This is a genomic window from Streptomyces sp. CB02056, assembly GCF_001905545.1.
In the GTDB taxonomy this organism is placed as follows: domain Bacteria; phylum Actinomycetota; class Actinomycetes; order Streptomycetales; family Streptomycetaceae; genus Kitasatospora.
This window is the reverse complement of the sequence record NZ_LIPD01000008.1, coordinates 1-110,465: the sequence shown is the minus strand read 5'-3', so window position 1 is coordinate 110,465 and position 110,465 is coordinate 1. Positions and strand designations below refer to the sequence as shown.

Here is a 110,465-nt window from a genome sequence, read left to right as displayed (position 1 = left end):
CAACACCGTCGCCCTGCTCACCGACATGTCCACCCCGCTCGGCCTCACCGCGGGCAACGCGCTGGAGGTCCGCGAGTCCGTCGAGGTGCTCGCCGGCGGCGGCCCGGCCGACGTCGTCGAGCTCACCCTCGCGCTCGCCCGCGAGATGCTCGCCGCGGCCGGCGTCCACGGCAAGGACCCGGCGGACGCGCTGCGCGACGGCACCGCGATGGACCACTGGCGCCGCATGATCGCCGCCCAGGGCGGCGACGTCGACGCCCCGCTCCCGGTCGCCCGCGAGCAGCACGTCATCCCGGCCCCCGCCTCCGGCGTGCTCACCACGCTGGACGCCTACGCGATCGGCGTCAGCGCCTGGCGCCTGGGCGCCGGCCGCGCCCGCAAGGAGGACCCGGTGCAGGCCGGCGCCGGCATCGAGATGCACGCCAAGCCCGGCGACACCGTGGTGGCCGGCCAGCCCCTGCTGACCCTGCACACCGACACCCCCGAGCGCTTCGACTACGCCGTCGAGGCCCTGGCCGGCGGCATCGAGGTCGCCCCGGCGGGCACCGCCTTCACCCCGAACCCGATCGTCCTCGACCGCATCGCCTGAGCACGGTCGTGAACGAGCCGCCCGCCGGTGCACCGGCGGGCGGCTCGACGTTTCTCACCGGTCAGGGGCGGCCGAAGATGTCGTGGGTGCCGATCCGGCGCCAGACGATGTGGGGCTCGCCGTGCTGGGGCGTGGTTCCGTAGCTGAAGGTCGCCCGGCCGTCCGGGGCCCAGGTCATCTCCCAGATGTCCGGGTGGCCCTGCATCCTCTTCGCCCGCAGGCCGCGGCGGAAGCCCTGGCCGGCCCGGAGGTCGGCGACGAACTGGGCCACCGCGACCAGGAACGCGGTCTTCTGGGCGGCGGTCAGGCCCTTCCAGTCGCGCAGGAAGTGGGCCAGTGACTCATACGTCGGCACGGCGCTTGATCTCCCCCAGGTCGAGGCCGGCCTCGTCGGCGAGCGACTGCAGGAAGGAGTCCCCGTCCTGGAACATCTCGCCCCGCTCGCCCGCGGCGAGCGCCTCGTCGACCTCCTGCTCCTTCTCCTGCCAGCCGCCGCTCCAGAACCACGCCTGGTCGTCCGGGATGACGGAGGCGGGGGTCAGGACGATGCGGCCGTCCTCCACCGCGACCACCAACTGGTCGCCCTCCTGGAGGTCCAGCTGCTCTCTTATCTCCTGCGGGATGGTGACCACGCCCTTCTTCCGCACGGGCGTGGACACCAGGTGGGGGCGACGGCGGCGCTTGAGGTCTGCCATGGGGAAAGTCTACCTGGCGGAAAGTCTGCCCGGCTGACTTGAACGCCGGGCGGTGGTGTGGGCCTGGCGGGTGGCGTAGAGGGTGACGGCGGCGGCGAGGGCCATGGCGGTGAGGCCGACGGTGGCGGCGCCGGGCCAGCCGGTGGCGTGGTAGGCGTCGGCGCCGAGGGTGCCGCCGAGGCTGTTGCCGAGGTAGTAGGCGATCAGGTAGAGGGCGGAGGCCTGGGCGCGGCCCTCGGTGGCGGTGCGGCCGACGGAGGAGGAGGCGGTGGCGTGGCCGGCGAAGAAGCCGGCGGTGATCAGGACCAGGCCGAGCAGGGCGCAGGTGAGGGATTCGGCGAGGGAGAGCAGCAGGCCGGCCGCGGTCACGCCGATGGAGACGTAGAGGGCGCCGCGCCGGCCGAGGCGGCCGGCGAGCCGGCCGGCCGCGGCGGAGGTGCCGGTGCCGACCAGGTAGACCACGAAGATCGAGGCGGCGATCGACTCCGGCAGGTGGAAGGGTGCGGCGATCAGCCGGTAGCCGACGGTGTTGTAGACCGCGCCGAACACCGCCATGAACAGCATGCCGAGCAGGTACAGCCGTAGCAGCAGCGGGTTGCGCAGGTGCCGTCCGACGGTGCGGGTGAGCGCGCGGGCGTCCACCGGGGCCGGGGTGAAGTGCCGGGCGGCGGGGATCAGCAGCCGGAAGGCGAGGGTGGCGAGCAGGGCGAGGACGGCGGAGGCGGCGAGGCCCCAGCGCCAGCCGAGTCCGGCGGCGGTCCAGCCGGAGAGCAGTCGGCCGCCCATGCCGCCGATGCTGTTGCCGGCCACGTACAGGCCCATCGCGGAGGGCAGGGCGCTGGGGTGGACCTCCTCGGCGAGGTAGGCCATGGCGGTGGCGGGGAGCCCGGCGAGGACGGCGCCCTGGAGGACGCGCAGGACGACGAGGGTGGTGAGGTCCGGCGCGAAGGGCAGGGCGAGGGCGAACGCGGAGGCGGCGAGGGTGGAGGCCGTCATCACCGCGGTGCGGCCGTACCGGTCGGAGAGCGCGCTGGCCGGGAGCAGCCCGAGGGCGAGGCCGAGGGTGGCGGCGGAGGCCGTCCAGCTGGCCTGGCCGGGGGTGAGGTCGAGGTCGGCCGAGAGGATCGGCAGCAGGCCCTGGGTGGAGTAGAGCAGGACGAAGGTCGCGACCCCGGCGGCGAACAGGGCGAGGTTGGCGCGGCGGAAGGCGCGCTGGCCGGGGCGGTGGCGGTCGTCGGCGGTGAGGGTGGTGGGGGCGGTGGCGGGGGCATCCGGGGTGGTCACGGATGCCCCGGTATCGGCGGGCTGCATGTCGTCGACCGTAGGCCTGTCGGCGTTGATGCGTCCAATGCATGAAGTGTGGATGATTGATGCACTGGCGTATGAGTCGAGGTGGTGCGGGGATGTCCGGTCCGGAATCGGTGGACGGTGGGGAACAGCGGTACCGGGTGGCCGAGTTGGGGCCGGAGGAGCCGGCCGTGCTGCTGGCGCCCCGGCTGGCCCGGTTCGCGGCGGTGGCCCGGCTGGAGCACGTGACCCAGGCGGCCGCGCTGCTCGGGGTGCCGCAGCCGACGCTGTCGCGCGCGGTGGCCGGGCTGGAGGAGGAGCTGGGGGTGGACCTGCTGGCCCGCCAGGGCCGTACGGTCCGGCTGACCAGGGCGGGCCGGCTGCTGCTGGCCTCGGTGGAGCGGGCGCTGGCCGAGCTGGAGCGCGGTGCGGAGGCGGCCCGGGCGGAGGCGGATCCGGCGGTGGGCCTGGTGGCCTTCGGGTTCCTGCACACGATGGGGCCGGACGCGGTGCCGGCGCTGCTGCGCGGCTTCCGCGTGGAGCACCCGCGGGTGCGGTTCCAGCTGGTGCAGGACTACGGCGCGGCGATGCTGGAGCGGCTGCGGGCCGGGGAGTTGGACCTCTGCCTGGTCGCGCCGCTGCCGGAGGACCCGGCGTTCGCCGCCCGGCCGCTGGACGAGCAGCGGCTGCACCTGGTCGTCCCGGCGGACCACCGGCTGGCCGGGCGGCGGCGGATCCGGCTGGCGGAGGTGGCCGAGGAGCCGTTCGTCGGGCTGGAGCAGGGGTACGGGCTGCGCGCGATCACGGACGGCTTCTGCGCGGAGGCCGGGTTCGTCCCCCGGCTGGCGTTCGAGGGGGAGGAGGCGGAGACGCTGCGCGGGCTGGTGGCGGCCGGGCTGGGGGTGGCGCTGCTGCCGCCGGCCCTGGTGCCGCGGCCGGGGGTGGTGGAGCTGGAGGTGACGGCGCCGCGGACCCGGCGGGCGATCGGGTTGGCCTGGGCGGCGGGGCGGCCGTTGGCCCCGCCGGCGCGGGCGTTCCGGGACTTCGTGCTGTCCCGGCGTGGGCGGCTGCTGCAGCACGACTGAGAACGCCGTCGTGCGGCAGGGCTGAGAACGCCGTCGCGCGGCGCGACCGGGCCCGTCGCGGCGGCCGGTTGACGCTTTGGTGGATCGTATGGACCGGTCGGTGGAATTCCGGGTGGAGTTTGGACCATCCGGCGGTGTTCGCGGTGGTCGGTCTACGCGCGTAGGGGCTATATTTCCGCAATGGAACAGCAGATCCCCGTCACCACCGCGGGCACCGGCCCGCGCATCCCCACTCCCGACCAGATCCGCCGCGCGCCGAAGGTCCTCCTGCACGACCACCTGGACGGCGGGCTGCGCCCGGAGACCGTGGTCGAGCTGGCCGCCGCCTGCGGCTACCAGGGCCTGCCCACCACCGACCCCAAGGAGCTCGGCGAGTGGTTCCGCGAGGCCGCCGACTCCGGCTCGCTGGTCCGCTACCTGGAGACCTTCGCGCACACCTGCGCCGTGATGCAGACCCGTGAGGCGCTGATCAAGGTCGCCGCGGACTGCGCCGAGGACCTGGCCGCCGACGGCGTCGTGTACGCCGAGGTCCGCTACGCCCCCGAGCAGCACCTGGAGGCCGGACTGAGCCTGGACGAGGTCGTCGAGGCCGTCCAGGAGGGCTTCCGCCTCGGCGAGGCCAACGCCCGCGCGGCCGGCCACCGGATCCGCGTCGGCACCCTGATCACCGCGATGCGGCACGCCGCCCGCTCGCAGGAGATCGCCGAACTGGCCAACCGCCACCGGGACTCGGGCGTCGTCGGCTTCGACATCGCCGGTGCCGAGGCCGGCTACCCGCCCACCCGCCACCAGGCCGCCTTCGACTACCTCAAGGGCGAGAACAACCACTTCACCATCCACGCGGGCGAGGCCTTCGGCCTGCCGTCGATCTGGGAGGCCCTGCAGTGCTGCGGCGCCGACCGGCTCGGCCACGGCGTGCGGATCGTCGACGACATCACGGTGGGCGAGGACGGCACGGTCGAGCTCGGCCGGCTGGCCGCGTACGTGCGCGACAAGCGCATCCCGCTGGAGATGTGCCCGACCTCCAACATCCAGACCGGCGCCGCCGCCTCGTACGCCGAGCACCCGATCGGGCTGCTCAGCCGGCTGAAGTTCCGGGTCACCGTGAACACCGACAACCGGCTGATGAGCGGCACCAGCATGAGCCGGGAGTTCGGCCACGTGGTGGACGCCTTCGGCTACACCCTGGGCGACCTGGAGTGGTTCACGGTGAACGCGATGAAGTCCGCGTTCCTGCCCTTCGACGAGCGGCTGGCGATGATCAGCGACGTGATCAAGCCGGGCTACGCCGAGCTGAAGGCGGAGTGGCTGTTCAGCGCGGGCACCGGCGGCAACTGAGCCTCCGGGGCGCGGCGCCCCGGCGCGCGCCGGTCGGATGAACTCCAGGCTCCTGCAAGGGGGTTGGTGTTCATCCGACTACTCACTCGGGTGGGTGAACGCCCTTTGGCTCCCGCGTGACCTGCTCACTACGGTGTGCCAGTCATGCCGAAACGTCGCGGCGGCGGTCGCCCGTCCGCCGGTCCCGTGCGCGAAGTCGGCGACCGACGAGGACCCAAAGGGGACCAACCATGAAGCAGGCTCTCAAGGCCGCCGGTACCGCGGCGCTCGGCATCGCCATCGTGGCGGTCGGCGCCGGTGCCGCCTCCGCGGCCGACGGCCAGGCGGCCGGCGGCCTCGGGCTGCCCACCGGCGCGTTGACGAACCCGGCGGTGACCGGTGCGGTCACCGACACCGCCGCCAAGCTGCCCGCCGCCGGCAAGGTGACCGAGACGCTGGGCACCCTCGCCCCGAGCGTCGGCAAGGCCGTCCCCGCCGGGGACACCCCGCTGGCCGGCGTCACCGAGCAGCGCGCCGCCCAGCAGCGCGCCGCGCTCCCGACCATCCCCGGTCTGGACAAGACCCCGATCGGCGGGCTGACCAGCACCCTCCCGGCCATCCCCGGCCTGACCGGCTGAGCCACGGCCCATGGCACGGCGACGGGCCGCCCACCCCGGAGACCCCGGGGCGGGCGGCCCGTCGCCGTGCGGTGAGGCCCGGTCGCCCCCGGGCCGCCGGGCCGAGGGCGGGCCCCCGCGCCGCCGGGCTCACGGCTCCTGGGGGAGCAGCACCCAGAGGGCCAGGTAGAGCAGGAACTGGGGGCCGGGCAGCAGGCAGGAGAGCAGGAAGATCACGCGGACGGTCCACGGGGTCAGGCCGAAGCGTTCGGCGATCCCGGCGCAGACACCGGCGAGGACGCGGTTGCGGCGAGGACGGGCGAGGCGCGCACTCATGATTCTCTCCCTGTGGTGGCGGCCCGGTCCGGCAGGTCCGGCGGGCTGGTTCCATCCTCCGCCGCCGTCGGCCCCCGGGCCTCAGCCCGGCAGGTGATTCCCGGCCCCGAAGGGTCACCGGGGAGTCGTAGCCGGATGTCGGGGTTCCCTCGGGGTGGTCCCGTGGAACCGAGCGCGGTCCTCGGTCCGGACCGCCGGACGGGGCTCGGTAGGATGCTGCCGATCGCGGTCGGCCGGGGGGCGGACGAAAGCCCGACACTGTTGCGAAACGATCTCCCGTGCAAGCGATTTCACGTCCTGATGGGTTCTCTCCCGCATTCTCCCGTGAGGTTGGATTGCACATTCGGCAGCGCAGATTCCTGACCGCGACCACCGCCGTCACCCTGGCCTCCGGCCTGGCCGCCGTCGGGGTCGCGGCCGTCTTCGCCGCGCCGGAGGCCGTCGCGCTGTCCCCGGGCGCCCGGACCCGACCCTCGCCGGTCACGATCGCCTTCGGCGGCCTTCCCGGCACCGTCACGGCGGGGGGCGCGCCGGTGGAGTTCACCGCGACGCTCCGGAACACCGCCGACCACCGGCTGGACGTGCCGTCCTCGGCCTTCGTCGTCGCGGACGCCGGCGCCGGCGCGGGGCAGGGCCACTTCCGGCTGGAGTACCGGGCGCCCGGCGGCACCCGGTGGCAGGACGCCAGGGCGAACCCCGCGGGCACGGGCGCCGTCTGGGCGCTCGACCAGCCTGCCGTGCTGTCGCTGCCGGCCGGCGCCGAGGCCGTCTACCGGCTGCGGCTCACCATCACCGCCGACGCCCCGGCCGGGCGGGTGGCACCGGGCTTCGACTCCGTGGTCTCGGACCCGGCCCTGCCGCCGGAGCAGCGCGCCACCGACGCGAGCAGCGGCCGCCCGGAGCTGGTCATCGTTCCGGCGGGGGCGCCGACCACCGCGCCGGCGACCGCACCGGCCACGGCGCCGCCCGCCCCGGCGGCCACCGCGGAGGTCGGGCTCCACGGGGTGCCCGTCGTGTTCACGGTGGGCGGCGAGGCGAAGCCGTTCACACTGGTCCTCACCAACCGGAGCGGCCGGGAGCTGCGGGTCGTGCCCGCGGTCGTGTTCCAGGGGGCGGCCGAACTTCCTTCGGACACGGTCGAGTTGGAGTTCCGTGGCGCCGACGGGCAGTGGCGGGGCGCCACCCCGGGCCGCGGCCCGGGGCACCCGAACCGGCTCGACTTCGCGCTGCGGACCGGGGACGGGGACGCCGATGTCATCACGCTGGCGAAGGGCGAGAGCCGCACCGTCGACCTCCGGCTGGCCTTCACCAAGGACGCGCCGATCCTGTTCGAGTCCCTGACGGCCGTGTCGCGCACCCTGCCGGAGCGGGGCGAGAGCGCGGCCGAGGCGGCCGGTCCGGCGGCCGACTTCATCACCGTGGCCGCGACGGGCGCCACCGCCGCACCCGCTCCGACCTTCGTGGACGCCGCCCCGGACCCGGACGTGCCGGAGCGGGCCGCCGCCCCGGTCCTCCCGGTCGTGCGGGCCACCGGCACGTCGCCGAGCCCGGCGGGGGCCGGCTCGCCGATGGTCACCGCCGCCGCCCCGGCCGGGGACGGCGGGCTGGCCTCCACCGGCGGCGGCAGGGCCACGGAGCCGATGGCGATCACCGGGGCGACCGCGATCGCCCTCGGCCTCGGCACCCTGGTGGTGGCGTGGCGCCGCAACCGCGTGCGGGGCGGCACCGGGGACTGAGCCGGACACGCCGGAAGGCCCGTCCGTCGCCGCTTCGCAGCGGGTGACGGGCGGGCCTTCCGGCGTTCGTACGGCGGTACGGCTCGGCGCGATCAGCCGGCCGGGTGCTGCGGCGGCTGCGGCTGCGCGTACGGGTTGTCCGCGACCGGCTGCGGCGGGACGCCCGGCTGGTACGGCGAGGCGCCCGGCGCCGGGGCGGGCGGAACGGGGGCCCCGGCCGGCGGCGGGACGGGCGCGCCCGGCTGCGCGGCGTACGGGGCCTGCGGGGCGTTGGGGTTGAACGGCGGCTGCGGCGCCTGCGGGGCGTTGGGGTTGAACGGCGCGTTGGGGTTGAACGGCGCCTGCTGGGCGGCGTTCGGGTTGAACGGCGCGTTCGGGTTGAACGCCCCCTGCGGCGCGTTCGGGTCGAACGGGGCGGCCGCCTGCGCGGGCTGCTTCTTGGCGTTGCTGCGCTCCACCAGCGCCTTCACCGAGGCGACGATCATGCCGACCGGCAGGATGAACGCCTTGAAGAAGATGGTGTACGTGCCGCCCTCGAAGACGAACGCCAGGTAGTAGGCGTACCCCAGGAACGCGAGGCCGAGGACGAGGTTGAGGATGCGCAGGCCGACCTTCAGTCCGCCGGCCGCGACCCCGAGGGCCACCATGATGGCGCCGCTGAGGGCCAGCAGTACGACGTACCAGGAGAAGAGCGGTTCGGCGCTGAAGTCGAGATTGTTCACGGGGGCTTTCCTGGGAGGGGAAGGAGAAAAACGGCGGGAACCGTTCGGGGACGACAGCGCACAGTACTGGAGGCGGCCGACATCCGTCGCCGCCTTTGTGTCACGGTGTCATTGCGCCGGTCCGGAGCGGGAGTAGACGAGGTGGGGAAATGACGGGGTTTGAGGTGCTGCGGGTCTTTTGCGGGCCCGACGGGAGCCACGGGAACGCGCTCGGGGTGGTGCGCGACGGCGCCGCCGTGCCGGGTCGCGCGGACCGGCAGCGGGTCGCGCGCGAACTGGGCTTCAGCGAGACGGTGTTCGTCGACGACCCGGAGCGCGGGGAGATCGACATCTACACCCCGTCGGTGCGCCTGCCGTTCGCCGGCCACCCGTGCGTGGGCGCCGCCTGGCTGCTCGGGGTGGACCGGCTGGTCACGGCCGCCGGCGAGGTGGCCGTGCGGCGCGAGGGCGGGCTGATCCGGATCGAGGCCCGGCCCGAGTGGGCCCCGGGGCGCACGCTGCGGCCGTACGGTTCGGCGGCCGAGGTGGAGGCGCTGGAGGTGCCGCCGCCGGGGGAGTGGGTCTACGCCTGGGCCTGGCAGGACGAGGCGGCCGGCACCGTCCGGGCCCGGGCCTTCCCCGGGCGGGGCGACGGGATCGACGAGGACGAGGCGACCGGTGCGGCCGCCCTGCTGCTGGCCGCGCACCTCGGCCGGGCGCTGACCATCACCCAGGGCCGGGGCTCGCGGCTGCTGGCCGGGCCGCGCCCGGGCGGGCTGGTCGAGGTCGGCGGCCGGGTGGTCCGGGACCCGGGGCCGGTTCAGCCGGCCGGGGGCGTCGGCTCCGCGTAGGCGCGCCGCCGGGCGGCGGGCGTGACGGCGGCGACCGAGGTGGCGGCCGCGGCCGAGGTGGCGGCGGCGACCGAGGCGACGGCCGGCGGCACCGAGAGCACCGTCATCCGGGGCACCCGCGGCCGCCGGTCCCGCAGCAGGTGCCGCAGGCCCGGGACGAGCGCGAGGTGGACGACGGCCACGCCGACCACGGCGAGCAGGATGTGGTCCACGTTGAGGACGTGCCCGGGTGCCCAGGAGGAGAGGAACTCCAGCGCGGTCGCCAGCAGCGCGGAGGCGCCGGTGGTGCGCAGGAAGGACGGCAGCCAGGGGGCCCGGAGCCGGCCGCCGGCCAGCGGCAGCAGGACCCCGAGCGGGGCCAGCAGCAGGAGTTCGCCGACCACCTGCCAGCCGCTGGAGGAGCGGAGCGAGGCGAACGGCGTCAGGTTGGCGTCGTACACCCAGGCCACCGGCAGCGGTCTCAGCACCAGCCAGAGCACCAGTGCCAGGTGGCCGGTGAGGCCCGCCAGTCCGGCCAACCGGAGGGGACGGTGGACGGCCGCCGCCGGGTTGCTCTCGGTCCCCGCGCCGGAACGCTCGTCGCGTGTCCTGGTGCCATCTCGCTGCACGGGGGGAAGGACGTGGGCCGACGTCACGTCGGTTCCACACCCGGCGTGAACATTCCCAAACGCGCCCCCGAACCCCCTTCCCGCCCCCCTCCCGCCCCTTGCCGGCGGCCTGCCCGCAGGGCGGCCCGCTCGCCGGGCGGGCCACTTGCAGGGCGGCCCACCCCCAGGGCGGGCTACCGGCAGGGCGAGGCCGTCGGCACCGCGCTGAACACGTTGTCCGGCGGCGGGCTGCCCGGCGCCACCGGGGTGGGCGACGGGCTCGGGCTCACGCCCGCCTTGGTGCCGCGGGTCGGGGACACGGTCGGGGCCGGGCCCGGCGGGGTGGCCAGGGCCGCCGGTATGTGCGGGGAGGTCGGGCAGGCCGTCCGGCTGGCGGGCGCGCCGGCGTCGACCGGCACGGCGGTCGGCCGGATGCCGCAGCCGGAGGCCAGCGCGACCAGCAGCAGCACGCCGGCGCCACGGCGCAGGACGGTGCGGGGGACAACGGTGTCGGTGGGGCTGGTCACGTGGCGTCCTTGTCCTCGGCGGCGTCGCCGGCGGGGCCGCCCTCGGCCTCGCCCGCGGACGGCGGAGGCGGCGGGGCCAGCGGCAGCGTCAGGGTGAACACCGCGCCGACCTCCCCGTTCGCCGCCGTGATCGTTCCCCCGTGTATCTGCGCGTTGGCCATCGCGATCGACAGGCCGAGGCCGCTGCCCTCCGAGCGGGCCCGCCCCCGGTCCGCCTTGTAGAAGCGGTCGAAGACGTGCGGCAGCACGTCCTCCGGGATGCCCGGGCCGCTGTCGGAGACCTCGACCACGACCGACTCCCCGTCCTGCCGGACCTTGACCCGCACCGGCGAGCCGCCGTGCTTCAGCGCGTTGCCGATCAGGTTGGCGAAGACCACGTCGAGCCGGCGCGGGTCGACCACGGCCAGGATGCCGCGCGGGGCGTCCAGTTCGACCGCGTCGTACCAGGCCCGCCCGTCGATGCAGGACATGATCAGGTCGGCGATGTCCACCTCGTCGGCGACCAGCCTGGCGGTACCCGCGTCGAAGCGGGTCACCTCCATCAGGTTCTCCACCAGGTCGGACAGCCGCCGGGTCTCGCTGACCACGAGCCGGACGGCCGGCTCGATCATCGGGTCCAGCGACTCGGCCTCGTCCTCCAGGATGTCCGTCACGGCGGTCATCGCGGTCAGCGGGGTGCGCAGCTCGTGCGACATGTCGGCGACGAACCGCCGGCTCTGCGCCTCGCGCGCGCTCAGCTCCTCGACCTGCTCGTGCAGCTGCTCCGCCGTCCGGTTGAAGGTCCTCGCCAGGTCGGCGAGCTCGTCCGAGCCGTCGACCTCCAGCCGGGTGTCCAGGTGCCCCTCGCCGAGCCGCCGGGCGGCGTCGCCGAGCCGCTTGACCGGCCGCAGCACGGTGGCCGAGGCGGCCTGGGCGAGCAGCGCCGAGCCGATCAGCGCGAACAGCGTGGCGATCGCCAGCGACCAGCCCAGGGTGTTGAGGTCGGCCCGCTCGTTCTCCAGCGACTTGAACATGTACGCCGTCGGGCCGTTCGGCACCACCTTGGTGCCGCCGATCACGAACGGCCGGCCCTCCAGGTTCTGCCGCTGCCAGTACAGGTGGTACGGGTACGGGTTGTTCTCGGTGATCTCGCGCGGCTTGGCGACGGTGGACTGCAGCGCGGTCGGCACGTCGGCCAGCGTGAAGTGCGCGGGGTCGGAGGAGGCCGGGCACTCCGGGTGCGCCGCGTCGACCACCACCACGTCGTACGTCAGGCCGGAGCTGGCCACGGTGGACGCCAGCGAGGCCAGCTCCTGGCAGGTCGCGTTCAGCGGCAGGTCGGAGACGTTGCGGGTGAGCGAGACCCGGAAGTCGTTCAGCACGGTGTTCTGGGCGCGCTTGAGCACCGCGTCGCGGTTCAGCCAGTACGCGATGCCGGAGGCCGAGACGGCGGCGAGCAGCGCGACGGCCGCGAACACCGCGATCAGCCGCACCCGCAGGGAGCGCAGCCGACGCCACCGGCCCGTCGAGAACCGCCGGGCAGTCGTCTGATGGTCAGTCACAAGAGCCTGTCGTGGTACGGGAGTTCAGAGGTCGGGGGAGGGGCCGGCGGCCGGTTCGCGGGGTCAGGCCGGCGGGTCCAGCCGGTAGCCCACCCCGCGGACGGTGCGGATCAGCGTCGGCGCGGACGGCACGTCCTCGACCTTGGCCCGCAGCCGCTGCACGCACGCGTCCACCAGGCGGGAGTCGCCGAGGTAGTCGTGCTCCCAGACCAGCCGCAGCAGCTGCTGGCGGGAGAGCGCCTGGCCGGGGCGGCGGCTGAGCTCCAGCAGCAGCCGCAGCTCGGTCGGGGTGAGCTGGAGGTCGAGTCCGTCCTTGGTGACGGTCATCGCCGCGCGGTCGATCACCACGGTGCCGTAGGCCGAGGAGTCCGAGCTCTCCCGTTCGCCGCGCCGCAGCACCGCCCGGATCCGGGCGTCCAGCACCCGCGGCTGCACCGGTTTCACGACGTAGTCGTCCGCGCCGGACTCCAGACCCACCACCACGTCGATGTCGTCCGAGCGGGCGGTCAGCAGGATGATCGGCAGCTGGTCGGTGCGGCGGATCCGGCGGCACACCTCGAAGCCGTCGATGCCGGGCAGCATCACGTCGAGCACGATCAGGTCGGGCCGCTGCTCCTTGAAGAGACGCAGACCGTCCTCACCGGAGGCAGCGGTGGCCACGCGGTGGCCCTGGCGGGTGAGGGCGAGTTCGAGGCCGGTCCGGATGGCGTCGTCGTCCTCGATCAGAAGGAGGAAAGGCACGGCCCCATTTTGGCCCACCGGCAGCGCCGAATCACCCCCCGGACCACCCACCGTCCCTTCTGGAACCGGAACGCGTGCCACCGGCGTCAGGTTCACAGGGGGGCGGTCCGGGACATTCGGACGGCTCCTGTGACACCCCTGTGACAGTCGGCGGACAGCGCCATCACAACCGGCGGGCAGGATTTTCCATGTCGCCGCAGGACAGCGGGCCGCAAGGCCGGCTGAAGGGCGGCTACCGGAACCGCTCGTACCGACCCAGGGGGCGCACGATGAACGCCACGCTTCAGACCCGGACCAACCCGGCTGTCCGCACCGCGCGTTCGTCAGCCACGTCCCACCGGACCCGGTACGAGGTCAGGACCGACGAGAACTCCGGTGCCGTGACCGTGCGGGGGTGCGCGCACAGCACCGGTGGAAACCCTGTCGCCCGTCGGGTGAGCGGCGGCGGCAGGACGGGGGAGCTGTACGGGATCGGCCGTCTGGGGAGTTCGGCCGACTCCGCCACCACCCTCACGCTGCGGGGGATCCTCCCCGTCCGCGTCGAGGGCAAGGACGCCCCGGGGGGGAACCGGGGGACCGGGGGGAACGGTCTGCGGACGGTCGGTTCGGGGGAGCCGACCGGTCGCGAGGCCGCCGGTGCGACGCTGCTGCGGCTGAACCCCGCGGCGGCCCGCACCACCGAGGCCGGGCAGGGAGGCGCGCAGGGGGAGCACCCGGCCGTCGCGGAGGACCACATCACGGAGTTCACCGCGTACGTGCGCGAGCGCCGCGCCTCCCTGTACGCCACGGCCTACCACCTGACCGGTGACCGCTACGAGGCCGAGGACCTGCTGCAGAGCGCGCTCTTCAGCACCTACCGGGCCTGGGGCCGGATCACCGACAAGGCCGCGGTCGGGGGCTACCTCCGCCGCACCATGACCAACCTGCACATCTCCGCCTGGCGGCGCCGCAAGGTCAACGAGTACCCGACCGAGGAGCTGCCGGAGACGGCCGGCGACACCGACGCGATGGGCGGCACCGAGCTGCGCACCGTGCTCTGGCAGGCGCTGGCGAAGCTGCCGGAGAACCAGCGCACCATGCTGGTGCTGCGGTACTACGAGGGCAAGACCGACCCGGAGATCGCCGGCGTGCTGGGGATCAGCGTCGGCACGGTCAAGAGCAGCATCTGGCGCGCCCTGCGCCGGCTGCGCGAGGACGAGCACCTGAACAAGTCCGGCGACACCGTCCGGGCGTTCGGCGAGCTGGTCGCGTAACGAGGACTCCCGTCGGGGGACGGGAAGCGGACGGTCACGGTCCGGGGGCAGCGGCTCGGGGGAGCACGCCCGTGGGGGAGCCGAAGACCGTTCGGGGAAGGCGAAGGGCCCGGTGCGGGGGAGACGCACCGGGCCCTTCGTCATGCCCTGGGGGTTCGGCCGTACCGGGCTCGGCCGTACGGGGTTCAGGCGGCGGAGAGCTCGCCGGCCCGGGTCGCGGCGCGGATCCGCCGCTCGGCCTCCGGCCCGGCGCACGCGTACGAGCCGAGCGCGACCTGCCGTCCGACGATGGACCGCTCGGCCCGCATCAGCCGCAGGCCCCGGCGCAGCAGCACCGGCAGCGACTTGCGGCCCTCCCGGACGTCCCGGCGCAGCCGGCGCCAGGCCGTGGTGAGCGCGCCGTTGCGCAGGCACAGGGCGTCGCCGAGCAGGCCCTGCTCGGCGCACTCGGCGGTGATCTCGGCGGCGAAGATGCCCTCCGCGATGAACGCGTCCGCCCCGTCCAGCTCCAGGCCGCGGGTGCCGATCCGGCCGTTGTCCGGGATCGAGTACACCGGGACGTCCGTGCGGCCGTGCTCGTGCAGGGCGCGGATCGCGGCGACGGCCTGGTCGCGGTGCCAGGCCAGCGGGGAGTCCCAGTCGACGGCGCCGTCCGGCAGCCGCGGCAGGGTCGGGTCGTCCCCGTCCTTGTAGAAGTCGTCGAGCTGGAGCACCGGCAGGCCGCTGCGCTCGGCGAGCGAGGACTTCCCCGACCCGGAGGGCCCGGAGAGCAGGATCACCCGGGCATGCCCGGTCGGTGCGGGGTTCATGGGGGAGTCACTCACGGGACACCAGTCTGACGCATCCCGGCCGGTTGCCGAAACCGGCCGGGGCGGACCTTCTACCGCGCCCCTGGCTTCGACTGTGACGCCGGGTCGGCGAGGGCGACGTGGACCATCGGCAGGTAGCGGCTGTCCACCTGGAGGTAGACCGGTTCGTCGGCGCCGGGCGGCCGGTAGGCGGTGGCGGCCCAGTCCGGGCTGTGCCAGGTGTCGGGCTCGGGCTCGTGGAAGGTCCCGCCGGCGGGCAGTTCGCACCGGCCGGTGTCGCGGGTGACCAGGGCCACGGTGCCGGTGCCGGGCCTGATGCGCAGGCTGCCGTTGACGTAGTCGGGCTGCCGCTCGGACCGGGCCGAGCAGGGCACCCTGACCGGGCGGCCCGCGGCCAGCCGCCGCCTGGTGCGGGCCACGTGCCACGTGCGGTAGAAGCCGTCCGCGAACAGTGCCGTCAGCTCGCCGATGAACTCGCCCATGCGTCCCCCCGGTCGTTCCCCCGGCCGTCTCCGTCACCGGTGATTCTGGCCGGGCCGGTGGGGCGGGCGGGAGCGTCGAAAGTCGGCGGCGCGGGTGACGAAAGTCGACGGGCCGACGGCGGGAGCACCCCGGGAACGCCGACGGACCCGCGCCAGGGGGGGAGAGGCGCGGGTCCGTCCTGTGACCGTCCGGGCCCTGGGGGGGTGAGGGCACTGGGGACGGCCAGTCTGTGGAGTTGTTACCCGGAGTACCGGAGGTCAGATCCCCTTCGGGTGCCAGACCGTCTTCGTCTCCAGGAACGAGAGTAGCCGCTTTGTACCCGGCGCATTGGTCCAGTCCTGGGCGAACGGGTCCAGCGCCGGACGGACCACCCTCTTCAGGGTATCCGCGGCGGCCGCCTCCAGCGCGTACGCCGCGCCGGGACCGTCGGCGGCGATGGCCCCGGTGAGGTCCAGCGCGTTGACGTCCTGGTGCGAGGCCAGGGTGGGGGCGATGTCCGCGGTCCGGCCCGAGACGATGTTGACCACGCCGCCCGGGACGTCCGAGGTGGCCAGCACCTCGCCCAGCGACAGCGCGGGCAGCGGGGCGTCCGCGGCGGCCGCGACCACGACCGTGTTCCCGGTGGCGATCGCCGGGGCGATCACCGAGACCAGGCCGAGCAGCGAGTGCCCGTACCCGGCCTGCGGGGCGACGACCCCGACCACACCGGTCGGCTCCGGGGAGGAGAGGTTGAAGTACGGACCGGCGACCGGGTTGGCGCCGCCCGCGATCTGGGCGACCTTGTCGGTCCAGCCCGCGTACCAGACCCAGCGGTCGATCGCGGCGTCCACCAGCGCGGCGGCCTTCTTCGGGCCGATGCCCTCGGAGACGGCCACCTCGGCGGCGAACTGCTCGCGCCGGCCCTGGAGCATCTCGGCCACCCGGTACAGCACCTGGCCGCGGTTGTACGCGGTGGTGCCGGCCCAGCCCTTGACCGCCTTGCGGGCGGCCAGGACGGCGTCACGGGTGTCCTTGCGGGTGCCCAGCGGGGCGTTGGCGAGCCACTCGCCCTTGGAGTCGGTCACCTCGTACACCCGCCCGCTCTCGGAGCGCGGGAACTTCCCGCCGACGTACAGCTTGTAGGTCTTGAAGACGTCAAGACGCGTTGCGACATCAGACATCGAGGGCCTCGACATTCAGGTAGGGCTCCAGACCGTGGCGGCCACCCTCGCGGCCGTAGCCCGACTCCTTGTAGCCGCCGAACGGCGAGGTCGGGTCGAACTTGTTGAAGGTGTTGGCCCAGACCACGCCGGCCCTGAGGCGGTCCGCCATCCAGAGGATGCGCGAGCCCTTCTCCGTCCAGATGCCGGCGGAGAGGCCGTACGGGGTGTTGTTGGCCTTCTCGACCGCCTCGGCGGGGGTGCGGAAGGTCAGCACCGACAGGACCGGGCCGAAGATCTCCTCCTGGGCGATCCGGTGGGCCTGGCTGACGCCGGTGAACAGGGTCGGCTTGAACCAGAAGCCGGTGCCCGGGAGTTCGCACTCCGGCGACCAGCGCTCGGCGCCCTCGGCCTCGCCGGCGTCGGTCAGCGCGGTGATCCGGGCCAGCTGCGCGGCGGAGTTGATGGCGCCGATGTCGGTGTTCTTGTCCAGCGGGTCGCCGACCCGCAGGGTGCCCATCCGGCGCTTCAGGGCGTCCAGCAGCTCGTCCTGGACGGACTCCTGGACCAGCAGGCGCGAACCGGCGCAGCAGACGTGGCCCTGGTTGAAGAAGATGCCGTTGACGATGCCCTCGACGGCCTGGTCGATCGGCGCGTCGTCGAAGACGATGTTCGCGGCCTTGCCGCCCAGCTCCAGCGAGAGCTTCTTGCGGGTGCCGGCCAGCTGCTTGGCGATGGCGCGGCCGACCGGGGTGGAGCCGGTGAACGCGACCTTGTTGACGTCCGGGTGGGAGGTCAGCGCGGCGCCGGTGCGGCCGTCGCCGGTGACGATGTTGACGACGCCCTTCGGCAGACCGGCCTGGCGGCAGATCTCGGCGAAGCGCAGCGCGGTCAGCGGGGTGGTCTCGGCCGGCTTCAGGACGACCGTGTTGCCGGTCGCCAGCGCGGGCGCGATCTTCCACGCCAGCATCAGCAGCGGGAAGTTCCACGGGATGACCTGGCCGGCCACGCCCAGCGGCTTCGGGTTGGGACCGAAGCCGGCGTAGTCCAGCTTGTCGGCCCAGCCCGCGTAGTAGAAGAAGTGGGCGGCGACCAGCGGCAGGTCGACGTCGCGGGTCTCGCGGATCGGCTTGCCGTTGTCGATCGACTCCAGCACGGCCAGCTCGCGGCTGCGCTCCTGGATGATCCGGGCGATCCGGAACAGGTACTTGGCGCGCTCGCTGCCGGGCAGCGCCGACCAGTCGGCGAAGGCCTTGCGGGCGGCGGCGACCGCGCGGTCCACGTCCTCCTCGGTGCCCTGGGCGAACTCGGCGAGCACCTGCTCGGTGGCCGGGTTGACCGTCTTCAGGGCCTCGTTGCCGGAGGAGTCGACGAACTCGCCGCCGATGAAGTGGCCGTAGGAGGTGGCGATGTCGCCCGCGGCGGCCGGCGACTCGGGGGCCGGGGCGTAGGCGAAGAGGCCGCCGGCGGGCTTGGCCACGGGCTCCTCGGTGTTCTTCTTCTTGGCCATGGTGATCAGTCCACCGTCACGTAGTCGGGGCCGGAGTAGCGGCCGGTGGCCAGCTTCTGGCGCTGCATCAGCAGGTCGTTGAGCAGGCTGGAGGCGCCGAAGCGGAACCAGTGCTGGGTCAGCCAGTCGTCGCCGAGGGTCTCGTTGACCATCACCAGGTACTTCATGGCGTCCTTGGTGGTGCGGATGCCGCCGGCGGGCTTGACGCCGACCTGGACGCCGGTGGCCGCGCGGAAGTCGCGGACCGCCTCCAGCATCAGCAGGGTGACCGGCGGGGTCGCGTTGACGGCGACCTTCCCGGTGGAGGTCTTGATGAAGTCGGCGCCGGCCAGCATCGCCAGCCAGGAGACCCGGCGGACGTTGTCGTAGGTCTGGAGCTCGCCGGTCTCGAAGATCACCTTGAGGTGGGCGGAGCTGCCGTCGGGGCGCTTGCACGCCTCCTTGACGGCCACGATCTCGTTGAAGACGTCGAGGTAGCGGCCGGAGAGGAAGGCACCGCGGTCGATCACCATGTCGATCTCGTCGGCGCCCGCGGCCACCGCGTCGGCGGTGTCGGCGAGCTTGACCGGGAGGGCGGCGCGGCCGGCCGGGAAGGCGGTGGCCACGGAGGCGACCTGGATGTCGGTGCCCTCCAGGGCGGCCTTCGCGGTGGCGACCATGTCCGGGTAGACGCAGATGGCGGCGACGCGGGGGGTGGTCGGGTCGGTCGGGTCGGGGGTCCTGCCCTTGGCGCACAGTGCGCGCACCTTGCCGACCGTGTCCGCGCCCTCCAGCGTGGTCAGGTCGATCATCGAGATCGCCAGGTCGATGGCGTACGCCTTCGCCGTGGTCTTGATCGAGCGGGTACCGAGAGCGGCGGCACGCGCCTCCAGGCCGACCTGGTCGACGCCGGGCAGGCCGTGCAGGAACCGGCGGAGCGAGGCCTCGGACGCAGCAACGTCCTGAAGGCCGCTGCCCGCAACGCCGAGGGCATTGGCTGCAACAGTGGACATAGTCACCAGAGCAGCATATCTACGCGCGTAGTGGGCCGCCAGGGCACCTGCCATTCGTGGCCGGACCGAGACCTCAGGGTGAGGGGCATGGGGCAGAATCGTCGACATGACCGATTCCGACGGCAAGCCCGGCCAGGGCCCCGCCGCCCCCGACGGGGAGCCCGAGTACGCGGACCGCGTGTACCGCTCTGTCCCCGGTGTGATCTCCGGAGTGCTGCTGCTGGTGGTCGCCGCCTGGCTGATCGGCGACGCGGTGGTGAGCGGGACGGGCAAGACGCCGTACGTCTCGCTCGCCGCGGTGCCGGTGTTCGCCTTCCCGGTGATCGCGTACACGCTGCGCCCGGCCGTGACGGCCGGCCGCGACCGGCTGGTGGTGCGCAACCCGTGGCGGACCGTCGTCGCGCCGTGGGCCTCGGTGGACGCGCTGCGCGCGGGGTACTCGGTCGAGCTGCTCGCGGGCGGGAAGAAGTTCCAGGTCTGGGCGGTGCCGGTATCGCTGCGGCAGCGCAAGCGGGCCACCCGGGCGCAGAACCCCAGCGCCGCCGAGCACGCCTCCCGGACCGGCCTGGGGCTGGGGATGGCCAAGCGGACCAACCCGGTCGTCCAGGGCTCGCCCGACCCCACCCGCGCCTGGTCCGACCAGGTCACCGCCGTCCTCCAGGAGCTGGCCGAGCGCAACGCCGCCCGCCCCGCCGCCGCGGGCCCGGTCGAGGTCCGCTGGTGCTGGTGGGTCATCGCCCCCACCCTGCTCGGCCTGGTCGCGCTGATCACCGTCATCGCGGTCTGACACCGCGGAAACGTCACGGAGGGGCCCGCCGGTCACGACCGGCGGGCCCCTCCACGTGTGCGCGGGGATCAGGCGGTGATGCCCGCCGCGTCGGCGAGGTCCCGCTTGACGGTGGCGAGCAGGGCGGCGGCGCGCTCGCGGACCGGGGCCAGGTCGGCGGCCGAGGCGACCGGGAGGACGACCTCCAGGTAGCACTTGAGCTTGGGCTCGGTGCCGGAGGGGCGGACCACGATGCGGGCGGAGCGGACGCCCTCGCCGGCCAGGTAGTAGCGCAGGCCGTCGGTGGGCGGCAGCTCGGCGGAGCCGGCCGACAGGTCGTCGGCGCGGGTCACCCGGAGGCCGGCCAGCACGGTCGGCGGCTGCTCGCGCAGGCGGCGCATGGCGTCGGCGATCAGCGAGAGGTCCTGGACCCGGACGGAGAGCTGGTCGGTGGCGTGCAGGCCGTGCTCCAGCGCCAGGTCGTCCAGCAGGTCGGACAGGGTGCGGCCGGACTTCTTGAGCGTGGCGGCCAGCTCGGCGACCAGCAGGGCGGCGGTGATGCCGTCCTTGTCCCGGACGCCCTGCGGGTCGACGCAGTAGCCGAGCGCCTCCTCGTAGCCGTAGCGCAGGCCCTGGGCGCGGGAGATCCACTTGAAGCCGGTCAGCGTCTCGGCGTAGCCCAGGCCCGCGGCCTCGGCGATCCGGCCGAGCAGGGTGGCGGAGACGATGGTGGTGGCGAAGGTGCCCTCGGCCTTCTTCGCGACCAGGGCCGAGCCGAGCAGCGCGCCGACCTCGTCGCCGCGCAGCATCCGCCAGCCGGAGGTGCCGTTGCCGGCGCCGGCCGCGTTGCCGTTGACGGGGACGGCCACCGCGCAGCGGTCGGCGTCCGGGTCGTTGGCGATCACGATGTCCGGGCCGACGGTGGCGGCGGTGCGGAAGGCGAGGTCCATCGCCCCCGGCTCCTCCGGGTTGGGGAAGGCCACGGTCGGGAAGTCCGGGTCGGGCTCGGCCTGCTCGGCGACCACGGTGGGCGCGGGGAAGCCGGCCCGGCGGAACGCGGCGACCAGGGTGTCGCGGCCGACGCCGTGCATCGGGGTGTAGACCACCTCCAGGTCGCGCGGGCCGTGCTCGTCGACGATGGAGACGGCCCGGTCCAGGTAGGCCTCGATGACCTCCTCGCCGAGCACCTCCCAGCCCGACGCGGCGCGCGGGACGTCGTCCAGCGAGCCGATCGCGTCGATCCTGGCGGCGATCCCGGCGTCGGCCGGCGGGACGATCTGCGAGCCGTCGCCCAGGTAGACCTTGTAGCCGTTGTCCTGCGGCGGGTTGTGGCTGGCGGTGACGGTGACGCCGGCGGCCGCGCCCAGGTGGCGGACGGCGAAGGCGAGCACCGGGGTCGGCAGCGGGCGCGGCAGCAGCGCGGCGCGCAGGCCGGCGCCGACCACCACGGCCGCGGTGTCGCGGGCGAAGTCGTACGACTTGTGGCGGGCGTCGTAGCCGATGACGACCAGGTCGCCCAGGCCCTGCTGCTTGACGTACGCGACCAGGCCGGCGGCGGCCCGGATCACCACGGCGCGGTTCATCCGCATCGGACCGGCACCGAGCTCGCCGCGCAGGCCGGCGGTGCCGAACTGGAGCCGGTCGGAGAAGCGCTCGGCGAGCTCCGCCCAGGCGAGCTTGCCGTCGGTCTCGACCTCCGGGGCCTCGGCCCGGGCCAGCAGGGCGGCGAGCTCCTCGCGGGTCTGCGGGTCGGGGTCCTCGGCCAGCCAGGTCCGGGCCCGGGCGAGGAGGTCGGTGGTGGGTGCCTGCGTCATGCCAGCTCCATGGGGACGTGCGTCGGTGTGTCGGCCGGAGGTTCCGCTGTGGGTCGGGAGGGTTCCGCTGGGACCGGAGGGTTCCGCAAGGAAGGGGGTCGCGCATGCGGACGGGGCCCACGGGAGGGCGTGATCAGCGGATCACGCCGCCCGTGGGCCCCGTCAGTCATGATTCTGCGCCCGCCGGGCGTCAGATCCGCTCAAGGACCTTCGCCAGCAGCTCGCCCATGCGCTCGGCGGAGGCCTTGCCGGCCTCCAGCACCTCGGCGTGGTTGAGCGGCTCGCCGGTCATGCCGGCGGCCAGGTTGGTGACCAGGGAGATGCCGAGCACCTCGCTGCCGGCCTCGCGGGCGGCGATGGCCTCCAGGGTGGTGGACATGCCGACCAGCTCGCCGCCGATGACCCGGGCCATGTTGACCTCGGCCGGGGTCTCGTAGTGCGGGCCGCGGAACTGGACGTAGACGGCCTCGTCCAGGGACGGGTCGATCTCGCGGCAGAGCTCGCGCAGGCGCTTGGAGTACAGGTCGGTGAGGTCGACGAAGTTCGCGCCGACGATCGGGGAGTCCGCCGTCAGGTTGATGTGGTCGCTGATCAGGACCGGCTGACCCGGGGTCCAGCCCTGGCGCAGGCCGCCACAGCCGTTGGTCAGCACGATGATGCCGCAGCCGGCCGCGGCGGCGGTGCGCACGCCGTGGACGACGGTGGCCACGCCGTGGCCCTCGTAGTAGTGGTTGCGGCCGAGGAAGATCAGGGCGCGCTTGTCGCCGATCTTCACCGAACGGATCGTGCCGGCGTGGCCGGCGACGGCGGGGGCGGGGAAGCCCGGGAGCTCGGTGACCGGGAACTCGGCCACGGTCTCGCCCAGGGCGTCGGCGGCCGGCACCCAGCCGGAGCCCATCACCAGGGCGACGTCGTGCCGCTCGGCACCGGTCAGCTCGCGCAGGCGCTCGGCGGCGGCCTGGGCGGCGGCGTAGGGGTCGGCGGAGACGACCGACTGAGGAGAAGCGTTCACGGGTCAGAGGATAGACGGGTTTCGGCTACGCGCGTAGAAATTCAGCCGCGGCATGCCGGATCGTTACCCGGTTGACCCGAAAACACAGCTCGGTGACGCTTTTCGGGTGAGCGGGCCGTCGGATCGCACACAACCCGGGTGCCGCGCCGGGCCTTTCCCTCCGGGCGGTCGCTTCGTGCGCGTGCCGTCGTGGCCCGTTTCCCGGCGGGCCGGTCCGGGGTCGGCGGCGTTACGGTGACGGTCGGGGCCCGAGGGGCCGAGGGGGCCGATCCTTCGTCGCCGGTCCGGTCCGCGGCTCCGGCGGGGTACCAGGACGGGGTCGACCGCCATGGGGAACACGGACAGCCGGTACCCGCCGCCCGCGGCGCCGCCCGGGCCCGCGCCGGTGGACCTGGCGGCCCGGGTGGACGCGTTCACCGCGGACTTCTTCCCGAGCGGCCGGTACACCGTGCCGGGCGCGGCCCAGCGCCGGGCGGTGGCCGACGGCGTGCTCGGCGCGCTGGACGGCCGGACCGGGGAGGCCGAACGGGCGCTGGCCCGGGCCGGGTACCGGATCACCGGGTTCACCGAGGCCGTGACCGGCCGCCCGGTCACCGAGATCGCCGAGACCGCTGCCGACGACGACGGCAGCGGGGACGGCCGCGGCTGGGGCCGGGTCTACCTGGACCGCTCGGTCCGCCCCGCCTGGTCCGTACAGGTGCCCCACCCGGCCTCGGACGTCCGCACCGAGGCGCTCGGGGTGGAGCTGTTCCGGGCCGTGCCGGGCGGCGTGCTGGTGCTCGCCGGGGCGCACCGCCGGGCCGGGGCGGACGGCTCCTCGGACGTCGCGCACCGCAGCGACACCGTCTTCGCCGCCGTGGTCGAGGCGCTCACCCTGCGCGGCCTGCCCGGCATCCAGCTGCACGGCTTCGGCGCGGCCAGCCTGCCCGGTCGGGACGCGGTGGTCTCCAGCGGCGCCGGGCGGCCGGGCCCGGCCGCCGAGCTGACCGCCGCGGGGCTCGGCGGGGCCGGCCTGGTGGTCCGCCGGGCCTGGCGGGAGCCGGGTGCGCGGCTGGCCGGCGCCACCAACGTGGCCGGCCTGTTCGCGGCCGGGCTCGGGGTGCCGTGGCTGCACGTCGAACTGGCGTACGGGGTGCGCGCCGACCCGGCCCGGCGCGCGGCGGTGGCGCGGGTGCTCGCGGAGACCGTGCGCGGCTGGGACGCGGATCAGCAGGGGCGGCGGCGCAGGTCCATCACGTAGTCGTGCGGGGCGCCGGCGCTCTCCGCGGCGTCGGCGACCAGGCCGAGGTAGCGGGCCGCGGGCAGGCCGCCCTCGTAGTCGTTGAGCACGTACGTCCAGACCGGGATGTCCCCGTCCAGGGTCTGCGCGCGCAGCTTGATCTTGCGGTAGATGCCGAGCTGGACGCCCTCCCAGCGGTCCAGGCCCTCCTCGTCCATCGGCGCGACGTCGTACAGCGAGACGAAGACCTGGTCCTTCTCGTCCTCGACCACGGTGGCCAGCGAGCCCTCCCAACCCAGCTGCTCGCCACCGAAGGTGAGCCGCCATCCGGCTAGCCACCCCGTGCCGCGCAGCGGGGAGTGCGGGGCTCGGCGGGTCATCTGCCGGGCATCGAGGTTGGTGGCATACGCGGCGTAAAGGGGCATGGGGGCCAGGGTAGCCCGGGCGGCGGGCGGGCCGGGGCGACTGGACGAACGTACGGGAGCCCCGACCCCGGCGTGGCGGCGCCGCGGGCGTGCGGGACAATGGGGAACGTGACTCGGATCGTGATCATCGGTGGCGGACCCGGCGGCTACGAGGCGGCCCTGGTCGCCGCACAGCTCGGCGCGGAGGTGACCGTCGTCGACACCGACGGTCTGGGCGGATCGGCGGTGCTCACGGACTGCGTTCCGTCGAAGACCCTGATCGCGACCGCGGAGGTGATGACCACCTTCGACAGCTCGTACGAGGAGCTGGGCATCCTGGTCGCGGACGACACCCCGCCCGTCGAGCAGGCGGCCCGGGTGATCGGCGTGGACCTGGGCAAGGTCAACCGCCGTGTGAAGCGCCTGGCGATCGCGCAGTCCCACGACATCACCCAGTCCGTCACCCGGGCCGGCGTCACCGTGCTGCGCGGCCGCGGCCGGCTCGGCACCGGCGGGCAGGCCGTGGACGGCTCCCGCGAGGTGCTGGTGGACGCGCCCGACGGCACCGTGCAGTCGCTGCACGCCGACGCGGTGCTGATCGCCACCGGCGCCCACCCGCGCGAGCTGCCGGACGCCCAGCCGGACGGCGAGCGGATCCTCACCTGGACCCAGGTGTACGACCTGGAGGAGCTGCCCCGCGAGCTGATCGTGGTCGGCTCCGGTGTGACCGGCGCCGAGTTCGCCGGCGCGTACCAGGCGCTCGGCTCCAAGGTGACCCTGGTGTCCAGCCGCGACCGGGTGCTGCCGGGCGAGGACCCGGACGCCGCCGAGGTGCTGGAGGACGTCTTCCGCCGCCGCGGCATGAACGTCATGGGCCGCTCGCGCGCCGAGAGCGTCAAGCGGATCGGCGACCGGGTCGAGGTCATGCTGGCCGACGGCAAGGTGATCGAGGGCACCCACTGCCTGATGGCGGTCGGCTCCGTCCCCAACACCTCCGAGATGGGCCTGGAGGAGGCCGGGGTCAAGCTCAACGACTGGGGCCAGATCCAGGTCGACCGGGTCTCCCGCACCACCGCCCCCGGCGTGTACGCGGCGGGCGACTGCACCGGCGTCTTCATGCTCGCCTCGGTGGCGGCCATGCAGGGCCGGATCGCGATGTACCACGCGCTCGGCGACGCGGTGCAGCCGCTGAACCTCAAGACCGTGGCCTCCAACGTCTTCACCGACCCGGAGATCGCCACCGTCGGCTACACGGCGGCCGACGTGGAGTGCGGCAAGATGGACGCCGTCGTGGTCAAGCTCCCGCTGCGCGGCAACCCGCGGGCGAAGATGCAGGGCATCCGGGACGGCTTCGTGAAGCTGTTCTGCCGCCCGGGCACCGGCATCGTGGTCGGCGGCGTGGTCGTCGCCCCGCGGGCCAGCGAGCTGATCCACCCGATCTCGCTCGCGGTGGACGCCAATCTGACGGTCGAACAGGTGGCCAGCGCCTTCACCGTCTACCCGTCCGTCTCCGGCTCGACCGCCGAGGCCGCCCGGCAGCTGCACATCCGCAAGCGGGTCGACGGCGAATCCTGAGCGTCCGGCGCACAGTTGAGGGCGGTTGCCGATCGGCGACCGCCCTTCGCGCGGGCATGGCCGTCACCCGGACGGCGGGCGCAGTTCCGGGCCATTGACGGCGCGTATTCTACGGTCACGCGCCGCTCGTGCGTGAGCAATTCCCGCTACTAGCTGCAAACGCCTGAAAGCAGACGGTCACGCAGGTTACCGTCGGTTCTGTGTTTGCAGCAGAACGTCGCCAGTTGATCCTCGAAATGGTGCGCGCCAACGGAGCCGTCTCGCTCCGGGAGTTGGCCCGCGTCGTCCAGACCTCCGAAGTGACCGTGCGCCGTGACGTGCGGGCGCTGGAGGCAGAAGGGCTCCTCGACCGCCGGCACGGCGGCGCGGTGCTCCCCGGCGGCTTCAGCCGCGAACCCGGATACCCGCAGAAGACCCACCTGTCCGCGGCGGAGAAGAGCGCCATCGCGGACTTCGCCGCCGGCCTGGTGGAGGAGGGGGACGCGGTGGTGGTCGGCGCCGGCACCACCACCCAGGAGCTGGCCCGCCGGCTGGCCCGGGTGCCCGGGCTGACGGTGGTCACCAACTCGCTGCTGGTCGCCCAGGCCCTGGCGCACGCCAACCGGGTCGAGGTGGTGATGACCGGCGGCACCCTGCGCGGCTCCAACTACGCGCTGGTGGGCAGCGGCGCGGAGCAGTCCCTGCAGGGGTTGAGGGTCAACAAGGCCTTCATCTCCGGCAGCGGTCTGACGGCCGAGCGCGGGCTGTCGACGGCGAACATGCTGTCCGCGAGCGTGGACCGGGCCATGGTGCTGGCGGCCGCCGAGGTGATCGTCCTCGCCGACCACACCAAGCTCGGCGCGGCCGGCATGTTCCAGACCGTCGCCACCGAGACCATCACCCGCCTGGTCACCGACGAGCAGGCCACCGCGGACGACAGCACCGTCCGCGAGCTGGACGCGCTCGCCGACTGCGGGGTGCAGGTCGACCTGGCCCCGCTGGGCGCCGGACCGGGCGGTGACGCCCCGGTGCACGGCACCGGCAGCGGCCCGATGCACCAGCCCCAGCCCGGCCCGATGGCCCGCCGCGGCGGCCCGCCCCCCGGCGGCGCCCCGCTGCCCGGCCAGCGCCGCCCCGGCGCGCACGGCGGGCCCGTCGCCCCGGGCGGCATGCCGGCCAGGCTGGCCGAACTGGGCCTGCCGCGCGGGCGCTGAGCCCGTACGGTCCGCGGAAACGGGACCGGTCCGCACACCCCCGAGGGGCGTACGGACCGGTCCGGGGTCAGGGACGGTGTCAGTCCTTGATCTCGCAGAGCGCGGCGCCGCTGCTGACGCTCGCGCCGACCTCGGCCTTGAGGCCGGTGACGGTGCCCGCCTTGTGGGCGTTCAGCGGCTGCTCCATCTTCATCGCCTCCAGGACCACGATCAGCTCGCCCTCGGCGACGACCTGGCCCTCCTCCACGGCGACCTTGACGATGGTGCCCTGCATCGGCGAGGCCAGGGTGTCGCCGCTGACGGCCGAGCCGGCCTTCTTGGCGCCCACCCGGCGCTTGGCCTTGGCGGAGCCCGCGGCACCGGCCGCCGGGGCCGCCGTGACGCCCAGCGAGGACGGCAGCGAGACCTCGATCCGCTTGCCGCCGACCTCGACCACCACGGTCTCCCGGGTCTCGGCCTCCTCGCCGTCACCAGCCGCGCCGGCGAACGGCGGGATGGTGTTGTCGAACTCGGTCTCGATCCACCGGGTGAAGACCGTGAACGGCCCGTCGCCGCCGTGCACCTCGGGCGCGAACGCCGGGTCGGTGACGACCGCCCGGTGGAACGGGATGGCGGTGGCCATGCCCTCCACCTTGAACTCGGCCAGCGCGCGGCGGGCCCGCTCCAGGGCCTGCTTGCGGTCGCGGCCGCTGACGACCAGCTTGGCCAGCAGCGAGTCCCAGGCCGGGCCGATGACCGAGCCGGTCTCCACGCCCGAGTCCAGGCGCACGCCCGGGCCGGACGGCGGGGCGAACAGCGTCACGGTGCCGGGCGCGGGCAGGAAGTTCCGGCCCGGGTCCTCGCCGTTGATGCGGAACTCGAAGGAGTGGCCGCGCACCTCGGGGTCGCCGTAGCCGAGCTCCTCGCCGTCGGCGATCCGGAACATCTCGCGGACCAGGTCGAGGCCGGTGACCTCCTCGGTGACCGGGTGCTCCACCTGGAGACGGGTGTTGACCTCCAGGAAGGAGATCGTGCCGTCCAGCGCGACCAGGAACTCGCAGGTCCCGGCGCCCTCGTAGCCGGCCTCCTTCAGGATGGCCTTGGACGCCCGGTACAGCTCGGCGTTCTGCTCGGCGGTCAGGAACGGCGCGGGCGCCTCCTCGACCAGCTTCTGGTGGCGGCGCTGGAGCGAGCAGTCACGGGTGGAGACGACCACCACGTTGCCGTGCTTGTCGGCCAGGCACTGGGTCTCCACGTGCCGCGGGTTGTCCAGGTAGCGCTCGACGAAGCACTCGCCGCGGCCGAAGGCGGCGACGGCCTCGCGCACCGCGGACTCGTACAGCTCGGGGATCTCCTCCAGCGTGCGGGCGACCTTGAGGCCGCGTCCGCCGCCGCCGAAGGCCGCCTTGATGGCGACCGGCAGGCCGTGCTCCCGGGCAAAGACGACGACCTCGTCGGCGCCCGAGACCGGGTCCGGCGTGCCGGCCACCAGCGGGGCACCGGCCCGCTGGGCGACGTGCCGGGCGGTCACCTTGTCGCCGAGGTCGCGGATGGCCTGCGGCGGCGGGCCGATCCAGATCAGACCCGCGTCGAGGACGGCCTGGGCGAAGTCGGCGTTCTCCGACAGGAACCCGTAGCCGGGGTGGACGGCGTCCGCACCGGAGTCGGCGGCCGCCTTGAGGACCTTGGCGATGTCCAGGTAGCTGGTAGCGGGGGTGTCACCGCCCAGCGCGTAAGCCTCGTCGGCCGCGCGGACGTGCAGCGCATCCCGGTCCGGCTCGGCGTAGACGGCGACGCTGGCGATACCGGCGTCCGAGCAGGCACGGGCGACGCGGACAGCGATTTCCCCGCGGTTGGCGATGAGCACCTTGCGCACTGTGGCTCCCTTCTTGAACCTCGTTGAGTTTATGGATTCCTGGGCAGTACCGGCGAGTAGCCCCGGGTTGTGAACTATCCCACACGCTCGGTGATGGGTTTTCCGGGCCCGCGGGCGGCCCCGTGGACGACGTCGCAGGTCGGCGCCGGTCCGCCCGGATCGGCGGGGGCCACAGCGGGTGACCGGCCCGCGGCGCGGCGGGAGGGTGGCATGGGCCACAGTCTCGCGCGGGCCGCTCAAGCGGTGCCGGAGCGGGCGGCGGGCCGCCGCAGCGCCTCGGCCGTCACGTCGGCCGCCACCTCGACCATGTCCGGCCCGTACGCCTCCGGGTTGACCACCCGCAGGACGAGCGCGAAGGTGCCGTCCTGCCCGTGCCTCCGGGCGAGTTCGCGGTGGTGCGCGACCAGGTAGCGCACCCCGGCCTGGTTGGCGGTGCCGGTCTGGCCGGAGACCAGGAACACCGGGCGGCCGCCGTCCGGGGTGGCGATCCGGGCGAGCAGGACGTGCGTCTCGTCCGGGCCGGCGGTGAAGTCCCGCTCGCCCACCACGAGGACGTTGCTGCCCGGGCCCGGCCCCGAGGTGATCAGCACGCCCGGCAGGCCCCAGGCGAGATGGGCGGCCATCCGCTCGTTGCTGACCGGACCGCCCAGGCACAGCTCGGTCTTGGCGCCCAGGCCGCGGTGCGCGGCGTCGTGGGCCACCAGCTCGGGCCGCGCCCCGCACTCCTCGACCAGCCCGGCCAGCCACATCAGCGCGTACGCGTCGCGCCGGGTCACGGTGTGGGCGTGCGAGCCCGTCCCGATGCTGCGCGGCACCACGATCAGGCACTCGCTGCCGCCCGGCAGTCCGAAGAACGCCCGCACCCGTTCGACCCTGCGGCGCCGCCGCAGCGCCTGGGCGAGCCAGCCGAGGCCGGCGCTGATCGCGCTGGCCACCAGGCCGAGCACCACGTTGAGCACGCTGTCGGTCATCTGCCGCGTCCCCTCCCCCCGTTCGAACGCCGGTCAGCTTAGGGGCACCGCCGCGGTGTTCGGGAGGTCAGTTCGCCCACAGATCCGTGATGCGCACGTCGAGGTCGGCGAGCAGCCGGCGCAGCAGCGGCAGGGAGAGGCCGATGACGTTGCCCGGGTCGCCGTCGATGCCGTCGATGAAGGGCGCGGAGCGGCCGTCCAGGGTGAACGCCCCGGCCACGTACAGCGGTTCGCCGGAGGCCACGTACGCGGCGATCTCGGCGTCGTCCGGGGTGCCGAAGCGGACGGTGGTGGAGGCGGTGGCCGAGGACTGCCGGCCGGTCGCGGTGTCGATCACGCAGTGGCCGGTGCGCAGCACGCCGGAACGCCCGCGCATCGACTGCCAGCGGGCCAGCGCCTCGGTGGCGTCGGCGGGCTTGCCGAGGGCCCGGCCGTCCAGTTCCAGGACGGAGTCGCAGCCGATCACCAGCTCGCCGTCGGCGAGTTCGGCGGCGACGGCCTTCGCCTTGGCCTCGGCCAGGACGAGGGCGAGCTCGGCGGGGGTGGCGGCGGTGATCGCGTCCTCGTCGACGCCGCTGACCACCACGCGCGGGTCGAGGCCCGCCTGGCGCAGCAGCCCGAGGCGGGCGGGGGAGGCGGAGGCGAGGACGAGGGGGCGCTGGTCGGTCATGTCCACCAGCGTAGGGGGTGCCGGTGTCCGCCGTTCGGGTGAACGGCTCAGGTGAAGGAGCGGGAGATCATGATCAGCACGGCGCCGACCAGCACGAGGGCGGCGAGCACCTTGCCGGCCCGCTGCATCCGCTCCTGCATCCGACGGGCCTCGGGCGAGGGCTCGTCACGGGGGTCTGACCAGAGCACCCGTCCAGAGTGCGCCGCGCGGGGGTGCGGGCGCCTGAGTATCCGTACTCAGGTTTCGGGCAAAGCGGGCGCCGGGCGCCCGGTACGGCACGGAGGGGGAGGGCGGCGGGGCCGTCCTCCCCCTCCACGCCGCGCAGTTCAGTGCGCCCAGCCCGAGGTCCGCCAGGCGTTCGGGCCCGGACGGGCGGCGAGACGGAGCCGGCGGGCGCGGTCGCCCCAGGGGGAGTCCGGGCCGGCGCCGGCCCTGCGGGCCGCCTCGGCGGCGGCCTGTGCGGCGGCGGCCCGGGCCTGGACCACCGCCAGGACGGTGGCCAGCTCCTCGGGGGTCGGCTGCCCGTGCAGCACGTGGATCGACATGGCTGGTTCTCTCCCGACAGGGACGGGGCCTACAGGGGGATGTTGCCGTGCTTCTTCGGCGGCAGCACCTCACGCTTGCCGCGCAGCGCCCGCAGGCCGCGGACGATGTGCCGGCGGGTCTCGCTCGGCGCGATCACCGCGTCCACGTAGCCGCGTTCGGCGGCCAGGTAGGGGTTCAGCAGGGTTTCCTCGTACGAGGCGATCAGCTCGGCCCGCTTCTCCTCGGCGGTGCCGGCCGCCTCGGCCTCGGCGATCTCCCGGCGGTGCAGGATGTTGACCGCGCCCTGCGCGCCCATCACGGCGATCTGCGCGGTCGGCCAGGCCAGGTTGAGGTCGGCGCCCAGGTGCTTGGAGCCCATGACGTCGTAGGCGCCGCCGAAGGCCTTGCGGGTGATCACGGTGATCAGCGGGACGGTGGCCTCGGCGTAGGCGTAGATCAGCTTGGCGCCGCGCCGGATGATGCCGTCCCACTCCTGCTCGGTGCCGGGCAGGAAGCCGGGCACGTCCACGAAGGTCAGCACCGGGACGTTGAAGGAGTCGCAGGTGCGGATGAAGCGGGCGGCCTTCTCGCTGGCGTTGATGTCCAGGCAGCCGGCCAGGTCCATCGGCTGGCTGCCGACGATGCCGACGGACTGGCCCTCGACCCGGCCGAAGCCGGTGATGATGTTGCCCGCGAACAGCGGCTGGGTCTCCAGGAACTCGCCGTCGTCGACGATGTGCTCGATCACCTTGCGCATGTCGTACGGCTGGTTCGCCGAGTCCGGCACGATGGTGTCGAGTTCGAGGTCCTGCGCTGTGACGGTGAGGTCGGCCTGCTCGGGGTAGGACGGCGGGTCGCTCAGGTTGTTGGAGGGCAGGTACGAGAGCAGGCTCTTGACGTACTCGATCGCCTCCTTCTCGTCCGCGGCCAGGTAGTGGGCGTTGCCCGACTTGGTGTTGTGGGTGCGCGCGCCGCCCAGCTCCTCCATCGCGACGTCCTCGCCGGTGACGGTCTTGATCACGTCGGGGCCGGTGATGAACATGTGCGAGGTCCGGTCGGCCATCACCACGAAGTCGGTGATCGCGGGGGAGTACACCGCGCCGCCCGCGCAGGGGCCCATGATCAGCGAGATCTGCGGGATGACGCCGGAGGCGTGCACGTTGCGGCGGAAGATCTCGCCGTACAGGCCGAGCGAGACCACGCCCTCCTGGATCCGGGCGCCGCCGGAGTCGTTGATGCCGATGACCGGGCAGCCGGTCTTCAGCGCGAAGTCCATCACCTTGACGATCTTCTCGCCGAAGACCTCGCCGAGCGAGCCGCCGAAGACGGTGAAGTCCTGGGCGAACACGGCGACCTGGCGGCCGTCCACGGTGCCGTAGCCGGTCACCACGCCGTCGCCGTACGGCCGGTTCCTCTCCTGGCCGAAGTTGGTCGAGCGGTGCCGGGCGAACTCGTCGAACTCCACGAAGGAGTCCTCGTCCAGCAGTTCCACGACCCGTTCGCGGGCGGTCAGCTTGCCCTTGGCGTGCTGCTTCTCCACGGCCTTGGACGAGCCGGAGTGCACCGCCTCGTCCAGCCTGCGCCGCAGGTCGGCGAGCTTGCCGGCGGTGGTGTGGGGGTCGTACGGCGCCTCGGTCATCCGGTGGCTCTCCCTGATCCATGGCCGCGACCTGTTTCGAGTGCGCGCGGGGCCGGGTGGTGGGCCCGCGCATGAGGGCAGGGCGGCGCTACGAACTACCGCTGGGTAGCGTAGCCAGCGCGGAGGGCTGTCCGGCACGTCCCGGCGTCATGACCATCGACACAGTTCTGTTGACGGGTGTTCTGCGGGACGATGGGGCGGCCTACGTCCCGGACCCGCTCTAGGGTTTTCCCATGACCGCACCCGAGACCCCCCGCCGCAGCGGACTGCGCGGCTTCGGCCACGCCGGACCGTCGCCCTGGACCGACCTGGACCGTCCGCCGCTGGACGAGGAGGCGCTGCGCCGCGACCTGCTCGTCCCGGGCGGCCTGTGGACCTCCCTGGACGTCGTCGCCGAGACCGGCTCCACCAACAGCGACCTCGCCGCCCGGGCCGCGGCGGGCGCCGGGCAGGGCGCGGTGCTGGTGGCCGAGGCGCAGAGCGCCGCCCGCGGCCGGCTGGACCGGCGGTGGACCGCCCCGCCCCGCTCCGGGCTGTTCCTGTCCCTGCTGCTGCGCCCCGAGGAGGTGCCGGTCGAGCGGTACGGCTGGCTGCCGATCCTGGTCGGGGTGGCCGCGGCCAGCACGCTGGGCCGGGTCGCCGGGGTCGAGGTCGGGCTGAAGTGGCCCAACGACCTCCAGACGGAGATCGACGGCGCGGAGCGCAAGCTCGGCGGCGTCCTCACCGAGCTGGCCGGCGGCGCGGTGGTGGTCGGCATGGGCCTCAACGTCTCGCTGCGCGCGGAGGAGCTGCCCGTCCCCACCGCGGCCTCGCTCGCGCTGGCCGGCGCCACGACCACCGACCGGGGCACCCTGCTGCGCGCCCTGCTGCGCGAACTCGCCGAGCTGTACCGGGAGTGGACGGCCGCCGCGGGCGACCCGCACGCCAGCGACCTGCTGCGCGCCTACGTGGACCGCTGCACCACGCTCGGCCGCCAGGTGAAGGTGCACCTGCCGGGCGACCGCGAGCTGGTCGGCGAGGCCGTCGCGGTGGACGGCGACGGGCGGCTGGTGGTCCGCACACCCGACGGCGTACGCCGGGCGGTCGGCGCGGGCGACGTCGTCCACGTACGCCCCGAGCCCCGCTGAACGGCACTCTTCACCTCTCCTTGACCCGGGCTGATGCCCCGGATCCGACGATTCCGTGCGAACATTCCACCTGGCAGCGGTGTGAGGCGCGCCACTGCCCGCCCGGGTGGCGGAGTGCGCGCCCGGACAGGTAGGACACGAGGCGAGTGCGGCGATCGCACGGGGACGGACCGGTGGCAGAGGACGGCAGCAGCGGCGCGACGGCGGGCAGCAACGACCCCACGGTCGCGCTCGAACTGGAGCGCCTGATCCTGGACGCGCCGCGCCGCTACACCCCGTACCAGGCCGCGCGCGCCGCCGACGTCCCGATGGAGCTGGCCACCCGCTTCTGGCGCGCCATGGGCTTCCCGGACATCGGGCAGTCCCGGGCGCTCACCGACGGCGACGTGATCGCGCTGCGGCGGCTGGCCGGCCTGGTCGAGTCCGGGCTGCTCAGCGAGTCGATGGCGATCCAGGTGGCCCGCTCCACCGGCCAGACCACGGCCCGGCTGGCCGGCTGGCAGATGGACACCTTCCTGGAGAACCTCACCCAGGCCGTCGAGCCCGGGCTGACCCGCGCCGACGTCGCGTACCCGCTGGTCGAGCTGCTGCTGCCGGAGCTGGAGCAGTTCCTGGTGTACGTCTGGCGGCGCCAGCTGGCGGCCGTCACCGGCCGGGTGGTGCAGGCCGCCGAGGACCACGAGATCACCAGCGGGCGGCTCGCCGTCGGCTTCGCCGACCTGGTCGGCTTCACCCGGCTGTCCCGGCGGCTGGAGGAGGAGGAGCTCGGCGAGCTGGTCGAGACCTTCGAGAACACCTGCTCGGACCTGATCGCCGGCCAGGGCGGCCGGGTGATCAAGACGCTCGGCGACGAGATCCTCTACGTCTCCGAGGACCCGGCGACCGCCGCCGAGATCGCGCTGAGCCTGATCGAGGCGCTGGCCGGGGACGACACCATCCCGCCGCTGCGGGTCGGCATGGCCTTCGGCACGGTCACCTCGCGGATGGGCGACGTCTTCGGCACCACCGTCAACCTGGCGAGCCGGCTCACCTCGATCGCGCCCAAGGACGCGGTGCTGATCGACGGCGAGTTCGCCGCCGCGCTGGAGCAGAACGGCAGCGTCGCCCCGGCCGACGCGGAGGGGCCCGGCCTGGCCGAGGCACTGTCGGCCGCGGCCGGGATGCCCGCCTCCGGGCTGCCGATCCCGGGACCGGACGCCGGGGCGCGGTTCCACCTGCAGCCGATGTGGCGGCGGCCGGTGCGGGGGCTCGGCCTGGTCGAGCCGTGGCTGCTCACCCGGCGGCTGAAGGCCGAGTAGCGCCCGCACGCGGGGCCGTACGCGGCGGTGGCCGTAGGCGGGTGGTGGCCGTACGCGGGTGGCGCGCGTACGGCGGGCCCGTGCGGGGAAGACGCATCCGGTGGACGTACGGGGACGCGCGCTTCGGCCGTGCGCGGGCAGACGCATGCGGTGACGGCGTTCGTGGGCACGCTTCCCCACGGCGGACGGGCGGTTGCGGGTGCTGAACGGTTGAAACCCGTACGTTCTGCTGCGGGTCCGCCCGGGCAAACGGGGCATAAGCGAACGAAACCGCCCTAGTCTTGGTGCAAGCGGCCGGTCGGGTGCGGCCGGCCGACGGGGGTCCGGCAGGACCGAGCACAGGGAGCGAGGCGAGCCGGTGAGCAGCGAGGCGATCATGACGGACCGCGACTGCGACTGCGGCGGCTCGCGGCACTCCGACCCGCTGCCCGACCTGAGACTGCAGTCCGTGGTCGAGCTGGCCCAGGACATGGCCGCCGCGCTCACCCCGCTGGAGGCCGTCCGGGCCGCCGCCGCCCGGGCCACCGAGGCGCTCGGCGCCACCATGGCCGCCGTCTCCGTCTGGGACCGCGAGTCCGGCCGGCTGCGGGTGCTGGTCAACCACGGCGACCTCGCCCCGGGCGAGGAGGAGCTGCCCGAGGACGAGTCGTACCCGGTCGCCGACTTCCCCGAGATCGTCACGTACCTGGAGGAGCGCTGGACCACCGGGCGGCTGCCGCGCGCCTGGCTGCAGAGCGCCGAGAACAGCGTGCAGCACGCCGGGCACGCCCACCCGACGGCCGGCGCGTACTGCCAGGAGCGCGCCGCGGCGCTGCGCCGGCGCGGGCGGGCCTGCTGCGTGGTCGCGCCGGTCGTGCTGCACGGCCAGGCCTGGGGCGAGCTGTACCTCGCCCGGTCGGCCGGGATGCCCGAGTTCACCGAGGCCGACGCCGACTACGCGACCCTGCTCGCCGCCCAGGTCTCCGCCGGGCTGGCGCAGACCGAGCGCCTCGCCGACCTGCGCAGGCTCGCCTTCTCCGACCCGCTCACCGGCCTGGCCAACCGGCGCGCCGTCGACGCCCGGCTGGAGAGCGCGCTGGAGGCGCACAACCGGGACAACACCGTGGTCTCCCTGGTGGTCTGCGACGTCAACGGGCTGAAGCGGGTCAACGACCAGCTCGGCCACGAGATGGGCGACCGGCTGCTGGAGCGGTTCGCCCACCAGCTCTCGCTGGCCGCCGCCAAGCTCCCCGGCAGCCTCGCCGCCCGGCTCGGCGGCGACGAGTTCTGCCTGCTCGTGGAGGGGCAGAAGGCCGACGAGGTGGTCTCCGTCGCCGAGGAGCTGTGCGCCCGGGCGCTCGCGCTCTCCGAGGGCGAGGGCGTGGCCTGCGGGGTCGCCTCCACCGGGGACTCGATCGGGCCCGTCACCACCCCCGACCGGCTGTTCCGGCTCGCCGACGCCGCCCAGTACCGGGCCAAGGCCGCCCGGGCCGCCCACCCCGTCGTCGCCGGGCGCAGCCACGGCCCCGGCTTCTCGCCCGACCCCACCGTGCTGCTCGCCGACGCCGCCGACCCGCACCACCGGGCGGACGGGCGGCGCGGGCCGAACGGCCGGGCCGGGGCGGGCGACCGGCGGCGGTTCCGCGGCGCCGCCCACAGCGCCGACCCGGGGCAGCTGCTCACCGCCGTGCTCGCCTCCCTCGACCAGGCCGCCACGGCCCGGGCCGTCCACCCCGCGGACACCCTCGGCAAGCTGGTCGTCGTCGCCGAGGCCTCCGCCCGGCTGCTGGACGCCGTCGGCTGGTGGGTCTCGTACGTCCCGCCCGGCTCCCACCTCATGCGCACCGCCCAGCACGCCGTCTACCGGATGACCAGCGGCCCCAGCAGCGTCCGCGCGGAGACCCAGCGGGCCCAGATCGAGGCCCCCGACGCGGTCTTCGACCTCCGGCACTACCCGATGACCCGCCGCGCCGTCCGCGGCGGCTCCTTCGCGCTGCGGGCGGGCGCGGCCGGCAACGACCCGGCGGAGGAGGCCATGCTCGTCGTCTCCGGGTACCGGGGCATGGTGGCCGCGGGCGGCCAGAACCCGGCCGGCGGCTGGCTGGTGGAGCTCTTCGCCGACGACGCGACGCTGCCGCTGGGGCAGGCCGCCTCCGCCATGCGCGCCCTGGTCTCGGTCGCCCTGGCGGGGCCGGCCTCGCCGCCGGTGGTCTGAGGGACCGGCCGCGGTGGTGGCCGTCCGCTGGTTCAGGCGCCGGAACCGCGGTCGGCGGACGGCGGGTTGAGGGCCCGCAGGGCGGCGTCGACCAGGCGGTCGGCGTGCTCGTGGGTGAGCGGGCCGAGCCGGTACTGCCAGCGGTAGTAGAGCGGGCCGTAGACGATTTCGACGGCCAGGTCGAGGTCGGTGTCGGGGGCGATCTGGCCGGCCTCGCGGGCGCTGCGGAGGCGGTCGCGGGTGACGGCCAGCAGGGGGTCCAGCAGGCGGGTGCGGTGCTCGGCCTGCAGTGCCGGGTCGTTGAGGATCTCCGCCATGATCGCCCGGTAGGTGCGGTCGGTGTCCGGGTCGGCCAGCTCGTCGCTGGTGGGGCGCAGGACGGCGCGGAGGTCGGCGGCGAGGTCGCCGGTGTCGGGGAGCGCGATGCCGCCCTCGTGCTCGCCGGCGGCGAGGAAGGCGTCGAAGACCACGGCGCCCTTGGAGGGCCACCACCGGTAGATGGTCTGCTTGCCGACGCCGGCCCGGGCGGCGATCGCCTCGATGGTCAGCCTGCCGTAGCCGATCTCGGCGACGAGTTCGGTGGTGGCGGCGAGGACGGCGGCGTGCGCGCGCTCGCTGCGTCGGGCGGGGTCGGGAGCTGTTCTGGAGGCCATGGAAAAAATTCTATGCGAAACAACGAGACGAGACGTATTGTCTTCCCATGCCATCGCGAGACGGATCGTCTCGTCTCATCCCCCGTTCCCCGGAGGTGCCCGTGAACCGCCCCCCTGCACACATCCTGATGGTCTCCATTCCCGCTCATGGGCATGTCAATCCCAGTCTCGCGGTGATCACCGAGCTGGTCGCCCGGGGCCACCGGGTCAGCTACGTCAACGACCCCTCCTTCCGGGAGGTCGTCGAGTCCACCGGCGCGACCTTCGTCCCGTACCCGACCAAGCTGCCGCTCACCGACGACCCGGCCGGCTGGCCGTCGGACCTGGTGGCGATCCAGGAGCTGTTCCTGGACGACACGCTGTCGATGTGGCCCGTCCTGCTGGAGGCCTTCGAGGACGACCGCCCCGACCTGGTGCTCTACGACATCGGCGGCTTCGCCGGGCGGGCGCTCGGCGAGCGGCTGGGCGTGCCGGTGGTGCAGCTGTCGCCCGCCTTCGTCGGCTGGGAGGGCTTCGAGGAGGACCTCGCGGCGATGTTCGAGCCGATGCGCAACGGCCCGGGCGGCCCCGAGCACTACCGCCGGTACGCCGACTGGCTGGTCGAGGCGGGCGCGGTGCAGCGCGACGTGGAGGGCTTCAAGAACCGCCCCGAGCGGTGCGTCGCGCTCGTCCCACGCGCCCTCCAGCCCAACGTCGACCGGGTCGACGAGCAGCGGATCAGCTTCGTCGGGCCCTGTTTCGGCGACCGCGCCCACCAGGGCGAGTGGCAGCGGCCGGCCGGCGCCGAGAAGGTGCTGCTGGTCTCGCTCGGCTCGGCCTTCACCCACCAGCCCGCCTTCTACCGGGCCTGCGTGGAGGCCTTCGGCGACCTGCCGGGCTGGCACACCGTGCTCCAGGTCGGCAAGCACACCGACCTGGCCGAGCTCGGCGAGGTGCCGGACACCGTCGAGGTGCACCGGTGGGTGCCCCAGCTGTCGGTGCTCTCCCAGGCGGACGCCTTCGTCACCCACGCGGGCATGGGCGGCTCCAGCGAGGGGCTGTTCCACGCCGTGCCGATGATCGCGGTGCCGCAGGCCGCCGACCAGTTCGCCAACGCGGACGCCCTGGTCGGCCTCGGCGTCGCCCGCCGGCTGGACACCGAGCAGGCCACCGCGGAGGCGCTGCGCGCCGCCCTGCTGGAGCTGACCGGCGACCCGGCGGTGGCCGAGCGGCTGGCCGAGCTGTCCGCCGCCGGCCGGGCCGAGGGCGGCACCACCCGGGCCGCGGACCTGATCGAGGCCGAGCTGCGCGTGTCGTGACGCCGCCCGTGCCGTGATGCGGGGGGCGGTCGGGGGCCGCGGTGTGCGGCGCCGATCCGGAGGGCGGAGAATCCGGATGGCGAGCACCTGTTGTCATATCTTCATTCACCTGATGAGATGGTGTATATGGATATGCACAGTGCTGTGGCCCCCGACGCTCCGCTGGTCCTGGTCGGCAAGGCCGACGTCGGTGCCGAGGACGTCCTGGCCGTCGCCCGGGGGAACGCCCGGGTCGAGATCGGTCCCGACGCGCTGGCCGAGATGGCGGCCGCCCGTGCGCGGATCGACGCCCTCGCGGCCGAGCCGCGCCCCGTCTACGGCGTGTCGACCGGCTTCGGCGCGCTCGCCGTGCGCCACATCAGCCCCGAGCTGCGCGCCCAGCTGCAGCGGTCGCTGGTGCGCTCGCACGCCGCCGGCATGGGGCCGGCGGTCGAGCGCGAGGTGGTCCGCGCGCTGGTGTTCCTGCGGATGAAGACGCTGGCCTCCGGCCGTACCGGCGTCCGGCCGCTGGTCGCGCAGACCATGGCCGCCCTGCTCAACGCGGGCATCACCCCGGTGGTGCGGGAGTTCGGCTCGCTCGGCTGCTCCGGCGACCTCGCGCCGCTCTCGCACTGCGCGCTGGTCCTGATGGGCGAGGGCACCGCCACCGGCCCGGACGGCGTGGAGAAGCCCGCCGCCGAGCTGCTCGCCGCCGCCGGCATCGAGCCCGTCGAGCTGCTGGAGAAGGAGGGCCTCGCCCTCATCAACGGCACCGACGGCATGCTCGGCATGCTGGTGATGGCCATCGCCGACCTCCAGCGGCTGTTCACCACCGCCGACATCACCGCCGCGATGAGCCTGGAGGCGCTGCTCGGCACCGACAAGGTGCTCGCCCCCGAGCTGCACGCCCCGATCCGCCCGCACCCGGGCCAGGCGCTGAGCGCCGCCAACATGCTCGCCGTCCTCAAGGACTCCGGCCTCACCGGCCACCACCAGGACGACGCCCCGCGGGTCCAGGACGCCTACTCGATCCGCTGCGCCCCGCAGGTGGCCGGCGCCGGCCGGGACACCCTGGCGCACGCCCAGCTGGTCGCCGCGCGCGAGCTGGCCGCCTCGGTCGACAACCCGGTGGTGCTGCCGGACGGCCGGGTGGAGTCCAACGGCAACTTCCACGGCGCCCCGGTCGCGTACGTGCTGGACTTCCTCGCCATCGCCGCCGCCGACCTCGGCTCGATCTCCGAGCGCCGCACCGACCGGCTGCTCGACAAGGCCCGCTCGCACGGCCTGCCGGCCTTCCTGGCCGACGACCCGGGCGTGGACTCCGGCCTGATGATCGCCCAGTACACCCAGGCGGCGCTGGTCAGCGAGAACAAGCGGCTCGCCGTCCCGGCCTCGGTCGACTCGATCCCGTCCTCCGCGATGCAGGAGGACCACGTGTCGATGGGCTGGTCGGCCGCGCGCAAGCTGCGCCAGGCGGTGGCCAACCTCGGCCGCATCCTGGCCGTCGAACTGACCGCCTCCGCCCGCGCGTTGGAGATCCGCCGGCAGGCCGACGGCGCCGGCGGGCTCGCCCCGGCCACCGCGGCCGCGCTGGCCGCCGCCCGCGAGGCGGGGGTCGGCGGTGCCGGCCGCGACCGCTTCCTCTCGCCGGACCTGGAGGCCGCCGCCGAACTGGTCGCCTCCGGCGAGCTGGTGCGCGCGGTCGAGCGGGTCACCGGTCCGCTGGCCTGACGTCCGTCCGACCGGGCCGATGGCGCCGCCGCGGGGTGACGGGGACTCAGTCCCAGTCGTCGCTCCGCGGCGAGCGCTCCCCGCGGCCCCCGCGGTTGCGCAGCTCGCCCAGGGCAGCGGCCAGGTTGACCCCGACGATGCCCGCCCAGCAGACCACGAGGCCGGCGAAGCCGCCGCTCTCCGGACTGCCCGCGATCGCCGTCAGCGGGACGCCGATGACCAGCGAGGTCACCGCGAGCCCGGTGTTGGAGCGCTTGCCGAAGCCCGAACGGCGGGGGTGGCCCCGGTGCTCGGAGCGCGGCTCGTCGTCCAGCCGCTTGGCCACCGAGCGCTCGACCCGGGCGTCCAGACGGGCGTCGAGCCGCCTCATGAAGGAGTCGACGAGTTCGTCCTCGTACTCCTTGCCGAGCTCCTTGCGGGCCTGGAGGGTGGCGTCGAGGTCGCGCCGCAGTTCGTCCTGACGAGTGTCCATAGGACCAGAGTGGGGCCGCGGGGGCGTCCGGTCCATCCGTTCGCGGGAGGAATCCGGGCGGGCTCAGGGAGAAATCAGGGTTGCCCCGCCCCGGCCCGGGTTTGTCCGACCCCGGCCCGGGTCTGTCCGACCCCGGCTCAGGTCTGTCCGACCCCGGCCCACCCGGCCCGGACCACCGCCGGGCCGTCCGACCCGCGGGGCGTCCCACCGGACGTCCCGCCGTACGAGACGTCTTTGCCAGGCGCCGCCCGCTCCTGCACAGTCGTCGTCCGAACCGCACGCACCCGGAGGTACCGCTGATGACCGCCACCGACGAGGCCGGCAGCGTCGGCCCCTCCGCCCGGCTGCTCCAGCTCTTCGAGGGGCACCGGCTGACGCCGACCCAGCGCCGGATCGCCCACTCGCTGGTGCGGCACGCCACCGAGGCGCCGTTCCTGTCCAGCGTGGAGGTCGCCGAACTCGCGGGCGTCAGCCAGCCGTCCGTCACCCGCTTCGCGGTCGCGCTCGGCTACGACGGCTACCCGGCGCTGCGCAAACAGCTGCGCGAACTCGGCGGCGGCGAACCGGCCGCGCCGGAGACCCCGGACGACGCGGTGCGCAACGAGCACCAGCAGGCCGTCCTCGCCGAGATCGCCCACCTGCGCCACCTCGCCGAACTCCTCGCCGACCCGGAGCCGATCATCCGGGCCGCCCGGCTGCTCGCCGCCTCCCGCCCGCTGCCGGTGCTCGGCCTGCGGGCCGCCTCGGCGCAGGCGCGCGGCTTCGCCTACTTCGCGTCCAAGGTGCACCCGGACATCCGGCTGCTGGACGAGGGCGGCAGCATGCTCGCCGACCGGCTGGAGCAGGCCCGGGCGGCCGGTGCCAGCGCGCTGCTCTGCTTCGCCCTGCCGCGCTACCCGCGGGAGCTGATGGACGCGCTGACGGTGGCCCGCGAGTGCGGGCTGACGGTGCTCACCGTCGCCGACAGCGCCTTCGCGCCGGTCGCCAAGCTGTCCGACCTGATGCTGCCGGCCGCCGTCGGCACCGGGCTGGTCTTCGACACCGCGTGCGCGCCGATGATGCTCGGCCGGGTGCTGCTGCAGTCCATGTGCGACGAACTCCCGGGCGCGGAGGCCCGGTTGGAGGCGATCGAGCAGTCGGCGGCGGCGCGCGGACTCTTCCTGGAATAACCGCGGCCCGCGGCGGCGGGGGAGTAGCCGCCACGAACCCGGGCATCCCCCCTGCAGGGGGTGCCGCCCATGCGCGTGATCCACGAGATGAAGTTCGTCGCCCGCCTCTCCTCGGGTGCCGACGAATGGTCCTGCCCCACCTGCGGACGCCGCGTCACCCTGCGGCGCCTGCCCGAACCCGAACTGACCGTCCTCGACCCGGGCGACGAGTCCGCCGTCCACGTCGGCGTCATCGAACCCGACGCCCGCGCCGCCGCGGCCGCCGAGAAGTACGGCCTCGGCCCCGTCCAGAACATCCCCCGCCCGCCCTCCCCGCCCACCCCCGACGCCGACGACCGCCGCTGGCTCGCCGAGATCGGCATCGACTGGGACGGCGGCGACGCCGCGGCGTGACTCAGGCGCGCGGCGCGTACAGCGGAAGGCCGGAGGTGTCCAGCTCGGCGGGCAGCGGTGCGGGCAGCGGGACGGGCTCGCCGTACTTGCCGAGCAGGATGCCCTGGTACGCCCCGTCGCGGGGGTGGGTGTGGAGCGCCCAGGTGCCGTTGCGAGGGTCGAGTGCGAGCAGGGCCGGGGCGCCGGCGCTCGCGTACCAGTCCGTCTTGGTGGAGACGGCCTTCACGCCCTCCGAGTTGGAGATCACCTCGACGACGAGGGCCGCCTCGTGGGGGTCGGCGAGCCACCGGTCGTCGTTCTCCCAGTCGACGGGGAGGACGATCAGGTCGGGCGTGGCGTAGTCCTCGTCGTTGCCCGGCATGTAGATGGACGACACCTCGTAGGCGCCCAGGTCGGCGGGCAGCCGGGGGTCCAGCTGGATGCGCAGCCGTCGGACGGTTCCCGCGTGCTTGCCGCGAGGGGTCGGGGACATCACCAGGGTTCCTCCGATGATCTGGACGCGAAGTCCCGTGCTCTCCTCGATCTCCTCCGCCGCATCCCGGAGTCTGCCGGGCCGCACGGTGATGGCCGTCATCGTGTCCTCCGCTCTCTGGTGCTGGGCCGAGTGGCTGGTGTCCGCCGGGTTCAGGCTAGCGCGCCAAGTGGGCCGGTGCCGGGGCTGATCGGATGCCTTCGGGGTCTGGTCGAAAGCTGGCTGTTTAGTTATATTCAATCGAACGTAGCTTGAATGAATCCATCCGCAGGGAGGCCGTGACTATGGTGCAGCAGCAGGCGAGCGGGCCGCGAGAGGTGCGCGCGGCGCGGGGGACGGGGCTGACGGCGCAGGGGTGGCAGCAGGAGGCCGCCCTGCGGATGCTGATGAACAACCTCGACCCGGAGGTGGCCGAGCACCCGTCGAAGCTGGTGGTGTACGGCGGGACGGGCAAGGCGGCGCGGGACTGGCGGTCCTTCGACGCCATGGTGCGGACGCTGGAGGGGCTGAAGCAGGACGAGACCATGCTGGTCCAGTCCGGGCGGCCGGTCGGCGTGATGCAGACCCACGAGTGGGCGCCGCGGGTGCTGATCGCCAACTCCAACCTGGTCGGCGACTGGGCCAACTGGGAGGAGTTCCGCCGGCTGGAGAGCCTCGGGCTCACCATGTACGGGCAGATGACCGCCGGCTCGTGGATCTACATCGGCACCCAGGGCATCCTCCAGGGCACCTACGAGACCTTCGCGGCCGTCGCCGGCAAGCGCTACAACGGCTCGCTGGAGGGCACCATCACCCTCACCGCCGGCCTCGGCGGGATGGGCGGCGCCCAGCCGCTGGCCGTCACCATGAACGGCGGCGTGGCGATCTGTATCGACTGCGACCCGTCCCGGATCGCCCGCCGGATCGAGCACCGCTACCTGGACGTCGAGGCCAAGGACCTCTCCCACGCGCTGGAGCTGGCCACCGCCGCCCGCGACAAGAAGCAGCCGCTCTCCATCGGCGTGCTGGGCAACGCCGCCGAGCTGGTCCCGCAGCTGCTCGCGATGGACGCGCCGATCGACATCGTCACCGACCAGACCAGCGCCCACGACCCGCTGGCCTACCTGCCGGTCGGCGTCGCCTTCGAGGACATGGCGGACTACGCCGCCGCCAAGCCCGCCGAGTTCACCCAGCGCGCCCGCGAGTCGATGGCCGCGCACGTCGAGGCGATGGTCGGCTTCCTGGACCGCGGCGCCGAGGTCTTCGACTACGGCAACTCGATCCGCGGCGAGGCCCAACTGGCCGGGTACGACCGCGCGTTCGCCTTCCCCGGCTTCGTCCCGGCGTACATCCGCCCGCTGTTCTGCGAGGGCAAGGGCCCGTTCCGCTGGGCGGCGCTGTCCGGGGACCCGCAGGACATCCACAAGACCGACAAGGCCGTCCTCGACCTCTTCCCGGAGAACGAGTCGCTGGCCCGCTGGATCAAGCTGGCCCAGGAGAAGGTGCACTTCCAGGGCCTGCCGGCGCGCATCTGCTGGCTCGGCTACGGCGAGCGCGACAAGGCCGGCGAGCGCTTCAACGACATGGTCGCCTCCGGTGAGCTGTCCGCCCCGATCGTGATCGGCCGCGACCACCTGGACTGCGGCTCGGTGGCCTCCCCGTACCGGGAGACCGAGGCGATGCTGGACGGCTCCGACGCGATCGCCGACTGGCCGCTGCTCAACGCCATGGTCAACGTCGCCTCCGGCGCCTCCTGGGTCTCCATCCACCACGGCGGCGGCGTCGGCATCGGCCGCTCGATCCACGCCGGCCAGGTCACCGTCGCCGACGGTACCGCGCTGGCCGGGGAGAAGATCCGCCGGGTGCTCACCAACGACCCGGGCATGGGCGTCATCCGGCACGTGGACGCCGGCTACGACCGGGCCACCGAGGTCGCCGCCGAGCGCGGTGTCCGCGTCCCGATGGGCGAGCTGTGACGGTCCCGTCGTTCGAAGAGATGTGGGCGGAGCTGCTCCCCGTGGGCCGCTCCGCCGCCTCCGGCGGCTACCGCCGCTTCGCCTGGAACTCCGCCGACGCCGAGTGCCGCGCCTGGTTCGAGCAGCAGGCCCGCGGCCGCGGCCTGGCGTACGAGCTGGACCGCAACGGCAACCAGTGGGCCTGGCTGGGCGATCCGACCGCCGGCGGCGCGGTCGTCACCGGCTCGCACCTGGACTCCGTCCCGGACGGCGGCGCCTTCGACGGCCCGCTCGGCGTGGTCTCCTCCTTCGCCGCGCTGGACGAACTGCGCTCCCGCGGCGCGGAGTTCACCAGGCCCCTGGCGATCGTCAACTTCGGCGACGAGGAGGGCGCCCGGTTCGGCGTGGCCTGCATCGGCTCCCGGCTGACCGCCGGGGTGCTCTCCCCGGAGCAGGCGTACGGGCTGCGCGACGCCGACGGCGTCCGGCTGCCCGACGCGATGGAGAAGGCCGGCTACGACCCCACCGCGATCGGCGCGGACGAGGACCGGCTGGCCCGGATCGGCGCCTTCGTCGAGCTGCACGTCGAGCAGGGCCGCTGCCTCGCCGAGGGGCAGCCGGTCGGTGTGGCCGGGGCGATCTGGCCGCACGGCCGCTGGCGGTTCGACTTCCACGGCGAGGCCAACCACGCCGGCACCACCCGGATCGAGGACCGCCGCGACCCGATGCTGACCTACGCCAACACCGTGCTGGCGGCCCGCAAGAAGGCGAAGCAGGCGGGCGCGCGGGCCACCTTCGGCAAGGTCGCGGTCGAGCCCAACGGCACCAACGCGATCGCCTCGCTGGTGCGCGGCTGGCTGGACTCCCGGGCGGCCGACGAGCGCACCCTCACCGAGCTGGTCGAGGCGATCGAGCGGGCCGCCGCCGAGCGCGGCGAGCGCGACGGCGTCCGGGTCGAGCTGACCCGCGAGTCCTACACCCCGGTGGTGGACTTCGACGGGCCGCTGCGCGACCGGCTGGCCAAGCTGCTGGACGCCCCGGTGCTGCCCACCGGCGCGGGACACGACGCCGGCATCCTGGCTTCGGCGATCCCGACCGCCATGCTGTTCGTGCGCAACCCCACCGGCGTCTCCCACTCCCCGGCCGAGCACGCCGAGCAGGCCGACTGCCTGGCCGGGGTCGCCGCCCTCGCCGACGTACTGGAGGACCTGGCGTGTCAGTGACCCCGTCGAGCCCCGTGGCGTACTGGGCCCAGTACGCCTGGCTGCCGCACGACAACGGGCCGGTGGTCGAGCCGGACGTGCTGATCACCACCGGCCCCGGCGGGACGATCGCCGCCGTCGTCCCGGACAGCGGCCCCTGCCCGCCCGGCGCCGTCCGGCTCGACGGGCTGCTGCTGCCCGGCCAGGCGAACGCCCACTCGCACGCCTTCCACCGGGCGCTGCGCGGGCACGTCCAGGTCGGCTCCGGCACCTTCTGGACCTGGCGCGACACCATGTACCGGTTCGCCGGCGCGCTGGACCCGGACCGCTACCTGGCGCTCGCCACCGCCGTCTACGCCGAGATGGCGCTGGCCGGCGTCACCGCCGTCGGCGAGTTCCACTACCTGCACCACGCGCCCGGCGGCGCCCGGTACACCGACCCGAACGCGATGGGCGAGGCGCTGATCGAGGCCGCCGCCCGGGCCGGCATCCGGATCACCCTGCTGGACACCTGCTACCTGTCCTCCGGTTTCGGGGCCGAGCCGACCCACCCCCAGCTGCGGTTCAGCGACGGCGACGCCGACGCCTGGGCCGCCCGGGCGGACGCGCTCAAGCCGCGCGAGCACGCCCGGATCGGCGCCGCCGTCCACTCGGTGCGGGCCGTCCCGGCCGAGCAGCTGGACACCGTCGCGCACTGGTCGGCGCTGCGCGGGGCGCCGCTGCACGTCCACCTGTCCGAGCAGACCGCGGAGAACGACGCCTGCCTGGCCGCGCACGGCGTCACCCCGACCCGGCTGCTCGCCGACCACGGCGTGCTCGGCCCGCGCACCTCGGCCGTGCACGCCACCCACCTGACCGACGAGGACGTCAGGCTCCTCACCGACTCCTCCACCACGGTCTGCATGTGCCCCACCACCGAGCGGGACCTCGCGGACGGCATCGGCCCGGCCCGCCGGCTCGCCTCGGCGGGCTCCCCGATCACCCTGGGCAGCGACAGCCACGCGGTGATCGACCCGTTCGAGGAGGCCCGCGCGCTGGAGCTGGACGAGCGGCTGCGGACGCGGACGCGCGGCCACTGGACGGCGAACGCGCTGCTGCGGGCCGGCACCGAGGACGGGCACGCCTCGCTCGGCTGGCCGGAGGCCGGACGGATCGAGGCCGGGGCGCTCGCCGACTTCACGGTGATCGCGCTGGACACCGTCCGTACGGCGGGCCCGCCGCCCCGGCTGGGCGCCGAGATCGCCGTCTTCGCGGCCTCGGCGGCGGACGTGCGGCACCTGGTGGTCGGCGGCCGGCACGTCGTCCGGGACGGCGTGCACCTGCTGGTGGCCGACGTGCCGGGCGCGCTGCGCTCCGCGATCCGCGCGCTGGACTACTGACCCCCGTTCAACCCCCTTCGGAAGGCGTTGTCTTGAGCACCACGACCACCCTGATCACGGGCATCGGCAGCCTGGTCACCAACGACCCCGGGCAGGGCGCCGGGCCGCTCGGCCTGCTCACCGACGCGGCCGTGGTGGTCGACGGCGGCACCGTCGCCTGGGTCGGCCCGGCCGCGCAGGCCCCGGCGGCGGACGAGCGCTTCGACGCCGGGGGCCGGGCGCTGCTGCCCGGCTTCGTCGACTCGCACGCCCACCTGGTGTTCGCGGGGGACCGTACGGCCGAGTTCAACGCCCGGATGTCCGGGCAGGCGTACTCGGCGGGCGGCATCCGGACCACGGTGGCGGCCACGCGGGCCGCTTCGGATGCCGAACTGGAGGCCAACCTGGCCCGGTTCGTCCGGGAGGCGGTGCGGCAGGGCACCACCACCATCGAGTGCAAGTCCGGCTACGGGCTGACGGTCGAGGACGAGGCCCGGGCGCTGCGGATCGCCGCCGGGTACACCCCGGAGACGACGTACCTGGGCGCGCACGTGGTGGCGCCGGAGTACGCCGAGGACCCGGCCGGGTACGTGGAGCTGGTGACCGGCGAGATGCTGGACGCCTGTGCCCCGCACGCCCGTTGGGTGGACGTGTTCTGCGAGAAGGGCGCCTTCGACGGGGAGCAGGCGCGGGCCGTCCTGACGGCGGGGATCGAGAAGGGCCTCACGCCGCGCGTGCACGCCAACCAGCTCACGTACGGGCCCGGCGTGCAGCTGGCGGTGGAGCTGGGGGCCGCCTCGGCGGACCACTGCACCTACCTGACGGACGAGGACGTGGCGGCGCTGGCCGGCTCGGCGACGGTCGCGACGCTGCTGCCGGGGGCGGAGTTCTCCACCCGGGCCGAGTACCCGAGCGGGCGCCGGCTGCTGGACGCGGGCGCGGTGGTGGCCCTGTCGACGGACTGCAACCCGGGCTCCAGCTTCACCAGTTCGATGGCGTTCTGTATTGCCGTGGCGGTGCGGGAGATGGGGATGACCCCGGACGAGGCGGTCTGGGCGGCCACCGCGGGCGGCGCCCGCGCCCTCCGGCGCAGCGACGTCGGCACCGTCACGGTCGGCGCCCGCGCCGACCTGCTGCTGCTGGAAGCGCCGTCGCATGTGCACCTGGCCTACCGCCCGGGTGTCCCCCTGACGGCGGCGGTCTGGCGCGCGGGCGTCCGCGAGGTCTGAATGGTGGGTTCGCGTCGCCCCGTCGAGCAGCTGCTCGACGGGGCGACGTGCTGTTCAGGGGGTGACGGTGAGGTGGTCGAACTCGCCGGCCTTGGCGCCCTGGAGGAACGTGGCGAACTGGGGGCGGGTGGTGCAGACGATGACATCACCCTCGTCAGACTCCCGGAGTTCAACTACCCCGTCGGCAGTCCGGACCTCAACGCATGCGTTGCTGGAGCCGGAGTAACTGGATTTCTGCCATGCAGGGCTACTCATGATTGCCCTCTATCTCCTTCTTGATGGATCGGATGAAGTCTCGCGAGTCATCTTCGGAGAGGGCTACGGACGCCATTCGATCGAGGATCTCGCGGTAGCTTGCAAGGTCGGAGGGTGCATCGAAGAGCGGACACCCGAAGCTGATGTCGATCTGCACTGTGTCCAACTCGGGCACCGGACCGGCGATATAGACGAAGTTCTCGCTGGGGCCGGGCAGCGATTCGATCTTAAACGGCACGACCCGAACTGAGATGCCAGGGCTCTCGGAACGGTCAATGAGGGCGCCGAGTTGCTCGGCAAGTGCCTCTGGCCCGCTGAACTGCATCCGCAGTGCGGCTTCATGGATGAACGCAGTGTAGGGCGTAGCGTCGTTGCGGATGATCTGCTGCCTCCGCAGGCGGAAGGCGAGGCGGAGATCGACATCAGCCTGCGGCAATGGCGGGATCGCACGGGCGAACACCGAAGCGGCGTAGGCGGGAGTTTGAAGCAGTCCGGGCAGGAAGGTGATCGAGTAGGTGGCGATCCGCCGGGCATGGGCCTCGATCGCCGCCACATCGAGCAGGTCGCTGGTCAGACTCGGGCTGTACTCCTCCCACCAGCCAGTTTCTCGCTCCCGGGTCATGTCAGCGAGCGCGGCGATCAGGGGCTCGTTGCCACACGCGCAGGCCGCCGCGATCTCACGCAGACGTTCCTCGCTGACAGCCGACTTCCCATTCTCCATCTGACTCACCAAGGCAGCGGTCACCCCAAGCAGACGGGCAAGGTGGCTGCCGCCGAAGCCGGCTTGCTCTCTCATCCTCCGCAGTTCGGCGCCGAGGCGCCGCTGACGGAGGGTGGGGACTCGAAGGGCCATGGCGTCCTCTCAGCAGGTGCAGAGGCCAGTGTGCCGCGCCGGTTGCCGGTGGATCCATCCGGGCTCGGCGAAGCGCGTCCCCCGATGGGAGGACACTTCTCTCGTTCGAATTTAATTAAAGAGTGGATGCGCTATCGTCGTTCACAGCTCGATCCGACGGATCGTCAGTAATGCCTGCATCCACGGCAGTAGGCGCCTGCTGCCCGCACGCCGAAGAGCAACCGCCGCCCCGGCCTGGCTCACGGCGACGACCGTCATCCCCCTCCCCGCGCCACAGCCTCACGGAGGTTCCCGTGTGCACCCGTAACACCCCCTCGCTCACCCTCTCCCGCCAGGCCCTGCGGGACGCGATGACCCGTAGCGGCGGCTGGGACGCCGACAGCATCTTCAACGCCGAACTCGCCCTGATGGAGCTCGTCGTCAACGCCTGGCGGCACGGCGACACCCCCGCGCCCGTCGTCTGGTTCTCCGTCCTCGGCCGCACCCTCCGGGTCACCGTCTCCGACGAGAGCGACGCCCTCCCCCGGCGGCGAACCCCCGCCGACTCCGCCGAGTCCGGCCGGGGCCTCCAACTCGTGGAGGGCCTCACCCACCGCTGGGGCGTCGACCCGCAGAAGCGCGGCAAATCCATCTGGTACGAGCTGGACTGCCGCGCGTGACCGGCTACCCCGTCCTGCCGGAGGACCCCCGGATGCGCGACTACACCAAACCCCACCTCATGGCCCTTCTGGGCGAGTTGCACAGGCGCGGCCTGCCGCACGGGCTCCTCTGGGGGTCCGCCTTGCCGGGCGAGACCACCATCGACGGGCGCATCCTGATCGACTTCGGGAACGCTCCGGTGAGCACTTTGCTCAACCTCCTCCGCCTGCTCCGCGAACTGGACGATGACGACGAGGCGTGGCGCCAGTGAAGTTCTTCATCGGCGCGATCCTCCTCGCCCTCCTCGTCCTCGCGATCGCCACCGTGGCCCTCGGCCTCCTCGTGACTCTCAGGATGCCTCGCCCCGAGGCACGCGACGAGCAGCACTGAAACACGCGAAGGCCCTCGCCCGCCCGGGGCGAGGGCCTCGCGGGCGCGCTCGCTGTCCGACGAGGCGACGGCGAGACCGCATTCCCCTCTTCGCGCTGAAGTGTCAATCCAGGTCAGCCAAGGCGCCTGTGACAAGTGAACGCGCTGTGGCGCCTCGCACCGCCCCCTGCGAGAGCCGAGAGAAGGCGCGGGCATAGAGGTCGACCTGGCTGGGCTGCGTGAGCGTCGAGGCGGCATCCAGCGTGTCCGCGTGGACTCTGGTGTCATCGAAGATCGTGAAGGTCGGCATGGGCCAAACGCTCCGTTGCGCCGCGAACGGGACGATGCCCACGGAGACGTTCGGGAGATCCATGGCTCCGAGCAGATGGCCGAGCTGTGCCGCCATGGTCTCGGAGCTGCACACGCGGTAGCGCAGCACGGACTCCTCCAGGACGAACGAGAACCGGCGTGCACCATTGGCCAGCACCGCGTTGCGTCTCATCCGGGCCGCCACAGCGTCACTCACATCGTTCGGAGTTCCCCGGAAGTCCGCGATGCACGACAGCAAGGCGGCGGCGTACCTGGGCGTTTGGAGGAACCCTGGGATCACGTCGGAGACGTAGACCCGGAACACCTTGGTTTGCCGGTACAGGTCTCCGGTGGACTCTTGCAGCCGGCGGAGCCCACTCCGCTGGAGCCGTCGCCACTGCACATGGGCGTCGGCGGACTGCCGGTTGGCGGCAACCAAGTCAGGAGCTTGATCGTCGGCGCCACAGGCGCGGCACCAGGCCCTGATGTCGGCGTCGGAGGGAGGTGTCCTGGCGTTCTCGATCCGGGACGACTTCGACTCCGACCAGCCGCACCTGACGGCCAGCTCCCGCCCGCTGATCCCCGCGTCCTTCCGAATCTCGCTCAGCCGACCGGCAAGAGCTTCGCGGGCCTTCTGAACGTTCGGTGAGGGGTGCGCGGGCATGGAGCCGGCCTTCGTCAGATCTCGTACAGATGGTGCGGGAGCGCCCGCTCCCAGACTGCTTCGAACGCGGTGGTGCACAGCTTCACGGTGTCCGGGTCTGTTGTGATCTCATCTTCGACCACGGCGCCGTCCCCGGAGAAGTGGTGCACCCGAAGCAGTGCACCGTCGAACAGCCAGAAGTCGTTCCCCGGCAGGGGGATGCTCGTGGCCTGTCGCCGTGGCAGCCAGCGGACCTGCTCGCCCGCCGTGACGTTGGCGTGGGTGACGTAGTGCTCCCACCGGATGTACTCGGACACGGGCTCGGAGACCACCCGGGCTCGGCGAATGACCACGCCCCGCGCCACGGCGTCTGTGATCAACTGGTCATAGGGATGCCACCAGGACGCCTGGTCCTCCCAGTTGATCCGCTCACCGCGCTGCCAGGCCTCGAACCGATCCGTCGGGGCGTACGAATCCCGCAGCTCCAGATGGACGGCGGACCGCTGACACTGCTCAAGCAGCTCAGCGAAGCTGGGCACGCTCGATGGCATCACATGCCTCCCTGATCATGGGCACCATCCGGGCCGGAAGCCTGACGATGGCCTCATTGTCGGGGACCGGCCCGTTCGCAGGACTCGTTCCTTCGCAATCCGCCTGGGTCTCGGGGCGCGGGTTCCACCCCTGGAAAAGGATCTCCTGAGCATCCGGGTCCACCCACACGGTGGGGCAGTGGTCCCGATCGGTACTGGGGTCGATGCCAACGAACTCCACGGCCATGGCCGGCTCCCTGATCTAGGTGCTTGCTCGGGCTTGCACAAGCTTCTCCGAACAGCGGATATGTAGTCAACGCCGCTATTTGACCGGTCGATTGCTGTGCAAGCTCATGCAAGTTCGTAGAGAGCGATGTCTCGCCGTCCGTAGCCTGGCCAGCATCGGCCAAGCAGTACGTGGCCGATGCGGATCACCGACTCCCCCCGCAGGTTCCTCCCTTTCCGGGGAGGTTGTTCCATTCATCCGATGAAGGGAGATCGCAATGTCCGTGATCACCAGCGACACCGAGAGCGCCGAGGCGGCCGAGTCCGTGACGCTCGACGAGAGCGCCACGAACACCATCCGGGGCAACGTCCGGGCGTTCCTGGACGAGGACAACACCTCGATGATGGGCGGCTGGACCAACTGACGGCCGACCTGAGCGCCTGAAGCAGTCGCGCGCCCGGCCCCACCTCAATTGGGGCCGGGCGCGTGGTTCCCAAGCATTCCAGCGAAGGAGTGTTCCTCCATGCGGTTCCTCAACATCCACCACACCCAGGAGACGATCGGCCGACTCGTGAGCGCGGTCGACGAGCAGCCTCCGCCGACCGCCGTGGACCTCCCGGCCGCGTACCGGAGGGTCGTCTCCGCGCTCCGTCCGCTGCCGGTCGAGGATGCGGGCATCACGCTGTCCTTCGAGGACAGCGAGTGGGGCAGCTACCTGATCGAGAACAGGACCTTCGAGAACATCTTCGAGGGGCTGGAGAACACCCCGCCCGACCTGCGGGAGCGGTGGAAGCGCGACTTCTCCGTGGCGCTCCTGCACACCAGGGACCTCGTCCCCGACTTGGGTGCCCTCGTGGACCTGGTGGTCACCGACGTCGTGATGTTCAGCTCGACCAACAAGGGTGGCGGCACCGGTTCGACGCTCCCGGGCCTGGTGAGCATGAGCCCGGGCGACGAGTGGCGGCCCCACGACTACGCCGAGTCCCTGGTGCACGAGACCGTGCACCTGAACGTCTTCCTGGCGGACATGGTGTACCGCCTTTACACGCGGCCGGCCAAGGAGCTGGGGGCCGACGAGTACCGGGTCGTCTCCGCAGTGAAGTTCGGGCAGATGCGCCCGCTGGACAAGGCCTTCCACAGTGCGGTGGTGGCTCCGCCCCTCATGCTCATGCAGCACCTGAGGGGTGAGACGGAGTTGGTGGACACGTTCCGCCACTCGATCCGCGAGTGCGCGGACGGCCTGCTGGACAAGCTGGACCTGTTCACGCCGTACGGCCAGGGGATGGTGCGCGAACTCGCGGACTTCGCCGAGACGATCGACTTCGATCTCGTCACCCGGTCGATCTCGGGCCGGGAGTTCGCGCACTACGACCTGCCTGCCGCAGCCTAGGCTTCGAAGACGATGCCGGCCTCCCTGGCGAGGCTCAGGGCCAGTTCCATGGACCCCGGGCCTCGCACGGTGGCACCCTTGAGGTGCGCGGCGCCTCCGACATCGATCAGTGTGCAGTTGTCGAAGCTGACACCGGGCTGAATGACGACGTTGGCGAACTGGGTTCCCGTGAGGTCGCACTTCTCGAATCGGACATCACGGAGTTCGGCGAACTGAAAGTCGGCCTGGGAGAGATTGCACTCCCTGAAGACCACCGTCTTGAACTTCGCGTAGCGGAACAGCGTGCTGTCTGTCCGAGTGCCCTCGAAGAGGACGTCACGGAAACTGCCGTTGCTCCAGGACGACCCGGTGAGCCGGCACCCGGTCACCGTGCCACGGAGGATGGATACGTCCTGTGTCCGGACCGTGGCGAAGTCGCAGGTGTCGAAGGCGATGTGAGCGAGCACCGACCGGACCAGGTGCATCCCGGTGAACCGGACGTTCTCGAAGGCGCATTGCTCGACTTCGACCGCTTCGCCCGATCGTCCGACGAGGCTCAGTCCGCTGTATTGCCTGCCTTTGATGGTGGCGTCGTCCTCGAAGTCATGGTCGGGCAACTCCGCAGGTCGCAAAGCCACCTGAAAGCGCGGGGCCAGGGGATTCTTCTGGCGAGGCATGGCCTGAGTCATGACGGGCACCTCACAGTAGCCGCTGGAGTGGAGGAAATGAACGCTAGCACTCAACTGCCTTACGCAGAAAGGCAGTTGAAATGCATGGACTTTGGGATCCGGTAGCTATTCAGGCTGCCGAAAACCTCAGGGCATTTGGTGGCGCGGTGCTGATCACTTCATTCCCAACGAGCGGCGCAGGAAGTGCAGTTCGTGGTGCAGCAGGTTTTCCACCACCGCCTCGTCCGTCGGCCGGTGGCCGGTGGCGCGTAGGGGGAGGACCTCGTGCGGGCGGCCGGCGGCGAGGAGGGCGGCGGAGAGCCGCAGGGTGTGGGCGGGGTAGACGTTGTCGTCGGCGAGGCCCTGGATCAGCAGCAGCGGGCGGCTCAGCTTCGGCGCCTCGGCGATCAGCGAGCCGCTGTCGTAGTGCTCGGGGTGCTCGTCGGGGTGGCCGAGGAAGCGCTCCTGCCAGTGGGTGTCGTAGAACCGCCAGTCGGTGGGGGCGGCTCCGGCGGAGGCGGCGTGGAAGACGTCCGGGCGGCGCAGCACCGCGAGGGCGGCGAGGTAGCCGCCGTAGGACCAGCCGCGGATGCCGACGCGGTCGAGGTCGAGCAGTCCGGGCCGCAGCCGGGCGGCCGCCCGCAGGCCCTCGACCTGGTCCGCCAGCGGGAGCGTCGCCTTGTCGCCGTACACGGCCTTCTCCCACCGGGGCCCGCGGCCGGGGGTGCCCCGGCCGTCCACCACGAGGACCGCGAAGCCCTGGTCGGCGAACCACTGGGAGACCTGGTCCCACCAGAGGCCGCCGGTGGTGGCCTTCTGCGTCGCGGGCCCGCCGTACGGGTCGAGCAGGACGGGCAGCGGGCCGTCCCCGGGGCGGTGGCCGGCGGGGAGGAAGAGCGTGGCGCGCAGGGCGTGTGGGCCGAGCCTGAGGAGCTCGGGCGCGGCAGTGACGACGGGCGGCTCGGCGTACGAGGTGAGCGGGCGGGGTGCCGAGCCCTCCCGCAGAGCGGTTGTGAAGCCGCCGGGGTGTCCCGGGGTCCGGGTGGTGAGCACCAGCGTGCCGCCGCGCCGCACGCCGGTGTGTAGGCCGGGGCCGTCGCTCAGCCGACGGATGCCGCCGTCCGGTCCGTACGTCCAGAGGTGGGTCTCGGTGGGCTCCTCGGAGGCGGTGAACAGCACCTGCTCGCCCTCCGTGCCGAGCACCGCGCGCAGCTGGAGCCCGGGCGGGGTGACCGGTTCGCCGTCGACGGTCAGGTGCCGGGTGTCGCCGAGGTCGGCGGTGTCCACCAGGGCGCCGCCCGCGGTGCGGGCGGGCAGGCCGGGCAGCAGCTCGACCCAGTGGGCGTCCCGGCGCTCGGCGAGCGGCCGGGTGGTGCCGTCCGGCTCGACGGCCACCACAAGGACGGTGCGCTGGTCGCGGCTCTGCACGGCGGCGTACGGGCCGTGGCCGTCCCAGCCGGCGGCGGTCAGGTACTCGAAGGCGGCGCGGTCCCAGCGGACCTCGGTGTCGCTGCCGTCGAGGCCGAGCAGCCGCAGCGAGACCTCGGCGTTGGCGGTGCCGGCGAGCGGGTAGCGGACGGCGCGCGGCGGGCGGTGCGGGTCGGCGGGGTCGGCCGGGAAGAGCCGGGCGAGCGGGCGGTCGTCGACCCGGGCGACCAGCAGCGCGGTGCCGTCGGGGGACCACCAGTGGCCGCGGTCGCGGTGCATCTCCTCGGCGGCGACGTACTCGGCGAGCCCGTAGGAGACGTCCTCGGCCTCGGGTTCGGCGAGCGGGCGGTCGTCCGTGCCGTCGACGCCGACCACCCGCAGGGCGCCGCCGCGGACGTAGGCGATCCGGCGCCCGGTCGGGTCGAGCCTGGGGTCCTGCGGCGGGCCGGGGACGGGGACGGCGCGGACGGTGCCGGCGGCGGTGTCGGCCAGCCACAGGGCGCCGTCCAGGGCGAAGGCGGCGAGCGTGCCGGCGGCGTCGGTGCTGTACGCGGCGATGCCCTCGTCGGCGCCCAGCGCGGCCGGGTCGGCGAGCAGCCGTTCCTCGCCGGTGGCGGTGTCCAGGGCCCAGAGGCAGGCGAGCGGGTCGGTGCCGGAGCGGCCGCGCAGGAAGAGCACGGTGGCGCCGTCCGCCGAGGGCTCGGGCCGGGTGGGGACGCCCAGGGTGAAGCGCCGGGTGCGGGCCAGCTGGCGGGGTAAGGAGGGGGTCGTCATGTCGGGCACCATAGGCACGGCCGACGGGCTCCTGTCGAGCGGGAAAAGCACTCGGGGCCGCCGCGGATCCTGGAATCCACGGCGGCCCCGGAGCGGGCGGGGACGGGCGTCAGTGCACGTCGCCCATGAGGGCCTGGACCTTCTTGCGGTAGGTGAAGATGGCGAACCCGGCGAGGGCCGCGAGCGACGCCTGCATCGCGATGATCCCGGTGCCGTTGAGGCTGACGCCGGCCAGCGAGAGCAGGCTGGTGGTGCAGTCACCGGCGGTGACGGCGAGGAACCAGACGCCCATCATCTGGGAGGCGTACTTGCGCGGTGCCATCTTGGTGGTGACCGAGAGGCCGACCGGGGAGAGGCAGAGCTCACCGATGGTCTGGATCAGGTAGATCGAGACGAGCCAGAGCGGGGAGACCAGGGTGCCGTTGTCCGCCATGGTCATCGGGATGATGAAGACGAAGAACGAGACGCCGACCAGGAGCAGGCCGATCGAGAACTTCACGATGGTGTTCGGCTCCTTGTCCCGGCGGGACAGCCAGAGCCACAGCCAGGCGAAGACCGGCGCGAACGCCATCACGAACAGCGGGTTCAGCGACTGGTACCAGGTGGCCGAGAAGCCGAGGCCGAACAGGGAGTCCGCGGTCTTCTTGTCCGCGAACAGGGAGAGCGTCGACCCGCCCTGGTCGTAGATCATCCAGAAGATCGCGGCCGCGGCGAAGAACCAGATGTACGCGGACATCTTGGACTGTTCGTCGGAGGTCAGGTCCTTGTCGCGCTTGATCCGGGTCAGCACGGTGATCGGGATCAGCAGACCGGCGATGGTCAGCGGGACGAGGGCCCAGTTCAGCGTGTAGACGCCCAGGCCGGCCACGACGCCGTAGAAGGCGGCGACGCCGAGCACCGTCAGGCCGGCCTTCTTCAGCAGGCGCTTGCGCTCCTCGGGCAGCAGCGGGTTGGGGACCTCGCTGCTCACCGGGTTCAGGTGGCGGCTGCCGAGCAGGAACTGGGTCAGGCCGAGGGCCATGCCGATCGCGGCCAGACCGAAGCCCAGGTGCCAGTTGTACTCCTTGCCGATCGTCCCGATGACGAACGGGGCGACGAAGGCACCGAGGTTGATGCTCATGTAGAAGACGGTGAACCCACCGTCGCGGCGCGGGTCCTCGGGGCCGTTGTAGAGCTGGCCGACCATCGTGGAGATGTTGGCCTTCAGCAGCCCGGAACCGAGCGCGACCAGGAGCAGGCCGAGGAAGAACGCCGCCTGGCCCGGGACGGCCAGCGCGATGTGGCCGGACATGATCACGAACCCGGCGATGGCGACGGTCTTGCGGGCGCCCCAGACCCGGTCGCCGAACCAGCCGCCCGGGTAGGCCATGAGGTAGACCATCGAGACGTAGACGGAGTAGATCGCCGTCGCCGTCGTCGCCTTCATGGCGAGGCCGCCGCCCTGGCTGCCGACGGCGGCGTCGGCGCCACCGGAGACCAGGTAGTAGATGAGCAGGGCGCGCATGCCGTAGTAGGAGAAGCGCTCCCACATCTCGGTCATGAACAGCGTGGCGAGACCTCGGGGATGCCCGAGGAAGGTCTTGCCGCTGGGAGATGCCGACGTCGCGTCGGTGTCCAGGGTCTTAGACGCCATGAGTAGTGGTTCCTTGCCTGACAGCGTCCGCGTAGGGGGGTGGGCGGCGGACGTGGACCAAACCACTCTACGTGGCGACATTTGGCTCTATCAGATGACAAAAGTCTTGAATCAGGTATGTGAATGGCAAAGTTGGCGACAAATCTGCCCGATCTATCGATGGTAGACGGGCGTGTCTTCCTTCGGTTTCAAGATCCAACAGGCGATTCTTCACCGAAGGGCCGGTCTGTTGCGCCCTGTTGAGCCCGATTGCGGCCTTGTATAACGATCACGCTCTGTGAACTACCTCACAGGGCGTACGGGGATACCCCGGCGGACTACCATCACCACATGACCTGTGTGCTGCTCGCCGAGGACGATCCGGCGATCTCCGAACCGCTCGCCCGGGCCCTGCGACGCGAGGGCTATGAGGTGCTCGTCCGCGAGGACGGTCCGACCGCACTCGCCGCCGGCCTCACCGAGGAGGTCGACCTCGTCGTCCTGGACCTCGGCCTGCCCGAGATGGACGGCCTGGAGGTCTGCCGCCGCCTGCGTGCCGACGGCAAGAGCTGCCCCGTCCTGGTGCTCACCGCCCGCGCGGACGAGGTGGACACCGTGGTCGGCCTGGACGCCGGTGCCGACGACTACGTCACCAAGCCCTTCCGCCTGGCCGAACTGCTCGCCCGCGTCCGGGCCCTGCTCCGGCGCGGCAACGTCGACCAGCTCACCACCGGCGCGCACGGGGTGAAGATCGACATCGAGTCCCACCGCGCCTGGCTCGGCGACGAGGAGCTCACCCTCTCCGCCAAGGAGTTCGAGCTGCTGCGCGTCCTGGTCCGGGACGCCGGCCGGGTGGTCACCCGCGAGGAGATCATGCGGCAGGTCTGGGACACCACGTGGTGGACCTCCACCAAGACCCTGGACATGCACATCTCCTGGCTCCGCAAGAAGCTCGGCGACGACGCGGCCAACCCGCGCTACATCGCCACCGTGCGCGGCGTGGGGTTCCGGTTCGAGAAGAATTGACCCTGACGGAGACCGGGCCCTCGGCCCGCGGCGGCGGAACACCCCGGGGAGCGGCAGCGTGAAGCGCAGGATGATCAACTCGCTGCTGGGCGTCGTCCTGGTGGTCGTCGTGGTGTTCTGCGTGCCGCTCGCCCTGGTCGAGAAGCGGACCATCGTCAACTCGGCCCAGGACCGGGTGGACGCCGCCGCCGTCCGGGTGCTCGCCCTGGTCGAGAGCCGGCTCGCCGCGGGCGAGCCGGTCACCGGGCGGGCCTTCGAGAGCCAGGTCACCGAGGGCAGCTACGTCGAGGTGCAGGTGCCCGGCCAGCCGGTGGTCTCCGCCGGCGAGCGCCCGGCCGGGAACCACCTGCTGAAGGCCGTCGAGCGCGGCAACAGCGGCGAGACCGTCACCGTCGAGCAGTCCCGCGAGGACGTCGACCACGAGATCGCCAACAACCTGCTGCTGCTCGGCGTGGTCGCCCTGCTGGCCGTCCAGGCCGCGGTGGCGCTCGCCGTCTGGCAGGCCAAGCGGCTCGCCCGGCCGCTTACCGACCTCGCCGAGACCGCCGAGCGGCTCGGCTCCGGCGACCCGCGCCCGCGCGACCGCCGTTACGGGGTGCCCGAGCTCGACCGGGTCGCCGAGGTGCTGGACACCAGCGCCGAGCGGATCGCCCGGATGCTCACCGCCGAGCGCCGGCTCGCCGCCGACGCCTCGCACCAGCTGCGCACCCCGCTCACCGCGCTCTCCATGCGGCTGGAGGAGATCACCGCCCTCGCCGAGGAGCCGGAGACGGTCAAGGAGGAGGCGACCATCGCCCTCCAGCAGGTCGAGCGGCTCACCGACGTGGTCCAGCGGCTGCTCACCACCCAGCGCGACCCGCGCAGCCCCACCGCCGTCGCCTTCGACCTGGACGAGGTGATCAAGCAGCAGGTGGAGGAGTGGGGCCCGACGCTGCGGGAGCAGGGCCGGGTGCTCTCCCTGGAGGGGCTGCACGGGGTCACCGCGGTCGGCACCCCGGGGACGGTCGCCCAGGTGCTGGCCACCCTGATCGAGAACTCGCTGATGCACGGCGCCGGGACGATCACCCTGCGGATCCGGCCCTCCGGCACCTCGGTGGTGGTCGAGGTCCAGGACCAGGGCGCCGGCGTGCCGCCGGACCTCGGCAACCGGGTGTTCGAGCGCGCGGTCAGCGGGCGCAACTCCACCGGCATCGGGCTGGCCGTCGCCCGCGACCTCGCGGAGGCGGACGGCGGGCGGCTCGAACTGCTCTCGCTGAAGCCGGCGGTGTTCGCGCTCTTCCTCGGGCGCAGCCACCAGGACTGAGGGCCTGAGGCCGGCCGGGACACGGCAGGATCCGGCAGGGGGATCCGGTGGGGGGATACGGCCGGGGATGCGGCGAGCCCCGGCGGCCGGGTTCGGCGAGCCGGGGCTGCGCGGGGTACGAGGGCGGTGCGAGGACCGCGGGGCCTACTCGGCCTTGGCGAGCCGGATCCGCTCGGTGGCCAGCATCAGCTCGGCCTGCGCGGCCAGCTCCTGGCCGGCGGCGGCGCCCACCGACTGCTGGGCGGGCAGCTCGACGGTCTCCGGCACGGCCTTGAACACCCAGGTGCGGTACGAGACGAAGCGGAACACGGTGGCCACGGCGAGGCCGATCACCTTGGCGCCGATCTGCTCGTAGTGCGAGCGCAGGTCGAGCACGTACACCGAGAAGCCGAGGACGCCGGTCTCGATCAGCATGCCGATGCCGCTGTAGACCAGGAAGAGCGTGATCTCGCGCTTGCGGGAGGCGGCGTCGCGGTCCCGGTAGAGCCAGTAGCGGTAGCCCAGGTAGTTGGTCGCGATCGCGATCACCGTCGCGACGATGTTCGACCGCACCGAGGCCAGGCCCATGCCGTTGAGGCAGACCCAGAACACGGCGAAGTTGACCACCACGCCGCTCAGGCCGACGATGCCGAACTTCACCACTTCGCCCTTGAGCCCACGCAGCTTCTGCGCGAGTGAGGGTTCCGAAGCCGCGTTCGTCGCCATACCGGAGTGCCTCCATGTGCCTGCTGGTCGAAAGGGCCGGTCGCGGTCGCGCGGCCGCCCCTTGAGCCCTGCGTGCACGCACATGATCGGACCGCGCAGACCAGGACCTAGCCGTCCAGGCTACCCGCTTCCATCGAACGGCTCAGCCCCCAGGGCGCCAGGTTGACATCTACGCGCGTCCGCTCCAGCGGCCCCACCTGCGGCTCCACCGCCCCCGACCGGCCCGGATATCCTGGGCCGCGTGACTTCCCCGGGCAATGTGAATTTTCCAGTGGTGGGCATGATCGGTGGCGGGCAGCTGGCCCGCATGGCACACCAGGCGGGCATCCCGCTCGGGGTCAGGTTCAAACTCCTCGCCGACACGCCCCAGGACTCCGCCGCACAGGTGGTCTCCGACGTCGTCCTCGGTGACTACCGCGACCTCGACACCCTGCGCGCCTTCGCCGCCGGCTGCGACGTGATCACCTTCGACCACGAACACGTCCCCACCGAGCACCTGCGGGCCCTGGAGGCCGACGGCATCGCCGTCCGCCCCGGCCCGGAGGCGCTGGTCAACGCCCAGGACAAGGGCGTGATGCGGGCCAAGCTGGACTCCATCGACGTGCCCTGCCCCCGGCACCGGCTCGTCGCCGACCCGGCCGACGTGACCGCCTTCGCGAACGAGGGCACCGGCTACCCGGTCGTCCTGAAGACCGTCCGCGGCGGCTACGACGGCAAGGGCGTCTGGGTCGTCGACGACGAGGAGCAGGCGCACGCCCCGTTCCTGGCCGGCGTCGCGGTGCTGGCCGAGGAGAAGGTCGACTTCGTCCGCGAGCTGGCCGCCAACGTCGTCCGCTCGCCCAGCGGCCAGGCCGTCGCCTACCCGGTGGTGGAGAGCGTCCAGGAGAACGGCGTCTGCGCCGAGGTCACCGCCCCCGCGCCGGACCTCGACCCGGCCCTGTCCGACGAGGCCCAGCAGCTCGCCCTGCGGATCGCCGGGGACCTCGGCATCGTCGGCCACCTCGCCGTCGAGCTGTTCCAGACCCGCGATGGCCGCATCCTCGTCAACGAGCTGGCCATGCGCCCGCACAACTCCGGGCACTGGACCCAGGACGGCGCCGTCACCTCGCAGTTCGAGAACCACCTGCGGGCCGTCCTCGACCTCCCGCTGGGCGACCCCCGCCCGCGCGCCAGGTGGACCGTCATGGTCAACGTCCTCGGCGGCGACTACCCGGACATGTACCACCCCTTCCTGCACTGCATGGCCCGCGACCCCGGGCTGCGGATCCACATGTACGGGAAGGACGTGAAGCCCGGCCGCAAGGTCGGCCACGTCAACGTCTTCGGGGACGACCTCGAAGACGTCCGCGAGCGCGCCCGCCACGCGGCCGCCTACCTGCGAGGAACGATCACCGAATGACCAACCCCCTCATCGGCATCGTGATGGGCTCGGACTCCGACTGGCCGGTCATGGAGGCCGCCGCCCAGGCCCTGGACGAGTTCGAGGTCCCGTACGAGGTGGACGTCGTCTCCGCCCACCGGATGCCCCGCGAGATGGTCGCGTACGGCGAGCAGGCCCACGGGCGCGGTCTGAAGGCGATCATCGCGGGCGCCGGCGGCGCGGCCCACCTGCCGGGCATGCTCGCCTCGGTCACCCCGCTGCCCGTCATCGGCGTGCCGGTGCCGCTGCGGTACCTGGACGGCATGGACAGCCTGCTGTCGATCGTCCAGATGCCGGCCGGCGTGCCGGTGGCGACCGTCTCGGTGGCCGGCGCGCGCAACGCCGGCCTGCTCGCGGTGCGGATGCTCGCCGCCTTCGACCCCGAGCTCACCGAGAAGATGACCGACTTCCAGGCCGAGCTGAACAACCAGGCCACCGAGAAGGGCCGGAAGCTGCGCGCCAAGGTGGCCGGTTCCGCGTCCTTCGGCTTCGGCAAGTAGTTCGGCCACCCGCGGGCGTGGGGTAGAACAGCACGCATGACCGCTGACCTGGACTCCCCCACCCCGCTGGACCGCGCCCGCGCCCTGCTGCGCACCGCCCCCGTGGTGGACGGCCACAACGACCTCCCCTGGGCGATGCGCGAGCAGGCCGGGTACGACCTCGGCGCGCTCGACCTCGCCGCCGACCAGAGCGACCGGCTGCACACCGACCTCGCCCGCCTCGCGGAGGGCGGCGTCGGCGCCCAGTTCTGGTCCGTCTACGTCCCCTCCTCGCTGGCCGGCGACCATGCCGTGAGCGCCACCCTGGAGCAGATCGACTTCGTCCACGCCCTGGTGGAGCGCTACCCGGACCGGCTGCGCCTGGCCCGTACCGCCGCCGACATGGAGGCCGCCCGCGCCGAGGGCCGGATCGCCTCCCTGATGGGCGCCGAGGGCGGCCACTCCATCGACTGCTCGCTGGCCACCCTGCGCGCCCTGTACGAGCTGGGCGTCCGGTACCTGACGCTCACCCACAACGACAACGTGCCGTGGGCGGACTCCGCGACCGACAAGCCGGCGGCCGGCGGGCTGACCCGGTTCGGCGAGGAGGTCGTCCGGGAGATGAACCGGCTCGGCATGCTGGTCGACCTCTCGCACGTCTCCGCCGACACCATGCGCGACGCCCTGCGGGTGAGCGAGGCGCCGGTGGTCTTCTCCCACTCCTCCTCGCGCGCGGTCTGCGACCACCCGCGCAACATCCCGGACGACGTGCTCGCCCAGCTGCCCGCCAACGGCGGCGTGGCGATGGCGACCTTCGTGCCGAAGTTCATCCTGCCCGCCGCCATCGAGTGGACCGTCGCCGCCGACGGGAACATGCGCGCCCACGGCTTCCACCCGCTGGACACCACCCCGCCGGCCATGGAGCGCCAGCGCGCCTTCGAGGCCGCCAACCCGCGCCCGATCGCCACCCCGGCCACCGTCGCCGACCACCTCGACCACATGCGCGAGGTGGCGGGCATCGACCACATCGGCATCGGCGGCGACTTCGACGGCACCGCCTTCCTGCCGGACGGCCTGGACTCGGTGGCCGGCTACCCCAACCTGGTCGCCGAACTCCTCGGCCGCCACTGGTCGGAGGCCGACCTGGCGAAGCTCACCTGGCACAACGCCGTCCGCGTCCTGCGCGACGCCGAGTCGGCGGCCGCCGGGCTGCGGGCGGGCCGCCGCCCGTCCATCGCCACCATCGCGCAGCTGGACGGCCCGGCCTCCTAGCCCAGCAGCGGGATCTCGATGGCCGGGCACCGGTCCATCACCATGGCCAGCCCGGCCTCCCGCGTCCGCCCGTACGCGGCCTCGTCCACCACGCCCAGCTGGAACCAGACCGCCTTCGCCCCGATGGCGACCGCCTCGTCCGCGACCTCCCCGGCGAGGTCGGACCGGACGAACACGTCCACCACGTCGACCGGGAACGGGATCTCGGCGAGCGAGGCGTAGCCCCGCTCGCCGAGGACCGTCTCGGCCTTCGGGTGCACGGGCACGATCCGCTTGCCGTACTCCTGGAGCACCCGGGCCACCCCGTACGCGGCCCGGGCGGTGTTGGTGGACAGGCCCACCACCGCCCAGGTGTCACCGGTGCGGGTGAGGATCTCGCGGACCGCCGCGTCGTCGCCGTAGCTCGTCATGCCGGTGGGAACGCCGGGCGGCGGTGCGGGATTCCTGCCCGGTCAGCTCGGGCGGCCCAGGGCGCGGTAGGTCCAGCCGGCGGCGCGCCAGGCCTCGGCGTCCAGGACGTTGCGGCCGTCGAGGAGGCGGCGTTCGGCGACCACGGCGCCGAGGACGGCCGGGTCCAGCTCGCGGAACTCGGACCACTCGGTGAGGTGGAGGACGACGTGGGCGCCCTCGGCGGCCTCCAGGGCGGAGTGGGCGTAGGCGAGGGAGGGGAACATCTTGCGGGCGTTGTCCACGGCCTTGGGGTCGTAGACGGTGACCTGGGCGCCCTGGAGCTGGATCTGGGCGGCCACGTTGAGGGCGGGGGAGTCCCGGATGTCGTCCGAGTTGGGCTTGAAGGCGGCGCCGAGGACGGCGACCCGGCGGCCCAGGAAGCCGCCGCCGCACTGCTCGCGGGCCAGCTCGACCATCCGGGAGCGGCGCCGCATGTTGATCGAGTCGACCTCGCGCAGGAAGGTCAGCGCCTGGTCGGCGCCGAGCTCGCCGGCCCGGGCCATGAACGCGCGGATGTCCTTGGGCAGGCAGCCGCCGCCGAAGCCGAGGCCGGAGTTGAGGAACTTGCCGCCGATCCGCTCGTCGTAGGCGAGCGCCTTGCTGAGCTGGGTGACATCCGCGCCGGCCGCCTCGCAGACCTCGGCCATCGCGTTGATGAAGGAGATCTTGGTGGCCAGGAAGGAGTTGGCGGCCGCCTTGACCAGTTCGGCGGTCGCGTAGTCGGTGACCATGAACGGCACCCCGGCCGCGATCGGCTCCGCGTACACCTCGCGCAGCAGCCGCTCGGCCCGCTCGCTGTGGGCGCCGACCACGATCCGGTCCGGCCGCAGGGTGTCCCGCACGGCGAAGCCCTCGCGCAGGAACTCCGGGTTCCAGGCGAGTTCGGCGCCCTCGCCGACCGGCGCCAGCGCGGCCAGCCGTTCGGCCAGCCGGGCCGCCGAGCCGACCGGGACGGTCGACTTGCCGACCACCAGGGCGGGGCGGGTCAGGTGCGGCGCGAGCTCGTCCAGCGCGGTGTCGACGTACGACATGTCGGCGGCGAACTCGCCCTTGCGCTGCGGGGTGTTGACGCAGATGAAGTGCACGTCGCCGAACTCGGCGGCCTCCTGGGCGGAGGTGGTGAAGCGCAGCCGTCCGGTCGAACCCTCGTGCCCTGCCACGTGCTTGAGCAGCAGTTCGGACAGCCCGGGCTCGTACATCGGGACCCGCCCTGCGGTCAGCATGGCGATCTTGTCCGGGTCGATGTCCAGGCCCAGCACCTCGAAGCCGAACTCGGCCATCGCGGCGGCGTGCGTGGCGCCGAGGTAGCCGGTGCCGATCACGGAGATGCGGAGGGTCACGGGTTCTCCTTGGATGCGGACGCGACCAGTACGGATGCCCTGATGCTATCCGCCCGCCGGGGGCGCCCCGGGATCACCTGCACGCCGGAGGGGCCGTCCCGCCGGTCGCCCCCGGGGCGCGGACATGAACGACCGGGCCGCCGCTGGACGCTAGGCAGCCGCAGGTCGGCGCCCTAGGATCTCTACTGAACGGTAGTTAACCGCGGATTCGACTCGCACCGGGCGTCGATCGGACCTCGATCGGGCCTCGCCCGGGCGTCGGTCACTGAACGACGAGGCAGGCATCATGGCGGGCAGCGCAGGGGCGGCTGACTTCGATCTCTTCCGGATCTCCGAGGAGCACGGGATGCTCCGTGAGGCGGTGCGTTCGCTGGCCGAGGCGAAGATCGCTCCGTTCGCGGCGGAGGTGGACGAGCAGGGGCGGTTCCCGCAGGAGGCGTTGGACGCGTTGCGGGGGAACGACCTGCACGCGGTGCACGTGCCGGAGGAGTACGGGGGTGCGGGGGCGGACGCGCTGGCGACGGTGATCGTGATCGAGGAGGTGGCGCGGGTGTGCGCGTCGTCCTCGTTGATCCCGGCGGTGAACAAGCTGGGGTCGCTGCCGGTGCAGCTGTCGGGTTCGGAGGAGTTGAAGGCGAAGTACCTGGGGGCGCTGGCGCGGGGCGAGGGGATGTTCTCGTACTGCCTGTCGGAGCCGGAGGCGGGTTCGGACGCGGCGGGGATGAAGACCCGGGCGGTGCGTGACGGGGACTTCTGGGTGCTGAACGGTGTGAAGCGCTGGATCACCAACGCGGGGGTCTCCGAGTTCTACACGGTGATGGCGGTGACGGATCCGGAGAAGCGGTCGAAGGGCATCTCGGCGTTCGTGGTGGAGAAGGGCGACGAGGGGGTGTCCTTCGGTGCGCCGGAGAAGAAGCTGGGCATCAAGGGGTCGCCGACGCGTGAGGTGTACTTCGACAACGTGCGGATCCCGGCGGACCGGATGATCGGTGCGGAGGGGACGGGTTTCGCGACGGCGATGAAGACGCTGGACCACACCCGGGTGACGATCGCGGCGCAGGCGATCGGGATCGCGCAGGGTGCGCTGGACTACGCGAACGGGTATGTGCGGGAGCGCCGGCAGTTCGGGAAGGCGATCGCGGAGTTCCAGGGTGTGCAGTTCATGCTGGCGGACATGGCGATGAAGCTGGAGGCGGCGCGGCAGTTGACGTACGCGGCGGCGGCGAAGTCGCAGCGGGGGGACGCGGATCTGACGTTCTTCGGTGCGGCGGCGAAGTGCTTCGCGTCGGACGCGGCGATGGAGATCACGACGGACGCGGTGCAGTTGCTGGGTGGGTACGGGTACACGCGGGACTACCCGGTGGAGCGGATGATGCGGGACGCGAAGATCACGCAGATCTACGAGGGGACCAACCAGGTCCAGCGGATCGTGATGGCCCGCAACCTCCCGTAACGCGCACCGGAACGCACCGGCACGCACCGGCGTACAGCCACGGCCCCCGACCGCCCGTCCGCGGTCGGGGGCCGGAAAACCGTGCGACGGCGGGCGGCCGCGCTCCGTAGGCTGCCCGCCATGTCCTCCACGCCCGCCACGACGACCCCGCCCGCACCGCCCGCCACGCTCAGCCTGGCCCCGATCACCCCCGGGAACGTCGACGCCGCCCTCGCCCTGCGGGTCCGCCCCGACCAGGAGCACCTGGTGGCGCCGGTGGTGAAGTCGCTGGCCGAGGCGTACGCGTACGGGGAGACGGCCTGGCCCCGGCTGATCCTGGAGGACGGGCGGCCGGTCGGCTTCGTGATGGCCTTCTTCGACATCGTCTTCCACCCCGACCGCCCCGGCGACCGCCCCCGCTCCGGCCTGTGGCGGCTGCTGGTCGACGCCGGGCAGCAGCGCGGCGGGTACGGCCGCTTCGCCGTCGAGCAGGTCTGCGCCGAGATCCGCCGCCGCGGCGGCACCCGCGCCACCGTCACCTACCACCCGGGCCCGGACGGCCCGGCGGAGTTCTACGCCCGCCTCGGCTTCCGCCCGACCGGCGAGCTCAGCGGCGACCAGGCCGTCGCCGAACGGGAGTTGTAGGACCGCCACGGCCTGCCGCGGGCCGGCGGCCGCCGGGTAGGGTCCGGGGCCATGACCGAGCCGGGCTTCCTCACCGAGACCAGGGCGTTCTACGACGCCGTCGCCACCGAGTACACCGAGCTCTTCCGGGACGCGCTGGACCGCATGCCGATGGACCGGGCGATGCTGAGGCTCTTCGCCGACCTGGTCCGCGCCGAGCGGCCGGACGGCAGGACGGCCGAAGTCGGCTGCGGCCCTGGCCGGATGACCGGGCCCCTGCACGGCCTCGGCGTGGACGTGCACGGGATCGACCTCTCGCCGCGGATGGTCGAGCTGGCCCGGAAGGCCCACCCGGAGGTGCCGTTCAGCGTCGGCTCGATGTTCGACCTCCCCTTCCGGGACGGGGAGTTGACCGGCGTGGTGGCCTGGTACTCGATCATCCACACCCCGGCGGATCGGCTCCCCGAGGTGTTCGCCGAGTTCGCCCGGGTGCTCGCCCCCGGCGGCCACCTGATGCTCGCCTTCCAGGTCGGCGACCGGCCCCTGCACCTGGAGCGGCCGTTCGGGCAGCCGGTGTCGCTGGACTTCCGCCGGCTGCGGCCGGAGCACGTCGAGGAGCTGGCCCGGGAGGCCGGCCTGCCGGTCACCTCCCGTACGGTCCGGGAGCCGGAGGGCGACGAGAGGACCCCGCAGGCCTACCTGCTGGCCCGCAAGCCGGTGGCCGGGGGCTGAACCGGAGGCCGGATGCCGAACGCCGCGCCGAACGCCGACGGCCGCACGTCAGGCGGCCGGGGCCGATGGCTGCCCGGAGGCGGTCGCGATCACCTCGTCCAGCACCTCGCGGGAGCGGAGCAGGTCGTCGATCGTCCGGTCGATCCGCTGGCGCTCCGCGGTGAGCTCCTCCACCAGGAGCGGGGTGGCGATCTCGTTCGGGCTGCCGTCGGAGTCCCGCATGCAGGGGAGGATCTTGTAGATGGTCCGGCTGTGCAGTCCGGCCGCGAACAGCTCCTGGATGTGCACCACCCGGTCGACGGCGGCCTCCGGGTACTCCCGGTGGCCGCCCTCGGTGCGGCGGGCGGCCAGCAGGCCCTGCTGCTCGTAGTAGCGCAGCGAGCGCTCGCTCACACCCGTCCGCCGGGCCAGTTCGCCGATCCGCATGCCGTCCACCCCGTCCCGTCCCGTGCCGCCGTCGCCGTCGCCGTCCGCCGTCGCCGTTCACCGGCCCCGCCCGCCGTCGCGGATCGGGCCGCCCGGAAATCTGACATCGATGGTAGCTTCCCGGTCCCGGCGCGGGGGCGGAACCGGATAACACAGCGGTGTCCGGCCCGGCCCGACCGGGGGTGACGCGCGAGGAACAGGCGATCGTGCCATGATCCCTGCATGTCTTCCAACGTTTTCTTCGACATCGAGATCAACGGCGAGGCGGCCGGCCGGATCGTCTTCAAGCTCTACGACGACGTCGTCCCCAAGACCGCCCAGAACTTCCGCGAGCTGGCCACCGGCCAGAACGGCTTCGGCTACGAGGGCTCCGGCTTCCACCGCGTGATCCCGGCCTTCATGCTCCAGGGTGGTGACTTCACCAACCACAACGGCACCGGCGGCAAGAGCATCTACGGCGAGAAGTTCGCCGACGAGAACTTCAAGATCAAGCACGACCGTCCGGGTCTGCTGTCGATGGCCAACGCCGGCCGCAACACCAACGGCTCGCAGTTCTTCATCACCACCATCGTCACCGACTGGCTGGACGGCAAGCACGTCGTCTTCGGCGAGGTCCTCGAGGGCATGGACCTGGTCAAGAAGATCGAGGGCCTCGGCTCGCAGAGCGGCCGCACCTCGGCCAAGATCACCATCGCCAAGTCCGGCGTGGTCGCCTAAGCACCGCCGCCACCTGGCACGCACCGCCCCGGAGCGGGACGTCGGATCTTCCGATCTCCCGCTCCGGGGCGGTTTCGCGTCCGCCCCCGTACCCGCGCCCGCACCCGGACGCCGCCCGGTTCCCGCCCCCTTTCGCGCCGGGCGCCGCCGTGCGGCGGGCAGGGTAGCCCGGAGCGCGGCCGTCCGGGCCGGAACCGGGCAATCGTGCGGCCTGCCTGCGCCGGAGCCCTACGCTCGATTCGGACGCGGCCCCAGCCGCGGCCGAACTCGACTCTGCGGCAAGGTGGTTGACCGATGATGGAGCAGGGCGCCGACGACGGCGAGGTGACCTACGAACAGGTGACGGTGGTCTCCCTGGCCGGCTGCGAGCCGGTCGGCCCGGCGCGGTTCGCCGTCCGGGTCGCCCGCGAGGGCATGACCGTCAAGCGGGTGGCGGGCTACTGGGTGCGCTGGGACGAGCGGTGGGGCCCGGAGGAGGTCCGCCACCACTCCCGCTGGATCGCGGACGAGGAGTACGTGCGGCCGGACACCGGCAGCCTGGAGGGCACCCTCGCGGTGATGGTCGCCGCGTACTGGACGGACCCGGCGGGCGCCTTCCCGCGCCGCCCGGGCACCGAGACGGTGGTGACCTTCCGGCCGGGCGAGACCGAGCACGAGCTGGTGCTGGAGCAGCCCGCGCCGCCCGTGTCGGCGGCCGCCGCCGCGCACCGCCCGGCCTCGCTGTCGGTGCAGCTGACCCACGCGCGGTGGCTGGGCGGCGACGGGCAGCCGATCCACTACGGCTTCTCGGGCGCGACCGAGGAGGCGGCCGGCGGCGAGGGGGAGTGGCTGGTCCGCTTCCCGGAGTGCGGCACCGGCCTGCTGCCGTACGTCTAGGCCGCATGGCACGTCCCGTACCCCCGCGCGTTCAGGCGGGGCTCGGAGCGGGCCGGGCCGGCGCCGCCGCGGGCCCCCAGTCGCCCGCCCGCGTCCCCACCTTGCGCGCCGGTGCGCCGGCCCAGATCTCGCCGGGGCCGGTCGAGCGGGTGAGCACCGCGTTGGCCCCGACGACGGTGCCCGCGCCGACGGTCAGCACGCCCTCCTTGCACACCACCTTGGCGCCCGCGCACAGCACCGCCCCGTCCTCGACCACCACCCGCCGCATCGCGCTCTCCTCCTGCGGCACCCAGGGGTCGGCCCGGCCGATGGTCACGCCGTTGTAGAGCGTCACGCCGGCGCCGAGGGTGGTGTACGGGTGCAGCACGGTGCCGAAGCCGCGGTGGAAGACCATCAGCCCGGGCCCGATCTCGCAGGCGGCGGGCACCTCCATCCCGTACAGCGCGAGCGCCTCCTGGACCAGGCGGCCTAGGAGGCGGTGGCGACGGCGGCGGATCAGTGCGGTGACGAGTGGCATCCACTCATTGTGGTGGAGCGGTCACGCGAAGTGGCCGACTACTTGAACTCCGGCACCGCGGTGTCGTTCTTGAAGGCGTCGAAGACCTGCTTGGACTTGCCGGTGTCCCAGAGCACGGCGGACTCGCCGGTCTTGGTCCGGTAGTCCGGGTTGCCGATCGGCACGGTCAGCGACTTGCCGCTGCCGCCGTTGACGTCCTTCATGGCGAGGAAGAGCGAGCCGAGGTCGGTCAGCCCGCAGTCCTCGTCGACGATCAGGGTGCCGAGCGCGGAGTCGACCAGCGGGTAGAAGGTGAACGGGTTCATCAGGTTGCCCGGGGAGGCGGCCTGGTGGGCGAGGGCGCCGAGGAACTTCTGCTGGTTGCGCATCCGGCCGAGGTCCTGGTCGGCCATCTGGTGGCGCTGGCGGACGAAGGCCAGGGCCTGCTTGCCGGTGAGGGTCTGGTCGCCGGCCTTGAGGTCGAGCCCGGAGTCCTTGTCCTTGACGTCCTGGTCGATCTTCATCTCGACGCCGCCGATCGAGTCGACGATGCCGACGAAACCGCCGAAGCCGATCTCGGCGTAGTGGTCGATCCGTATGCCGGTGTTCTGCTCGACGGTCTGGACCAGGAGGCGGCCGCCGCCGTTGCCGAAGGCCGAGTTGATCTTCGCGGTGGTGCCCTTGACCGGCTTGCCGTTGCTGCCCGGGTGCTCGGGGATCGGCACCCAGGAGTCGCGCGGGATGCTCATCAGGGTGTTCCCGTTGTCCCCGACGTGCAGGATCATCATCGAGTCGCTGCGCTTGCCCTCGGTGTCGTGCCCGGTGTGCAGGTCGTCCTGCTCGGAGTCGGTGAGGCCCTGGCGGCTGTCGGAGCCGACGATCAGCCAGTTGGTGCCCTTGCCCGCGGCGGGGCGGCCGGGGTAGTCGGCGAGCACGTTCTCGTGGTTGAGCTTGGAGTCCGCCCAGAACCAGGTGGAGACGGCGGTCACCATGACGGCGATCAGCAGGCCGAAGACCGACCACTTCACGATCCGCCGCCGCGGCCAGCGCCGGGCCTGGGCACCGGGCGGGCGGGTGCCGCCGGGGCCGCCGGGACCACCCTGGCCCCCCTGCCCGCCGGGACCGCCGGGCCCGCCCGGGCCGCCGGGACCACCGGGGCGCCCCGGGCCGCCGGGGCGGGCGCCGGGTGCGCCGGCCCCCTGCGGCGGGACGCCGCCCAGCCGGGACTGCCCCGGTTGCCCCGGCTGCCCCCCGGGCTGTCGCGGCTGCCGTGGCGCGGCCGCCCCCGGCCCGCGCGGGTTCAGCGAGGACGGCAGCGGCGGCTCGGCCGAGCCGCCTCCACCGCTGCCGCCGTACGGGTTCCCGCCGCCCCCCGGGCGGCCCTCCTGCCACGTGTTCATGCCGACGAGGATGCCCGACCCCGGTCGGGCTGACTCCCCCCGGGGGGCCCACCAGGCCTCTTGTAGCAGTTTTGATGCACGCCCCGAATCGTTCCGCCGAAACATCCGGACACCCGCCGTTCCAGCGGCTGAAACGTTTCTTGACCAGCTCGAACACAGCGTGTTTGCATTCCAGGCATGGATCAGCGTTGGGCACTCACGCGTCGGCGGCACGTCGACCTGCGGCGCGGTGTGGCCTGTTCGCTCTGTCGCGGCTGACACGCGCCCGTCGGGTCCCCGTACTCCCCGCAGGCCCCGCACGTCCGCCGACGTAGCGCCCCGGTGCCCCGCAACGCCCCCCCGCACCGTTCCCGCACCGCCCCCGGTACCGGCCCCCACCGCGGCGCCTTCCCCCGCCGCCGCACTCCGCCGCACCGCGCCGCCCCGCTTCCAGCCAGAGGTGAAACCCATGGCCGTCGTCCTGTCCGTTTCCGGCTCCCCGTCCGCCACCTCCCGCACCACCCGCCTGCTGCGCCACGTCGACGCGCGGCTGGCGGAGCGCGGCCACCACGTCGTCCCCTTCGAGGCCCGCAGCCTGCCCGCGCACGCGCTGCTGTCGGGCGACTTCGACCACCCCGCGATCGTCGCCGTCACCGAGCTGTTCGCCCGCGCCGACGGCGTGGTCGTCGGCACCCCCGTCTACAAGGCCGCCTACTCGGGCCTGCTGAAGGCCCTGCTGGACGTGCTCCCGCAGTACGCCCTGGCCGGCAAGGCCGTCCTGCCGCTCGCCACCGGCGGCTCGCCCGCGCACGTCCTCGCGGTGGACTACGCGCTGCGCCCGGTGCTCAGCTCGATGGGCGCCGGCCACATCACCCAGGGCTGGTTCGTGCTCGACCGCCACATCACCGCCCGGGAGGACGGGACGACCCTGGTGGAGCGCGAGACCGAAACGCTGCTGGCCCCGGTCGTGGACGGCTTCGCCACGGCCCTGGAGCGGCTGGCCGCACCCGCGCTGACGAGCTGACGGACCGTCGCCGCCGGCCCGTACGGGGCGTCCCCGAGACGGGCCGCGGCGACCCCTAGGGGGAGCCGCTCCGTGGCCCGTAGAACCTTGGTTGAGAGGCTTCATTCCGGCGGATGACGAGCGCTCCGCCGCCGACTCCTAACGTGGTTCACACATCCCCACCCGCCAGGAAGCGGCCCGGTTGCGCCGGGTCCGGTGGCCAGGTCCACCGGGAGGGTGGAGACAACTCCCGGTCGAGGACTACCGCCCGCGCCATGTCGCGCGGCGGGCGGGCCCGTGAGGCTGGGGGCCAACGGGTGAGCGCATCTTCCTTAGGAGTGTCCCAGTGACGACGGCAGCAGCAGCCGTGTACGACCCCCAGCTTCCCGGCGGGGCGCCCGCCGTCGCCGCGTCGGCCCGTCAGGTCACCAAGGCGTACGGCTCGGGCGAGACCAGGGTGACCGCGCTCGACGCGGTCGACGTCGACATCCAGCGCGGCCGGTTCACCGCGATCATGGGGCCGTCGGGCTCCGGCAAGTCCACCCTGATGCACTGCCTGGCGGGCCTCGACACGGTCACCTCCGGGCAGATCCGGATCGGCGACACCGAGATCACCGGCCTGAAGGACAAGCAGCTCACCAGGCTCCGGCGCGACAAGATCGGCTTCATCTTCCAGGCCTTCAACCTGCTCCCGACGCTGAACGCGCTGGAGAACATCACGCTCCCGATGGACATCGCCGGGCGCAGGCCCGACCAGGCCTGGCTGGACCAGGTGGTGGAGACGGTCGGCCTGTCCGGCCGGCTCAAGCACCGCCCCGCCCAGCTCTCCGGCGGCCAGCAGCAGCGCGTCGCGGTGGCCCGGGCACTGGCCGCCCGCCCCGAGATCATCTTCGGCGACGAGCCCACCGGGAACCTGGACTCCCGGTCCGGCGCCGAGGTGCTGACCTTCCTGCGCCGCTCGGTGGACGAGCTGGGCCAGACCATCGTGATGGTCACCCACGACCCGGTCGCCGCCGGCTACGCGGACCGCGTGCTCTTCCTCGCCGACGGCGTGATCGTGGACGAGATGTACGCGCCCACCGCCGACTCCGTCCTCGAACGCATGCGCCGTTTCGACGGCAAGCGCACCAGCTGAGCGGCGGGACGACACCATCATGCTGCTCAAGACCTCACTGCGGAGCTTCCTCGCCCACAAGGGCCGGATGGCGCTCTCGCTCATCGCCGTCGTGCTGTCGGTGGCCTTCGTCTCCGGCACCCTGGTGTTCTCCAACACCGCCACCGGCACCTTCGACAAGCTCTTCGCCGCGACCTCCTCCGACGTCTCGGTCCAGCCGCCCAAGCCGGCCGAGGACGAGGAGCAGCAGGCCGCCGTCAAGCCGCCGACCGTCCCGGTCGCGCTGGAACGGCAGGTCGCCGCGCTGCCCGGGGTGAAGAGCGCCGTCGGCCAGGTCCTGGTCGAGAACGCCGTCATGATCAACCCGGCCACCAACAAGCTGGTCGGCCCGACCACCGGCGCGCCCACCCTGCTCGGCAACTGGACCGACACCCCGGGCAACCCGCTGAAGGTCACCTCCGGCCACACGCCGCGCGGGCCGACCGAGCTGCTGCTGGACGCGGACACCGTGAAGAAGGCCAAGCTCGCCCTCGGTGACACGCTCAGGGTCGAGAACCCCCTCGGCCGGCACGACTTCACCATCGTCGGCATCGGCACCTTCACCACCACCAACCCGGGCGCGGCGCTCGGCTTCCTGGACACCCCGACCGCCCAGCAGGCGCTGCTCGGCGGGCCGGCCTTCAGCACCGTCGAGGCGTACGGCGACGGCAGCCGCGGCGACGACCGCCTCAAGGCCGACGCGCTGGCCCGGCTCGGCGGCGGGTACCAGGTGAAGACGGCGGCCGAGCAGAAGGCCGACCGCAGCGAGCAGGTCGGCAAGGGCCTCGGCTTCATGAAGTACGCGATGCTCGGCTTCGCCTTCGTCTCGGCGATCGTCGGCGCCTTCCTGATCGTCAACACCTTCTCGATGCTGGTCGCCCAGCGCACCCGGGAGATCGGCCTGCTGCGCGCCATCGGCGGCAGCCGGCGGCAGGTCAACCGCTCGGTGCTGGTCGAGGCGCTGATCCTGGGCGTGCTCGGCTCGACCCTCGGGGTCGCGGCGGGCCTGGGCGTGGCGGTCGGCCTGATCAAGCTGATGACGGCGATCGGCATGGACCTGGAGGCGGCCGACCTGCAGATCGGGCCGGACGTGTTCGTCGCCGGGTACGCGCTGGGCATCGTGGTCACCCTGGTCGCGGCCTGGTTCCCGGCCCGCCGGGCGAGCCGGATCTCGCCGATGGCCGCGCTGCGCGACCACGGCACCCCGGCGGAGGCCCGGGCCAACCTCGTCCGCACCGGCCTCGGCCTGCTGCTGACGGCGGGCGGCGGCGCGGTGCTGGTGCTCGGCGCGGGGGCGGAGAAGGCGGCCACCGGCGGCCGGTACCTGGGCCTCGGCGTGGTGCTCACCCTGATCGGCTTCGTGGTGCTCGGCCCGCTGCTGGCCTCGGCCGTCGTCCGGGTGCTCGGCGCGCTGCTGCCGGCGCTGTTCGGCCCGTCCGGCAGGCTCGCCCAGCGCAACGCGATGCGCAACCCGCGCCGTACCGGCGCCACCGCCGCCGCGCTGATGATCGGCCTGGCGCTGGTGATCGCCTCCGCGGTGTTCAGCTCCTCGGCCGTCACCTCGACCAGCGCCCAGATCGACAAGTCGGTGGGCGCGGACTACATCGTCTCCGGCGGCCGTACCGCGATCACCCCCGAGATGATGGACGCGGTCCGGAAGACCCCGGGCATCGACCACGTCACCACCCAGCGGTTCTTCGCCGCCAGGGTCCAGCTGCCGGACGGGCAGAAGGCCAAGACCCCGCTGACCGCGGTGCCGCCGTCCTTCTTCGGCACCGACTTCCGGCCGACCGTCGACTCCGGTGCGGTGGACTCGCTCCAGCGCGGCTCGCTGGGCATCGGCGCCGCCTTCGCCAAGGACCACGGCCTGAAGGTCGGCGACCAGGTCACCGTCGACTACGGCCAGGGCCGCACCCAGACGGTGCCGGTCGGCGCGGTCTTCGGCAAGGGCGAGCTGTTCGGCGACGGCTCCTTCGTGGCCATGGACACCATGGAGAAGGTCGTCCCGGCCGCCGAGCAGCCGCCGGTGTGGACCTTCTTCGCCAAGGCCTCCCCGGGCGCCGACGTCGACCGGACGCTGACCGCGCTGGAGGACGGGCTGAAGGAGTACCCGCAGCTCACCATCAAGGACCGGGCCGGCTACAAGGAGCTCGCCCAGTCCCAGATCAACACCCTGCTCTACCTGATCTACGGGCTGGTCGCCCTCTCGATCACGGTCGCGGTGCTCGGCGTGGTCAACACCCTGGCGCTGTCGGTGGTCGAGCGGACCCGCGAGATCGGCCTGCTGCGGGCGATCGGGCTCTCCCGCCGCCAGCTGCGCCGGATGATCCGGCTGGAGTCCGTGGTGATCGCGGTGTTCGGCGCCGTCCTCGGCACCGGACTGGGCCTCGGCTGGGGCATCACCGCCCAGCGGGTGCTGCGGGACCAGGGCCTCGGGACGCTCTCCGTCCCGACCGTCACGGTGGCGGTCACGCTGGTCGCCTCGGTGCTGATCGGCCTGTTCGCCGCACTCGTCCCGGCCTTCCGGGCCGGACGCATGAACGTCCTCGCGGCCATCGCGACGGACTGACCCGGCGCCGGGGGGCGCCGGGCCCGGACCACGGGGGAACGGGGGAACGGGGGGACCCACGGGGGACCGGGGGGCACGGGGGACAGGGGCCGGGTGCGCACAGCACCCGGCCCCTGCGCCGTGCCCCGCCCCCGCAGGTCCGGGCCGGTCCGGCGGGCGTACCGTCCGTTTCCCGGGGGCTGGGATGATCGTCCGATGCTCCCCTCGGACGCCCCGCCCCTGCCCAGCGCAGCGCCCCTCACCAGCGCGGCCGCCGCCCGCTGGCGCGCCGCCCGGACCGCCTGGCGGCTGGACGGCCGCTGGCTCGCGCTGGTGCCGCTCGCGTTCGTGGTCCTGGCCGGCGCGGTGGAGCCGGACGTGGGCCGGTGCAACGTCCAGAACGTCTGCCGGGACACCTGGGGCTCGGGGCTGGCCGGCTGGTCGGTGCTGGCCGAGATCGTCCTGCTGGCCACCAGGGCCCGGGTCCGGGTGCTCGTCCCGCCGGTCGTCCTGGCGCTGCTCTGGTACCTCCCGGAGGGCCTGGTCACCCCGGTCGCCCGCTGGTCGGCGGTGCTGCTGCACGTGCTGCTCACCGCCGTCCTGCTCGGCGCCGAGTCCGGCCGCCGCCGCGCCCGCCAGCAGCTGGACGAGCTGATGGCCCCGCCCGTCCCCTATCCCTGGAGCGCCGCGGGCGGGCCCTCGCCCGTCCACCGGGACGGCCCGCCCGTGCTGCGCCGCGCCCTCGGCGTCCTGCTGCTGGTGGTCGCCGCGGCCTTCCCGGTGTACGGCCTCTGGGCGCAGGCCCGGGCGGACGGCGCCGCCGAGCGGGCCACCCGGGTGACCGGCACCGCGGACGGGAGCGACCGGGACGGCGCGCTGACCGTCCGCTTCCAGCCGCCCGGCGGCGGCCCCGAGCGCACCGCCGCCCTGGACGTCTGGTGGCAGCGCCGGCCCCAGCCCGGCGAGCCTGTCCCGCTGCTGGTGGACGGCGACTCGGTGCGCGCCCTGGGCGACGACTACGACGTCTCCGGCCAGCTGGCCGCGGGCGGCCTGATCGCCCTGCCCGGCTTGGTGCTGCTCGGCTCGGCCGCCGTCGCGAGCGCCCGCCGGGGCAGGCCCGCCTTCGCCGGCGCCGGCCCCGCGCTCGCCGTCCGGGTGCGCGCCGACGCCCGCGGCGACCTGCTGGTGCTGCCGCTGGACGGCCCGCCGGACGGCCCCGGGCTCTGGCGGCTGGTCGAGCGCGACCGCTACCGCTGGGCCCGGAACGCCGCCCCGGACGGCGCGGCCCCGGCGTGGGTGCCCGAACACCTGGAGACCGAGGACGAGGACGCCGACTACCCCGACCCGGTGCTCGACCACGACGAGGACGAGGAGGAGCACTGGGAGCTGTTCGACCGGGCGACCCCGGCCGAGGCCGCCGAGTGGCTGGCCCGGGCCGGCCGCAGCGTGCCCGCCGTGCTGTACGGCGGCCCGGACGGGCCCGACCACCAGCTCCTCGTCCGCCCCGGCCTGCTGGACGGCGACCCGCACTGGGTGGCGGCCGTGGTCGCCCCCGCCGCCCGGCCCCCGCGCGTCGGCCGGCGCTCCGGGCGCTACCGCGAGCGCGACCTGGCCGTCGCGGCGCTGACCGCCGAGACCGTCGCCGCCGCCCCGGTGGCCGGTCCGGACACCGAGCCGCTGGCCGCCCGCCGCTGGGAGATGCCGCTGCCGCTGCGCGCGGCCGCCGGACCGGTGGCCGCGCTGGTGGTCGCCGCCGCCGTGGTGCTGCTCGACGACGACGGCTGGTGGGAGGGGCTGCTGCGCCCGCTGTGGATCGGCTCGCTGGCGATCCTGGCCTGCGCCCAGACGCTGTCCTGGCAGCTGGTCGCCGACCGCAACGGCCTGCGGGTGGCCACCGCGCTGCGCACCCGCTGCTACCGGTGGGCGGAGATCTCGGCGGCGGCGGCGCACCGGAACCTGCTCACCATCCGGCTGCACGGCGGGCGGGAGTTCTCCTTCTTCAGCCGCCCGGCGGTCTGGCTGGCCGCCCTCTTCGGCGGCCGGTACGACCCGGGCGCGGTGGCCCGGACCGTCGCCACCGCCGCCCACCGCCCCGACCTGCGCCCGGCACAGGCCCTGCCGGACCGGCTGGGCGGCCCCCAGCACCTGGTGAACCGGCTCGCGCTGACCGGCTACGCGGTGTTCACCGTCGCCCACTACGCACTCTGAACCCACCCCGGACCGCCACCGGATCCACACCGCTTCCGGCCTGCGCGTAAGGGGGAGTACGGTGTTCTTGATCACAGCACCGGCGCGGCACCGCGAGGCGTCCCCGGCAGCCCGGACCGGGACAAGACGAGGACACGTCCGCACCGGTACGGTTGGCCCCGATGAACACCAAGGCTGCTGAGGAGCTGCCGGCTGTTTCCGTGATCATGCCGGTGCTCAACGAGGAACGTCACCTGCGCACGGCGGTCCGGCGCATCCTGGACCAGGAGTACCCCGGGCCGATGGAGGTGGTGATCGCCCTCGGCCCCTCCACCGACCGCACCGCGGAGATCGCGGCCGAGCTGGTGGCCGAGGACCCGCGGGTGCGGACGGTGGCGAACCCCACCGGCCGGACGCCGGCCGGGCTGAACGCCGCGATCCGGGGCTCCCGGCACCCGATAGTCGTGCGCGTGGACGGCCACGGCCTGCTCACCCCCGGCTACATCACCACGGCGGTCCGGCTGCTCGGCGAGATGGACGCGGCCAACGTCGGCGGCATCATGCACGCCGAGGGCGAGACCGAGTGGGAGAACGCGGTCGCCGCCGCGATGACCTCCAAGATCGGCGTCGGGAACGCCGCCTTCCACACCGGCGGCCTGGCCGGCCCGGCGGACACCGTCTACCTCGGGGTGTTCCGGCGCGAGGTGCTGGAGAAGCTCGGCGGCTACAACGAGGAGTTCATCCGCGCCCAGGACTGGGAGCTGAACTACCGGATCCGCCAGGACGGCGGCCTGGTCTGGTTCACCCCGCAGCTCAAGGTGACGTACCGGCCCCGCCCCTCGGTGCGGGCGCTGGCCAAGCAGTACAAGGACTACGGCCGCTGGCGCCGGGTGGTCACCCGCTACCACCGGGGCTCGGTCAACCTGCGCTACCTCGCCCCGCCGGCCGCGCTGGCGGCGGTCCTGCTCGGGCTGGGGCTCGGCGCCGCCGTCCACCCGGCCTTCCTCGCGGTGCCCGGCGCGTACCTGCTGGGCATCCTCGGCGGTGCGGCGGTCGAGGGGCGCGGCCTGTCGTTCAAGGCCAAGGCGCTGCTGCCGGTGGCCTTCGCGACCATGCACCTCAGCTGGGGCTTCGGCTTCCTGACCTCACCGCGCTCGCTGGCCCGGAGAGTGATCGCCAGCGTCGGCCCGGCCGCCAAGGACGTGCTCTCGAAGACCGGCTGATCCGCGGATCCGCCGATTCGTTTCGGCAGCCGCCCCGGCGCCTTCTCGACGCCTCTTCGGCGGCACCGCCCGGAACCCGTCCGGCACCCTTCTCGGCACCGCTATCGTCGGTGCGCATGGCGACAGTTGAGGACGGGTCGGGCGCGGCCCGGATCGAGCCGAGCGCGGACGTCGACGAACGGGCCGCGATCGGCGCCGGGACGACGGTCTGGCACCTCGCCCAGGTCCGCGAGGACGCGGTGGTCGGCGCGGACTGCGTGATCGGCCGCGGCGCGTACGTCGGCCCCGGCGTCCGGATCGGGGACCGGGTCAAGGTGCAGAACCACGCGCTGGTGTACGAGCCGGCGGTGGTCGAGGACGGGGTGTTCATCGGCCCGGCCGCCGTCCTCACCAACGACCGGTACCCGCGCGCGGTCACCCCCGACGGCCGCCCCAAGGGCCAACTCGACTGGTGTGCCGAAGGGGTGACGCTCCGTCACGGCTGCTCGATCGGCGGCCGGGCGGTGCTGGTCGCCGGGGTGACGGTCGGCCGCTGGGCCCTGGTCGCGGCCGGCGCCGTGGTGCACCGGGACGTCCCGGACTTCGCCCTGGTCGCCGGTGTCCCGGCCCGCCGGATCGGCTGGGTGGGCCGGGCCGGCGAGCCGCTGCGGCCCGCCGGGGACGGCGGCTGGCAGTGCCCCCGGACCGCCGAACGGTACCGCGAGCGGGGCGGAACCCTCGTACCGCTGTAGCTACTTGGCGCAGACGTCGGTGTCGTCCGCCTGCACCCGCTGGAGGTCCTCGGGCGCCTCGGTGGGCACCGCCGGGGTGGCGGGGGCGGTCAGCACGTCCTTGCCGAGCACCAGCAGCAGCCCGCTCTTCGGGTCGGACTTCTCGGCCGGCCGGACGGCGTCGCCGGGCAGGCCGAGGGCGGCGGCCAGGGCGGCGGCCTCGGCCTCCATGCCGCTCGGGTAGGACACCGTGGTGGTGTCGGCGGGCGGTGCGTCGCTGCCCACCGCGGCCCGGTCGAAGCCCTTCGCCCGGAGCTTCTCCACGGTCGGCCCGGACTGTCCGCGCTTGCCGCTGCCGTTGCGGACCGTCAGCTGGGCGGTCTTGAGGTGGATCGCCGGGAGGGTGGCGGCCGGCGCGGTGGGGGCCGGGGCGGCCGGGGCCGCCGAGGCGTCGGCGGCCGGTGCCTCGGGGGCGGGCGGGGCGGCGGTCTCGGTCAGCGAGCGGTCGGCCGCGACCATCGCGAACAGCTGCCCGGCGTCCGGCTGCTTGAGGATCACCCGGTTCTCGTCCTTGGGGTCGTCCAGGACGGGCGCGGTGGTGAAGGTGATGTTCTTGGTGTCGACCCTGCTGATGTCCAGCGCGAGGTCCTTGAGCTTGTCCACGCTGCCGATGCCGGAGTCCACGGTGAGCGCCTTGGTGGCGGCGTCCGCGAGCTTGTAGAGCTTGGTCGGGCTGGTCAGGGTGTCGTCGCTCTTGATCTTGCGGATCATCGAGCTGATGAACTGCTGCTGGAGCGGGATCCGGGTGAGGTCGCCGCCCTGGCCGACCGCGTGCCGGGTGCGGACGAAGGCCAGCGCCTCCTCGCCCTGGACCACGTGCCGGCCCTTGGTCATCTTGAGGTGGGAGCCGGAGTCGTTGATGTCCTTGGCCGCGCAGACCTCGACCCCGCCGACGGCGGTGGACAGGCTCTTCACCGCCTCGAAGTTGACCTGCACGAAGTGGTCGACCCGGATCCCGGTGTTCTTCTCGACGGTCTTCCAGGTGCAGCCCGCGTCGCGCCCCGCCTGGCCGAGGCTGTTGTTGAACTCCTCCCGCGCCGAGCCGGGGATCTTCTTCCCCTGGGTGCTCTGGCACTCCGGGATCGGCAGCATCAGGTCGCGCGGGAGGCTGATCACCGTCGCGTTGGTGCGGTCCTTGGCGATGTGGAACAGCAGGGTGGTGTCGGCGTGCCCGGTGCTGCCCTCGTCGCCGTACTCCCGGCCGAGGCCCTCCCGGCTGTCCGTGCCGATCACCAGGACGTTCAGCGCGTCCCCGGCGGCCGGCGGGCGCTCGGACTCGTCGCCCAGCTGGACCTTGACCGAGGTCAGGTTGTCGTTGAAGTGCCGGTACAGGTAGTACGCCCCGCCGCAGCCCGCGACCATCACCAGGGCGCCCGCCCCGGCCGTCCACTTGAGGGCCCGTCGGCGCCGGCTGCGCCTGGCGAGCGCGGCGGCCCGCCGTCGGGTGTCCCGGCGGCCCTCCGGGGCCGGTGCGGCGGGCTCCTCGGCGGTCGGTGCGGCGGCCGCGCGGCGCTGCCGGGGGACGCCGGGGGCCGGGTCCACCCGGTACCGTCCGGTTTCCGGTTGCTCCTCGTGCACGGGGGTTCCCTACCTTCGACCGGTCACGGCTGTGGACCGCCCGTACGGACGGGCCGATCCGGACACAGTAGACGAGCCGAACGCGGGAGTCGTTCCCGGTGTGATCTCCGCCATGTTCCGGCAATGCGGAGGTAAATACCGTACGTGGCCGACCAATTGCGGAACCGTCCGGATCGGTCGGCGCGGCCGGCCCGGGGCGGCCGGGGCGGCCGGGGGTGCCCGGCTCAGTGCTGGGCGCAGGCGTCCACGTCGGCGGTGCGTCCCTCGAAGGTGGGCGCGGCGCCCGCCGAGGGTGACGCGTTCGCCAGCGCCGCCACCTCGGCCGTCGGCTGGCTCCCGGCGCCCGGCCCCGCCGCCGGCGAGCGGCCCGCCCCCGGGACCGGCCCCGGGGACGGCGCGGACCCGGGCGGCCGGACGGCGACCGGCCGGTCGTCCCGCAGCGCCGCGAACAGCTGGCCGGTCTGCGGCTGCACGAACTCGTCCCGGTCCGAGTCGTAGCGGTACGGGCGGCGCGGCGCGGTCAGGAAGACCACGTCCGCCGAGGGGATGCCGCGCAGGTCCTGGGTGAGGTCGTACAGCGCGCCGAGCGAGGACAGCGCGCCGTCCGCCCGGACCGAGGAGGTCGCGGCGTCCAGCACCGGCCACAGCTTCGCCGGGTTCAGCAGCACGCCCTGCGACTGCACCTTGCGGATCAGCGCGGCCAGGAACTGCTGCTGACGGCCCATGCGCTGGGTGTCGCTGCCGTCGCCCAGGCTCTCCCGGGCCCGGACGTAGCCGAGGGCCTGCTCGCCGTGCAGGGTCCGCCGGCCGGCGGCCAGGTCGAGCTTGGCGTCCTTGTCGTGGATCGGCTGCGGCACGCACACCTCGACCCCGCCGATCGCGTCCACCATCGTCTTGAAGCCGCTGAAGTCGAGGATCACGTAGTGGTCGATCCGGATGCCGCTCAACTGCTCGACGGCCCGGATCGAGCAGGCCGGACCGCCCGTCTCGAAGGCCCAGTTGAACTGCATCAGCGCGGGCCTGCTGCGGGTGCCGTCCGGCTTCTCGCAGGCCGGGACGGTGACCATGACGTCCCGCGGCACGGAGACCGCCGTCGCGTGCCTGCGGTCGGCGGCCAGGTGCAGCAGGATCGTGGTGTCCGAGCGCTGACTGCCCGGCTCGCCGCCGTACGAGCCGTTCGCGCCGGAGCGGTCGTCACTGCCGATCAGCAGGAGGTTCTCGGCGCCCCGCGCCCCGGCGGTGCGGCTCGGCCGCTCGGCCTCCAGTTTGGCGAGCAGCCGGTCGGTGGCCGAGTCCGCGCGGATGTTGCCGTCCAGCGTGCGGTAGGCGATCCAGAGCAGCACCCCGGTGGCGACCAGCAGGAACGCGACGGCGCCGGCGGTGATCATCAGCCACCGCCGGCGCCTGCGCGGGCGTCCGCTCCCGCCCGGAGGGGTGTCCGTCGGCGGGCCGTCCTGGGCCGCGCCGTTCGTCGGGGGAGTGGCGGTCGGGGGGTGCTCGGTGTCGTCCTCGGCCATGGCAGCGATCCCTACCCGCCGGGCCCGGGCCGGGGGTTAGCCGAGGCGCAGTGTCACCCGTTCGGATTCGGTCCGCTTCTCCCACTGCCCGGCGTCCAGCGCCTGCGAGTTGCGGCAGAGCACCACCGAGGCGCCGGCCGCCAGCGGCGCCAGCAGACCGGCCTCCAGACCGGTCCAGTCGTCGTACGAGAGGGTGGACAGCACGCGGTCGCCGGGCTTCAGGCCGAGCCGTGCCGCCCCCTCCCGGGCCAGCGCCACGGTCTGCTCGCCCGTCAGCTTCAGCGGCAGCCCGTCCACCGCGGTCTCCAGCGCCGGCCCCTCCGGGGCGACGGGGGAGTACGGGGCGAAGCGGTCGCCCTGGCCGGGCACCTCGGCGGCGTAGTCGAGGAAGCCGTCCGGGCGCTGCGGGAAGCGGCCGCCGAGCGGACGCAGGGCGAGCGCGACCCGCTCGCCCTCGCAGGCCTGGGCGGCCTCCAGCCCGTCCGGGCCGCTGACCACCAGGTCGGCGGCGGCCGGGTCGCCGCCCGGCACCGCCGTCACCCCGACCGACCAGCAGGCCAGCAGCCAGACGGCGCTCTGCCAGTGGGCGGGCAGCAGCAGCGCCGCCCGGTCGCCGGGGCCGGCGTTCAGCTCGTCCTGGAGGAGGTTGGCCGTCTTGGCCACCCAGTTGTCGAAGGTCCGGGCGGACAGCTCCACCCGTTCGCCGGTGGCGTCGTCGTAGAAGGTGACCAGAGGGGCCGCGGGATCGACCGAAGGCGTGCCGCCGCGCAGGAATGCGTGCAGCAGCTCGACGGGGGTGCGGGCGTCGGCAGCGAAGGGCGCAGTCATGGTGCGCCCCAGCCTACGGCCTTCGGGTGGGAGGTCGGGAGGGGCGGCCGAACGGGCGCGGAGCGGCGTGGCGGGCGGTCCGGTTTGCGGCGACGATCCGGTTTATGCGCCTCTCACTTCCGGCCGCCCTGCTCGCCGGCTGCACCGCCGCCCTCCTGCTCCAGCCCGCCGCCGGTGCGACCCCCTCGTCCGCCCCGCGCCGCCACGACTTCGCCGGCGGCGGCTCCACCACCACGCTCCCGCTGCCCGCCGGGACCGGCCTCGCCCCGCGCGGCACCGCACCGTTCGAACTCCTCGGCCTCGGCTGGGACGGCCCGGCGGACGCCCTCGCCGGCGCGGTGCTCCGGGTCCGCACCCGGGACGCGGCCACCGGCCGCTGGAGCGGCTGGCACCGGCTGGAGGCCGACGCCGAGGACGGCCCCGACCACACGGCGCACGGCGCCACCGCCCCGCTCTGGACCGGCCGCAGCGACGGCGTCGCCGTCGAGTTCCGGCCCGGGCCCGCCGGAGCGCCGCCCGGACTGCGGCTCGACCTGGTCGACCCGGGACACGGCGCCGCCCCGGCCGCCGTACGGACCCTGCCCGCGGAACCGCCGACCGCGCCGCCCGCCGGGCCGGCCAAGGGGCAGGCCCCGCGCCCGAGGATCGTCACCCGGGCCGGCTGGGGCGCCGACGAGTCGCTGCGCGACCCGGAATTCGAGTACACCGGCCCGGTCCGCGAGGTCTTCGTCCACCACACCGCCACCACCACCGACTACGCCTGCGCCGACGCGCCCCGGGTGGTCCGGGCGATCTACCAGTACCACGTGAAGACCAACGGCTGGCGGGACATCGGCTACAACTTCCTGGTCGACCGCTGCGGCACCGTCTACGAGGGCCGGGCCGGCGGCGTCGACCAGCCCGTCCACGGCGCCCACACCCTCGGCTTCAACACCGACTCCGCCGGCGTCGCCGCCCTCGGCACCTACACCGGCGACCAGCCGTCCCGCCCCCTCCTCGACGGCCTCGCCGCCCTCGCCGCCTGGAAGCTCGGCCTCGCCGCCCGCCCCGCCGACGGCCGCGCCCGCCTCACCTCCTCCTCGGACGCCAGCCGCTACCCCAAGGGCAGCACCGTCGACTTCGACGCCGTCTCCGGCCACCGCGACGCCTTCGACACCGAGTGCCCCGGCAACGCCCTCTACGCCCGCCTCCCCGCCCTGCGCGCCGCGGCGGCCCGCCTCCAGACCCGCTGACCCCGGGGCCCTCCGCCGTCCCTCCCGCGCTGTCCGACCCCCCGCGTATCGTTCATGTCCGGAGGCGACCCGGGAGGCGACGGCGGTGGAAGCGGTACGGCGCTGGCGCCCGGGCTTCCCGCTGGACGTCGCCCGCACCCTGCTCCCGCTGCGCCGCGGCCCCGCCGACCCGGCGTACCGCAGCACCGGCGACGGCGCCGTCTGGCGCGCCTCCCGCACCCCGGGCGGCATCGGCACCCTGCGGGTGCTGCCGCGTCCGGCCGCCGGCGAGGTCGAGGCGAGCGCCTGGGGCCCCGGCGCGGACTGGCTCCTCGACCGCCTCCCCGCCCTGCTCGGCGCCGAGGACGCCCCGGAGGCGCTGGTCCTGCCGCCCGGCCCGCTGCGGGACGCCCAGCGCCGTACCGCCGGGGTCCGACTGACCAGGACGGGCCTGGTGCTGGAGTCGCTGGTCCCGGCGATCCTGGAGCAGAAGGTCACCACCGACGAGGCCTACCGCGCCTGGCGCCTCCTGCTGCGGGACTTCGGCACCCCGGCGCCGGGCCCGGCCGAGGGCATGCGGGTGGCGCCGTCGGCCCGCGAGTGGGCACTGGTGCCGAGCTGGGAGTGGCACCGGGCGGGCGTGGACCCGAAGCGCTCGGGCACGGTCGTGCGCGCCGTCCGCCTGGCCCCGCGGCTGGAGGAGGCCTCGGCGATGGGCCACGAGGAGGCCTTCGCCCGCCTCACCGCCGTCCCCGGCATCGGGCCCTGGACGGCCGCCGAGACGCTGCAGCGCAGCAACGGCGACCCGGACGCGGTCTCGGTCGGGGACTTCCACCTGCCCGACCTGGTCGGCTGGGCGCTGGCCGGCCGCCCCCGCAGCGACGACGCCCAGATGCTCGCTCTCCTGGAGCCCTACCGCCCCCAGCGCCACCGCGTCTGCCGCCTCCTGCTGGCCACGGCCGCCCACGCCCCCCGCTACGGCCCCCGGCTGACTCCCAACGACCACCGCCACCGCTGACCCCGGCGGCTGCCGCTACCGGACGGTGATGAAGGCCTCCGCGTCGCGTTCCGGACGGACCTTCGGCTCCTCCGCCGGCCGGCCGACGGCGACGGCGCCCATCGGGTCCCACCCCTGGGGGAGGTCCAGCGCCTCCCGTACGGTGTCGCGGCAGAACATGGTGGACGAGACCCAGGCGGAGCCGTACCCCTCGCCGGTGAGCGCGACCAGCAGGTTCTGCACGGCGGCGCCGGCGGCGACGGTGAACATCTCCCGTTCGGCGGCGGCCCGGCGCGGGTCCGGGTAGTCGTGCGAGCCGTCCGTCACCAGGCAGGGCACCACCAGGTACGGGGCGTCGCGCAGGACGTCGCCGCGGGCGGTGCGCCGGGCGATCTTCGCCTCGTCCCAGCCGTCGAGTTCGCGCAGGTCGCGCTGCCAGGCGGCGAGCATCGCGTCGAGCAGCCGGACCCGGGTGTCCGCCGACTCCAGCAGCACGAACCGCCAGGGCGTGGTGTGGTGCGGGGCGGGCGCGGTGACGGCGGCGGCGACGGCGCGGCGGACGGCGGCCGGGTCGACCGGCTCGGTGGTGAAGGAGCGGACGGTGCGCCGCAGGGTGACGGCCTGCCGCAGCGCCTCGGAGGTGCCGAGCCGGAACATGTCGTCGACGGCGGGCCGGACCAGCGGCCGGGCGCCGTCGCCGTCCTCGGCGGTGACGAGGTGTCCGAGTCCGCGCACGACGGCGACCGGGACGCCACTGGCCTTGCCCTTCACCAGGTCGGCGGCGGCGGCGAGTTCGTCGGCCGTCGCGGTGACGGTCATCTCCAGCCGGTTGCCGTGGCTGTCGGTGCGGCCGCGGTGGTCCTCCAGGACGGAGAGGCCCGCGGCGCCGATCGCCACGTCGGTCAGCCCGTTGCGCCAGGGCCGACCGAAGGTGTCGGTGACGACGACGGCGAGCCGGCGGCCGGTCAGCCGCTGGAGCCGGGCCCGCAGCGCGCGGGCGGAGGCGTCCGGGTCCTCGGGCAGCAGCAGCACGGTGCCGGGGGCGGTGTTGGAGGCGTCGACCCCGGCGGCGGCCATGACGAGGCCGTTGCGGTTCTCCACGATCCGGACCGGCCCGCGCCGGGCGACCACCCGGACGGTCTCGGCGTCGATCGCGGCCTCGCGGTCGGCGGCGTGCAGCAGCCGGCCCTCGGCCTTGCTGACGATCTTCGAGGTGACCAGCAGGATGTCGCCGTCCTGGTACGTCCCCGCCTTGGCGATGAGCTCGCCGAGGTCCGCCCCGGCCGTGACCTCGGGCAGCCCGTCGACGCCGAGGACCTCCAGCGTCACTTGCGCACCTGCTCGGCCAGCGCGAGCGCCGCCCGCGCCATCTCGGCGGTGGCCTCGACGTCGGTCATCAGCAGCGGGACGGCCCGGCAGGCGATCCCGGCGGCCTCGACGGCGGCCACCGAGGCCTCGTCCACGGTGTCCACCAGCCATCCGTCGACGAGCGCCGGCCCGTAGTCGAGCGCGACCGCCTCCGCCGTGGCCTCGACGCCGACGGCGGCGAGCACCTTGTCGGCCATGCCGCGCACCGGCGCCCCGCCGATGATCGGGGAGAGCCCGACCACCGGCGCGGGCGCGGCGGCGACCGCCTCCCGGATGCCGGGGACGGCGAGGATGGTGCCGATCGAGACCACCGGGTTGGACGGCGGGAAGAGGATGACGTCCGCCTCGGCGATCGCCTCCAGCACTCCGGGCGCGGGCTTGGCGGTGTCCGCGCCGACCGGGACGATCGCCTCGGCGTCCACCTCGGCGTGCAGCCGGACCCAGTACTCCTGGAAGTGGACCGCCCGGGTGCCCTGCTCGTCGGTGATCCGCACGTGGGTCTCGACCCGGTCGTCGCTCATCGGCAGCAGCCGCACGCCCGGCTTCCAGCGCACGCACAGCGCCTCGGTGACCTGGCTGAGGCTGTACCCGGCGGTGAGCATCTGGCTGCGCACGAGGTGGGTGGCGAAGTCGCGGTCGCCGAGCCCGAACCACTCGGGGCCGACGCCGTACTCCTTCATCTCGGCCTTGATGGACCAGGTCTCGTCGGTCCGGCCCCAGCCCTGTTCCTCGTGGATGCCGCCGCCGAGGGTGTACATCACGGTGTCGAGGTCGGGGCAGACCTTGAGGCCGTAGAGGTGGATGTCGTCGCCGGTGTTGCCGATGACGGTGATCTCGTCCTGCGGTCCGACCGCCGCGAGGAGTCCGCGCAGGAAGCGCGCTCCGCCGATTCCGCCTGCCAGTGCCACGATGCGCATGGGTTCATCCTGCCACGGTCCGACTTTCCGTCAGCCGTGATCAGTGCGACCCGGCCTGCGCCTGCCGCCCGGTGTGCTGCTCCTGGTGCTGCTCGGGGACGGCGGTGGCGCCGTACTGGTTCATCTCGGTCAGGCCGGGGGCGTAGAGGTGGATGGAGACGGCGGGTTCGAGCGCGCCGTTGACGACCTCGTGCAGGTAGCCGGAGGAGAACACCCGCTGCCCGCCGGGCCGCAGGGTGCGGGCGATCGCGCCGCTGGGGTCGCCCCCGGCCGAGGGCTGGGGGAGGGTGAGGGAGCGCTCGATCAGCTCGCCCCGGACGACGCTCATCACGCCGGAGGACTCGCCGTGGTCGTGGAAGCCGCTGGACTGCCCGGGCAGCCAGCTGAGCAGCCAGACCTCGTAGCCGGGGCCGGTCTCCAGCCGGGCGTACCAGCGGGTCAGCGCGTCGTAGCGGACCAGCGGCTCCCAGCGGGAGCGGTCGGCGGCGATCTCGCGCACCAGCCGGGCGTACTCGGCGACGGTGGTGGGGTGGGCGGGCAGGTCGGTGCGAGCCAGGTGCGGGAAGGCGAGCGGGTCGCCGGCGATGGAGACGTCGCTGAGGCCGTCGGCCCACTGGCGGGTCCGGGCGTCGGCGGGGGTGCCGGTGCGGACGGTGGCGGGGCCACGGCGGGAGAGCTTGTTGCGGTCGCGGTTCCGCTTGCGGATGCGGATCATGCGCACGGGAGTCGTCCTCGGAAGGGTCGGCCGGTTCGTCGGGATCGGCCGGATCCGGGATGTCCTGGGACGGGAATCGCGGGCGGCCTCTGTGCTTCCTGGGGGCGGCGCGCGGTGGGACGCGGGCGCCTAGATACAGCAGGAACAGAGGCGACAACAAGAGTTCACGGCACGGCGGAGCGTGGAACCGCTCCGGGGGCTGGCGAACTCTGACATAGGAGCAAGGACACCGCATCCGCAGGGGCGGTGTCAAACCGAAGGATGCGGCATTCGAGTGGGTTAGGCCCGGATCTTTCCCTGATGGGGTGATTCATCACTCTCTATGTTTCGATGGGAAGATCGCCGGGAAGGCAGGCCGATGACCGGCCTGTGACGGTGACCGAGCGTCACCCGGTGAATGGTTGCGGATGGTTCGGCACCGTTCAGGACCTTGAGGTGGAAGGTCCGATGTGTCCGGATATGTACACTATTCGTAACGGCTTGGTGCCAGGGAGTGAATCCCAGCCCCAATACCAGAGCTCGGCTTGACTGGGCCAGAGTGACGCAACTGTAATTTCACTCGTGTCGTCAGCCGCACGAGGCAACGGCAACCACGGGGACGCCAAGTAGGGGCAGAGGAGGCGCGCCACATGAGCGAGCTCTTTGAGCTGTTGATCGGGGACGGCATCGCGGAGGACGAGGAGGAACTCGGCTGGCAGGAGCGCGCGTTGTGCGCCCAGACCGACCCCGAGTCCTTCTTCCCCGAGAAGGGCGGCTCGACCCGCGAGGCCAAGAAGGTCTGCCTCGCCTGCGAGGTCCGTTCCGAGTGCCTGGAGTACGCCCTCGCCAATGACGAGCGTTTCGGCATCTGGGGCGGCCTCTCCGAGCGCGAGCGCCGTCGGCTCAAGAAGAGCGCGGTCTGACCGGGCGGCCCCCGCCCCCCGCTGACCCTTCGACAGCGACGGACAACCGCACAGCTGTACGGGCGCCTCACCGCGGTGGTGGGGCGCTTTCGTGTTCCCGGGGCCCCTTCACCGTCCCCGCACGCACACCCCGGACGAAGCGGCCACCCGGAGCCGTTAGTGTGGTGCGCCATCCGGTTGCCGTTCACCGGCTGTGTCCACCGAGAACTGGGGCCCGCGCACGCGATGACCGTCTACAGCCACCAGAGCGGCTCCACCGCTTCCCGGCCGCCCGCCTATCCGCGCCACCTGGTCACCGCCGTGATCGTCTCGCACGACGGCGCCCGCTGGCTCCCGCGGGCCATGGCCGGCCTGCTCGGTCAGGACCGCCAGGTCCAGCGCGTCCTCGCGGTCGACACCGGATCCACCGACAACTCTCCGCAACTGCTCGCGGACACCCTCGCCGACTGGCTGCCCGAGAGCGGACCGCTGGTCCTCGGCCGCCGGGCCGGCTTCGGCACCGCCGTCCACGAGGCCGTGGCGGGCAGCGCGCCCCTGCGCCCGGAGGACCTCCCGTACCGGCTCGACCCCTCCGGCTACGACCCGGTCACCGGCGGCTGGGACGACTTCGGCGACCCGCTCGCCCAGGAGGACGACCTCGGCCGCGGCGGCCCGCGCGAGACCCGGCCGGTCGAGTGGCTCTGGCTGCTGCACGACGACTGCGAGCCGCAGACCGACGCCCTGCGCCGACTGCTCCAGGTCGCCGACTCCACCCCCAGCGCCGCCGTGGTCGGCCCCAAGCTGCGCAGCTGGTACGACCGCCGCCAGCTCCTCGAGGTCGGCGTCACCATCGCCCGCTCCGGCCGCCGCTGGACCGGCCTCGACCGCCGCGAGCAGGACCAGGGCCAGCACGACCAGGTCCGCCCGGTGCTCGCCGTCTCCAGCGCCGGCATGCTGGTGCGCCGGGACGTCTTCGAGGAGCTCGGCGGCTTCGACCGGGCCCTCCCGCTGATGCGGGACGACACCGACTTCTGCTGGCGGGTCAACGCCGCCGGCCACCGCGTGGTGGTCGCCCCCGACGCCGTGCTGCGGCACGCCGAGGCGGCCGCCCGCGAGCGCCGGGCGATCGACTGCGGCCCCGCCCATCCGCACCGGATGGACAAGGCCGGCGCCGTCTACACCCTGCTCACCAACTGCAAGGGCGCGCTCTTCCCCTACGTCCTGCTGCGGCTGGTGCTCGGCACCCTGCTGCGGGCCGTCACCAACCTGCTCGGCAAGGACCCGCGCCAGGCCTTCGACGAACTCGCCGGCCTCGGCCACGAACTCGTCCGCTTCCCACGGCTGTTGGCCGGGCGCAAACGCCGCGCCAAGTCCCGGTCGGCGGACGCCCTGGACGACCGCACGCTCTTCCCGGCCCCCGGCGCCACCACCCGGCTGGCGGTCGAGGGCGTCGTCGGCTCGCTCGGGATAGGGGGCGGCGACGACACCGGCCGGCACGGCTCGGCCGAGGCCGGCGGCGACGAGGACGCCGAGGACCTGGTCGTCGAGCAGTTCGCCCTGCTCAAGAAGCTCGCCCGGCGCCCGGCGCCGGTGCTGTTCGCGGCCCTGCTGGTGTTCGCCCTGATCGCCTGCCGCGGCCTGCTCGGCAGCGGCGAGCTGTTCGGCGGCGCCCTGCTGCCGGCGGCCGACGGGGCCGGCGGCCTCTGGTCGATGTACGCGGACGCCTGGCACCCGGTCGGCACCGGATCCACCGCCGCCGCACCGCCGTACCTCGGCGTGCTCGCGGTGCTCTCCTGGATCCTGTTCGACCACGCCGACCTCGCGCTCACCCTGCTCGTGGTGCTCTCCGTCCCGCTGTCCGCGGTCAGCGCCTACCTGGTGTCCCGGCCGCTGCTGGACTCCAAGCTGGTCCGCGCCTGGGCCAGCGCCACCTACGCGCTGCTGCCCGCCTCGACCGGCGCGCTCGCCCAGGGCCGGATCGGCACCGCCGTGCTCGCCGTGCTGCTGCCGCCGCTGGCCCGCGCCGCCGCCATCGCGGCCGGCCTCGGCATCCGCGCCGAGAGCGCCGCCAAGGGCGCCCGCCCGGGCTGGCGCCCGGTCTGGATGACCGTCCTGCTGCTCACCCTGGCCACCGCCTTCGTCCCGATAACGTGGGCGCTCGCGGTGCCGCTCTGCCTGGCGATGCTGGTCGTCGGGGTGCTGCGCGGCAGCGCCTTCGGCTCCGGCGGCGCGGCCCTGCGGCCGCTCGGCCTGCGCGTCCTGGTGATCCTGGCGGTGCCGGTCGCGGTGCTGGCCCCGTGGTCGCTCAAGGTGCTGTCGCACCCGCAGTGGCTGCTGCTGGAGGCCGGGCTGCCCGGTCTGCACGGCACCGGCGCGAGCGCGGCCGGCCTGCTGCTGGTCAACCCGGGCGGCGCCGGGGTGCCGCCGGTCTGGCTCTCGGCGGGTGTCGTGCTGGCCGCGCTGGCCGCGCTGCTGCGCGCCGACCGCCGCCGTGCGGTGCTCGTCGCCTGGGGCGCGGCCGGCGCCGGCCTGGTCTTCTCGGTCGTGGTGGCGGGCACCTCCGTCACCCCGGCCTCCGGCGGTCCGGCGGTGCCCGCCTGGACCGGCCCGGCGACCCTGATCGCCGGGCTCGCCCTGCTCGCCGCCGCCGCGATCGGCGCCGACGGCGCCAACGCCCGCGTCGCCGGGATCGCCTTCGGCTGGCGCCAGCCGGTGGCCGCCCTGGTGGTGGCCTCGGCCGTGCTGGCCCCGCTGGGCACCGGCCTGTGGTGGGCGCTGACCGGCGCCGGCGGCCCGCTGCACCGCGGCCAGGCCGACCAGGTCCCCGCGTTCATCGCCGAGGAGGCCGGGACCACCGACCGGGCCCGCACCCTGGTCGTCACCGGGGAGAAGGGCGGCGGCGCGGTCCGCTACACCGTGCTGCGCGGCGCCGGTCTGACGCTCGGCCAGGCCGAGTCCACCGTCGACCCGGCGACCGGCACCCAGGACGGCCTGAACAAGATGGTCGGCAGCCTGCTGGCCGGCTCCGGCGCCGACCAGGCGAGCGCCCTGGCCGGCTACGGCATCGCCTACGTGCTGGTCCAGCAGCCGGTGATCGACGCCTTCAAGGACGTCCTGGACACCACCCCCGGCCTGGTCAAGGCCAACCAGGACGGCGCCGCCGCGCTCTGGCAGGTCAACGGCACCCCCGCGGTCCGCGCGGTGATCACCGCCCCGGGGGCCACCCCGGTGGTCGTCCCGTCCGGGGCCCGCGACCTGTCCGCCACCGTCGCGGCCGGCCCGGACGGCCGGGTGCTGCGGCTCGCCGAGTCCGCCGCCCCGGAGTGGAAGGCCACCGTCAACGGCACCGCGCTGGAGCCCACCACGGTCGACGGCTGGGCGCAGGGCTTCAAGCTCCCGGCCGCCGGCGGCAAGCTGGCCGTCACCCGCGAGGGCGGCGCCGCCCACACCGGCTGGATCTGGGCCCAGGTGCTGCTCGGCCTCACCATCCTGGTGCTGGCCCTGCCCGGCCGCCGCAGCCACAAGGACGACGACCTGCCGGAGGAGGCCGTCGCCACCGCCGCGCTGGCCGCCGCCGCCCAGGCGCAGGCCCCCGCCCCCGGCAGCCGCCGGGCCCGCCGGATGGCCGAGCGCGGCGAGGGCGCGGAGGGCGCCGAGGGCGGTGCCGAGGAGTCCGGGGTGTACGACCGGCCGGGCGCGATCCCGGCCCAGCCGAGCTCCGAGCCGGTGACCGGCGCCGTCCAGGCGGCCGCCGCCATCCAGGACGCCGAGCAGTACACGGACCCGTACCAGGCGTACCAGCAGGCCGACCCGTACAGCTACGACCAGTACGCGGCCCAGCAGCCGGTCGCCGCGCCGTACGGCGGCCAGGGCTACGACACCCAGGGGTACGACGCCCACGGGTACGGCCGGCAGCAGGGCTACGAGCAGCCGTACCAGCCCGAGCAGCAGCCGTACTACGAGGTCCACGGCTACGACGGCGGGCAGCAGCCCGAGCAGCAGCAGCCCTGGCTGCCCGGCCAGCCCCAGGGCGAGGCCCCGTACGACCCGAACGACCCCAACGGCCCCGGCCGGTACCCGCACCAGCACGGATCGGGGAGCTGACCCGCGATGAAGAAGCCCGCATTCAGGAAGAAGTCCGGCGCCGGCGAGGCCGCCGAGCCGGCCGGGCCCGCCGTCGCGGCGGAGCCGTCCGGCCCGGCCCGTACGTCCCGCCCCGGCCGCGGCCGGGGCCCGCTCGCCGGGCGAGCCGGAGGAGCCGGAGGAGCCGAGGGGCCCGGAGCAGCCGGGTCCGGCGGGGCGGCGAAGACCACCCAGTCCCTGCTCGCCGCGGCCGTGGTGCTCGCGGCGGTGTTCGGGATCGCCCAGGTGCGCCCGCCGGCCGCCCCGGCCAAGGCCGGCACCGGAGCCGCCGCGACCACCGCGCAGGTCGAGCGGACCTCGGTGGTCTGCCCGCAGCCGGTCCAGGGCCTGACCGGCTCGACCACGCTCACCGCCTACACCCCGCCCGGGACGGGCTCCGCCACCGGCGGGGCCGGCTGGCTCTCCGACGCGGCCGCGCCCGCCGTGCCCGCCGCCCAGCCGACCACCGCCCCCGCGGCCCCGGCCGCCGCCACCCCGGCCCCGACCGGCTCGGGCGCCCCGGGCGCCCCGGTCCAGGACAAGAACGCGGCGCCCGCCGACGCCCGGCTGACCGTGCCCAAGCCCGGCACCCCGGCCACCGGCCCGGCCGCCAACGGCGACGCCGCGCCCGGCACCGGGGCCGTCGCCACCGGCGCCCTCGCCCCCGGCTTCACCGTCACCCAGACCACGGTGGTCACCGAGCAGCGCGGCCTCGGCCTGTCCGGTCTCACCTGCACCCCGGCCGCGACCAGCTTCTGGTTCGCCGGGGCCAGCACCGCCGCCGACCGGGTCGACTACCTCAGCCTGGTCAACACCGAGTCCGCCGCCGCGGTGGTGGACATCAAGCTGTACGGCGACAAGGGCCTGATCGACAACGACGCCGCCAACGGGATCACCGTCTCGCCCGGCAGCTCCCAGGCCGTCCTGCTGTCGACCCTCACCAAGGGCGCGGTCGCCGACCTCGCGGTGCACGTGGTGGTGCGCTCCGGGCGGGTCGGCGCCGCGCTGCACGCCGCCGACGGCGGCAAGGGCGCCGACTGGGTCCCCGCCTCGGACGCCCCGGCCCCGGTCCAGGTGATGCCCGGCCTGCCCGCCGACACCGCCTCCGCCCGCCTGGTGGTCTGGGCGCCGCCGGAGGACGACGCCGACCTGAAGATCCAGCTGTCCGGCAAGAACGGCTGGTTCAGCCCGGCCGGCAACGAGTCGATCCACGTCAAGGCGGGCATGGTGGCCGCCGTCGACCTCGGCAAGCTCACCCGGGACGAGGTCGCCGGGCTGCGGCTGTCGCCCAGCGACGACAAGCACCGCACCCCGGTCGTGGCCGGGCTGCGGGTCGACCGGGCGGCGGCCAACGGCAAGACCGACGCGGCCTGGCTGACCGGCAGCGACCCGGTCGGCGCCCGCGCCACCGTCGCCGACAACCGGGCCGGCGCCTCCACGCTCTACCTGACCTCCAGCGGCGAGGCCGCCACCGTCCGGGTCACCGCCTCGGCCGGCAGCGGCGGCGGCACCCCGGCCACCAAGGAGGTCCAGCTGCCGGCCGGCGGCACGGTCGCCCTCCCGGCGCCCGAGCCCGCCGGGCTGAACGGCGTCTTCGCGCTCACCGTGGAGACCGTCTCCGGCGGCCCGGTGGTGGCCGCCCGGATGCTCTCCCTGCCGGCCAAGGACGTGCCGATGTTCACCGTCCAGGCGATGCGCGACGACCGCAGCACCGTCAAGGTCCCGCAGGCCGGCCAGGACCCGGGCGTCGTCCTGCGCTGAGCGCGCCGAGCGGGGCCCGCGCCGGACACCCGGCGCGGGCCCCGACCCGTCTCAGTCCTCGTCGTAGCGCGGGTCGATGGCGTCCGGCGACAGCCCGAGCAGCTCCGCGACCTGTTCGATCAGGATCTCGTGCACCAGCGCCGCGCGGTCCTCCCGGGTCTTCGCCCGGATCTCCACCGGCCGCCGGTACACCACGATCTGGCTCTTGCGCCCCTGCTGGCCCGGCGACACCCGCCCCAGCGGCACGCCGTCCTCGGCGTCGGCGCCGTCCGGCTCGTGCAGCGGCACCTCCTGGACGGCGAACTCCACCTCGATCAACTGCGGCCAACGCCGTTCGAGGCGCTCCACCGACTCGCGCACGTAGTCGTCGAACAGTTCGGAGCGGGTGAGCGAGATCGGCACCTGGGGCGGCGCCAGCGGGCCGCGCAGGCCCCGCCCGTGCCGGTCGCGGTGCCGGGGGCGGCGCGCCGGGCCTGTCGATGACTGCGGTGCGGAGCTGTCCATATCACTGCCGAGGGTAGTCCTTGGACGGTCGGAAGTGGACCACTCCGACCGGGAATCGCACGGGGCGTCGGATACGCGGACCCGGCGCCCGCGGGGCGACACGGCACCCCCTCCGGGCAGGCGGTCTTCGCTCCCCGGCGGGGAGTGCGGTACCGTCCACCCTCGTGAGCTCTGTACGTCGTTGTTCGCGGACCGCGTGCGGCCGGCCGGCCGTCGCGACGCTGACGTACGTCTACGCGGACTCCACCGCCGTCCTCGGGCCGCTCGCCACCTACGCCGAGCCGCACTGCTACGACCTGTGCGCCGAGCACGCCGAGCGCCTCACCGCCCCGCGCGGCTGGGAGGTCGTCCGGCTCGCCGCCGAGGCCGGGCCGCTGCGCCGCAGCAGCGACGACCTGGAGGCGCTGGCCAACGCTGTGCGCGAGGCCGCCCGCCCGCAGACCCCCCGTCAGGGCCGCGGCTTCGAGGGCGAGTCCACCGAGGGCGGCCGCCGCGGCCACCTCCGGGTGCTGCGCTCGCCCGACAACTGACACCCCTCCCGGTACGGGGCGTTCCCGGTCCTGGCACGGGGCGTTCGTCCGGCCCGGGTACGCTGCCCGTCTACCGTCACCGCGCCCGTCGACCGACGCGCGGTGGCCCCGACGTTTCGTGATCAGTCCTAAAACCAGGGTGGAGCCGCAGTGCGCGACCTCAAGCAGCTCGTGAAGGCGTACGACGTCCGAGGCGTTGTCCCGGACCAGTGGGACGAGAGCCTGTCCCGGGCCTTCGGTGCCGCGTTCGTGCAGGTCACCGGCGCGACCGCGATCGTGGTCGGGCACGACATGCGGCCCTCCTCGCCGTCGCTGAGCCTGGCCTTCGCCGAGGGCGCCGCGGCCTACGGCGCCGACGTGGTGCAGATCGGGCTGTGCTCCACCGACCAGCTGTACTACGCCAGCGGCAAGCTCGACCTGCCCGGCGCGATGTTCACCGCCAGCCACAACCCGGCCCAGTACAACGGCATCAAGCTGTGCCGGGCCGGCGCCGCCCCGGTCGGCCAGGACACCGGCCTGTCCGAGATCCGCGAGCTGGTCGAGTCCTGGACCGCCGAGGACGACACCGTCACCGTCCCGGCCAGGGACGTGAAGCCGGGCGCGCTGTCCGCCCAGGACACCCTGCGCGGCTACGCCGACCACCTGCTGGGCCTGGTCGACCTCACCGCGATCCGCCCGCTCAAGGTCGTGGTGGACGCCGGCAACGGCATGGGCGGCCACACCGTGCCGACCGTCTTCGACGGCCTGCCGATCGAGCTCGTCCCGATGTACTTCGAGCTGGACGGCACCTTCCCGAACCACGAGGCCAACCCGCTCGACCCGAAGAACCTGGTCGACCTCCAGGCCAAGGTCCGCGAGGTCGGCGCCGACGTGGGCCTGGCCTTCGACGGCGACGCCGACCGCTGCTTCGTCGTGGACGAGCGCGGCGAGCCGGTCTCCCCGTCGGCGATCACCGCCCTGGTCGCCGTCCGCGAGATCGCCCGGGCCCGGGCCGCCGGCGAGGCCGAGCCGACCGTCATCCACAACCTGATCACCTCCTGGACCGTCCCCGAGGTGGTCCGCGAGCTCGGCGCCAAGCCGGTGCGCACCCGGGTCGGCCACTCCTTCATCAAGCAGGAGATGGCCGAGACCGACGCCGTCTTCGGCGGCGAGCACTCCGCGCACTACTACTTCCGCGACTTCTGGCGCGCCGACACCGGCATGCTGGCCGCGCTGCACGTGCTGGCCGCGCTCGGCGGGCAGCCGTCCGCGCTGTCCGGGCTCACCGCCGAGTACGACCGCTACGCCGCCTCCGGCGAGATCAACAGCACCGTGGCCGACCAGGCCGCCAGCACCGCCGCCGTCCGCGCCGCCTACGCGGGCGGGGAGGGCACCACGGTGGACGAGCTGGACGGCCTGACCGTGGCCGGCCCGGACTGGTGGTTCAACCTGCGCGCCTCCAACACCGAGCCGCTGCTGCGCCTGAACGTCGAGGCCAAGGACCCGGCGAAGATGGCCGAGCTGCGCGACGGCGTGCTCGCCGTCGTCCGCGGCTGAGCCCCTAGCCCGACGCCTCGCCCGAGCCCCCCGACCGGGCTCGCGCCCGCGCGGAGCGCCTGAGCACGGGCCCCGGTGCCCCGGCCGGTAGGGTTTCCTATCGGCCGGGGCACCTCCGTGCCACCCCCGAACCTTGGAGAGCCCCATGAAGCTCGAATCCTTCCTGCTGGAGATCCTGGTCTGCCCGCAGTGCCGGGCCGCGCTCGTCGAGGGCGGCACCGAGGAGCAGCCCGAGCTGGTCTGCACCGGCGCGGACTGCGGCCTCGCGTACCCGGTCCGCGAGGGCATTCCGGTCCTCCTGGTGGACGAGGCCCGCCGCCCGGCCTGATCCTGGGGGCGACGCCCGGGACGAAGCCCGGGCGGAAGCCCCGGGACGAAGTCGCCCCGACCGCCCCGACCGCCCGTCCAGGACCGCAGCCGGAGGTTCGCCGCATGCTCGACGACACCCTGCTCGACGACCCGGCCGCCCTCCAGCGCGCCGACCACGACCGCGCCCTGCTGGCCCTGGCCGGCGCCGGTGCGCGGGTCCGCACCGCGCTGCGGCAGGCCGAGGCGGCCGGCCTCGACCGGCTGCGTCCGGACGGCCGCCCGCGTGCCGTCCTGGTCGCCGGGCACGGCAGCGCGCTGACCGCCGCCGAGATGCTCTCGGCGCTGGCCGGTACGAGCTCCCTGGTCACCCCGCTGCCGCCGACCGAGGCGGCCGCCCCGCGCGCCGACCGGGCCGGCGCCCCGCCCGCCTTCACCGCCGGGCTCGGCTGGCAGCTGCCCGGCTGGGCCGGCCCGCTGGACCTGCTGGTGATCAGCTCCGCCGACGGCGGCGAGCAGGGCCTGGTCGCCCTCGCCGAGCAGGCGTACGCGCGCGGCTGCGCGATCGTGGTGACCGCCCCGGCCGGCAGCGCGCTGGCCGAGGCCGCGCTGCAGGTGCGCGCGCTGCCGCTGCCGTTCGTGGCCTCGGTGCTGCCCGAGGACCTCGCGCCCGTGACGGCCGTCGAGCCGGACCTGCCGGCCGAGGACCCGGCGGCGCTCTGGTCCCACCTCGCCCCGCTGCTGGCGCTCGCCCAGAAGATCGGCCTCACCCAGCTCCCGTACGACGCGCTGCCGGCCCTCGCCGACCTGCTGGACGCCGCCGCGGTGCGCTGCCGCCCGGACGCCGCCGCGTACACCAACCCGGCGAAGGGCCTGGCCGCCCGGCTGGCCGGGACGGTCCCGCTGCTGTGGGCCGAGGGCCCGATCGCCGGGGCGGCCGCCACCCGGTTCGCCGCCCAGCTGGCCGACCGGGCCGGGCGTCCGGCGCTGGCCGGGCCGCTGCCGCAGGTGCTCACCGCCCACCGCGGCATGTTCACCGGGCAGTTGGGCGCGGGCGCCGATCCGGACGACTTCTTCCGCGACCGGGTCGAGGAGCCGGACCCGCTGCACCTCCAGGTCCTGCTGCTGCGGCACGCCCCCGGCGCGGCCGGCCCGGCGGCGCCGGACGGGCAGGACGGCCCGGCCGAGGTGCCGGAGGAGGACGCCGGGCCGCGCAGCTTCGGCGTCTCCCGGGCGCACCGGCTGGCCGCCGCGCACGACGTCCGGCTGACCGAGTACGCGAGCACCCGGCCGGACGCGCTGCACGCGCTGGCCGACCTGGTCGCGCTGACCGACTTCGCCGCCGTCTACCTGGGGCTCGCCGCCGCGCAGTCCTGAGACGGTCGGCCGATCGGGCCCCCGGGGCCGGTACGGTAAGCGCTCGACGACGCCGACCGACCCGTGAGGACCTGGAAGCATGAGCACCGAAGGCGGTACCAAGGCACTGATCGCGGCGCTGTCCGCGAACCTGGCGATCGCCGTGGCCAAGTTCACCGCCTTCGGCTTCACCGGCTCCTCCTCGATGCTGGCCGAGGGCGTGCACTCGGTGGCCGACTCCGGCAACCAGGTGCTGCTGCTGATCGGCGGCAAGCGGGCGCGCCGGGCGGCCGACGAGGAGCACCCCTTCGGGTACGGCCGCGAGCGCTACGTGTACGGCTTCCTGGTGGCCATCGTGCTGTTCAGCGTCGGCGGCCTGTTCGCGGTCTACGAGGGCTGGCACAAGATCAGCCACCCGGAGGCGCTGGACGCCTGGGGCTGGGCGGTCGGCGTGCTGGTCTTCGCCATCGGCATGGAGGGCTGGTCCTTCCTCACCGCGGTGCGGGAGTCGGAGAAGGCCAAGGGCAAGCAGAGCTGGACCCAGTTCATCCGCACCGCCAAGGCGCCGGAGCTGCCGGTGGTACTGCTGGAGGACACCGGCGCGCTGATCGGCCTGGTGCTCGCGCTGTTCGGCGTCGGGCTCACCGTGATCACCGGCGACGGCGTCTGGGACGGCATCGGCACCCTGTGCATCGGCCTCCTGCTGGTGGTGATCGCCGTGGTGCTCGCCCTGGAGACCAAGTCGCTGCTGCTCGGCGAGTCGGCCGACAAGGACTCGGTGCGCCGGATCCGGGAGGCGCTGGTGGACGGCGAGGCGGTCACCCGGGTGATCCACATGCGTACCCTGCACCTCGGCCCGGAGGAGCTGCTGGTCGCGGCCAAGATCGCCGTCAACGCGGAGGACAGCGCCGCCCGGGTCGCGGAGGCGATCGACGCCGCCGAGTCGCGGGTCCGCGCGGTCGTCCCGATCGCCCGGGCGATCTACCTGGAGCCCGACGTGTACAGCGCCGAGAAGGCCGCGGCGGGCGACGACCCGGCCGCCACGCCCGGCGGCCCCGGCCCGGGCGGCGCGCACTGACCCCTCCCGCGCACCGACCTGCCCCGCACACCGGCCCGTCCTGGGGCCCGGCTTGAGAGCGGGTCGGACCGGGGGCCGAAATCGGTCATCGGCGGACGGCCGGCGGGGCCATCGGTGTAGATTCGTCACCAGAGCCAGAACGTCGCTGCTGATGGCGGTCGATCGGCGGTCCGCACCCCGCGGGGCGCGCGCCGGTCGAGGGAGAGAGGTCCTCCGACGGTTTGTGCTGCGCAACGGGAAGCCGGTCCACCACCACGGACCCGGCGGTCCCGGCGTGGCCGTGCACCCGTACGGCCTGACGCACGCGACGCACGCCCGGACCTATGGCCCCACCCCCATCAGCGAGGAGCAGACGCATGTCGACCGACATCACCGGTGACTTCAAGGTCGCCGACCTTTCCCTGGCGCCGTTCGGCCGCAAGGAGATCCAGCTGGCCGAGCACGAGATGCCCGGTCTGATGGCGATCCGCGCCGAGTACGCCGAGGCGCAGCCGCTGGCCGGCGCCCGCATCACCGGCTCGCTGCACATGACCATCCAGACCGCCGTGCTGATCGAGACCCTGACGGCGCTCGGTGCCGAGGTCCGCTGGTGCTCCTGCAACATCTTCTCCACCCAGGACCACGCGGCCGCCGCCATCGCCGTCGGCCCGGAGGGCACCCCGGAGAACCCGCAGGGCGTGCCGGTCTTCGCCTGGAAGGGCGAGACCCTGGAGGAGTACTGGTGGTGCACCGAGCAGGCCCTGACCTGGCCTGACGGCAAGACCCCGAACATGATCCTGGACGACGGCGGCGACGCCACCCTGCTGATCCACAAGGGCGTCGAGTTCGAGAAGGCCGGCGTCGCGCCGGACCCGTCCACCGCGGACAACGACGAGTTCCGGATCATCCTGGAGCTGCTCAACCGCACCCTCAAGGACACCCCGAACAAGTGGACCGAGGTCGCCTCCACGATCAAGGGCGTGACCGAGGAGACCACCACCGGTGTCCACCGCCTGTACGAGATGCACCGTGACGGCCAGCTGCTGTTCCCGGCCATCAACGTCAACGACTCGGTCACCAAGTCGAAGTTCGACAACAAGTACGGCTGCCGCCACTCGCTGATCGACGGCATCAACCGCGCCACCGACGTCCTGATCGGCGGCAAGGTCGCGGTCGTCTGCGGCTACGGCGACGTCGGCAAGGGCTGCGCCGAGTCGCTGCGCGGCCAGGGCGCCCGCGTGATCGTCACCGAGATCGACCCGATCTGCGCGCTGCAGGCGGCGATGGACGGCTACCAGGTCACCACCCTGGAGGAGGTCGTGGAGATCGCCGACATCTTCATCACCACGACCGGCAACAAGGACATCATCATGGCCTCGCACATGGCCCGGATGAAGCACCAGGCCATCGTCGGCAACATCGGCCACTTCGACAACGAGATCGACATGGCCGGCCTGGCCAAGCTCGACGGCGTCGTGAAGACCGAGGTCAAGCCGCAGGTCCACGAGTGGCGCAAGGCCGACGGCCGCACCATCATCGTCCTCTCCGAGGGCCGCCTGCTGAACCTGGGCAACGCGACCGGCCACCCGTCCTTCGTGATGTCCAACTCCTTCGCCAACCAGACGATCGCCCAGATCGAGCTGTTCACGAAGACCGAGCAGTACCCGATCGGCGTCTACGTGCTGCCGAAGCACCTGGACGAGAAGGTCGCCCGCCTGCACCTCGACGCGCTGAGCGTGAAGCTGACCACCCTGAGCCAGGAGCAGGCCGACTACATCGGCGTCCCGGTCGAGGGCCCGTTCAAGTCGGAGCAGTACCGCTACTGACCGATCAGCGGATCCGACGGCCGGCGCCCTCCCCTCCGGGGGCGCCGGCCGTCGGCGTTCCGCCGGGGCGGTTCAGCGGGTCCAGGAGGCCTCGTCCGCGCCGAGCACCTCGAACCGCTCGAGCAGACCCGCCAGTCCGCCGGCCCCCTGGACGGACGGGAGCCCCGCCGCGGTGCCGTTGGCGCAGAGCTGGACGCCCTTCTCGACCCGGCACACCGGGGTGCCGCCGTTCGGCCGGCCGTCCGCGAACTTGCCGAAGCCGTCCGGCTGGACCGTGACGCTCAGCCACTTGTCGCCGACGGTGTACGACAGGATGGCGCTCCACGGGGGCTCGGAGTCCCTGGTGGGCCGGTGGACCTCGGCGTTCCGCAGCCCGAGGTCGGCGGGCAGGCCGGTCGGGCGCACCGGGAACGGGACGTCCCGGTCGCCGAACTCGGCGCCGGCCGCGACCCGGAGCAGGTCGTCCTGGACCTTCGCGTCCAACCACAGGGTGGCGGTCAGCTGGGCCCAGCGGCCGGAGGCGGTCAGCCAGCGCAGCCCGCCCAGGGATCCCGACGCGTCGGTGAGCAGCCACTGGGCCTCCCGGCCGGCGACCGGGGGCGCGGGGGCCGTGTGCTGTCCGGGGGCGGGGGACTCGCCGGGGCCGCGCAGCAGCTCCAGCTTCAGGGCGGGGGTCGCGTTGAGGACGGCGGTGGTGGTGGCCGCGGTGGTGACGGAACGGCTGTCGCTGTTCGCGTAGCCGACGGCCGGCCGGGCCAGCCACGACGGCAGCCAGCCGAAGCGGGCCTCGGCGCTCAGCGGACCGGTCCGCGCCGCCGGGGTCGGCGCGGCCGTCGGGGACGGTGCGAGCGAGACCGGGGCGGTGGGCGCGGGGACGGCCGGTGCGGGCGGCGCCCCGGCCGGGCGCAGCAGCAGGACGCCGGCCAGGACGGCGGCGGTCGACCCGGCCACCACACCGACCAGGGCCTGCCGGCGGCGGCGCAGCCGGACCCGGCCGCGGGCGATCACCGCCGAGGTGTCGAGTGTGGCGGGCGGCGCCGGGGCCTCGGCGAGGGCGCTCAGCCGGGCGGTCAGATCACGCTGCTCGTGCGACCTCATGACGTCCTCTCGGCGGTGGTGGGACGGGGGGAGAGCGTCGTCCGGAGGGTGGCGAGAGCCCGCGAGGTCTGGCTCTTCACGTTGCCCGAGGAGCAGCTCATCGCATCGGCGGTCTGATCGACCGTGAGGTCGCAGTAGTACCGGAGCACCACGGTGGCCCGCTGCTTGGGCGGCAGCGCGGCCAGCGCCTTGCGCAGGTCGAGCCGGGCGTCGAGGTCGGCGGCCACCGACGCCACGTCCACCGGCGCCGCGGTCCGTGACGTCCGCCGCCACCAGGACGAGCGCTGCTCGGCGAGGAAGGTGTTGACCAGCACCCTGCGGGCGTAGCCGTCCAGGTTCTCCACCCGGCCGGCCCGCGACCAGTTCACGTACAGCTTGGTCGCGCACTCCTGCACCAGGTCGTCGGCCCGGTGCCAGTCCCCGCACAGCAGATAGGCGACCTTGCGCAGCCAGCCGCTCCTGGAGGCCACGTACTCCGTGAACTCCACGTCGCGCGTCTGCTTCGCCATCCGCACCCCCTCTCGTCGTGGTGGCGGCGCACCGGCGCGCCGTCCGCCCCTCTAATGCGGGCACCGGCCGGAACGTTGCACGCGAACCGCGCACGTAGGCTTTCCGGCATGCCCAACGGCCGGTACTCGCTCCACGACCCGCACGACCACGTCCCGCTCGGGGAGGAGCGCTTCAGTTGCGCCCCCGGGGCGGCCGGGTGGCGGTACGTCTCCAAGACCTACGCGCCGGACGGCCGGGTGCTCGGCAGCACCGACCTGACGCTGGACTCGCGCGCCCGGCCGCTGCGGCTGGAGCTGCGGGCCGGCGGCTGGCAGGTGCGCGGCGGGGCGGTGGACGGGGTGGCCTGGGTCCGGACCGACGCGGCCGACCCCGGCGGCGAGCACGCGGCGGAGGGCCACGACCGGGCGCACGCCTTCACCGGCCGCTCGCCGGGCTTCCTGGTCGCCACCGCCCGGCTGCTGCGGCTGCGGGAGGGGGCGAGCGCGCGGGTGCGGCTGGTGGCCTTCACCGAGCCGGTGCTGGCGCCGCGCACCCTCGACCAGGGGTGGCTGCTGGAGGGCGTCGACACCCACGAGACGGATTCGGGGCCGCTGCTGGTCGAGCGGTACCAGGTGGCGGACCTGGAGACGGGCGAGCAGCAGGTCGTGCACCTGGCGGGCGATGTGGTGCTGGCGGCGGAGGGGATCGAGCTGGAGGAGCTGGAGTCGCCGCCGAACGCCTGGCGGGTGGGGGCGGAGGAGGAGTAGCGGGCCTTCGCGGCCGGGGCCGGTGCGGCAGGGCTGCTGCGGCCGGGGCGGTTCGCCTCAGGCGGGCGGGGCGAAGCCGCTGCCGGCGGCGGGCTTGTCGAAGGACGGGGCCGTCGGGGCGGTCGGTGCGGCTGCCGGGGCCGCGGCGGGGGCCGGGGGAGCCGTGGGCGCGGGCTGCTGGGCCGGCAGGCCGAGGACCCGGACGGGCCGTCCGTCGGCCGGGCCGGTCGGAGCCGGCGCGGGGAGCGGACCGGAGGCCGGGCGGGGAGCGGGCACCTGGGCGGGTATCGGTCGGCCGGGTATCGGTCGGCCGGGTATCGGCCCGGCCGCCCACAGCTGCTGCTGGGCCCGGGTCCACTCCCGCCGCTGGCGCTCGGTGAGCACCGCGCCCAGGTACGCCGCCGGGTGCAGCCCCGGCGCGATCGGGTGGCCGATCAGGGCGGACAGGTCCTCGGCCAGCCGGGTGGACATCCGGTGCATCACCGCCGGGTCCAACTGGCTCGTCCGGCCGAGCAGTTGGCGGACGGCCAGCCAGAGCGGCTCCGGTACCGCGGACAGGTCCATCGCGACCAGCTCGTGGCCCATCGACTGCAGCAGGTGCGGGTGCACCGGCGGCAGCGGGGTGGCGGAGCCGCCCGCACCCGGGGTGCGCTCGCGGACGACCACCGTCCCGGCGAAGATGTCGCCGAGCCGCTTGCCGTCCGAGTGCACCGCCGAGGTGATCACGGCCGGGGCGCCGGTCAGCACGATCATCTCGAAGAAGCCGACCAGCCCGCGCACCAGCGAGTGCCGGAAGCGCACCGGCCCGCCGTCGGTGCGCACCACGCGCAGGCCGAGCGCGGCCTTGCCGAGCGAGCGGCCGCGGGTGAGGGTCTCGACCATCACGGGCACGGCGACCAGGAAGAACACCATCAGGCCGATCATCGTGGCGGCCAGGGCCGCGCCGTCGAGCCCGATCAGCGCGAGGCTCAGCAGCAGCGTGAACACCAGCAGGGCGGCGAACTCCACCAGCAGGTCGATCACGATCGCCAGGGCCCTGCTCGGAAGCTTCGCCGTCTGCAGGCCGAGGACGACCGCCTCACCCGTCACCAGGTCGCTCAAGACACCTGTCCGTTCACGTTCTTGGAGCCGGTACGGCTCGCCCATGGGGATCCGGCGCCTGGGAGGGCGGCGGTGCCGGGGGAGGGAACCACCCCGGACCGGCCCCCCGTGACGCGCTCTCCGCAGTCTGATCCGCAGCCGCAAACATACGGGGCCCGGTGGGCGCACGGGAAGTGAGATCCCGACGGCCGGGGCGGCGGCCGCTGCTGGCATGCTGGGCCGCGCGGGTCCGCCCGGACCCGCCCGCCCGGACCCGCCCGCCCGCGGACCCGCCCGCGCACGCACGTCCGCGCCCGCCGCCGATCTATGGAGCCGCCGAAATGGACCTGGACGTCTTCGTCGCCACCCACCAGGGGGAGTGGGCCCGACTGGACGCCCTCGCCCGCCGGCGCCGGCTCGGCGGGGAGGAGGCCGACGAGCTGGTCACGCTCTACCAGCGCGCCACCGGACACCTCGCCAAGGTCCAGGCCGCCGCGCCGGACCCGGCCCTGGTGAGCCGGCTGACCGGCCTGGTCTCCCGCGCCCGCAGCGCGGTGACCGGCGCCCGGACCAACGGCTGGCAGGACGTCGCCCGCTACTACACGGTGAGCTTCCCGGCCGCGCTCTACCGCTCGCGCCGCTGGTGGGTGCCGGTGGCGGTGGTCTCGATGGTCGCCACCGCACTGCTCGCCTGGTGGATGGCCACCCACCCCGAGGTCCGCAACAGCCTGGTCGCGCCCGAACACCTCCAGGAGCTGACCCGCCCCGGCGGCCAGTACGAGACGTACTACTCGGACCGGCCGGCCAGCTCCTTCGCGGCACAGGTCTGGACGAACAACGCCTGGATCGCCGTGCAGTGCCTGCTGTTCGGGATCGCGTTGGGCATTCCGGTGCTCTACGTGATGTGGACCAACGTGCTCAACCTCGGCATCGGCGTCGGGCTGATGGCCTCCGCCGGTCGCCTCGACGTCTTCCTCGGCCTGCTCGTCCCGCACGGCCTGCTGGAGCTGACCGCGGTCTTCGTGGCCGGCGGCCTCGGGCTGCGCCTCGGCTGGACCGTCATCGACCCCGGCCCGCGCACCCGCTCGGTGGCGCTGGCGGAACAGGGCCGCGCGATCATCGGCATGTCGATCGGCCTGGCGACGGTCCTGGCGGTCTCCGGCGTCCTCGAAGCCTTCGTGACCCCGTCCGGCCTGCCGACCTGGGCCCGCATCTCCATCGGTGTGCTGGCCGAGGCGGCCTTCCTCCTCTATGCCCTGGTGCTGGGCCGGCGGGCCGCCGGGGACGGGGAGTTCGGCGATCTGGACGCGGCCGACCGGGCGGACCTCCAGCCCGTCGCGGCCTGAGCCGATGTGATCGACAGGTCTCTGACCTGCTAGTCTTCTACTCGTCCGGCCAAACCATTGACGTGGTGAGGGTGGGCTAGTAGGTTTGAACGGTTGGGACTGACTGGACAACGGTCGGTCCCGGGCGTTAGTGTCTACGACACCGCCGAATCGAGGCGAGCGTGTTCCACGGAATACGCGTCCTCTGACGAAGCAAAATCCCACGGACGGATCACTCCGAAAGCCTTGATAGGCTTCGGAACGAAGTTCGCAGGAAATCCCCCCAGTGGGAATCGGATGAATGAAGCGCCGGTAAACGGAGCGGAAAACGTCTGGTAAGCTGGAGACACGAAAGAACGAAGCCCGGAGGGTCCGCTGGAAGGCGGTCCGAAGGAAGCGTCCGTTCCTTGAGAACTCAACAGCGTGCCAAAAGTCAACGCCAGATATGTTGACATCCCCGGCCTCGGTCATTGCGACTGGGGTTGGAGATTCCTTTTGAAACAAACACTAGC

At 73.7% G+C, this 110,465-nt stretch carries 105 protein-coding genes and 1 pseudogene (1 of these 106 running past the window's edge); 56 read left to right on the top strand and 50 right to left on the bottom strand.

Going from position 1 to position 110,465, the window contains the following annotated elements:
• Window positions 1-589, top strand: partial view of a thymidine phosphorylase gene (locus tag AMK13_RS22780; RefSeq protein ID WP_049649193.1) — the 3' portion only. It extends 689 nt beyond the left edge of the window; 589 of the gene's 1,278 nt are visible here — the last part of the coding sequence; its start codon lies beyond the left edge, outside the window; it ends in the stop codon at window positions 587-589.
• A 61-nt stretch (window positions 590-650) separates the two neighbouring features.
• Here the strand turns inward: AMK13_RS22780 and AMK13_RS22775 are convergent, their stop codons facing one another.
• From AMK13_RS22775 to AMK13_RS22765, 3 genes are read right to left on the bottom strand one after another with little or no spacing between them, the layout of a single operon-like run.
• Window positions 651-944 carry a hypothetical protein gene (locus tag AMK13_RS22775; protein WP_074003913.1) on the bottom strand — a complete coding sequence of 98 codons (294 nt, stop codon included), beginning with the start codon at window positions 942-944 and terminating at the stop codon, window positions 651-653.
• The gene (locus AMK13_RS22770; RefSeq protein ID WP_079272371.1) at window positions 931-1,284 is read right to left on the bottom strand and encodes an AbrB/MazE/SpoVT family DNA-binding domain-containing protein; all 354 of its coding nucleotides are present in this window, start codon (window positions 1,282-1,284) and stop codon (window positions 931-933) included. Before AMK13_RS22770 ends, AMK13_RS22775 begins: the two co-directional genes overlap by 14 nt.
• A gap of 9 nt (window positions 1,285-1,293) precedes the next feature.
• Window positions 1,294-2,595 (bottom strand): MFS transporter, encoded by a 1,302-nt coding sequence (locus AMK13_RS22765; protein WP_074003912.1) that lies wholly within the window; start codon window positions 2,593-2,595, stop codon window positions 1,294-1,296.
• A 92-nt stretch (window positions 2,596-2,687) separates the two neighbouring features.
• Between AMK13_RS22765 and AMK13_RS22760 the strand changes: the two genes are divergently transcribed.
• The 3 genes from AMK13_RS22760 to AMK13_RS45050 all read left to right on the top strand — a co-directional run bounded on the left by AMK13_RS22760 (window position 2,688) and on the right by AMK13_RS45050 (window position 5,611).
• A complete protein-coding gene (locus AMK13_RS22760; protein ID WP_079272370.1) occupies window positions 2,688-3,656 on the top strand; it encodes a LysR family transcriptional regulator in 969 nt (322 codons plus the stop codon).
• Between the two features lie 180 nt (window positions 3,657-3,836).
• Window positions 3,837-4,994 (top strand): adenosine deaminase, encoded by a 1,158-nt coding sequence (locus tag AMK13_RS22755; RefSeq protein ID WP_049649196.1) that lies wholly within the window; start codon window positions 3,837-3,839, stop codon window positions 4,992-4,994.
• A gap of 230 nt (window positions 4,995-5,224) precedes the next feature.
• A complete protein-coding gene (locus AMK13_RS45050; RefSeq protein ID WP_049649197.1) occupies window positions 5,225-5,611 on the top strand; it encodes a hypothetical protein in 387 nt (128 codons plus the stop codon).
• Window positions 5,612-5,740: 129 nt separating this feature from the next.
• On the opposite strand, the gene AMK13_RS22745 is transcribed toward AMK13_RS45050, so the two are convergent.
• Window positions 5,741-5,926: a PspC domain-containing protein gene (locus AMK13_RS22745; protein ID WP_049649198.1), complete on the bottom strand. Its 186-nt coding sequence runs from the start codon at window positions 5,924-5,926 to the stop codon at window positions 5,741-5,743.
• A 335-nt stretch (window positions 5,927-6,261) separates the two neighbouring features.
• Between AMK13_RS22745 and AMK13_RS22740 the strand changes: the two genes are divergently transcribed.
• Window positions 6,262-7,662 carry a hypothetical protein gene (locus AMK13_RS22740; RefSeq protein WP_074003911.1) on the top strand — a complete coding sequence of 467 codons (1,401 nt, stop codon included), beginning with the start codon at window positions 6,262-6,264 and terminating at the stop codon, window positions 7,660-7,662.
• Between the two features lie 92 nt (window positions 7,663-7,754).
• On the opposite strand, the gene AMK13_RS22735 is transcribed toward AMK13_RS22740, so the two are convergent.
• Window positions 7,755-8,384 (bottom strand): hypothetical protein, encoded by a 630-nt coding sequence (locus tag AMK13_RS22735; protein ID WP_074003910.1) that lies wholly within the window; start codon window positions 8,382-8,384, stop codon window positions 7,755-7,757.
• Between the two features lie 149 nt (window positions 8,385-8,533).
• Here AMK13_RS22735 and AMK13_RS22730 point away from each other — a divergent pair, with 149 nt between their 5' ends.
• Window positions 8,534-9,214, top strand: coding sequence for a PhzF family phenazine biosynthesis protein (locus AMK13_RS22730; protein ID WP_074003909.1), 681 nt, complete (start codon window positions 8,534-8,536; stop codon window positions 9,212-9,214).
• On the opposite strand, the gene AMK13_RS43655 is transcribed toward AMK13_RS22730, so the two are convergent.
• The 4 genes from AMK13_RS43655 to AMK13_RS22710 form a co-directional block, all read right to left on the bottom strand.
• Entirely contained in the window at window positions 9,184-9,732 is a 549-nt protein-coding gene (locus tag AMK13_RS43655) for a VanZ family protein (RefSeq protein ID WP_074003908.1), read from the bottom strand. The two genes, AMK13_RS22730 and AMK13_RS43655, sit on opposite strands and share 31 nt — an antisense overlap.
• A 263-nt stretch (window positions 9,733-9,995) precedes the next feature.
• A complete protein-coding gene (locus tag AMK13_RS43650; protein ID WP_074003907.1) occupies window positions 9,996-10,328 on the bottom strand; it encodes a hypothetical protein in 333 nt (110 codons plus the stop codon).
• Entirely contained in the window at window positions 10,325-11,869 is a 1,545-nt protein-coding gene (locus tag AMK13_RS22715) for a sensor histidine kinase (protein ID WP_049654103.1), read from the bottom strand. The genes AMK13_RS43650 and AMK13_RS22715 overlap by 4 nt, the downstream gene beginning before the upstream one ends.
• A 63-nt stretch (window positions 11,870-11,932) precedes the next feature.
• Window positions 11,933-12,610 (bottom strand): response regulator transcription factor, encoded by a 678-nt coding sequence (locus AMK13_RS22710; protein ID WP_049654100.1) that lies wholly within the window; start codon window positions 12,608-12,610, stop codon window positions 11,933-11,935.
• Between the two features lie 380 nt (window positions 12,611-12,990).
• Between AMK13_RS22710 and AMK13_RS22705 the strand changes: the two genes are divergently transcribed.
• Window positions 12,991-13,863 carry a SigE family RNA polymerase sigma factor gene (locus AMK13_RS22705; protein ID WP_416873751.1) on the top strand — a complete coding sequence of 291 codons (873 nt, stop codon included), beginning with the start codon at window positions 12,991-12,993 and terminating at the stop codon, window positions 13,861-13,863.
• 185 nt (window positions 13,864-14,048) lie between these two features.
• On the opposite strand, the gene AMK13_RS22700 is transcribed toward AMK13_RS22705, so the two are convergent.
• The 5 genes from AMK13_RS22700 to deoC all read right to left on the bottom strand — a co-directional run bounded on the left by AMK13_RS22700 (window position 14,049) and on the right by deoC (window position 18,796).
• Window positions 14,049-14,687: an ATP-binding protein gene (locus AMK13_RS22700; protein ID WP_079272368.1), complete on the bottom strand. Its 639-nt coding sequence runs from the start codon at window positions 14,685-14,687 to the stop codon at window positions 14,049-14,051.
• 56 nt (window positions 14,688-14,743) lie between these two features.
• Entirely contained in the window at window positions 14,744-15,154 is a 411-nt protein-coding gene (locus tag AMK13_RS22695; protein ID WP_074003905.1) for a hypothetical protein, read from the bottom strand.
• 258 nt (window positions 15,155-15,412) lie between these two features.
• On the bottom strand, window positions 15,413-16,315 hold the full coding sequence (locus AMK13_RS22690; RefSeq protein ID WP_074003904.1) for an aldehyde dehydrogenase family protein: 903 nt from the start codon (window positions 16,313-16,315) through the stop codon (window positions 15,413-15,415).
• The gene (locus AMK13_RS22685) at window positions 16,308-17,804 is read right to left on the bottom strand and encodes an aldehyde dehydrogenase family protein (RefSeq protein WP_074003903.1); all 1,497 of its coding nucleotides are present in this window, start codon (window positions 17,802-17,804) and stop codon (window positions 16,308-16,310) included. Before AMK13_RS22685 ends, AMK13_RS22690 begins: the two co-directional genes overlap by 8 nt.
• Before the next feature lie 5 nt (window positions 17,805-17,809).
• Window positions 17,810-18,796: a deoxyribose-phosphate aldolase gene (gene deoC / locus AMK13_RS22680; protein ID WP_079272367.1), complete on the bottom strand. Its 987-nt coding sequence runs from the start codon at window positions 18,794-18,796 to the stop codon at window positions 17,810-17,812.
• A gap of 106 nt (window positions 18,797-18,902) precedes the next feature.
• Here deoC and AMK13_RS46005 point away from each other — a divergent pair, with 106 nt between their 5' ends.
• Window positions 18,903-19,583 (top strand): PH domain-containing protein, encoded by a 681-nt coding sequence (locus tag AMK13_RS46005; protein ID WP_049654090.1) that lies wholly within the window; start codon window positions 18,903-18,905, stop codon window positions 19,581-19,583.
• A 68-nt stretch (window positions 19,584-19,651) separates the two neighbouring features.
• On the opposite strand, the gene AMK13_RS22670 is transcribed toward AMK13_RS46005, so the two are convergent.
• Together AMK13_RS22670 and AMK13_RS22665 are read right to left on the bottom strand one after the other, a co-directional pair.
• Window positions 19,652-21,376 carry a phospho-sugar mutase gene (locus AMK13_RS22670; protein ID WP_074003902.1) on the bottom strand — a complete coding sequence of 575 codons (1,725 nt, stop codon included), beginning with the start codon at window positions 21,374-21,376 and terminating at the stop codon, window positions 19,652-19,654.
• 190 nt (window positions 21,377-21,566) lie between these two features.
• Window positions 21,567-22,388 carry a purine-nucleoside phosphorylase gene (locus AMK13_RS22665; RefSeq protein ID WP_049654087.1) on the bottom strand — a complete coding sequence of 274 codons (822 nt, stop codon included), beginning with the start codon at window positions 22,386-22,388 and terminating at the stop codon, window positions 21,567-21,569.
• Window positions 22,389-22,716: 328 nt separating this feature from the next.
• Here AMK13_RS22665 and AMK13_RS22660 point away from each other — a divergent pair, with 328 nt between their 5' ends.
• Entirely contained in the window at window positions 22,717-23,628 is a 912-nt protein-coding gene (locus AMK13_RS22660; protein ID WP_074003901.1) for a hypothetical protein, read from the top strand.
• On the opposite strand, the gene AMK13_RS22655 is transcribed toward AMK13_RS22660, so the two are convergent.
• Complete coding sequence (locus AMK13_RS22655) at window positions 23,595-24,032, bottom strand: gamma-glutamylcyclotransferase (protein ID WP_049660023.1); 438 nt, start codon at window positions 24,030-24,032, stop codon at window positions 23,595-23,597. The genes AMK13_RS22660 and AMK13_RS22655 overlap by 34 nt on opposite strands.
• Before the next feature lie 99 nt (window positions 24,033-24,131).
• Between AMK13_RS22655 and AMK13_RS22650 the strand changes: the two genes are divergently transcribed.
• Together AMK13_RS22650 and AMK13_RS22645 are read left to right on the top strand one after the other, a co-directional pair.
• Window positions 24,132-25,586 (top strand): NAD(P)H-quinone dehydrogenase, encoded by a 1,455-nt coding sequence (locus tag AMK13_RS22650; protein ID WP_049660024.1) that lies wholly within the window; start codon window positions 24,132-24,134, stop codon window positions 25,584-25,586.
• Between the two features lie 236 nt (window positions 25,587-25,822).
• Window positions 25,823-26,779 (top strand): DeoR/GlpR family DNA-binding transcription regulator, encoded by a 957-nt coding sequence (locus AMK13_RS22645; RefSeq protein ID WP_241853005.1) that lies wholly within the window; start codon window positions 25,823-25,825, stop codon window positions 26,777-26,779.
• Between the two features lie 79 nt (window positions 26,780-26,858).
• Here the strand turns inward: AMK13_RS22645 and AMK13_RS22640 are convergent, their stop codons facing one another.
• From AMK13_RS22640 to AMK13_RS22620, 6 genes are all read right to left on the bottom strand, one after another.
• On the bottom strand, window positions 26,859-28,634 hold the full coding sequence (locus AMK13_RS22640; protein WP_049655764.1) for an acetyl/propionyl/methylcrotonyl-CoA carboxylase subunit alpha: 1,776 nt from the start codon (window positions 28,632-28,634) through the stop codon (window positions 26,859-26,861).
• 236 nt (window positions 28,635-28,870) lie between these two features.
• On the bottom strand, window positions 28,871-29,605 hold the full coding sequence (locus AMK13_RS22635) for a hypothetical protein (protein WP_074003899.1): 735 nt from the start codon (window positions 29,603-29,605) through the stop codon (window positions 28,871-28,873).
• 67 nt (window positions 29,606-29,672) lie between these two features.
• Window positions 29,673-30,275, bottom strand: a complete 603-nt coding sequence (locus tag AMK13_RS22630; RefSeq protein WP_074003898.1) for a nucleoside triphosphate pyrophosphatase — start codon at window positions 30,273-30,275, stop codon at window positions 29,673-29,675.
• Between the two features lie 47 nt (window positions 30,276-30,322).
• Window positions 30,323-30,463, bottom strand: a complete 141-nt coding sequence (mmpB, locus tag AMK13_RS44175) for a morphogenic membrane protein MmpB (RefSeq protein WP_181970605.1) — start codon at window positions 30,461-30,463, stop codon at window positions 30,323-30,325.
• 138 nt (window positions 30,464-30,601) lie between these two features.
• A complete protein-coding gene (locus AMK13_RS22625) occupies window positions 30,602-30,820 on the bottom strand; it encodes an acyl-CoA carboxylase epsilon subunit (RefSeq protein ID WP_049655770.1) in 219 nt (72 codons plus the stop codon).
• A 29-nt stretch (window positions 30,821-30,849) separates the two neighbouring features.
• The gene (locus AMK13_RS22620; protein ID WP_049655771.1) at window positions 30,850-32,439 is read right to left on the bottom strand and encodes an acyl-CoA carboxylase subunit beta; all 1,590 of its coding nucleotides are present in this window, start codon (window positions 32,437-32,439) and stop codon (window positions 30,850-30,852) included.
• A gap of 233 nt (window positions 32,440-32,672) precedes the next feature.
• On the opposite strand from AMK13_RS22620, the gene AMK13_RS22615 reads away from it, so the two are divergent.
• From AMK13_RS22615 to AMK13_RS45040, 3 genes and pseudogenes are all read left to right on the top strand, one after another.
• Window positions 32,673-33,566 (top strand): biotin--[acetyl-CoA-carboxylase] ligase, encoded by an 894-nt coding sequence (locus tag AMK13_RS22615; protein WP_074003897.1) that lies wholly within the window; start codon window positions 32,673-32,675, stop codon window positions 33,564-33,566.
• Window positions 33,567-33,739: 173 nt separating this feature from the next.
• Complete coding sequence (locus tag AMK13_RS22610; protein WP_049655773.1) at window positions 33,740-34,864, top strand: adenylate/guanylate cyclase domain-containing protein; 1,125 nt, start codon at window positions 33,740-33,742, stop codon at window positions 34,862-34,864.
• A gap of 469 nt (window positions 34,865-35,333) precedes the next feature.
• Window positions 35,334-36,467, top strand: a pseudogene (locus tag AMK13_RS45040) (diguanylate cyclase domain-containing protein); the annotation flags it as partial.
• Window positions 36,468-37,090: 623 nt separating this feature from the next.
• Here AMK13_RS45040 and AMK13_RS22600 read toward each other — a convergent pair.
• Window positions 37,091-37,711 carry a TetR/AcrR family transcriptional regulator gene (locus AMK13_RS22600; protein ID WP_074003896.1) on the bottom strand — a complete coding sequence of 207 codons (621 nt, stop codon included), beginning with the start codon at window positions 37,709-37,711 and terminating at the stop codon, window positions 37,091-37,093.
• A gap of 128 nt (window positions 37,712-37,839) precedes the next feature.
• On the opposite strand from AMK13_RS22600, the gene AMK13_RS22595 reads away from it, so the two are divergent.
• Together AMK13_RS22595 and hutH are read left to right on the top strand one after the other, a co-directional pair.
• Window positions 37,840-39,009: a macrolide family glycosyltransferase gene (locus AMK13_RS22595; protein WP_074003895.1), complete on the top strand. Its 1,170-nt coding sequence runs from the start codon at window positions 37,840-37,842 to the stop codon at window positions 39,007-39,009.
• A 132-nt stretch (window positions 39,010-39,141) separates the two neighbouring features.
• Window positions 39,142-40,719, top strand: a complete 1,578-nt coding sequence (gene hutH / locus AMK13_RS22590) for a histidine ammonia-lyase (protein ID WP_107418822.1) — start codon at window positions 39,142-39,144, stop codon at window positions 40,717-40,719.
• A gap of 46 nt (window positions 40,720-40,765) precedes the next feature.
• On the opposite strand, the gene AMK13_RS22585 is transcribed toward hutH, so the two are convergent.
• Entirely contained in the window at window positions 40,766-41,191 is a 426-nt protein-coding gene (locus AMK13_RS22585; protein WP_049650040.1) for a hypothetical protein, read from the bottom strand.
• A gap of 299 nt (window positions 41,192-41,490) precedes the next feature.
• Here AMK13_RS22585 and AMK13_RS22580 point away from each other — a divergent pair, with 299 nt between their 5' ends.
• Together AMK13_RS22580 and AMK13_RS22575 are read left to right on the top strand one after the other, a co-directional pair.
• Entirely contained in the window at window positions 41,491-42,360 is an 870-nt protein-coding gene (locus AMK13_RS22580; protein WP_074003893.1) for a MurR/RpiR family transcriptional regulator, read from the top strand.
• A 69-nt stretch (window positions 42,361-42,429) separates the two neighbouring features.
• Window positions 42,430-42,753 carry a hypothetical protein gene (locus AMK13_RS22575; protein ID WP_074003892.1) on the top strand — a complete coding sequence of 108 codons (324 nt, stop codon included), beginning with the start codon at window positions 42,430-42,432 and terminating at the stop codon, window positions 42,751-42,753.
• A 1-nt stretch (window position 42,754) separates the two neighbouring features.
• Here AMK13_RS22575 and AMK13_RS22570 read toward each other — a convergent pair whose 3' ends face one another.
• Entirely contained in the window at window positions 42,755-43,327 is a 573-nt protein-coding gene (locus AMK13_RS22570) for a Uma2 family endonuclease (RefSeq protein WP_074003891.1), read from the bottom strand.
• Window positions 43,328-43,509: 182 nt separating this feature from the next.
• Between AMK13_RS22570 and hutU the strand changes: the two genes are divergently transcribed.
• Genes hutU through hutI form a run of 4 tightly spaced genes read left to right on the top strand, consistent with a single transcriptional unit; the run spans window position 43,510 to window position 48,948 of the window.
• The gene (gene hutU / locus AMK13_RS22565; RefSeq protein ID WP_049650036.1) at window positions 43,510-45,180 is read left to right on the top strand and encodes a urocanate hydratase; all 1,671 of its coding nucleotides are present in this window, start codon (window positions 43,510-43,512) and stop codon (window positions 45,178-45,180) included.
• Window positions 45,181-45,200: 20 nt separating this feature from the next.
• Window positions 45,201-46,382 (top strand): allantoate amidohydrolase, encoded by a 1,182-nt coding sequence (locus AMK13_RS22560; protein ID WP_079272389.1) that lies wholly within the window; start codon window positions 45,201-45,203, stop codon window positions 46,380-46,382.
• Complete coding sequence (locus AMK13_RS22555; RefSeq protein ID WP_074003889.1) at window positions 46,373-47,740, top strand: formimidoylglutamate deiminase; 1,368 nt, start codon at window positions 46,373-46,375, stop codon at window positions 47,738-47,740. The genes AMK13_RS22560 and AMK13_RS22555 overlap by 10 nt, the downstream gene beginning before the upstream one ends.
• A gap of 32 nt (window positions 47,741-47,772) precedes the next feature.
• Complete coding sequence (hutI, locus tag AMK13_RS22550; RefSeq protein ID WP_074003888.1) at window positions 47,773-48,948, top strand: imidazolonepropionase; 1,176 nt, start codon at window positions 47,773-47,775, stop codon at window positions 48,946-48,948.
• A gap of 54 nt (window positions 48,949-49,002) precedes the next feature.
• On the opposite strand, the gene AMK13_RS22545 is transcribed toward hutI, so the two are convergent.
• Together AMK13_RS22545 and AMK13_RS22540 are read right to left on the bottom strand one after the other, a co-directional pair.
• A complete protein-coding gene (locus AMK13_RS22545) occupies window positions 49,003-49,203 on the bottom strand; it encodes a DUF397 domain-containing protein (RefSeq protein WP_074003887.1) in 201 nt (66 codons plus the stop codon).
• Window positions 49,196-50,056, bottom strand: a complete 861-nt coding sequence (locus AMK13_RS22540) for a helix-turn-helix domain-containing protein (RefSeq protein ID WP_074003886.1) — start codon at window positions 50,054-50,056, stop codon at window positions 49,196-49,198. Before AMK13_RS22540 ends, AMK13_RS22545 begins: the two co-directional genes overlap by 8 nt.
• Before the next feature lie 293 nt (window positions 50,057-50,349).
• Here AMK13_RS22540 and AMK13_RS22535 point away from each other — a divergent pair, with 293 nt between their 5' ends.
• The 3 genes from AMK13_RS22535 to AMK13_RS46000 are packed head-to-tail and all read left to right on the top strand — an operon-like array spanning window position 50,350 to window position 51,085.
• Complete coding sequence (locus AMK13_RS22535) at window positions 50,350-50,715, top strand: ATP-binding protein (RefSeq protein ID WP_074003885.1); 366 nt, start codon at window positions 50,350-50,352, stop codon at window positions 50,713-50,715.
• The gene (locus AMK13_RS22530; RefSeq protein ID WP_074003884.1) at window positions 50,712-50,966 is read left to right on the top strand and encodes a hypothetical protein; all 255 of its coding nucleotides are present in this window, start codon (window positions 50,712-50,714) and stop codon (window positions 50,964-50,966) included. The genes AMK13_RS22535 and AMK13_RS22530 overlap by 4 nt, the downstream gene beginning before the upstream one ends.
• On the top strand, window positions 50,963-51,085 hold the full coding sequence (locus tag AMK13_RS46000) for a hypothetical protein (RefSeq protein WP_274538697.1): 123 nt from the start codon (window positions 50,963-50,965) through the stop codon (window positions 51,083-51,085). The genes AMK13_RS22530 and AMK13_RS46000 overlap by 4 nt, the downstream gene beginning before the upstream one ends.
• A gap of 103 nt (window positions 51,086-51,188) precedes the next feature.
• Here the strand turns inward: AMK13_RS46000 and AMK13_RS22525 are convergent, their stop codons facing one another.
• The 3 genes from AMK13_RS22525 to AMK13_RS22515 are packed head-to-tail and all read right to left on the bottom strand — an operon-like array spanning window position 51,189 to window position 52,793.
• On the bottom strand, window positions 51,189-52,037 hold the full coding sequence (locus AMK13_RS22525; protein ID WP_074003883.1) for a helix-turn-helix domain-containing protein: 849 nt from the start codon (window positions 52,035-52,037) through the stop codon (window positions 51,189-51,191).
• Window positions 52,038-52,051: 14 nt separating this feature from the next.
• Window positions 52,052-52,567, bottom strand: a complete 516-nt coding sequence (locus tag AMK13_RS22520) for a DUF6879 family protein (protein ID WP_074003882.1) — start codon at window positions 52,565-52,567, stop codon at window positions 52,052-52,054.
• Complete coding sequence (locus AMK13_RS22515; RefSeq protein WP_074003881.1) at window positions 52,539-52,793, bottom strand: hypothetical protein; 255 nt, start codon at window positions 52,791-52,793, stop codon at window positions 52,539-52,541. Before AMK13_RS22515 ends, AMK13_RS22520 begins: the two co-directional genes overlap by 29 nt.
• A gap of 256 nt (window positions 52,794-53,049) precedes the next feature.
• Here AMK13_RS22515 and AMK13_RS43645 point away from each other — a divergent pair, with 256 nt between their 5' ends.
• Together AMK13_RS43645 and AMK13_RS22510 are read left to right on the top strand one after the other, a co-directional pair.
• A complete protein-coding gene (locus AMK13_RS43645; protein WP_158077738.1) occupies window positions 53,050-53,196 on the top strand; it encodes a hypothetical protein in 147 nt (48 codons plus the stop codon).
• A gap of 99 nt (window positions 53,197-53,295) precedes the next feature.
• Window positions 53,296-54,162, top strand: a complete 867-nt coding sequence (locus tag AMK13_RS22510) for an aKG-HExxH-type peptide beta-hydroxylase (protein WP_074003880.1) — start codon at window positions 53,296-53,298, stop codon at window positions 54,160-54,162.
• Here the strand turns inward: AMK13_RS22510 and AMK13_RS22505 are convergent.
• From AMK13_RS22505 to AMK13_RS22495, 3 genes are all read right to left on the bottom strand, one after another.
• Complete coding sequence (locus tag AMK13_RS22505; protein WP_074003879.1) at window positions 54,159-54,830, bottom strand: pentapeptide repeat-containing protein; 672 nt, start codon at window positions 54,828-54,830, stop codon at window positions 54,159-54,161. The genes AMK13_RS22510 and AMK13_RS22505 overlap by 4 nt on opposite strands.
• 153 nt (window positions 54,831-54,983) lie before the next feature.
• Window positions 54,984-57,011 carry a prolyl oligopeptidase family serine peptidase gene (locus AMK13_RS22500; RefSeq protein ID WP_074004034.1) on the bottom strand — a complete coding sequence of 676 codons (2,028 nt, stop codon included), beginning with the start codon at window positions 57,009-57,011 and terminating at the stop codon, window positions 54,984-54,986.
• Window positions 57,012-57,120: 109 nt separating this feature from the next.
• The gene (locus AMK13_RS22495; RefSeq protein ID WP_074003878.1) at window positions 57,121-58,644 is read right to left on the bottom strand and encodes a peptide MFS transporter; all 1,524 of its coding nucleotides are present in this window, start codon (window positions 58,642-58,644) and stop codon (window positions 57,121-57,123) included.
• Between the two features lie 330 nt (window positions 58,645-58,974).
• Between AMK13_RS22495 and AMK13_RS22490 the strand changes: the two genes are divergently transcribed.
• Together AMK13_RS22490 and AMK13_RS22485 are read left to right on the top strand one after the other, a co-directional pair.
• The gene (locus tag AMK13_RS22490; RefSeq protein ID WP_030058577.1) at window positions 58,975-59,649 is read left to right on the top strand and encodes a response regulator transcription factor; all 675 of its coding nucleotides are present in this window, start codon (window positions 58,975-58,977) and stop codon (window positions 59,647-59,649) included.
• A 58-nt stretch (window positions 59,650-59,707) separates the two neighbouring features.
• A complete protein-coding gene (locus AMK13_RS22485) occupies window positions 59,708-60,952 on the top strand; it encodes an ATP-binding protein (protein ID WP_049650022.1) in 1,245 nt (414 codons plus the stop codon).
• Between the two features lie 144 nt (window positions 60,953-61,096).
• On the opposite strand, the gene AMK13_RS22480 is transcribed toward AMK13_RS22485, so the two are convergent.
• Entirely contained in the window at window positions 61,097-61,657 is a 561-nt protein-coding gene (locus tag AMK13_RS22480; RefSeq protein ID WP_049650021.1) for a GtrA family protein, read from the bottom strand.
• 259 nt (window positions 61,658-61,916) lie between these two features.
• Here AMK13_RS22480 and AMK13_RS22475 point away from each other — a divergent pair, with 259 nt between their 5' ends.
• The 3 genes from AMK13_RS22475 to AMK13_RS22465 are packed head-to-tail and all read left to right on the top strand — an operon-like array spanning window position 61,917 to window position 64,828.
• A complete protein-coding gene (locus AMK13_RS22475; RefSeq protein ID WP_049650020.1) occupies window positions 61,917-63,056 on the top strand; it encodes a 5-(carboxyamino)imidazole ribonucleotide synthase in 1,140 nt (379 codons plus the stop codon).
• Window positions 63,053-63,577 (top strand): 5-(carboxyamino)imidazole ribonucleotide mutase, encoded by a 525-nt coding sequence (gene purE / locus AMK13_RS22470; RefSeq protein WP_049650019.1) that lies wholly within the window; start codon window positions 63,053-63,055, stop codon window positions 63,575-63,577. Before AMK13_RS22475 ends, purE begins: the two co-directional genes overlap by 4 nt.
• 36 nt (window positions 63,578-63,613) lie before the next feature.
• Window positions 63,614-64,828, top strand: coding sequence for a dipeptidase (locus AMK13_RS22465; RefSeq protein ID WP_074003877.1), 1,215 nt, complete (start codon window positions 63,614-63,616; stop codon window positions 64,826-64,828).
• Here AMK13_RS22465 and AMK13_RS22460 read toward each other — a convergent pair.
• On the bottom strand, window positions 64,825-65,238 hold the full coding sequence (locus tag AMK13_RS22460) for a CoA-binding protein (RefSeq protein ID WP_074003876.1): 414 nt from the start codon (window positions 65,236-65,238) through the stop codon (window positions 64,825-64,827). The two genes, AMK13_RS22465 and AMK13_RS22460, sit on opposite strands and share 4 nt — an antisense overlap.
• A gap of 42 nt (window positions 65,239-65,280) precedes the next feature.
• On the bottom strand, window positions 65,281-66,618 hold the full coding sequence (locus tag AMK13_RS22455; RefSeq protein WP_074003875.1) for a UDP-glucose dehydrogenase family protein: 1,338 nt from the start codon (window positions 66,616-66,618) through the stop codon (window positions 65,281-65,283).
• Between the two features lie 286 nt (window positions 66,619-66,904).
• Here AMK13_RS22455 and AMK13_RS22450 point away from each other — a divergent pair, with 286 nt between their 5' ends.
• The 3 genes from AMK13_RS22450 (at window position 66,905) to AMK13_RS22440 (ending at window position 69,406) form a co-directional block, all read left to right on the top strand.
• Window positions 66,905-68,071 (top strand): acyl-CoA dehydrogenase family protein, encoded by a 1,167-nt coding sequence (locus AMK13_RS22450; RefSeq protein WP_049650015.1) that lies wholly within the window; start codon window positions 66,905-66,907, stop codon window positions 68,069-68,071.
• Window positions 68,072-68,191: 120 nt separating this feature from the next.
• The gene (locus tag AMK13_RS22445; protein WP_074003874.1) at window positions 68,192-68,695 is read left to right on the top strand and encodes a GNAT family N-acetyltransferase; all 504 of its coding nucleotides are present in this window, start codon (window positions 68,192-68,194) and stop codon (window positions 68,693-68,695) included.
• A gap of 51 nt (window positions 68,696-68,746) precedes the next feature.
• Window positions 68,747-69,406, top strand: coding sequence for a class I SAM-dependent DNA methyltransferase (locus tag AMK13_RS22440; protein WP_074003873.1), 660 nt, complete (start codon window positions 68,747-68,749; stop codon window positions 69,404-69,406).
• A gap of 48 nt (window positions 69,407-69,454) precedes the next feature.
• Here the strand turns inward: AMK13_RS22440 and AMK13_RS22435 are convergent, their stop codons facing one another.
• Window positions 69,455-69,832 carry a MerR family transcriptional regulator gene (locus AMK13_RS22435; protein WP_049650041.1) on the bottom strand — a complete coding sequence of 126 codons (378 nt, stop codon included), beginning with the start codon at window positions 69,830-69,832 and terminating at the stop codon, window positions 69,455-69,457.
• A gap of 222 nt (window positions 69,833-70,054) precedes the next feature.
• Between AMK13_RS22435 and AMK13_RS22430 the strand changes: the two genes are divergently transcribed.
• Both AMK13_RS22430 and AMK13_RS22425 read left to right on the top strand, forming a co-directional pair.
• Window positions 70,055-70,549 carry a peptidylprolyl isomerase gene (locus AMK13_RS22430; protein WP_049650012.1) on the top strand — a complete coding sequence of 165 codons (495 nt, stop codon included), beginning with the start codon at window positions 70,055-70,057 and terminating at the stop codon, window positions 70,547-70,549.
• 294 nt (window positions 70,550-70,843) lie between these two features.
• Window positions 70,844-71,425, top strand: a complete 582-nt coding sequence (locus AMK13_RS22425; RefSeq protein ID WP_049650011.1) for a hypothetical protein — start codon at window positions 70,844-70,846, stop codon at window positions 71,423-71,425.
• A 31-nt stretch (window positions 71,426-71,456) separates the two neighbouring features.
• Here the strand turns inward: AMK13_RS22425 and AMK13_RS22420 are convergent, their stop codons facing one another.
• The gene (locus tag AMK13_RS22420) at window positions 71,457-71,942 is read right to left on the bottom strand and encodes a hypothetical protein (RefSeq protein ID WP_049650010.1); all 486 of its coding nucleotides are present in this window, start codon (window positions 71,940-71,942) and stop codon (window positions 71,457-71,459) included.
• Window positions 71,943-71,980: 38 nt separating this feature from the next.
• A complete protein-coding gene (locus AMK13_RS22415; protein ID WP_074003872.1) occupies window positions 71,981-73,321 on the bottom strand; it encodes an LCP family protein in 1,341 nt (446 codons plus the stop codon).
• Between the two features lie 448 nt (window positions 73,322-73,769).
• On the opposite strand from AMK13_RS22415, the gene ssuE reads away from it, so the two are divergent.
• The 6 genes from ssuE (at window position 73,770) to AMK13_RS22385 (ending at window position 82,145) form a co-directional block, all read left to right on the top strand.
• Complete coding sequence (gene ssuE, locus AMK13_RS22410) at window positions 73,770-74,324, top strand: NADPH-dependent FMN reductase (RefSeq protein WP_074003871.1); 555 nt, start codon at window positions 73,770-73,772, stop codon at window positions 74,322-74,324.
• Window positions 74,325-74,649: 325 nt separating this feature from the next.
• On the top strand, window positions 74,650-75,438 hold the full coding sequence (locus AMK13_RS22405; protein WP_049658694.1) for an ABC transporter ATP-binding protein: 789 nt from the start codon (window positions 74,650-74,652) through the stop codon (window positions 75,436-75,438).
• Between the two features lie 16 nt (window positions 75,439-75,454).
• Window positions 75,455-78,025, top strand: a complete 2,571-nt coding sequence (locus tag AMK13_RS22400) for an ABC transporter permease (RefSeq protein ID WP_074003870.1) — start codon at window positions 75,455-75,457, stop codon at window positions 78,023-78,025.
• A 195-nt stretch (window positions 78,026-78,220) separates the two neighbouring features.
• A complete protein-coding gene (locus tag AMK13_RS22395; RefSeq protein WP_074003869.1) occupies window positions 78,221-80,212 on the top strand; it encodes a hypothetical protein in 1,992 nt (663 codons plus the stop codon).
• A gap of 161 nt (window positions 80,213-80,373) precedes the next feature.
• The gene (locus AMK13_RS22390) at window positions 80,374-81,414 is read left to right on the top strand and encodes a glycosyltransferase family 2 protein (RefSeq protein ID WP_049659498.1); all 1,041 of its coding nucleotides are present in this window, start codon (window positions 80,374-80,376) and stop codon (window positions 81,412-81,414) included.
• Window positions 81,415-81,530: 116 nt separating this feature from the next.
• Window positions 81,531-82,145 (top strand): acyltransferase, encoded by a 615-nt coding sequence (locus AMK13_RS22385; protein WP_074003868.1) that lies wholly within the window; start codon window positions 81,531-81,533, stop codon window positions 82,143-82,145.
• On the opposite strand, the gene AMK13_RS22380 is transcribed toward AMK13_RS22385, so the two are convergent.
• From AMK13_RS22380 to AMK13_RS22370, 3 genes are all read right to left on the bottom strand, one after another.
• Window positions 82,146-83,762, bottom strand: a complete 1,617-nt coding sequence (locus tag AMK13_RS22380) for an LCP family protein (RefSeq protein WP_079272363.1) — start codon at window positions 83,760-83,762, stop codon at window positions 82,146-82,148. It abuts the gene before it with no gap.
• 224 nt (window positions 83,763-83,986) lie between these two features.
• Window positions 83,987-85,279, bottom strand: a complete 1,293-nt coding sequence (locus tag AMK13_RS22375) for an LCP family protein (RefSeq protein WP_074003867.1) — start codon at window positions 85,277-85,279, stop codon at window positions 83,987-83,989.
• A gap of 36 nt (window positions 85,280-85,315) precedes the next feature.
• Window positions 85,316-86,107 carry a TIGR03089 family protein gene (locus tag AMK13_RS22370; protein ID WP_049660500.1) on the bottom strand — a complete coding sequence of 264 codons (792 nt, stop codon included), beginning with the start codon at window positions 86,105-86,107 and terminating at the stop codon, window positions 85,316-85,318.
• Between the two features lie 104 nt (window positions 86,108-86,211).
• Here AMK13_RS22370 and AMK13_RS22365 point away from each other — a divergent pair, with 104 nt between their 5' ends.
• Window positions 86,212-87,339, top strand: a complete 1,128-nt coding sequence (locus AMK13_RS22365) for a peptidoglycan recognition protein family protein (protein ID WP_074003866.1) — start codon at window positions 86,212-86,214, stop codon at window positions 87,337-87,339.
• An 85-nt stretch (window positions 87,340-87,424) separates the two neighbouring features.
• Complete coding sequence (locus tag AMK13_RS22360; RefSeq protein ID WP_074003865.1) at window positions 87,425-88,336, top strand: DNA-3-methyladenine glycosylase family protein; 912 nt, start codon at window positions 87,425-87,427, stop codon at window positions 88,334-88,336.
• A gap of 15 nt (window positions 88,337-88,351) precedes the next feature.
• On the opposite strand, the gene AMK13_RS22355 is transcribed toward AMK13_RS22360, so the two are convergent.
• Genes AMK13_RS22355 through AMK13_RS22345 form a run of 3 tightly spaced genes read right to left on the bottom strand, consistent with a single transcriptional unit; the run spans window position 88,352 to window position 91,321 of the window.
• Entirely contained in the window at window positions 88,352-89,644 is a 1,293-nt protein-coding gene (locus tag AMK13_RS22355; protein WP_074003864.1) for a coenzyme F420-0:L-glutamate ligase, read from the bottom strand.
• Window positions 89,641-90,600 carry a 2-phospho-L-lactate transferase gene (gene cofD / locus AMK13_RS22350; RefSeq protein WP_074003863.1) on the bottom strand — a complete coding sequence of 320 codons (960 nt, stop codon included), beginning with the start codon at window positions 90,598-90,600 and terminating at the stop codon, window positions 89,641-89,643. Before cofD ends, AMK13_RS22355 begins: the two co-directional genes overlap by 4 nt.
• A 40-nt stretch (window positions 90,601-90,640) precedes the next feature.
• Window positions 90,641-91,321: a cysteine dioxygenase gene (locus AMK13_RS22345; protein WP_234348590.1), complete on the bottom strand. Its 681-nt coding sequence runs from the start codon at window positions 91,319-91,321 to the stop codon at window positions 90,641-90,643.
• A gap of 623 nt (window positions 91,322-91,944) precedes the next feature.
• Here AMK13_RS22345 and AMK13_RS22340 point away from each other — a divergent pair.
• From AMK13_RS22340 to AMK13_RS42955, 3 genes are all read left to right on the top strand, one after another.
• Entirely contained in the window at window positions 91,945-92,217 is a 273-nt protein-coding gene (locus AMK13_RS22340) for a WhiB family transcriptional regulator (RefSeq protein ID WP_030062195.1), read from the top strand.
• Window positions 92,218-92,442: 225 nt separating this feature from the next.
• Window positions 92,443-96,300 (top strand): glycosyltransferase family 2 protein, encoded by a 3,858-nt coding sequence (locus AMK13_RS45995; RefSeq protein WP_074003862.1) that lies wholly within the window; start codon window positions 92,443-92,445, stop codon window positions 96,298-96,300.
• A 6-nt stretch (window positions 96,301-96,306) separates the two neighbouring features.
• Complete coding sequence (locus AMK13_RS42955; protein ID WP_274538696.1) at window positions 96,307-98,079, top strand: DUF5719 family protein; 1,773 nt, start codon at window positions 96,307-96,309, stop codon at window positions 98,077-98,079.
• Between the two features lie 51 nt (window positions 98,080-98,130).
• On the opposite strand, the gene AMK13_RS22325 is transcribed toward AMK13_RS42955, so the two are convergent.
• Window positions 98,131-98,583 carry a metallopeptidase family protein gene (locus AMK13_RS22325; RefSeq protein WP_049659268.1) on the bottom strand — a complete coding sequence of 151 codons (453 nt, stop codon included), beginning with the start codon at window positions 98,581-98,583 and terminating at the stop codon, window positions 98,131-98,133.
• Between the two features lie 164 nt (window positions 98,584-98,747).
• Between AMK13_RS22325 and AMK13_RS22320 the strand changes: the two genes are divergently transcribed.
• The 6 genes from AMK13_RS22320 to ahcY all read left to right on the top strand — a co-directional run bounded on the left by AMK13_RS22320 (window position 98,748) and on the right by ahcY (window position 105,194).
• Window positions 98,748-99,113, top strand: a complete 366-nt coding sequence (locus AMK13_RS22320) for a DUF3499 domain-containing protein (protein ID WP_049659269.1) — start codon at window positions 98,748-98,750, stop codon at window positions 99,111-99,113.
• A 150-nt stretch (window positions 99,114-99,263) separates the two neighbouring features.
• The gene (locus AMK13_RS22315) at window positions 99,264-100,649 is read left to right on the top strand and encodes a phosphomannomutase/phosphoglucomutase (protein WP_049659270.1); all 1,386 of its coding nucleotides are present in this window, start codon (window positions 99,264-99,266) and stop codon (window positions 100,647-100,649) included.
• Between the two features lie 145 nt (window positions 100,650-100,794).
• Window positions 100,795-100,977 (top strand): Trm112 family protein, encoded by a 183-nt coding sequence (locus tag AMK13_RS22310; RefSeq protein WP_049659271.1) that lies wholly within the window; start codon window positions 100,795-100,797, stop codon window positions 100,975-100,977.
• A gap of 104 nt (window positions 100,978-101,081) precedes the next feature.
• The gene (locus tag AMK13_RS22305) at window positions 101,082-102,332 is read left to right on the top strand and encodes an SIS domain-containing protein (RefSeq protein WP_074003861.1); all 1,251 of its coding nucleotides are present in this window, start codon (window positions 101,082-101,084) and stop codon (window positions 102,330-102,332) included.
• 79 nt (window positions 102,333-102,411) lie between these two features.
• Window positions 102,412-103,389 carry a cation diffusion facilitator family transporter gene (locus tag AMK13_RS22300; RefSeq protein WP_074003860.1) on the top strand — a complete coding sequence of 326 codons (978 nt, stop codon included), beginning with the start codon at window positions 102,412-102,414 and terminating at the stop codon, window positions 103,387-103,389.
• A gap of 356 nt (window positions 103,390-103,745) precedes the next feature.
• Window positions 103,746-105,194 (top strand): adenosylhomocysteinase, encoded by a 1,449-nt coding sequence (gene ahcY / locus AMK13_RS22295; protein ID WP_074003859.1) that lies wholly within the window; start codon window positions 103,746-103,748, stop codon window positions 105,192-105,194.
• 72 nt (window positions 105,195-105,266) lie between these two features.
• On the opposite strand, the gene AMK13_RS22290 is transcribed toward ahcY, so the two are convergent.
• Together AMK13_RS22290 and AMK13_RS22285 are read right to left on the bottom strand one after the other, a co-directional pair.
• The gene (locus AMK13_RS22290) at window positions 105,267-106,292 is read right to left on the bottom strand and encodes a hypothetical protein (RefSeq protein WP_074003858.1); all 1,026 of its coding nucleotides are present in this window, start codon (window positions 106,290-106,292) and stop codon (window positions 105,267-105,269) included.
• Window positions 106,289-106,801, bottom strand: a complete 513-nt coding sequence (locus AMK13_RS22285; RefSeq protein WP_049661338.1) for a SigE family RNA polymerase sigma factor — start codon at window positions 106,799-106,801, stop codon at window positions 106,289-106,291. The genes AMK13_RS22290 and AMK13_RS22285 overlap by 4 nt, the downstream gene beginning before the upstream one ends.
• Before the next feature lie 108 nt (window positions 106,802-106,909).
• Between AMK13_RS22285 and AMK13_RS22280 the strand changes: the two genes are divergently transcribed.
• On the top strand, window positions 106,910-107,548 hold the full coding sequence (locus AMK13_RS22280) for a hypothetical protein (protein WP_074003857.1): 639 nt from the start codon (window positions 106,910-106,912) through the stop codon (window positions 107,546-107,548).
• A gap of 57 nt (window positions 107,549-107,605) precedes the next feature.
• Here AMK13_RS22280 and AMK13_RS22275 read toward each other — a convergent pair whose 3' ends face one another.
• Window positions 107,606-108,649, bottom strand: coding sequence for an RDD family protein (locus AMK13_RS22275; RefSeq protein WP_074003856.1), 1,044 nt, complete (start codon window positions 108,647-108,649; stop codon window positions 107,606-107,608).
• 320 nt (window positions 108,650-108,969) lie between these two features.
• Between AMK13_RS22275 and AMK13_RS22270 the strand changes: the two genes are divergently transcribed.
• Window positions 108,970-109,974 (top strand): stage II sporulation protein M, encoded by a 1,005-nt coding sequence (locus AMK13_RS22270; protein ID WP_074003855.1) that lies wholly within the window; start codon window positions 108,970-108,972, stop codon window positions 109,972-109,974.
• Window positions 109,975-110,465: the final 491 nt, after the last annotated feature.

What these genes read in the sequence shown, in the direction of transcription:
- AMK13_RS22770 (WP_079272371.1), bottom strand. Translation starts at nt 1,284, where the DNA reads ATGGCAGACCTCAAGCGCCGCCGTCGCCCCCACCTGGTGTCCACGCCC.
- AMK13_RS22765 (WP_074003912.1), bottom strand. Translation starts at nt 2,595, where the DNA reads ATGCAGCCCGCCGATACCGGGGCATCCGTGACCACCCCGGATGCCCCC.
- AMK13_RS22760 (WP_079272370.1), top strand. Translation starts at nt 2,688, where the DNA reads ATGTCCGGTCCGGAATCGGTGGACGGTGGGGAACAGCGGTACCGGGTG.
- AMK13_RS22755 (WP_049649196.1), top strand. Translation starts at nt 3,837, where the DNA reads ATGGAACAGCAGATCCCCGTCACCACCGCGGGCACCGGCCCGCGCATC.
- AMK13_RS45050 (WP_049649197.1), top strand. Translation starts at nt 5,225, where the DNA reads ATGAAGCAGGCTCTCAAGGCCGCCGGTACCGCGGCGCTCGGCATCGCC.
- AMK13_RS22745 (WP_049649198.1), bottom strand. Translation starts at nt 5,926, where the DNA reads ATGAGTGCGCGCCTCGCCCGTCCTCGCCGCAACCGCGTCCTCGCCGGT.
- AMK13_RS22730 (WP_074003909.1), top strand. Translation starts at nt 8,534, where the DNA reads ATGACGGGGTTTGAGGTGCTGCGGGTCTTTTGCGGGCCCGACGGGAGC.
- AMK13_RS22695 (WP_074003905.1), bottom strand. Translation starts at nt 15,154, where the DNA reads ATGGGCGAGTTCATCGGCGAGCTGACGGCACTGTTCGCGGACGGCTTC.
- AMK13_RS22690 (WP_074003904.1), bottom strand. Translation starts at nt 16,315, where the DNA reads ATGTCTGATGTCGCAACGCGTCTTGACGTCTTCAAGACCTACAAGCTG.
- AMK13_RS22685 (WP_074003903.1), bottom strand. Translation starts at nt 17,804, where the DNA reads ATGGCCAAGAAGAAGAACACCGAGGAGCCCGTGGCCAAGCCCGCCGGC.
- deoC (WP_079272367.1), bottom strand. Translation starts at nt 18,796, where the DNA reads ATGTCCACTGTTGCAGCCAATGCCCTCGGCGTTGCGGGCAGCGGCCTT.
- AMK13_RS46005 (WP_049654090.1), top strand. Translation starts at nt 18,903, where the DNA reads ATGACCGATTCCGACGGCAAGCCCGGCCAGGGCCCCGCCGCCCCCGAC.
- AMK13_RS22670 (WP_074003902.1), bottom strand. Translation starts at nt 21,376, where the DNA reads ATGACGCAGGCACCCACCACCGACCTCCTCGCCCGGGCCCGGACCTGG.
- AMK13_RS22660 (WP_074003901.1), top strand. Translation starts at nt 22,717, where the DNA reads ATGGGGAACACGGACAGCCGGTACCCGCCGCCCGCGGCGCCGCCCGGG.
- AMK13_RS22655 (WP_049660023.1), bottom strand. Translation starts at nt 24,032, where the DNA reads ATGCCCCTTTACGCCGCGTATGCCACCAACCTCGATGCCCGGCAGATG.
- AMK13_RS22650 (WP_049660024.1), top strand. Translation starts at nt 24,132, where the DNA reads ATGGGGAACGTGACTCGGATCGTGATCATCGGTGGCGGACCCGGCGGC.
- AMK13_RS22645 (WP_241853005.1), top strand. Translation starts at nt 25,823, where the DNA reads ATGGTGCGCGCCAACGGAGCCGTCTCGCTCCGGGAGTTGGCCCGCGTC.
- AMK13_RS22635 (WP_074003899.1), bottom strand. Translation starts at nt 29,605, where the DNA reads ATGACCGACAGCGTGCTCAACGTGGTGCTCGGCCTGGTGGCCAGCGCG.
- AMK13_RS22630 (WP_074003898.1), bottom strand. Translation starts at nt 30,275, where the DNA reads ATGACCGACCAGCGCCCCCTCGTCCTCGCCTCCGCCTCCCCCGCCCGC.
- AMK13_RS22625 (WP_049655770.1), bottom strand. Translation starts at nt 30,820, where the DNA reads ATGTCGATCCACGTGCTGCACGGGCAGCCGACCCCCGAGGAGCTGGCC.
- AMK13_RS22620 (WP_049655771.1), bottom strand. Translation starts at nt 32,439, where the DNA reads ATGACCGAGGCGCCGTACGACCCCCACACCACCGCCGGCAAGCTCGCC.
- AMK13_RS22615 (WP_074003897.1), top strand. Translation starts at nt 32,673, where the DNA reads ATGACCGCACCCGAGACCCCCCGCCGCAGCGGACTGCGCGGCTTCGGC.
- AMK13_RS22600 (WP_074003896.1), bottom strand. Translation starts at nt 37,711, where the DNA reads ATGGCCTCCAGAACAGCTCCCGACCCCGCCCGACGCAGCGAGCGCGCG.
- AMK13_RS22595 (WP_074003895.1), top strand. Translation starts at nt 37,840, where the DNA reads ATGGTCTCCATTCCCGCTCATGGGCATGTCAATCCCAGTCTCGCGGTG.
- hutH (WP_107418822.1), top strand. Translation starts at nt 39,142, where the DNA reads ATGCACAGTGCTGTGGCCCCCGACGCTCCGCTGGTCCTGGTCGGCAAG.
- AMK13_RS22585 (WP_049650040.1), bottom strand. Translation starts at nt 41,191, where the DNA reads ATGGACACTCGTCAGGACGAACTGCGGCGCGACCTCGACGCCACCCTC.
- AMK13_RS22580 (WP_074003893.1), top strand. Translation starts at nt 41,491, where the DNA reads ATGACCGCCACCGACGAGGCCGGCAGCGTCGGCCCCTCCGCCCGGCTG.
- AMK13_RS22575 (WP_074003892.1), top strand. Translation starts at nt 42,430, where the DNA reads ATGCGCGTGATCCACGAGATGAAGTTCGTCGCCCGCCTCTCCTCGGGT.
- AMK13_RS22570 (WP_074003891.1), bottom strand. Translation starts at nt 43,327, where the DNA reads ATGACGGCCATCACCGTGCGGCCCGGCAGACTCCGGGATGCGGCGGAG.
- hutU (WP_049650036.1), top strand. Translation starts at nt 43,510, where the DNA reads ATGGTGCAGCAGCAGGCGAGCGGGCCGCGAGAGGTGCGCGCGGCGCGG.
- AMK13_RS22560 (WP_079272389.1), top strand. Translation starts at nt 45,201, where the DNA reads ATGTGGGCGGAGCTGCTCCCCGTGGGCCGCTCCGCCGCCTCCGGCGGC.
- AMK13_RS22545 (WP_074003887.1), bottom strand. Translation starts at nt 49,203, where the DNA reads ATGAGTAGCCCTGCATGGCAGAAATCCAGTTACTCCGGCTCCAGCAAC.
- AMK13_RS22540 (WP_074003886.1), bottom strand. Translation starts at nt 50,056, where the DNA reads ATGGCCCTTCGAGTCCCCACCCTCCGTCAGCGGCGCCTCGGCGCCGAA.
- AMK13_RS22525 (WP_074003883.1), bottom strand. Translation starts at nt 52,037, where the DNA reads ATGCCCGCGCACCCCTCACCGAACGTTCAGAAGGCCCGCGAAGCTCTT.
- AMK13_RS22520 (WP_074003882.1), bottom strand. Translation starts at nt 52,567, where the DNA reads ATGCCATCGAGCGTGCCCAGCTTCGCTGAGCTGCTTGAGCAGTGTCAG.
- AMK13_RS22515 (WP_074003881.1), bottom strand. Translation starts at nt 52,793, where the DNA reads ATGGCCGTGGAGTTCGTTGGCATCGACCCCAGTACCGATCGGGACCAC.
- AMK13_RS43645 (WP_158077738.1), top strand. Translation starts at nt 53,050, where the DNA reads ATGTCCGTGATCACCAGCGACACCGAGAGCGCCGAGGCGGCCGAGTCC.
- AMK13_RS22510 (WP_074003880.1), top strand. Translation starts at nt 53,296, where the DNA reads ATGCGGTTCCTCAACATCCACCACACCCAGGAGACGATCGGCCGACTC.
- AMK13_RS22505 (WP_074003879.1), bottom strand. Translation starts at nt 54,830, where the DNA reads ATGACTCAGGCCATGCCTCGCCAGAAGAATCCCCTGGCCCCGCGCTTT.
- AMK13_RS22500 (WP_074004034.1), bottom strand. Translation starts at nt 57,011, where the DNA reads ATGACGACCCCCTCCTTACCCCGCCAGCTGGCCCGCACCCGGCGCTTC.
- AMK13_RS22495 (WP_074003878.1), bottom strand. Translation starts at nt 58,644, where the DNA reads ATGGCGTCTAAGACCCTGGACACCGACGCGACGTCGGCATCTCCCAGC.
- AMK13_RS22490 (WP_030058577.1), top strand. Translation starts at nt 58,975, where the DNA reads ATGACCTGTGTGCTGCTCGCCGAGGACGATCCGGCGATCTCCGAACCG.
- AMK13_RS22480 (WP_049650021.1), bottom strand. Translation starts at nt 61,657, where the DNA reads ATGGCGACGAACGCGGCTTCGGAACCCTCACTCGCGCAGAAGCTGCGT.
- purE (WP_049650019.1), top strand. Translation starts at nt 63,053, where the DNA reads ATGACCAACCCCCTCATCGGCATCGTGATGGGCTCGGACTCCGACTGG.
- AMK13_RS22465 (WP_074003877.1), top strand. Translation starts at nt 63,614, where the DNA reads ATGACCGCTGACCTGGACTCCCCCACCCCGCTGGACCGCGCCCGCGCC.
- AMK13_RS22460 (WP_074003876.1), bottom strand. Translation starts at nt 65,238, where the DNA reads ATGACGAGCTACGGCGACGACGCGGCGGTCCGCGAGATCCTCACCCGC.
- AMK13_RS22450 (WP_049650015.1), top strand. Translation starts at nt 66,905, where the DNA reads ATGGCGGGCAGCGCAGGGGCGGCTGACTTCGATCTCTTCCGGATCTCC.
- AMK13_RS22445 (WP_074003874.1), top strand. Translation starts at nt 68,192, where the DNA reads ATGTCCTCCACGCCCGCCACGACGACCCCGCCCGCACCGCCCGCCACG.
- AMK13_RS22440 (WP_074003873.1), top strand. Translation starts at nt 68,747, where the DNA reads ATGACCGAGCCGGGCTTCCTCACCGAGACCAGGGCGTTCTACGACGCC.
- AMK13_RS22435 (WP_049650041.1), bottom strand. Translation starts at nt 69,832, where the DNA reads ATGCGGATCGGCGAACTGGCCCGGCGGACGGGTGTGAGCGAGCGCTCG.
- AMK13_RS22430 (WP_049650012.1), top strand. Translation starts at nt 70,055, where the DNA reads ATGTCTTCCAACGTTTTCTTCGACATCGAGATCAACGGCGAGGCGGCC.
- AMK13_RS22425 (WP_049650011.1), top strand. Translation starts at nt 70,844, where the DNA reads ATGATGGAGCAGGGCGCCGACGACGGCGAGGTGACCTACGAACAGGTG.
- AMK13_RS22420 (WP_049650010.1), bottom strand. Translation starts at nt 71,942, where the DNA reads ATGCCACTCGTCACCGCACTGATCCGCCGCCGTCGCCACCGCCTCCTA.
- AMK13_RS22415 (WP_074003872.1), bottom strand. Translation starts at nt 73,321, where the DNA reads ATGAACACGTGGCAGGAGGGCCGCCCGGGGGGCGGCGGGAACCCGTAC.
- ssuE (WP_074003871.1), top strand. Translation starts at nt 73,770, where the DNA reads ATGGCCGTCGTCCTGTCCGTTTCCGGCTCCCCGTCCGCCACCTCCCGC.
- AMK13_RS22395 (WP_074003869.1), top strand. Translation starts at nt 78,221, where the DNA reads ATGCTCCCCTCGGACGCCCCGCCCCTGCCCAGCGCAGCGCCCCTCACC.
- AMK13_RS22390 (WP_049659498.1), top strand. Translation starts at nt 80,374, where the DNA reads ATGAACACCAAGGCTGCTGAGGAGCTGCCGGCTGTTTCCGTGATCATG.
- AMK13_RS22385 (WP_074003868.1), top strand. Translation starts at nt 81,531, where the DNA reads ATGGCGACAGTTGAGGACGGGTCGGGCGCGGCCCGGATCGAGCCGAGC.
- AMK13_RS22375 (WP_074003867.1), bottom strand. Translation starts at nt 85,279, where the DNA reads ATGGCCGAGGACGACACCGAGCACCCCCCGACCGCCACTCCCCCGACG.
- AMK13_RS22370 (WP_049660500.1), bottom strand. Translation starts at nt 86,107, where the DNA reads ATGACTGCGCCCTTCGCTGCCGACGCCCGCACCCCCGTCGAGCTGCTG.
- AMK13_RS22365 (WP_074003866.1), top strand. Translation starts at nt 86,212, where the DNA reads ATGCGCCTCTCACTTCCGGCCGCCCTGCTCGCCGGCTGCACCGCCGCC.
- cofD (WP_074003863.1), bottom strand. Translation starts at nt 90,600, where the DNA reads ATGCGCATCGTGGCACTGGCAGGCGGAATCGGCGGAGCGCGCTTCCTG.
- AMK13_RS22340 (WP_030062195.1), top strand. Translation starts at nt 91,945, where the DNA reads ATGAGCGAGCTCTTTGAGCTGTTGATCGGGGACGGCATCGCGGAGGAC.
- AMK13_RS45995 (WP_074003862.1), top strand. Translation starts at nt 92,443, where the DNA reads ATGACCGTCTACAGCCACCAGAGCGGCTCCACCGCTTCCCGGCCGCCC.
- AMK13_RS42955 (WP_274538696.1), top strand. Translation starts at nt 96,307, where the DNA reads ATGAAGAAGCCCGCATTCAGGAAGAAGTCCGGCGCCGGCGAGGCCGCC.
- AMK13_RS22325 (WP_049659268.1), bottom strand. Translation starts at nt 98,583, where the DNA reads ATGGACAGCTCCGCACCGCAGTCATCGACAGGCCCGGCGCGCCGCCCC.
- AMK13_RS22310 (WP_049659271.1), top strand. Translation starts at nt 100,795, where the DNA reads ATGAAGCTCGAATCCTTCCTGCTGGAGATCCTGGTCTGCCCGCAGTGC.
- AMK13_RS22305 (WP_074003861.1), top strand. Translation starts at nt 101,082, where the DNA reads ATGCTCGACGACACCCTGCTCGACGACCCGGCCGCCCTCCAGCGCGCC.
- AMK13_RS22300 (WP_074003860.1), top strand. Translation starts at nt 102,412, where the DNA reads ATGAGCACCGAAGGCGGTACCAAGGCACTGATCGCGGCGCTGTCCGCG.
- ahcY (WP_074003859.1), top strand. Translation starts at nt 103,746, where the DNA reads ATGTCGACCGACATCACCGGTGACTTCAAGGTCGCCGACCTTTCCCTG.
- AMK13_RS22290 (WP_074003858.1), bottom strand. Translation starts at nt 106,292, where the DNA reads ATGAGGTCGCACGAGCAGCGTGATCTGACCGCCCGGCTGAGCGCCCTC.
- AMK13_RS22285 (WP_049661338.1), bottom strand. Translation starts at nt 106,801, where the DNA reads ATGGCGAAGCAGACGCGCGACGTGGAGTTCACGGAGTACGTGGCCTCC.
- AMK13_RS22280 (WP_074003857.1), top strand. Translation starts at nt 106,910, where the DNA reads ATGCCCAACGGCCGGTACTCGCTCCACGACCCGCACGACCACGTCCCG.
- AMK13_RS22270 (WP_074003855.1), top strand. Translation starts at nt 108,970, where the DNA reads ATGGACCTGGACGTCTTCGTCGCCACCCACCAGGGGGAGTGGGCCCGA.